This window comes from Sphingomonas lenta, from assembly GCF_002288825.1.
Taxonomy (GTDB): Bacteria; Pseudomonadota; Alphaproteobacteria; order Sphingomonadales; family Sphingomonadaceae; genus Sphingomonas; species Sphingomonas lenta.
Map to the genome: position 1 here is coordinate 55,798 of NZ_NSLI01000003.1, position 107,881 is coordinate 163,678.

A 107,881-nucleotide genomic window follows, 5' to 3' on the forward strand; every position below is an offset into this window, starting at 1 on the left:
CGAACTGCTGCGGACTGAGCGACCCCGCCCAACTGTCGAACAGCTGCACCGCCTCCACGCCCGCCTCGATCTGGCGCGCGAGATACTCGACGGTCAGCCCGACAATCGCGTCGATGATTTCGCCGAACGCCGCCTCGTCGCGATAGGCGAAGCGCCGCGTCTCGCCCTGGTCCTTCGACCCGCGCCCCGCGACCATGTAGGTCGCCACCGTCCAGGGCGACCCCGCAAACCCTAAGAACGTCGTCTCGGACGGCAGCGCCGCGGCGACGCGCCGCACCGTCCCGTACACCGGCTCCAGCCGCTCGGGCGCCCGCTCGAGCGACGAGAGCGTGGCGTCCACCAACGGCGGCTCCAGCTTCGGCCCCTCGCCTACCCCGAAGCTCAGGTCCTGCCCCAAGGCCCAGGGCACCATCAGGATGTCGGAGAACAGGATCGCCCCGTCGAACCCGAACCGCCGGATCGGCTGCAGCGTCACCTCCGCCGCGGCGTCCGGGTCGGTCGCGAGCGCCAGGAACCCGCCCTTCTCCGCCCGAAGCGCGCGATACTCCGGCAGGTACCGCCCCGCCTGCCGCATGAGCCACATGGGCGGGCGCTCGAGACGTGCACCCTTCAGCACGCCGAGCAGCTTCTTTTTGGTCGTCGACAAGGGAGGGGAGGGCCTCTCTTCTTCCGTATAAAGAAGATTCTAAAAAGGTTGTGGTGATGGTGGGCGCGTGGACGCCGGGGATTAGGCGGACGTGCCGCAATTAACAACAGGGCGGGGCGGCGCGGCCCGCGAAAAACCGCGCTCAGACGTCACCAATCAACGTTACCCACAACCTGTGGACAACTCATCCACTTGTGGGAAGCGGTGTGGACGAAGGGCCGCTTTTCCACCGCCGCCGGGCCGCTTGGCGGGCCCGACCGGTTCGGCTACCGCTCATCCCCGATTTGTCCACAGATCGACCCCAGGACCCGAGGATGAGCGGCCCCAAGCGCCTCCACCTTCACCTCTTGTCGGACTCGACCGGCGAGACGCTGGAGAACATCGCCAAGGCCGCGCTCGCCCAATATGACGGCGTCGACACGGTCCGGCACTTCTGGCCCATGGTGCGCACCGAAGCGCATCTGGAGCGCATCCTCCAGGAAATCGCGCAGAACCCCGGCCTCGTCATCTACACGCTGGTCAACGCTGCGACGCGCCGCGCGCTGGAGGGCCGCTGCCGCTCGCTGGGCCTGCCGCACGTGGCCCCGCTCGATCCCGTCAACGACGCGCTCTCCGCCATGCTCGGTCAGCAGGCCAAGGCGCGTCCCGGCCGCCAGCACGTGCTCGACGCCGCCTATTTCGCGCGCGTGGACGCGATCCAGTACACCATCGCGCACGACGACGGCGTCGCGCCGGAGGATTGGGAGGAGGCGGACGTGGTGCTGGCGGGCGTCAGCCGCTCGTCCAAGACGCCCACCTCCATCTATCTCGCCAACCGCGGCTACAAGGTCGCCAACATCCCCATCGTCGTCGAGAGCCCACCGCCCGCGATCCTGTTTACCCTCAAGCACCCGCTCGTCGTGGGGCTGACCACCAGCGCCGACCGCCTGATCGCCATCCGCCGCAACCGCCTCCTGTCGCTCAACCAGGCGACCGAGACCTCCTATGTCGAGCAGGAGGCGGTGCAGCGCGAGCTCACCTACGCACGCCGCTTGTTCGGCGATCGTGGCTGGCCCGTGATCGACGTGACCCGCCGCTCGATCGAGGAGACGGCGGCGGCGATCATCTCCTTGTGCAACGAGCGTGCGGGCACGGGCAGGGTGACAACCGAGTGAGGCTGGTGCTCGCCTCGCAGAGCGCGTCGCGCCGCGCGATGCTCGCCGCCGCCGGCGTCCCGTTCGAGGCGACGGCCGCGGGCGTCGACGAGGACGCTGCCAAGGCCGGCTTGCGGGGCAGAGGACCCCGCGACCTCGCCGACGCGCTCGCCGAGCTCAAGGCGCTGAAGGTATCCGCGCGCTTGTCCGACGCGCTGGTGCTCGGCTCGGACTCTGTCGTCGCGCTCGATGATGGTTCGCTGCTCGACAAGCCTGCCACGCGCGAGGAGGCGGCCGAGCACCTCGCCCGCATGTCGGGCCGCGTCCACGAGCTGTGGAGCGCCGCGGTGGTCGCGGAGGACGGCCGCCCCATCTGGCGCCACGTCGAACGCGCCCGAATGTTCGTCCGACCGCTGTCCTACAGCTTCATCGACGCGTATCTCGATGCGGAATGGCCGGCGATCTCCGGGTGCGTCGGCTGCTATAGGCTGGAGGGACCGGGCGTGCAGCTGTTCGACCGCATCGAGGGATCGCACTTCACCGTGCTCGGGCTGCCGCTGATCCCGGTGCTCGGCTATCTGCGCACCCGAGAGATACTGCCGAAATGATACCTATTCCGTGTCAAACACGTCAAAGTCGTCACCTTCGCTGTGGCTGAGCGCGCCTACGCCGAGGTGATCGGCTTGCCCGTCGCCCATTCGAAATCGCCGCTGATCCACGGCTTCTGGATCGACGCGCTCGGCCTCGACGCCGAGTACCGCGCCACGCGGGTCGCGCCCGACGAACTCGCCGCCTATTTCGCCGAGCGCCGCGCCGACCCGGCCTGGCGCGGCTGCAACCTCACCATCCCGCACAAGCTCGCCGCGCTCGACCATGTCGAGGACAGGGGAGGGGTGCGCGACACGATCGGCGCGATCAACACCGCCTTCCGAGCCGATGACGGGGTGCTGGTCGGCACCAACACCGACGCCGGCGGCTTCTACGCCCCGCTCGCGGGCTTCGACTTCACGGGCAAGCCGGTGACGGTGATCGGGGCGGGGGGTGCCGCCCGCGCCGTGCTGTTCGCGCTGTCCAAGATGGGCGTCGGCCCCGTCACGATCCTCAACCGCAACCCGCTCAAAGCCGCGGCGCTGCTCTCCGCCTTCAAGCTCAAGGGCCAGGCGCTCCCGCTCTCCGCCCCTGTCCCGCCCAGCGCGCTACTGGTCAACACGAGCGCACTCGGCATGACCGGCCAGCCGCCGCTCGAGCTCGACCTGTCGCCGCTCCCGTCCGACGCGGTCGTCTACGACATCGTCTACGCCCCGCTCGTCACCGACCTTCTCGCCCAAGCCCAGGACCGCGGCCTGGAGGTGGTCGACGGCCTGGAGATGCTCGTCGGCCAGGCGGCGCTCGCCTTCGAAATCCTGTTCGGGAAGGAGCCCCCGCGCGAGCGCGACGACGAACTCCGGGACCTGCTGGTCGCGTGATCACGCGCCAGATCACCCTCGGCCTGACCGGCTCGATCGGCATGGGCAAGTCGACGGTCGCCCGGATGTTCGCCGATCAGGGCGTGCCCGTGTTCGACGCCGACGCCGCCGTCCACCGCCTTCAAGGCCCCGCCGGCCGCGTCGTCGCCGCGATCGAGGCGGCGTTCCCCTCCACCACCGGACCGAAAGGCGTCAACCGCACCGCGCTCGCCGAGGCGGTGCTCGGGAACGACACCGCGATGAAGGCGCTGGAGAACATCGTCCACCCGGCCGTGGCGGAGGAACGCGCCGCCTTTCTCGACGAGCACGCGCAAGCGCCGCTCGTCGTGTTCGACATACCGCTCCTGTTCGAGACCGGCGGCGACGCGCGCGTCGACAAGGTCGCCGTCGTCTCCGCCGCGCCGGACGTACAGCGCGCCCGCGTCCTCGACCGCCCGGGCATGACCAAAGCCAAGCTCGACGCCATCCTCGCGCGCCAGCTGCCCGACGCCGAGAAGCGCGCCCGCGCCGATTTCGTCATCCCGACCGACGTGCCGTTGGAAGAAACGCGCGCCCATGTCGCCCGCGTGATCGCTTGCCTCGCCGCCGCGACGATAGGATAACGGCTCGATGCGCGAGATCGTCTTCGACACCGAAACCACGGGCCTAAGCTTCCAGGGCGGCGATCGCCTCGTCGAGATCGGCTGCGTGGAGATGGTGAACCGCGTGGAGACGGGCCGCACCTTCCACGCCTATTTCCATCCTGAGCGTTCCATGCCGCCCGAAGCCTCCGCGGTGCACGGCCTCACCGACGCGTTCCTCTCCGACAAGCCGTTGTTCGGGGTGCGGGTGGAGGAGATGCTGGAGTTCCTCGGCGACGCGCCGCTCGTCGCGCATAACGCGACGTTCGACATGAGCTTTTTGAACGGCGAACTGCAGCGCTGCGGGCGTCCGATCGTCGCCATGAGCCGCATGGTCGACACGCTGCCGATCGCGCGCTCCAGGCACCCCGGCGCCAAGCACACGCTGGACGCGCTCTGCTCGCGCTACGGCGTCGACCGCTCGCACCGCGTGCTCCACGGCGCGCTCCTCGACGCGCAGCTGCTCGCCCAGGTCTATGTCGAGCTGATGGGCGGCCGCCAGATCGGCCTGGGCCTCGTTGCGGAGGTCAAGCAAGAGGCCGCGACGCCCGTCGCGACCGCCGCGAAGCCGCGGGTTGCCCGTCCGCCGCGACATTTCGCGCCCTCGGCGGGAGAACTCGCCGCGCATCGGGCGTTCATCTCTTCCCTCGCCGACCCGCTCTGGGGAGCCGAGGCGACAACGAGCAGAACTTAACGGAGCAAAACCATGGAGATACGGGTTTCAGGCCACCAGGTGGACGTGGGCGACGCGCTCACCACGCAGGCTCAGGACCGGCTCCAGGCCATCGCCGACAAATATTTTGCGCGGGCCATCTCGGCCCAGGTCACCTTCGGCAAGGGACCGCACGACAACGGATTCACCTGCGACATCGTCGCCCACGTCATCAAGGGCCTGGTGCTGAAGAGCCGCCACGACGCCCAGGAGGCGCCGGTCGCTTTCGCCGGCGCGGCCGACCGCATCGAGAAGCAGCTCCGCCGCTACATGCGCCGGCTGAAGGACCACCACAATGTCGACGCCGCGGAGCGGATCGAGGCGGCGGTCCCCAACGACAACGCCCGCTACACGCTTTTCCAGGAGCATCGCGACGACGAGGCCGAAGCGCCCGACGCCCCGCTCATCGTCGCCGAGACGCGCACCGACGTGCCGGAAGCGAGCGTGTCGGACGCGGTGATGATGCTCGACCTCCGCAACACCACCGCCCTGTTCTTCAAGAACTCGGGAACGGGGGAGCACAATATGGTCTATCGGCGGGGGGACGGGACGATAGGGTGGGTGGAGCCGCATGATGCTCGGGCGGGAACGGCCTAGCATCGCTAGGCCGAGGTGCGGACGAGCATAAGCGAGCCCGCACCCGCCTGAGCCGGTCGGCGGGGCCGCAAGTCCCGACCGACGACGCGGCTTCGCCGCGGCGCTCAACCAGGCCGTCCCAACCTACTCTTCCCACCCACCTACCGCCGCGCTAGGGCGCGCTCCGCACCGCCGGGGCCAACCCCGGCGCGACGGGACCACGCATGACCGACCTGAGCGACCTTCTGCGGCCCGAAGCCGTCGTCACCGACATGGGCGCGGGCAACAAGAAGACGCTGTTCGCCCAGATGGCGGCGCTCGTCGCGCCCCAGGTCGAGCTGGACCCGCGCCTCGTCGCCGACCGAGTCACCGACCGCGAGCGGCTGGGCTCCACCGGCTTCGGCTACGGCGTCGGCATCCCCCATGCGCGGATCGACGGGTTGAAGCAGATCACCGGCGCCTTTGCTCGGCTGGCGCAGCCGATCGAGTATCAGGCGGTGGACGACCTGCCCGTCGATCTCGTCTTTCTGCTGCTCTCGCCCGCGGACGCCGGGGCCGAGCATCTGAAGGCGCTGGCCCGCGTCTCCCGCCTGCTCCGCGACGCGCGTTTCCTCGCCAAGCTCCGCGGCGCCGGCTCGCGCGACGCGCTCTATGCCCTGTTCACGACGGATGAGGCGCGTGACGCCGCTTGAAGGCGAGGAGGCGCACCATCGCGCGCTCGAGTCCCTCTACGCGACCGCCCCGATCAACGGGCTGTTCGAGTCCGAGCTCGAGATCGTCGCACCCGGCGTGTCGCGCATCCGCTTCACGCTCGACGAGCGCCATTTCCACGCCGCCGGCGCGGCGCACGGTACGGGCTATTTCAAGATGCTCGACGACGCGGCCTTCTACGCCGCGAACAGCCTGGTCACCGACCGCTTCCTGCTGACGACCGCGTTCAACCTGCTGTTCACGCGGCCGCTGGGCGCGGGTCCCGTCGTCGCCGAAGGCCGATGGATCAGCGGCAAGCGACGAGTGTACGTCGCCGACGCGCGGCTGGTGGACGCGTCTGGCGAGGAGGTCGCGCGCGGCACGGGAACCTTCATGCGCTCGCGCATCCCGCTGGCGACGCTGCCGGGGTATCGGGCCGCTTGAGCGAGCGGCTGCCTTCCGCGCTGCTCGCGTCCGCGCTGATCCGGCGCGTCCACGACGCCGGCGGCTTCGCGGCGGTGCGCGCCAAGGGCGATCCGGAGTCGGGCGCGTTTCTGCTGATCACGCTCGATCGCGTTAACCAAACCCGCCTGTTCGAGCGCGGTCTGGGCCCGACGGGCCATCCCACGATGATCGACTCGACTCCGGCGGATACTTCGCCGGACTCGGTCGAGTCCTATTGGCGCAAACGGCGCGATCGCGACCCGGATCTGTGGGTGATCGAACTGGATATCCCGGACGGTGAACGCTTCGCCGCTGAAACGATAGGCGCACGTTGACGGAACGGAACCGGTCCGCGAAGGCCTAACCTATCGCAATCGCGTTGTGCCGAGCCCGTGTGCGATACGGATCGGTGACGCAGTCGGGGGGCGATCCCGGACGGGTGCTGAGGGGAATGGGGCCTCTCGCTCGCACGTCCGCGAACCCACCGCACGTACGAATGGGTCGATGACGTTTTTTCAGCGCGCCGCGACGATCGCGGTCATGACTTTCACCCTCGGTGGCCTCATTTCCACCAGCAAACCCAGCCAAGCGGCCCAGATCGAGCCGTCCGCCATCAATACCGCGTCTCTCACCACGCCCGCCACCAACGCGGTCGCCCCGACGCCGGTTCCGCAGATTCTTCCGACCGTTACTCCAGAAGCGCCCGAGCCGACGCCGGCGAGCTTCGATACGCTCGACGAGGCCGTCGACGCGCACCGGGACGGCTCGGTGGAGGACGAAGAGGCGCTACGCTGCCTCGCCACCACCATCTTTTACGAGTCCAAGGGCGAGCCGCTCGCGGGTCAGCTCGCCGTCGCGGAGGTCGTGATCAACCGCGCCAAGTCCGGCCGGTTCGCGTCCGACATCTGCGGCGTCGTCAAGCAGCGAGGCCAGTTCTCGTTCGTCCGCCGGGGCGTGCTGCCCAGCGTCGACGCGGCCAACCGCATGTACAAGACCGCGGTCGCCGTCGCCAAGGTCGCGCTCGCCGACGCCTGGAAAAGCCCGGCGCCCAAGGCGCTGTTCTTCAACGGCCGCCGCGTGGGCCTGCCGGGTCGTCTGACCAAGGTCGCGCTGATCGGGAACCATATCTTCTATCGCTGAGCGCACGCGCCGAGCGAAGCTCGAAGCGAGATGCTCAAGATCGTCCGACAACCGCGCGAGCCTTCCTCGCGCGCGTCGATCGACGACGCGGCTTCGCCGCGGCGTAGCGCACACACCTAGCTGGAAGCTGGAAGCGAGACGCCCGAACCCGGCCGGCGCGGCGCAGCTGCGTCCGACGACGCGGGTAGATCTCCGCTTCGCTCCGGTCGCCTTCGGCTCGCCGCGGCGCTGCCGAGAGCGGAACACCTTGCTAGGTTCCTAAGATGTTCTAGAGCGGGCGGCATGTTGATCGAGCCGCCCGCCTCCTGCCTAGACCCGGCTACCGGCAATCTCTGCGCCGCCGACGTCGCCCGCGGCGTCACCCGCCTGTTCCTCCGTCACGACCTCACCGCCATGGAGGAGGTGCCGCTCGACAACGGCCGTCGCGCGGACCTGATGGCGATCGACGCGAAAGGCCGGATCGTCATCGTCGAGATCAAGGTGTCGCGCGCCGACCTGTTCGGCGACGGCAAGTGGCCCGACTATCTGAGCCAGTGCGACCGCTTCTACTGGGCGCTGCCCGCGGGCTTCGACCTGGGGCCGCTCGACGGGCCCGCCTTCCTGCCCGAGCGCACGGGCGTGATCGTCGCGGACCAATATGACGCGGCGATCATCCGCGAGGCGCATACCGAGCCGCTGCCCGCGCACGCGCGCAAGCGCTGCACGCTCGCCTTCGCGCGCCGCGCCGCACGGCGGTTGCTGTCGTTGACCGACCCGGAGGCGTACAGCGTCTAGAGGCGAGGGCCGGCCGCCGCGCGGCCGGTGCGCTTGGGCGCCTCCTCCAGCAGCTTGGCGAGCGCCGGGTTACGTGCGTCGCGACGCGCGTAGTCGCGCGCCGACATGCCGGCGTTGTTGTCGGTCTGGTCGGGATCGGCGCCCGCGGCGAGCAGCGCGCGCGCGATGGCGACGTCGCGGCGCTGCACCGCCAAGATGAGCGGGGTCTCGCCCGCGCCGTTGCCCAGGTTTACGTTCGCTTTGCCCGCGATGAGCACGGGCACGAGCTCGGCGTGGCCGCCCGTCACTGCCAGCAGCAGCGGCGTGGCGCCCCGCCCGTCGCGCAGATTCGGGTTCGCGCCCTTCTGGAGCAGATAGGTCGTATAGGTCTTGTCGCCGCGCTTCACGACGATATGCAGCGCGCCTTCGCCGCTGGTGATGTCGCGGGCGTTGATGATCTGGGAGCCCGGCCGGTCCACCATCGCGATCACGTCGTTGCCCTTGGCCTCGCGCACCGCCTGAAGGAACTTGTAGCTCTCCGACTGCATCTGCGCGCCCGCGGCGCCGGCGATGAAGGGCGCGACGAAGATCGCGGCTCCGACGAGGATGGCGAGGAGAGGTCTTGGCGACATGCCGTCCGTTCCCAAATAGGTGGCTTGTGTTCCCCGCCGCTATCAGATCAAGGCTGGCCCCGTCATGAACATTCGTGCCCTCCTCGCCGGCGCGGCGCTGGCCTTGTCCGGCTGCGGCGCGGCCGAGCCGCCGGAAGCGCCGCCGTTAGCGGGCGCGAGGATCGGCGGACCATTCGCGCTGACGGGCGAGGACGGCCGGACGGTCACCGACCGCGACTTGGCCGGCAAGTGGCGGGTCATGTATTTCGGCTACACCTTCTGCCCCGATATCTGCCCTACCGACGCGCAGAACATCGCGGCGGGTTTGAAGCGCTTCGAGGCCGAGGATGCGGCACGCGCCGCGAAGATCACGCCCGTGTTCGTGACGATCGACCCCGCGCGCGATACGCCCGACGTGCTCGCCCGCTTCACCGACGCGTTCCACCCGCGCATGTTGGGCCTGACCGGGAGCGCGGAGGCGATCGGCCAGATCGCGAAGGCGTACGCCGTCTACTACGCCAAGGGCGAGGCGTCGCCCGGCGGCGGCTATCTAATGGACCATAGCCGTCAATCCTACCTCATGGACCCGCAAGGCCGCCCCGTGGCGCTGATCCCGCAGGACAAGGGCGCCGACGCGGTCGCCGCCGAGCTGGAGCGCTGGGTCCGGTGACGCCTTTTTGGGAAGAGCCGCTCCACACGCTCGACCGCGCGCAGTGGGAGCAGCTGTGCGACGGGTGCGGCAAATGCTGCGTCCACAAGCTCGAAGACGAGGAGACGGGCGAGCTCCTGCCCACCAACGTCGCGTGCCGCCTGCTCGACCGCCGCACGGGCCTGTGCTCCGACTACCGCAACCGCCGCGCCTATGTGCCCGAATGCGTGCGCCTGACGGCGGGCAACGTCGCCGGGATCGAGTGGTTGCCGTCCACCTGCGCCTATCGCCTGCGCGCCGATGGCGAGCCGCTGCCGTCATGGCACCACCTCGTCTGCGGCGACCGGGAAGCGGTACACCGCGCCGGCCAGTCGGTCCGCGGCTGGACGGTCAGCGAGGACGATGTCGGCGACCTGGAGCATCATCTGGTCGATCGGGAATTGTGACCGAGCTCTTCGAAGTCGTGCGCCACCCGCGCGCACGTCGAGCGCGGCTGACCTTCGACCCGGCGAGCGGCCGCGCCAAGCTGGTCATTCCCGCCCGCGCAGCGCTCAAGCCCGCGCTCGCCTGGGCCGAGGGCAAGTCGGACTGGATCGCCGAGCAGCGCGCCCGTCTGCCGCAGCCGCGGCCCTTTGCGCCGGGAACCACGGTCGAGGTCGCCGACGAGCGGCTCGCGGTCGACTGGCGGCCCGGCCCGCGCCTCGCGGTCCGGCGCGAGGGCGACCGCCTGACGCTGGAGGGGCCGCCCGAGACGCTGCCGCGCCGCGTCGAGGCGTGGCTCAAGCGCGCGGCGCTCGACCTGCTGGAGCGCGAGACGGCGGAGTTCGCGGGAAAGGCGGGCGTGGACGTGTCCGCCGTCGCCGTCGCCGACCCGCGCGGGCGCTGGGGCAGCTGCTCCAGCTCGGGCGCGATCCGCTATAGCTGGCGGCTGATCCTGGCGCCCGGCTGGGTACGTCGCGCCACCGTCGCGCACGAGGTCGCGCATCGCGTCCACATGAACCACGGTCCCGCCTTCCACGCGCTCGTCGCCGAGCTGCTGGGCGACAATCCGGCCCCGGCGCGTGCCTGGCTGCGCGCGAACGGGGCGCGGCTTCACTGGGTCGGCAGGTCGTCCTGAGGCGGCGGGGGCGGCTCGCGGCGAGGCCGGTCGCGGCCGGTGGCGCGGTCGATCCAGTCCTGGTCGAGGCGCTGCTCGCTCGGCGCGTCCTCCCCGACCGGCGGCGGCGCGGGCGCCAACTCGGGGCCGACGGTGACGCCTTCGCCGGGCTGCGGCGTCACGGGCACGCCGTCGTCGTCGACGAACACGGCATTGTCCGGCGCGCCGAAATAGCTCTCCTCGTCGGGCTCGAGCTGCCAGTCGGGGAGCGTCACCTCCGTCTGGAACTGCTCGATCGGGCGCTTGGCGACCGCGGCGGTCATGAACTGGCGAAAGGTGCGCGCAGGCGCGCGGCCGCCGGCTAGCCCTGCTACGGGCCGGTTGTTATCGCGGCCCATCCACACGCCGGTCGTCAGGCCGCTGGAGAAGCCTAGGAACCAGCCGTCCTTGGCGGAGGTGGTCGTGCCCGTCTTGCCCGCCACCGGCCGCCCGATCTGCGCCTCGCGGCCCGTGCCGGCGTTGACGGCGGTCTGGAGCAGGTCGGTCATCTGCGCCGCGACGTAAGGGGCCACGAGCACGCGGTCGCGGTCGACCTCGTGCCGGTAGATGGTCTGGCCGTCCGCGGTCACGCGCGTGATCCCGTAGGGCACCACCGCCACGCCGTTCGCCGCCACGCTCGCGAAGGCGCGCGTCATGTCGATGAGGCGCACGTTGCTGGTGCCCAGCACCATGGACGGCTGCGTGTTGACGGGCGTGGTGATGCCGAAGCGCCGCGCCATGTCGGCGACCGTCGAGAAGCCGACCTCCTGGCCCAGCTTCGCCGCGATCGTGTTAAGCGAGTAGGCGAACGCGGTGCGGAGCGAGACGGGCCCGGAATAGCGGCGGCTGTCGTTGCGCGGGCTCCAGCCGTTGATCGTCACCGGCTCGTCGACGACGCTGTCCTCCGGCTTGCGCCCCGCTTCGAGCGCCGCGAGATAGACGAACAGCTTGAACGCCGAGCCGGGCTGCCGCTGCGCCTGCGTCGCGCGGTTGTAGATCGAGCTGACATAATCCTTCCCGCCCACCATCGCGCGCACCGCGCCGTCGCGGTCGAGCGACACCAGCGCGCCCTGGACGCCCGCGGGCGTGTTGGCGCGCACGGCCGCGTCGGCGGCGCGCTGCATCGCGGGGTCGAGCGTGGTCCATACCTCCAGCGGCGCGTCCTGCTCGTCGATCAGCACGTCGAGCTGCGGCAGCGCCCAGTCGGTGAAGTAGCGCACGCTGTTCTGCCGCGGCGGGGGCTGCAGCTTGATGGCGTCCGGATCGGCCTCCGCGGCTTGCGCCGGCGTGATCGCGCCCGTCTCCACCATGGTCTGCAGCACCACGCCCGCGCGGCCCTGCGCGGCCTCGGCGTCGGCGGTGGGCGAGTAGTTGGACGGCGCCTTGACGAGGCCCGCGATGATCGCCGCCTCCGACAGGTTCAGCCGGTTCGCGCTGTGGCCGAAGAACAATCGGCTCGCGGCGTCGATGCCGTAGGCGCCGCCGCCATAATAGACTTTGTTGAGGTAGAGCTCGAGGATCTGGTCCTTGCTGAACTTCCGCTCCAGCGCGAGCGCCAGGATCCATTCGCGGAACTTGCGGCCGAACTTCTTCTGGCTCGATAGGAACACGTTGCGCGCGAGCTGCTGCGTGATGGTGGAGCCGCCCTGGACCCAGCGCCCGCGCTCGAACCGCACCTTGACCGCGCGCGCCAAGCCGATCGGATCGACACCGGGATGGTACCGGAAGCGGCGATCCTCGACGGAGATCGTCGCCTCGCGCATGACCTGCGGGATGCGGTTGTACGGCAGCCACTCGCCGTAGCTCGGGCCTAGCGAGACGAGCAGCGAGCCGTCGGCGGCGCGCACGCGGATCATCTGGCCGTTCGGCGAGGATTTCAGCTGCTCGTAGCTCGGCAGCTGCGACCGCGTGACGTAGACCGCGATGACCAATGCGCCCAGCGCGAGCACGCCGAGCGCGATGAGAATCTGCAGCGTTCGGACGATGCGTCGACGCCAAGGCGAGCGGGTGCGAGCGGGCATGGGAGACCCGCAGGATTAGCGGGTCGTGGTTAACCGGACAAGAACGGCGAGCCGCAATAAGCGGCGAGCCCGGCCGGCGACCGGCCGGGTTCACCGGCCGCGTCGTCCGACGGCGCGGCTTTGCCGCGACGCAATCGATAGTGGATCACTTTCTCTATCGCGCCGCGGCCAAGCCGCGTCGTCGATCGTAGCTGCGCTACGCCGGCCGGGTTTCTCTCGACTTGAAGTCGAGAGAAACCGAGTTCATGCAATAACGCAAACCGGTCGGCGGTGGACCGTCCGGGAATACGTGGCCGAGATGGCCATCGCAGCGTGCACAGCGCGTCTCCACGCGCACCATGCCGTGGCTGGTGTCACGATGATTGCTGACGCGGTCCTCCTCGACCGGCCGCGTGAAGCTGGGCCAGCCGGAGCCGCTGTCGTACTTGTCGGCGCTGTCGAACAGCTCGAGCTGACAACCGGCGCAGCGATAGAGGCCGTCCGCCTTGTTGTCGTTGTACATGCCGGAAAAGGCGCGCTCAGTGCCCGCCTCGCGCAGCACATGGTACTGCTCGGGCGACAGGCGCTTGCGCCACTCGGTCTCGGATAGGTCCAGGCGTTCCATGGACATCATGTCGGCCCCCTGCGGGTCATGTTCAAGCCGCGTCATCTGATCCGGGTGGCGCGCGCGATCATCTGGAGGAGGCCGGGCACGCGGCCGAGCCAGGGCAGGGCGGGGGCGGCCACTGGTCCTTCCGCGAGATCGCGTACCAGCCCGGCTACGCGCACCGGGCGCGCGGCACGCCGCGCAAAGCTGCACTGCCATCGGACACTCGCGTCCGCGCCGCCGCGCAGGTACGCGCCGGCCGCCGAGCAACCGCTCGCCACCGCGATTCCCATGCCCTCGCCCGCGAGCGACGGGATGACAGCCGCCTGGTCGCCCAGGCGGAACAGCCCGGCGGCGCCGTCCGTGGCGCGCCAGCCATAGGGCACGTTCGCCACCGCGTCGGTCGGCGCGGCGTCGGGGCGCATGTCGAGCCGGTCGGCGAAGGCGGGCAGCTCCGCGGCGATGCCCTGGAGCAGGCGCTCGGGATCGCCCGCCTCGTGCAGCCGCGACCGGCGCACGGCCAGGCACAGGTTCGCGCTGCCGTCCTCCTGCACCGCAAGCCCTGCATAGCCGCGGTCGAACAGGTGCAGCTCGATCGCGTCCTCGATCCGACGGCGCTCAACGTCCGACGGGCGGAGGCGCACACGGATTCCGAGCGTCGGGTCGCCGTCGGGCTTGGGCCGCGCGAGTCCGCGCAGGTCGTGCTTGCCCGTCGCGAGGAACAACGCTGGCGGATCAAGCGTCGCGCCATCCGCCAGCGTGACCTCGCGGCCGGCCGCCGTCCGCGCCGTCACGCCGCGCTCGACGCCCGCGCCGGCCCGGTCCGCAAGCTCAAGCATGAGTGTATCAAGTTTATGCCGCGATACGGCGAGCGCGGGAAAAGGCAGGGGGGCTTGGGCCTCGCGATCTTCGGCGAAAACGTGGACGCGCGTAATGCGGCGGCGGTTGAGCCGGTCCGCGTCGAGGCCGAGCGAGCGCAAGCGGTCGAGCGTGCGCCAGCTGAGGAAACCGCCGCATAGCGCGTCGCCCGTCTCGCGGGTACGCTCCAGCACGATCGGGCGCACGCCCGCGCGCGCGAGCGTGATCGCGGCGGCGCTGCCCGCCGGCCCGCCGCCCAGGATCAGCGGAGCCGCTCGACGCACAGGCGAAAGGGAAATGCGCGGAACACGCGGGCGCCCTCGACGCCCGCTTCGTCCAGCAGGTCGCGCCACTCGCCGGGACGAAAGGAGCGCGCGATCGACAGTTTGCCGTCGTAGCGCACGATCGGATGCCAGCCCGCGACCCGCGCGAGGAGCGGATAGCCGGTGTACGCGAACCAGTGCCGGTGGAGGTCGTTGACGAACCAGCTCCGCGCATGGCCCTCCATGAAGCGGAGAAAGGCGACGAGCTGGTCGTGCGTCATGTGGTGCGCGACGAGGCTGGAGACGACCACGTCCCAGCCGCCGCCCATGTCGGCGTAATCGCCGGTGACGTAGCGGATAGGCAGGTGCGCGGGTGTGTGGGCACGCGCCGCCAGCTCGCTGCGGTGGTTCAGGTCCACGCCGACCAGCTCGGCGGCGACATCATGCTGCACGGCCCAGCGTGCGATGCTGCGCAGCATATCGCCGTCGCCGAAGCCCACGTCGAGGAGCCGGAGCGTGCGCCGCCCCGTCATCGCGCGCTTGAGAAAGGCGAGCGTAGGACGCCTGGCGAGCGTGACGGTGTTGACCTTGGCGAGGTCGCCGACGACCCGGGCGTAGGTCGCGGGATCAAGGTCGGCCGCGTCCATCAGCTCCTCGGCCGTGGCGCGCACGGCGAGGCTCATGCGGCGGTCAGTTCGGGCTCAGCCGATGCGCGCCGTACCGGCCGCTCCACCGCGCTGCGGAAGCCGAAGCCCTCGGCGGCGAGCCCTGGTCCGAAGGCGAGCGCCAGGCCCTGCTCGACCGGCGGGCCGGCGAGCAGCTTCTTCAGCACAAACATCAGCGTCGCCGACGACATGTTGCCATAGTCGTTGAGCACGGCGCGCGACGCGTCGAGCTTGTCGGGCGCGAGCGCAAAGGCGTTCTGCACCGCGTCGAGGATCGAGCGTCCGCCCGCGTGCACCGCCCAGCCGTCGAGCTCGGCGGCGGCACGCCCGCCGGTGGCGGCCTCGGCCACCGCGCGCTGACTGAGCGCCTGCGCGATGCGGTTGGGCACCTCGCCCGACAGATGCATCACGAAACCCTGGTCGGTGATGTTCCAGCGGATCAGCTCGTGGCTTTCCGGCAGCGTCGTCGCGAAGGGCTGGTCGATCGCGAAACCGCGAGGTTCGGCGGTGACGAGCGCCGCCGCCGCCCCGTCGCCGAACTGGAGCTGCGCGAGCAGCGATTCGAGGTCGCCCGTGTCCTGCAGGTGCAGCGTGCACAGCTCCACGGTGACGACGAGCACGCGCGCCTGGGGGTCGGAACGGACGATGTGGCGCGCGCTGCGCAGCGCCGCCACCGCCGCGTAGCAGCCCATGAAGCCCACCAGCAGCCGTTCGACCGAGGGCGACAGCCCCAGGCGGCGCGCGATGATCTGGTCTATGCCGGGCGCGACGAAGCCTGTGCAGCTCGCCACCACGAAGTGCGTGATTCCGCCTAGTTCCGCGCGCTCCCCTAAGTCGGCGATCGCCTCCAGCGCCAGCTCGGGCGCGGTCTCGGCATAGACCTCCATGCGCGCGGCGGTGCCGGGGAAGACGCCGTTGTAGAAGCCGCGCTCCTCGGCCAGCGCCTGGAACGCGGTCGCGGGCAGCACCGACCAGCGGTGCCGGATGCCCGAGCGCATCGCCATGCGGTCGAACAGCTTGAGCGCGCGCGGCTCCACCTTGTCGCGCGCCCAATCGATGAACACGTCGTGGACATCGTTAGGGGGCACCGCAGTGCCGACGGCGTTGATGTACGGGGTCAAGCGGGGCACCCGATGAGGCTGGCGATGCGGCTGGTCATCGAGCCCCACATGGGGGCGCGAGCGGCGATCCGCCAGCGCCCTTCGCTATTTCGGGGAATGGTGCGGTCGAGAAGACTCGAACTTCCACGTCCTTTCGGACACAACGACCTCAACGTTGCGCGTCTACCAGTTCCGCCACGACCGCACGTGCCATACCGTGGGCCAGGCCCGCGGTCGGTAGGCGAGCGCCCCTAGCCGATCGTTCGGCGGGGCGCAACGGGCAAGATCAGCCCTCTTCGCCGCGGAAGCTCAGCGCCAATTCCTTGGAGGTGTTAGGCACGTCGAGCTGCGCCGAGTTGAACTGCAGCGCAGCGCCCGGTCCCAAGGTGCGCCGCTCGGGCGTGATCGTCCAGCTATAGACGACGCGGCCTCGGTCGCCGGGCGCGTCGCGCAGCTCCACGACGATGTCGGGGACGCGCTGCCGCTCGTCGGTGGGGTTCACCACCTGGCCGCTCACCGCGAACAGCTCCGAACCGTTGTCGAGCTCGCGGCGCTCGATAGGATCGCTGCGGATCTGGAGCGGGCTCTCCTCGGTCCCGAACGATACGCCCAGCCGGCTCGCCAGCCCCGGCGCGCCAGTCCACAGGATCGCGCCCGTGCCGGCGAGCATGAGCAGCCCGGCCGCGACCGCCGCCGCCGTCCAGCGGCGCGCAGGGTTGCGGCGCGGCGGCGACGAGACTGCAGGGCTCAGCGGCACCGCTTCGAGATAGGGCGGCGTCCGCACCGGCGGCTCCGCGCGGAGCGGCTCGGGCCGCGGCGGCGGGGAAGGGGGAGCGACCGGCTCGGGTTCGGGCTCGGACGCCGCGACGATCGGTCGAGACTCCGGCGCGGGGGCGGGCTCCGGCGCGATCGGCGGAGCGGGTGGAGGCGCGGCGTGCTCCACCTCGGCGGCGGGCGTCGGCTCGGGCGCTGGCGGGGCCTGGAACCAGCTATGCCGGCACTGCGCGCAGCGCACGGTGCGGCCGGCGACGCCGATCGCGCTGTCGGGCACCAGGTAACGCGTGCTGCACTCGGGGCATTCCAGGATCATCGGCGCGAAACCTAGGGGCGTGCGGGAGGAGCCCGCGTCGGTTAACCCGCACTCAAGCACGCTACTCCGAGCTTTTGCAAGCGTCCGGGCGCTGGACGCGGCGGCCCCGCCCGTGCGAAAGCCGGCATCGGGGCGTGAGGGAACGGCCGCGGACGCGGCGCTACGGGCAAGCATGACGAACATCGTCCAGTTCGAGAATGTCGGTCTGCGCTACGGCGCGGGAGAGGAGACGCTCACCGACGTCAGCTTTCAGCTGGGCGCGGGGTCGTTCCACTTCCTGACCGGCGCGTCAGGCGCGGGCAAGACGTCGCTCCTGAAGCTCCTCTACCTCGCCCAGCGGCCCAGCCGCGGGGTGATCCGGCTGTTCGGCGAGGACACGGTGACGCTGCCGCGCGCGCGGCTGCCGGGCTTCCGCCGGCGCATCGGCGTCGTGTTCCAGGATTTCCGGCTCGTGCCGCACCTGTCGGCCTGGGACAATATCGCGTTGCCCCTGCGCGTCGCGGGCGTCGTGGAAGCGGATCTCGAGCAGCCCGTGCGCGAGATGCTCGCCTGGGTGGGGCTGGCGGAGCGCGCGCACGCCCGGCCCGCGACCTTGTCGGGCGGCGAGCAGCAGCGCGTCGCCATCGCGCGCGCGGTGATCGCCCGGCCCGAGCTGCTCGTCGCCGACGAGCCCACGGGCAATGTCGACCCGGACATGGCCGAGCGGCTGCTCCACCTGTTCGACAGCCTCAACCGGCTGGGCACCACGATCGTCATCGCGACGCACGACCTGCACCTCTTGAGCCGCGTGCCGCACGCGCAGCTGATGCGGCTCGACCGCGGGCGGCTGCACGATCCAACGGGCGCGCTACGTTACCCGCCCAAGGCCGCCGAATGAGCGATCGGTCGCAGACGCGCGTCCTCGACGAGGCGGGCGGGTTCCGCGCGATGACGGCGGTGATGGGGATCATGCTGTTCCTCACCGTGCTCGCCACCGCGTTGGGGCTGGGCACGCTGGGCGCGGCGCGGACGCTCGACCGCCAGCTCGCAGGGAGACTGACGGTGCAGGTGGTCGACGGCGACCCGGCCGCGCGCGACCGGGCCGCGGCGCGCGTGACCGAGCTGCTCCGCCGTCATCCCGACGTCCTCCGCGTCGATTTAGTTGACCGCGCCGAGCTGCAGCGCCTGATCGAGCCGTGGCTGGGGGCGTCGGCCTCCTCCGGCGCGCTGCCTGTCCCTGCGCTGATCGACGTCGACCTGCGGCGCGAGGACGCCGCGCCCCGCGTCGCCGACGTCGTCCGCCGCGCAGCGTCCAACGCGCGCGTCGACCGGCACGAGGAGTGGATGTCGCCGGTGAGCCGCTTCATGGACCTGCTGACCGCACTCGCCGCCGCGCTCGTTGCGCTGATGGCGGCGGCGACGCTGGCGGTGGTGGTGCTGGCGGTCCGGAGCGGGCTGGAGGCGCATCGCGGCACGATCGAGGTCATGCACATGCTCGGCTCGACGGACGTGCAGGTCGCGCGCCTGTTCCAGCGCCGCATCGCGCTCGACGCTCTGCTGGGCGGCGGGGTGGGCGGGCTCGCCGCCTTGGCGATTGTGTGGCTGCTCGGCCGCCAGCTTGGCGCGCTCGGCTCCGAGCTCTTGGGCGGCGCGACGCTCGGGCGGGGCGAGTGGACCGCGCTCGCCGCCGTGCCGCTCCTCTTCATCCTGCTCGCCACGCTCGCCGCAAGGCGGGCGGTGCTGGCCGACCTGAAGCGCACGCTGTGATCAGCCGTTTCCTCTCCGTCCTGCTGATCCTCTGGGGGCTCGGCTTCGCGGGCTTCGCCGTATCGCTGCCCGGCCCGCTCGAGGGGTCGACGACCGACGCGGTGGTGGTGCCCACCGGCGGGCCGGGGCGCATCGACCGCGGGCTCGAGCTGATGCGCGAGCGGCAGGCCAAGCGCATGCTGGTGACGGGCGTCGCGCCCGGCGTGCGGCCGCGCGACCTGGCGGCGACGTACCCGGACTCGGGACGGCTTTTCCGCTGCTGCGTCGATCTGGGCGGCGAGGCGGTAGACACGCGCTCCAACGCCGAGGAGACGGCGCGCTGGCTGCGCGGGCACCGCTACCGCACGGTGCGGCTCGTCACCTCCGACTGGCACCTGCCGCGCGCGCGCATGGAGCTGGAGGCGGCGATGGGGCGCGACGCGGTGATCCTGGGCGACGGGGTCAAGACGGAGCCCAGGCTGGGCACGCTGTTCAACGAGTACAACAAGCTGCTGCTGCGGCGCGTGGCGCTGTGGGTGGGGATCGGCGGGTGAAACGGCTCCGCACGCTGCTCTTTCAGCTCGTCTTCTACGCCGGGTCGGTGCCGATCGTCATGTCGGTGCCGATCACCGCGCTGTTCGGGCGGCGGCCGATGATCGAGCACGCCAAGGTCTGGTTCCGCTGGCATCGCTGGACGACGCGCCTGATCTTAGGCGTCCGGGTGCGCGTCGAGGGGAGCTGGCCCGACTATCCCGTGCTGTTCGCGGCCAAGCATCAGGCGATGTACGAGACCGTCGAGCTGACGCTGATCCTGGGCGGGCCGGCGATCATCCTGAAGCAGGAGCTGACGCGGATCCCGTTCTGGGGCTACGCCACCAAGGTGTATGGCCGCATCGCCGTCGATCGCGAGGCGTCGGCGAAGATGCTCCGGCGCATGATGACGGAGGGCGCAGCGCTGAAGGAGGAGGGGCGGTCGCTGCTGCTCTTTCCTGAGGGCACGCGCGTGAAGCCGGGCGAGATGCCGCCGCTCAAGTCGGGCTTTGCCGGCCTGTACAAGGCGCTCAAGCTGCCCGTCGTGCCGGTGGCGTGCGACAGCGGGCTCGTCTGGCCTAGGCGCGGACCCAAGCGGCCGGGCGTGATCACCTTCCGCTTCGGCGAGGTCGTGCCGCCCGGCCTGCCGCGCGAGGAGGCGGAGGCCCGGGTGCACGCGGCGATCAACGCGTTGGAGCAGCCCGCTCGACCAGCCGCCTGAGCGCCGCGGCCACGCCGCGCGTCTCCTCCTCGGTGCCGATGGTGATGCGCAGGCCTTGGGGCAGGCCCTGGCCGGGGAGCCAGCGGACGATATAGCCCTCGTCCATCAGCCCCTTGTACGCGGCCTCGGCGGTGAGCGGGCCTTCGAACACGACCAGCACGAAATTGGCCTGGCTCGGGATCGGGCGCAGGCCGGCATTGCCCATCGCGGCGATCTCTTGGGTGAACCAGCGGCGCAGGCGCGCATTATCGGCGCGGCAGCGCGTCACCCACTCCTCGTCCGCCAGCGCGGCGACGGCGGCGCGCTGGCCGGCGATCGTCATGGAAAAGGGCAGGCGGATGCGGTGCATCGCCTGGATGATCGGCTCCGCGGCATAGCCCCAGCCGATGCGCTCGGCGGCGAGCCCGTACATCTTGGAGAAAGTGCGCGTGACGAGCACGTTGGGCGCGGTGCGGGCGAGCTCCATGCCGCCGTCGTCGTCCGCGCCGTCGATATACTCGGCATAGGCGTGGTCGAGCACGAGCAGCACGTGTGCGGGCAGGTTCGCATGGAGCCGCGCGATCTCCTCGCGGGGCGCGAAGGTGCCCGTCGGATTGTTGGGGTTGGCGACGAAGATGATGCGGGTGCGCTCCGTCACGCAGGCCAGGATCGCGTCCACGTCGGTGGCGTAGTCCTTGTCGGGCGCGATCACGGGCGTGGCGCCCGTGCGCCGCGCCGCGATCTCGTACACCGCGAAGCCGTAATGGACGAAGATCACCTCGTCGCCCGGCCCGCTGAATGCGCCCGCCGCGAGGTGCAGCACCTCGTCCGAGCCGTTGCCGTAGATGATGCGCGCAGGGTCGAGCCCGTGGCGGGCCGCCAGCGCGTCACGAACGATCGAGCCGCTCGCGTCCGGGTAGCGCTCCAGATCGCGGGCGGCGGACAGGAACGCCTCGCGCGCCGCGGGCGGCGTGCCGAGCGGGTTCTCGTTGGAGGAGAGCTTGACGGCCTTGGCGCCGCTGTCGGTGGTCGAGCGCCCCGGGATATAGGGGGCGATGTCCATAATCCACTGCTTGGGGACGGGTGCGTTCATGGGTGGGGCTGTAACGAGGGTCTGCGGTTTAGGAAACCGCCGCTCGGTGACGTCTTCCCCGTCACCCCGGACTTGGGTCCCCAACAAAGTAATACTTTGCTGGGTTCTCTCTTCCGGGGTCCATCGTCGTACGCGCACTCCGGCCGGATCGCTCGCACCACGATGGATGCCGGAACAAGTCCGGCATGACGAAGGAGGGAGGAGGTTGGCGCGCGCGTGTCTCGCCTCTATCCCGCCCACCATGTCCTCCGACCGGCGCTTCGGCCCGTCCCGCACCGTCACGCTTTCCGGGCCGCTCCGGCTCGACGGCGGCGCGACGCTCGCGCCCGTCGAGATCGCGTACGAGACCTACGGCACGCTCGCGGCCGACGCGTCGAACGCGGTGCTCGTCTGCCACGCGCTGACGGGCGACCAGCACGTCGCCTCCGAGCACCCGCGCACGGGCAAGCCGGGCTGGTGGACGCGCATGGTCGGGCCCGGCAAGCCTGTCGACACCAGCCGCCACTTCGTGATCTGCGCCAACGTGCTGGGCAGCTGCATGGGCTCGTCCGGCCCGGCGAGCGCCGACCCGGCGACCGGGCGGCCCTACGCGATGCGTTTCCCGGTCATCACGATCCGCGACATGGTGCGCGCGCAAGGAATGCTGCTCGACCATCTCGGCGTCGCACGGCTGGCGGCGGTGGTGGGCGGGTCGATGGGCGGGATGCAGGCGCTCTCCTGGGCCGCGACATACCCCGATCGCGTGCGCGCCGCCGTCGTGATCGCGTCGACCGCGCGCCACACCGCGCAGAACATCGCCTTCCACGAGGTCGGCCGCCAGGCGGTGATGGCCGACCCGAACTGGCGCGGCGGCGATTACTACGACCGCGAGCCGCCCGCCGCCGGCCTCGCCGTCGCGCGCATGGCGGCGCACATCACCTACCTGTCCGAGGCCGGGCTGACCGAGAAGTTCGGGCGCAAGCTCCAGGCGCGCGACGCGAAGAGCTTCGGCTTCGATGCGGACTTCCAGGTCGAGAGTTACCTGCGCCACCAGGGGCTAAGTTTCGTCGACCGGTTCGACGCCAACTCCTACCTCTATATCACCCGCGCCATGGACTATTTTGACCTGGCCGAGGAGCATGGCGGGCGGCTGGCGGACGCGTTCCGCGGCACGGCCACGCGCTTCTGCGTCGTCAGCTTCGACACCGACTGGCTCTATCCGACCGCGGAATCGCGCGGCGTCGTCCACGCGCTCAACGCCGCGGGCGCGGCGGCGAGCTTCGTGGAATTGTCGAGCCCGTTCGGCCACGACGCGTTCCTGCTGGAGAGCCCGGAGCTGAGCCGGGTTGTGGACGGGTTCCTGAGGTCGGTGGCGTGATCGAGTTGAGCGACGACAAGGCGCGGCTGCAGCTCGACCGCGTGCACGCCTGGCTCGCGTCCAGCTACTGGTCGCCCGGCATCGAGCGTCCGCTCGTCGAGCGCGCGGTCGCAGGCTCACATTGCCTGGGGGCGTATCTCGACGGCGAGCAGGTCGGCTATGCCCGAACGGTCACGGACCGCGCCACCTTCGCCTGGATCGCGGATGTGTGGTTCGCCGAGCCTGCGCGGGGGCGGGGGTTGGGGCGGCGGATGGTCCGCTGGTTCCTGGACCATCCCGACTACGCGACGGTGCGGCGGTTCGCGCTCGCGACATGGGACGCGCACGGCATGTACGAAGCGCTCGGCTTCGGGCCGCTCGCCCGACCCGATCGGTTGATGGAGCGGCTCTCGCCGGACCTCGTCAAGCTGATGGCCGGCACGTGACGCTGCGCCCCGACCTCCGCGTCATCGCCGACCATATCGAGCCGGGCGCGCGCGTGCTCGACGTGGGGTGCGGCGAGGGTACGCTGATGGCGGCGTTGCGCGACGGCAAGGGCGTGGACGCGCGCGGGCTGGAAATCGACCCGTTGAACGTCGCCGCCGCGGTCGCGCGCGGGCTGTCGGTGGTGCAGGGCGACGCGGACGTCGACCTCGCCGATTACCCGGACGGCGGCTTCGACTACGCGATCCTCAGCCAGACGCTGCAGACGACGCGTGCGCCCGACCGCGTGCTCGACGAACTCTTGCGCATCGGACGGCGCGCGTTCGTGTCGTTTCCCAACTTCGCGCACTGGCGTGTCAGGGCGTCACTGCTCTGGGGCGGGCGCATGCCGGTGACGCGGCTCCTGCCCGAACGCTGGTACGACACGCCCAACATCCATCACCTGACCGTGGACGATTTCCGCGCCCATCTCGACGACCGCGGCGTAACGGCGGAGCGCGCCTGGTTCCTGGCCAGGGGACGCCGTACCCGGCCCGCCGCGGCCAACCTCTTGGCGGAGCACGCGGTCTTTCTTCTACGTTTGTAAGAAAAGCTAGGAACGGACCCGCCGGGTCGGCGTTCGCCCCTGAATCGCCAGGAAAGGACCATGGGCAAAACCGCGCTGATCGTAGAGGACGAGATCTTCGTCGCCCTCGACCTGGAACGCATCCTGACGGACGCGGGCTATCAGGTGTGCGCGATCGCCCCCGACAGCGAGGCGGCGATGGCAGCGGCGCCCCAGTGCGACTTCGCGCTGGTCGACGTGAACCTGCGCGACGGCATGACCGGCCCCGAGATTGCGCGCCGCATGTCGCAGGATTACGGCGTCAAGGTCGTGTTCGTCACCGCCAACCCGTCGCAGATCGGCGAGCCCGCGCCGGGTCTCGGCTTCGTACGCAAGCCGTTCAGCGAGGCGGCGATCCTGGAGGCCGCGCGGATGGCGGAAGGCGCGGACGGCGCGGCCAACGACGACGGGGACTTGGGCGAACGACCTGCGGTCGCGGGCTGAGCGGGGCACCAACACTATTTGCTGTCATGCCGGGCTTGACCCGGCATCCAAGCGCGTCCGCTGCTCATGAGCGCGTAGCTCGCGGACGAGGACGCGCATGGACCCCGGCTCAAGGCCGGGGTGACGAAGGGCATGAGGCGTAGGTCAGCGCCGGCTGAACGCTGACGACGGGATCAGCACCTCGACCCGCAGCCCTTCTGGCCGCCAGTCGCGGCGGATCTCGCCGCCTAGCTGACGCACGGCGCTCAGCTCCACGAGCTGCGTACCGAATCCCGTCTCGCCGCTGGGCGGGGTCACGGGCGGGCCGCCGCGCTCCGTCCAGAGGAGGCGCACCTGGTCCTCCTCGGCGGCGATCTCCAGCACCACCTCGCCGTCTGGCGCGGAGAGTGCGCCGTATTTGGTCGCGTTGGTGGCGAGTTCGTGGAACAGGAGCGCGATCGGCGTGGCCGAGCGGTCGTCCACGCCCACGTCGCCGCCCTCGACGCGCACGCGCCCGTACGGCGCGAACAGGTCGTCGAGCAGCCCGTGCAGCGAGTCCGCGGGCGTGTCGCGGCGCGACTGGGCGCTGTGCGGGCGGACATAGTCGTGCGCTCGGCCGAGCGCGGTGATGCGCTGGCGCAGGTCCGCGGCGATGTCGCCGAAATCGGGCCGGTGCCGCGCGGCGAGCGTGATCAGCCCGGAGATGACGGCGAAGATGTTCTTGATGCGGTGGCTGAGCTCCTGGCTCACCATCTCGCGGCTCTCGAGCAACCGCTTCTGCTCGTGGATGTCGGTGCAGGTGCCGAACCAGCGCGTGATCCGCCCCTCGGCATCGCGGATCGGCAGGGCGCGGCCGAGCACCCAGCGATACTCGCCGCTGTGGTGGCGCAGGCGGTACTCGATATCGTACGGTTCGCCCGTGGCCAGGCTGTGCCGCCACCGGGCCCAGGCGCGCTCCTGGTCCTCGGGGTGGAACATGCCGTTCCACGCCTCGCCGTCGGTCGACCCGTCCGGCACGCCGGTGAACTCGTACCAGCGCGCGTTGTAGTAATCATGGAAGCCGTCGGGCAGCGTCGACCACACCATCTGCGGCATGGTGTCGGCGAGCGTGCGGAAGCGGAGCTCCGACTCCTCCAGCGCGCGGCGCGAGCGGTCGGCGCTGGCGGCGCGCTCGCCGGCCAGGCGCCGGTCGTCGAGCCGCGACATGGCCGCGCGGGCGAGCACCTGCAGACCCTGGCGCTGCACGGGGTTGAGCCCCTGCGGCCGCGGCTCGACGTCGAGCACGCACACCGTGCCGAGCACCGCGCCCTCGGGCGTTACCATGGGCGCGCCGGCGTAGAAGCGGACCTGCGTGTCGCCGGTGACGAGCGGGTTGGCGGCGAAGCGCGGGTCCTCGCGCGCGTCGCGCACCTCCATCACGCCCGTGCCGCCGAGCGCGTGGGCGCAGAAGGATGCGCTGATCGGCGTGCAGTCGAAGTCGACGCCCTGCCGTGCGACGAAATGCTGATAATCGGCGTCGAGCGCGGTCACGAGCCCGATCGGCGCCTCGCACAGCTCGCGCGCGAAGGTGACGAGGTCGTCCAAGTCGCCGCGCTCGGCCGCGCCGGCCACGTCATAGGACGCGACCACGCGCGAGCGCGACGGCGGCTCGCCGGAGGCGGCGGGAGGGGTCACCTGGGCCGGGTCCGCCGCTTAGAACGGCACGTCGTCGTCGAGATCGTCCGCGAAGCCGCCCGACTGGCCGAAGCCGCCGCGCCCGCCGCCCGAGCCGCCGCGGCTTCCGCCGCTGCCACCGAAGCCGCCGCCCCCACCGCCGCCGAAATCGTCGCCGCCGCCGAAGTCACGGCCGCCACCGCCGCCCTGACCGCCGCCGGGGCCGTCGAGCATGGTGAGCACGCCGCCGAAGCGCGGCACGACCACCTCGGTCGTGTACCGGTCCTGACCGTTCTGGTCCTGCCACTTGCGCGTCTTGATCTGGCCCTCGAGATAGACCTTGGAGCCCTTACGGAGGTACTTCTCGGCGACCTCGCCCAGGCGCTCGTCGAAGATGGCGACCTGGTGCCACTCGGTCTGCTCCTTGCGCTCGCCCGAGCTCCGGTCCTTCCACGACTCGGAGGTGGCGACGCGCAAATTCACGACCTTGCCGCCGTTCTGGAACGAGCGGGACTCGGGATCCTTGCCCAGATTGCCGACGATGATGACCTTGTTGACGCTGCCCGCCATATGCTCTCCGCTACAGGCCCAGCGCTCTCGCGGACCAATATGTTAATCCTGCCGCAATGTAGGCAGCCGCGAACAAATAGCCAACCATGAACAGGGGCCAGCGCCAGCCGTTGGTCTCCCGCCTCGCGACAGCGATCGTCGAGATGCACTGGGGCGCGAAGACGAACCACATGAGGAAAGCGAGCGCGGTCGGCAGGCTCCAGCGGGTGCGGAGATTGTCGCGGATCGTCTGCTGGCCTTGGCTGTCCTCGGAGTCCTCGACGGCGTAGACGGTGCCGATCGCCGCCACCGCGACCTCGCGCGCGGCCATGGCGGGGATGAGCGCCAGCGCGATGTCGCGGTTGAAGCCGATGGGGGCGACCGCGACCTCGATGCCGTTGGCGATGCGGCCCGCGACCGAATAGTCGACCTGGCTCACGGGCGAGCCCTCGGGCGGCTTGGGGAAGGAGAGCAGTGCCCAGAGCACGATCGTGGTGACGGCGATGATTGTCCCTGCGCGCTTCAGGAAGATCGCGGCGCGCTGCCACAGGCCGATGAGCAGGTCGCGCGGGCGCGGCCACTGGTAGCGCGGCATCTCCAGCATGAAGCCGGACGACGTGCCCTTGGTGATGGTGCGCCGGAGCAGCAGCGCGGCGACGAAGGCGCCCAGGATGCCGAGGATGTAGAGCGCGAACAGCACCAGCCCTTGCAGGCCGACGAGCAGCGCGACCTCGCGGTCGGGGATGAACGCGCCGATGATGATGGTGTAGACGGGCAGGCGCGCCGAGCAGGTCATGAGCGGCGCGATCAGGATGGTGGTGAGCCGGTCCTTCTCGTCGTCGATCGTGCGCGTCGCCATGATGCCGGGCACCGCGCAGGCGAAGGAGGAGAGCAGCGGGATGAAGGCGCGCCCCGAGAGCCCCGCGCGCGCCATGATGCGGTCCATCAGGAACGCGGCGCGGACCATGTATCCCGTCGCCTCTAGCACGAGGATGAAGGCGAACAGGATCAGGATCTGCGGCAGGAACACCACCACCGCGCCCACGCCCGCGAGCACGCCGTCCACGAGCAGGCTGCGGAGAAGGTTGTCGGCGAGCGTCCCGGCGATCCACTCGCTCGCACCCGCGAACGCGCCCTCGATCCAGCCGATAGGTGCCTCCGACCAGCTGAACACCGCCTGGAACATGACGAACAGCAGCGCGAGCAGGATGGCGGGGCCGGCGACGGGGTGCAGCGCGACGCTGTCCAGAGCGTGGTTCCAGCGGCGCGCGGGCGTCTCGCTCAGCACGGCGGCGGCGGCGAGCTTGCGCGCCTGCTTCTGGAGCTGCGGCAGGGGGTCGGTGTCGCGGGCGGGCTCGGGCTTGCGCTTGACGGCGTCCGTCAGCGCCTCGGTGAGCGCGTCGAGGCCGCGGCGACGGACGGCGACGGTGGGGACGACGGGGACGCCCAGCTCTTGGGCGAGTACCTCCGCGTCGAGCGTGAGCCCGTCGCGCTCGGCAAGGTCCACCATGTTGAGCGCGATCACGGTGGGCAGCCCCAGCGCCACCAGCTGCATCGCGAAGCGCAGGTGGTTGGGCAGGTTGCCCGCATCGAGCACCACCACCAGCGCGTCCGGCCGCCGCTCGCCCGCCTGGCGACCGAGCACCACGTCGCGCGTCACCGCCTCGTCGGGGGAGCTCGGCTCCAGGCTGTACGCGCCGGGCAGATCAACGAGCTCGGCGGGGCGGCCGTCGGGGAGCGTCAAGCGGCCCGACTTACGCTCCACGGTGACGCCGGGATAATTGCCGACCTTCTGGCGCGCGCCGGTGAGCGCGTTGAACAGCGCGCTCTTGCCGGCGTTTGGGTTGCCGACAAGTGCTATCAGCGGTGCGGGGTTCACGCCCCTATGTTCCTCAGATGTCTAAGCGGCGGGCGACACATGCACCGCGGCCGCCACCGCGCGGCGGAGCGCGACGGTCATGCGGCCGATGCGGCAGGCGATCGGGCCGCCGCTGCGGTGCAGCACCTCCACATCCACGCCCTCGTCGAAGCCGAGCTCGCGGAGGCGGCGCGCCTGGGGCGCCTCGAGGCGGCTCCACTCGATCGCGGCGACGGTCGCGCGCTGGAAGCGGGGCAGCGTCTCGAGGCTCAGGGACGGGACGATGGGGCGGGACATGTCCATTTGCGAGCGATTATCACACTCACTTCGCTCGGCAAAGCAGTTTTGCGAACGGTTCGCAAATCAGCGCACCGGATAGCGCAACCGGCCCACGAAGCGCGCGAGGCTGGGCCGGTGCTCTGCGCGGTCGGCCATGCCCGCCTTGAACTTCTCGAAGCGCATCACGCCCTCGATGCGCCGGGCGAGGAAGGCGCGCGTGTCGGCGAAATCGTCCGAGCGGTCGTCGAGGAATACGGTCACCGTCGCGCCGTAGACGGCGAGCAGGATCGCGCGCTTGGTGTAGTGGTTGTAGTCGACCGCGGTGTCGCCTGCGCGCCGCCAGATCAGGTCGGCGGTGCGCCAGCCGAGCCGCGCGGCGCGGGCGGGGTGAAGCGCCAAGATCGCCAACGCGCGGCGGAGCGACTCGCGATCGTCGTACATGGCCGTGAGCCGCGCCTCGACGAGCACCTGGATGCGCTCGCGGATCTTCATCGCCTGCAGCTGGTCGAGGGGCAGCGCCTCGATCGTCGCGCGGTCCACCTGCGCGAACCAGGCGTCGATCATGTCGACCGCACCGCCCGGAAAGGCGAGCCGCGCGACGTCGCGGTCCACCCCGAGCTCGTCGGCGGCCATGTCGCGCGCGGCGTCGGTCCAGCCGTCGAACCCCGCGTTGGCGGCGATGCGGGGCGCGAGCGCCTCGCGCAGCTCGTCGAGCGTGGCGTCCGACAGATCCGTCATGCGGCCTCCTTCACGCGGGCGATATCGTCGTCGGTCGTCCCTTCCGCAACCGTGGGGCCGCGCCGGACGAGCACCAACGCGGCGGCGACGAGCGCGATGCCGACGAAGTCGAGCGCGCCCAGCCGCTCGTCGTACGCGAGCCAGCCCACCGTCATGCCCACCACGGGCTGAATCAGCAGCATCAGGCCCATGACGAGCGGCGACAGCTTGCCCAGCGCGTAGATCATCAATCCCTGGCCGAACACCTGGCTCGCCAGCGCGAGGCCGATCAGCGGGCTCCAGTTCGACGGCCAGACGCGCTCGCCGAGCAGGTTGGCGAAGAGCAGCAGCGGCAGCACGCTCGCCAGCGTGGAGAGCGCTAGCGCGGGCAGCGGCGCCATGACGTCGCGCGCCCGCGCCATGCAGATGAAGTAGATGGTGTAGAGGATCCCGGCGAGTAGGCAGAGCAGGTCGCCCGCGAGGTTGCGCGCGTCGAGCTGCAGGCTCCTGCCCATCAGCAGCGCGGCGCCCAGCATCGCCAGCGCGAGCGCGACGCCTTGCGTCCGCGTCGGCCAGGCGCGTGCGACGAGGAAGCCGTAGATCGGGAAGAACAATGTCGCCGAATTGCCGAACAGCGTGGCGTTGGCGAGCGTCGTGCGCAGGATGCCGAGATGCCAGCTCGCCAGATCGGCGGCGAAGCAGACGCCGCTCACCGCCAGGGTCGCCCAGAGGATCGGCGACAGGCGAGCGGGACGACCGCCGCCCATCCATGCCATGACGACGAGCAGCGGCGCGGCGAGCGCGATCCGCCAGAAGGCGCTCGCTACCGGCCCCGTGTCGGCCAGCCGCACGAACCACGGCCCGAAGGCGAGCGCGATGTTGGCGAGCGTCGCCGCGACGAAGGGCAGGGCGCCGTCCTTCTTCGTCATGCCGGACTTGTTCCGGCATCCATCGTTGTGCGAACGATCCCGTCGGAGTGCGCGTCCGACGATGGACCTCGGAAGAGGGAACCCAGCAAAGTAGTACTTTGCTGGGGACCCAAGTCCGGGGTGACGGAGGGAGTGTCGATGGGGCGAACAAAGCCGCCCGAAGCTGGCCGTCGAAGCTTGATAGATTTGTTTGGGCCGGCGGCGGGTCGCATGCCGCCCCCTAGCCGCCTATCTCCGCGCGGCAAACAGGCACATCAGGGAAGGTCACATGCCCAGCCTCTTCGACCCCGTCCGGATCGGCGCGATCCACGCGCCCAACCGCATCCTCATGGCCCCGCTGACCCGCGGCCGCGGCACGCGTGCGCATGTGCCGACGCCGTTGATGGCTGAGTATTACGCGCAGCGCGCCGAGGCGGGGCTGATCATCTCGGAGGCGACGGGCATCAGCCGCGAAGGCCTGGGCTGGCCCTATGCACCGGGCCTGTGGACGGACGAGCAGACGGAGGGCTGGGTGCCCGTCGTCGAAGCGGTGCACGCGGCCGGCGGGCGCATCGTCGCGCAGCTATGGCATATGGGACGGCAGGTGCACTCCTCCGTCATCGGTACCCAACCCGTCTCCGCGTCGGCGACGATCAGCCCCGGCAAGGTCCATACCTATGAGGGCCGCCAGCCCTTCGAGACCGCCCGCGCGCTCGACGCCGCGGAGATCGGGCGCATCCTCGACGACTATGCCCGCGCGACGCGGAACGCGATCGCGGCCGGGTTCGACGGGGTGCAGGTGCACGCCGCCAATGGTTACCTGATCGACCAATTTCTGCGCGACGGGTCGAACCAGCGCAGCGACGCGTACGGCGGCGCGCCTGAGAACCGCATCCGCCTGCTCCGCGAGGTCGTGGAGCGCGTCGCGTCTGTCGCCGGGCCGGAGCGCACGGGCGTGCGCCTGTCGCCCAACGGCGAGAGCCAGGGTGTGGACGACTCGGACCCGGCGTCGGTGTTCGTGCCCGCCGCGCGCGCCCTGGACGAGATCGGAATCGCGTTCCTCGAGTTGCGCGAGCCGGGGCCGGAGGGGACGTTCGGCCGCACCGATGTGCCCAAGCAGTCGCCCGCGATCCGCGATGCGTATCGCGGCGTGCTCGTGCTCAACTCCGACTACACGGACGCGCACGGCCAGGCGGCGCTGGACGCGGGTGCCGCGGACGCGATCGCCTATGGCCGGCCGTTCATCGCCAATCCCGACCTGGTCGAGCGTTTCCGCCGCAAGCTGCCGCTGGCGGCGGACGACATGAAGACCTGGTACAGCCAGGGGCCGGAAGGTTATGTCGACTACCCGCCCTATCAGGCCCAGGCGGCGGAATAGGCGCGCGCGAAGTCGCGTATGTCGCGCGGGCGGCGGGCGAGCAGGCGCTCCAGCGTCGGATCGACGCCCGCCGCCAGCCCCAGGCGCGCGATCAGGCCGATGCTGGTCATGATCAGTGCCAGGGGCACGGGCGCGCCGACGCGGCGGGCGTGGCGGAAGAAGCCGGGGAGCGAGGGCGTGCGCGCCGCGACGGGACGGCCGAGGACTTCGCCTAGCGCGGTGGCGACCTCCGGCAACGTCAGCGGGTCGGGGCCGGTCAGCGTGTAGGCGCGGCCGTCGTGCCCGCGGTCCAAGAGGATGCGCGCGGTCGCTTCGCCGATGTCGCGTACGTCGACGTAAGCGGTGTACGAGCGCCCGCCGGGTCCGACCAGCTCGCCGCGCCGAATCCCGTCGCGATAGACGGGAACAGTGGCGAAGTTCTGCATGAAGTCGTTGGCGCGAAGATGCGTCCAGCCCAGGCCGGACGCCTCCACTACGCGCTCCAGCCCGCGATGCGGCAACATCGGCAGCCGGTCGGCGTTGCGGATCGACAGGAATGCGACGCGCTCGACACCCCGCGCCTTCGCGGTCGCGAGCAACGCCCGGAACCGCTCGCGCGCCCGGGGCAGGGCAGGCGGCAGCATCAGGAACAGTGTGCGCACGCCGTCGAGGGCCGGGGCGAAGCTGGTAGGGTCGGCGAAATCGAGCCGGCGCTGGTCGGGTCTGAGCGCGTCCGCGCGGCTCGTCGCTGCGACGGCGGGCGCGCCTTGCTCCCTGAGCGCGGCCAGCACCGCACCGCCCACCGTTCGGCTCGCGCCCGTGACTAGGATCATGAGAAAGTAACGCGCCAGCCATCACTCGTTCCCCTCTCCCACTTTCGCGGGAGAGGGAGAGACGCGCCGTAGGCGCGGCAAGGGTGAGGGCCTGTTCCTCGGGATGCGCCCTGCCCAGGCCCTCACCCTGCTGCTTCGCAGCTGTCCCTCTCCCGCGAAAGCGGGAGAGGGCTGAGGTCAGGCGAAGCGCTCGCGCAACTTCAGCATCGCCAGCGCCGCCTCCGTTGCGTCGCCGCCCTTGTCGAGTTGGGCCGGGTCGGCGCGGCGGAGCGCTTGCGCCTCGTTCTCGACCGTCAGGATGCCGTTGCCGATCGCCAGGCCGTCCAGGGTCAGCGCCATGATGCCGCGCGCGCTCTCGTTGCTGACGACCTCGAAATGGTAGGTCTCGCCGCGGATGATGACGCCGAGCGCGACGTACGCGTCGTAGCGGCCCGTCTCCGCCGCGAGCGCGAGCGCGCCGGGAACCTCCAGCGCGCCGGGGACGGTGACGGTCTCGTGCGCGTGGCCGGCGGCCTCGATCGCGGCGCGTGCGCCGGCCAGGAGGAGGTCGTTCAGGTGGTCGTAGAAGCGCGCTTCGACGATCAGGACGCGGGCCATTCTTCTTCCTTCTTCCGTCATGCTGAACTTGTTTCAGCATCCAGCGTGGTGCGGACGACCAGCAGTGGTCGAGGTCGTCACCCTGGACCCTGAAACAAGTTCAGGGTGACGCACGGGGGCGAGGGCGGGTCAGCCCTCCCCGCCCGGAATCGGCCGCTCGCCGACGATGCTCAGGCCGTAGCCGTCCAGGCCCACCAGCGTGTGGTGGGTGTTGGTGAGGAGCACCATCTCCTCCACGCCGAGCTCGGTTAGGATCATGGCACCCACGCCGTAATCGCGCAGCTCCTCCATGTCGGGGACGGGCTGGCCGGCCTTGGCGCGCACCGCGGCGGTGAAGACATCGCTGCGCGGCTTGTTGATGACGACGATCACGCCCGCGCCCTCGGCGGCGATCATCTCCATGGAGCGGGCGAGCTGGCCGGCGCGCGGGTCCGTTTCGCCGAACAGGTCGGAGAAGGGGTTGAGCGCGTGCATGCGCACCAGCGTCGGCTTGCTCGGGTCGACGCGGCCCTTGACCAGCGCGACCTGCTCGGTGCCGGCCGCCTTGTTCCAGAAGGTGATCGCGGTCCACTCGCCGCCCCAGCGGCTGGTGAAGCGCGCCTCGGCGCGGCGCTCGACGAGGTGGTCGTAGCGGCGGCGGTACGCGATGAGGTCGCGGATCGTGCCGATCTTGAGGCCGTGCAGCTGCGCAAAGGCGACGAGGTCGTCCATGCGCGCCATGGTGCCGTCCTCGTTCATGATCTCGCAGATCACGCCCGAGGGGTTGAGACCCGCCAGCCGCGACACGTCGACCGCGGCCTCAGTATGGCCCGCGCGGACGAGTACACCGCCGTCCTTCGCCACCAGCGGAAAGACGTGGCCGGGCGTGACGATCTCGTCGCGGCCCTTGGAGCTGTCGATCGCCACCGCGACCGTGCGCGCGCGGTCGGCGGCCGAGATGCCGGTGGTGACCCCGTCGCGCGCCTCGATCGAGACGGTGAAGGCCGTCTCGTGCCGCGTGCCGTTGTTGCGGCTCATGAGGTCCAGGCCGAGCTCGTCGACGCGGCGCTTGGAGAGCGCGAGGCAGATCAGCCCGCGGCCGTGGCGGGCCATGAAGTTGATCTTCTCCGGCGTCGCCATCTGCGCGGGGATGACGAGGTCGCCCTCGTTCTCCCGGTCCTCGTCGTCGACGAGGATGAACATGCGGCCGTTCTTGGCCTCGTCGATGATCTCCTCCGGCGACGACAGGAAAGCGTGGCGCAGGCGGATGGGCGCGGGGTTAGCGGCCACGATAGTGCTCCATGCGTTGGAGGTAGCGGGCGAGGACGTCGATTTCGATGTTGACGGCCTGTCCCGGCTGAAGGTCGCCCAAGGTGGTGGCGGTCTGGGTATGCGGGATGACGTTGACGGAGAAGTGCGTGCCGTCGTCGCGGTCGTCGACCTGGTTGACGGTGAGCGAGACGCCGTCGACCGTCACCGACCCTTTGGGCGCGAGAAACGGGGCGAGCTCGCGGCTGACGGAGAAGCCGATGCGCTTGGAGTCGCCTTCCGGGTAGACGCCGACGACCTCCGCGACGCCGTCCACGTGGCCGGTGACGATGTGGCCGCCCAGCTCGTCGCCGAGCTTCATCGCGCGTTCGAGGTTGAGTCTCCGACCGGCGCTCCACTGGCCCTGCGCGGTACGGCTGAGCGTCTCGCCCGACACGTCCACCGCGAACCAGCCGGGGCCCTTGTCGACCACCGTCAGGCACACGCCCGAACAGGCGATCGACGCGCCGAGGTCGACGGTGTCGGTGTCGAACGCCGTCTCGACCACGACGCGCACGTCGCCGCGCCGCTCGACTTGGCGGATCGCGCCGACGTCGGTGATTATGCCGGTGAACATCAGGCGCGCTCGTACACCTCGAGCCTGTCCGTGCCTAGCTGGCGCGCGTCGTGGAGCCGCCAGCGGCCGTGCGCGGACGCGAGGTCGGCGAGGCCGATGTCGCCGGTCGCGGGCAGGCCCGAGCCGAGGAGGATCGGCGCGCGGTAGAGGAGGAGGCGATCGACGAGGCCGGCGCGGAGGAACGCGGCGGCGGCTTGCGCGCCGCCCTCGACGAGGAGGTGATCGACGGCCGCGAGGTCGGCGATGGCGTGAGGGGAGGGGATCACTTCCCAGGTGCTCGTCTCGTCATCCCAGCGAAAGCTGGGATCGTCCTGGGAGTGAACGTCGCCCGTATTTTCCACGCGACCCCAGCTTTCGCTGGGGTGACGAGTTGTGGGCCGGGACGAAAGTACAACCCGCCGCGGCGACCTGTCCTCCACGCCCGTGAGCCGCACGTCGAGCCGGGGCCGGTCCGCGTCCCACGTCCCCCGACCGACCAGGATCGCCTCGTGCCGCGCGCGTTCGGCATGCGCGTGGGCGCGCGCTTCCGGCCCCGTGATCCAGCGCGACTCGCCGCTCGGTAGCGCGATGCGGCCGTCGAGCGACGTGGCGAGCTTGAGCGTGACGTGCGGCCGGCCATGGGTGCGCCGCGTCAGGAACCCCGCCATCGAACGCCGCGCCTCCGCCTCGCGCACGCCCGTCTCGACCGTGATGCCCGCCGTTCGAAGACGCTCGAATCCGTCGCCGTCGGTGCGCGGATCGGGATCGCCGGTGGCCGCGACGACCCGCGCCACGCCCGCCTCGACGAGCAGGTCGGAGCAGGTCGGCCCGCGGTGCGAGCGATGCGCGCAGGGCTCCAGCGTCGTGTAGCAGGTCGCGCCGCGCGATTTCTCGCCCGCCTGGCGCAGCGCCATCGCCTCCGCGTGCGGGCGTCCGCCGGGCTGCGTCCAGCCGCGCCCGACGACGCGGCCGTCGCGCACGAGGACGCAGCCGACGTTCGGATTCGGCGCGGTGCGCCCCCGTCCGCGCTCGCCCAGACCGAGCGCGGCGCCCATCCACGCTCGATCGTCGCTCAGAAGCCGTAGCTCTTCAGCTTGTCGTCGAGCCGCTTGAACGACGCCTGGCGCTCGGCCGCGCGGCGCTCGATCTCGGCCATCCGCTTGCGCTTCTCGGCCTGGTCGATCCTCTGCTGCGCCGTGATCTCCGCGTCCGTGCGATTGAGCGTATACTGCTCGACATAGATGATGTCGGGCCGGTACTCCGTCTCGAAGTTGCTGTCGCGCGCGAAGGCGTAGATGAGCGTCAGCGTGATCGCCATGGCCAGCACGAGAAAGACCAGCTCAATCGGACCGCGCTCGGCGAAGAACAGGCGCAGGTCCTTGAACGCGCGCACCGGCGATAGGCGGCTGAAATACTGCATATAACCCGAATGTAGGCCCGCTGCGTCCGAGTTGCGAGCCCGGACGTTGAACCCGCCGATGCTGGAACACGTGCCAGGTTGGCTGGGCCGCAGCCTATCGGGCTTCCGCGCGGGCGTGGACAAGCTCGCGATCGCGGAGCTCGGTTCGGGCGTGCCCGAGCTGGAGCTGATGAGCCCCGCCTTTCCACACGGCGGCCGCCTGCCGCCGCGCTTCACCGCGGACGGGGAGGGCTGGTCGCCGCCGCTCGTCTGGACCGCCCCGCCCGAGGGTACGGCGAGCCTGGCGCTCCTGGTCGAGGACGCGGACGCGCCGACGCCGCAGCCGATCGCGCACGCGGTCGTCTGGGGGCTCGCGCCGGAAGCGGGCCAGTTCGTGGAAGGCGGGATCGCGCCCGACGGCGACGGGTGGAAAGGCCGGGACGTCGGCCGCAACTCGTTCCGGCGCGAGGGCTGGCTGCCGCCCGACCCGCCCACGGGTCACGGCGAGCACCGCTACTGCTTTCAGCTGTTCGCGCTGGACGCCGGCACGCCCGACCCGGGCGGTTCCCCGGGCCGGAGCGCGCTGGTGGAGGCGATGCGCGGCCATGTGCTGGCCGCCGGTCTGCTGGTGGGCACCTATTCCCGAGAGGAGCCGGCCCCTGTCGGGCCGGTCGGCTCGGGCGTGCGCGCCTGAGTTCAGGCTACGGGCGGCGCGCTGACCGCGACCAGCATCAGCGTGCCCGCGATGGACGCGACGCCGAAGAAGAAATTGCGGATCATGATGTTCGATCCCCGTGTGATGGGTGGTGTCGTTCGCGGTTCAGGCGATCGGAACGACGGGAACGGCGGCGCTGACGGCGAGCGCGGCGGTGAAGAGCGCGGCGGCGAGGCTGACGACGAAGCGCTGCGTGGACTGGTAGGTGGTCATGGCGTGTTCCTTCCTGTTTACCCGGCGGCTCGACCATTCGATCCGCCGATGCCAGGATGATTGCATCGCCCGTGCCAATTTCGCGAAATGAGTTGGATCAAGGACTTAGCGGCGCGCTTCCGAGCGGATTGGGATTCCGCACCACGTCCGACCGTGCGGCGCGCCAATTATCGGCGTCAGTCGACGCAGAGCCGGTCACGGCCGGTCGACTTGGCGGTATAGAGGAGCCGGTCGGCGCGTGCGAGCACGTCCTCCAGCCGTTCGTCGGCGCCGACCGCGGTAAGGCCCACGGACACGGTGACGCGGCCGATCATGCGGTCGGTCTCGCGCGAGCGGAAGCGCTTGGTGGCGACGCCCGCGCGCGCGTCCTCCAGGAGCTCGGCCGCGCGCTCTACGGTCAGTCCCTCGATCAGCACCACGAACTCCTCGCCGCCGTGCCGCGCGACCAGGTGGCCATCGCAGGAGACGCGCAGCGTGTCGGCGATGGCGGTGAGCACCCGGTCTCCGACCCCGTGTCCGAAGCCGTCGTTGATGCGCTTGAACCGGTCGACGTCGCACAAGGCCAGGCACAGCCGCCCGCCCTGCTTGGCGGCATAGGCCTCCTCGAACGCGCGGCGGTTGGGCAGGCCGGTCAGCGGGTCGCGCCTGGCGACGACGCGCGCCTCGGCGAGCTTGGCGCGCAGCTCGTCCGTCTCGCGCGTAGCGTCGGCCAGCCGGCGCTCCGACTCGGCGATGCGCCCGAGCATCGCGCCCGTGATCCGCGCCAGCTCCGCCATGCCGGGCGTGGGGCCCGCGCGGCGCATCTCCTCCGCTCGGGCGGCGAGGTCGCGGCCGAAGTCGCGCGTCTCGTCGTGCATGGCGCGCATGACGTTCGCCAAGTCTTCGACCTGCGCGTGCGTCTCCTCGACCAGCCGGCCGGTGTTCTCCGCCTCCTCGGCCGCGCCCTCGCGCACGGCGCCGCCCAGCGATTCGATATCGCTGCGGCTCAGGCGGACGCCGTCGTCCGTCAGCTCGGCCACCGCCTTGGCGAGCGGGCCGGCGGGGTCGCTCAGCACGGTGTAGGCGAAGCTGTAATGCGCCGGTTCTGGGCTCAGCCGCTGATCGTGCAGGAACGCACCGATCCGCGAGAACAGGTCCCCGCCGCTCGCTTCCCCATTCTGCGCCACCGCGCGCCGCATTCCCGACCTCTTGCCCGATAACTTACGTCACCGTGCCGGATAGCGCGCAATCGTTAGAAACTCGTCACCGTAGCTTCTTCACCGCGGCTAGCGTCAGGTCGACATGCTGGGCCGGGCTCATCGCGTCGTGGACGAAGGCGATCCGCCCGTCGCGGCCGATGACATAGCTGGTGCGGCTGGTGACGGTGCGCCCCTGGATGGGCTTGGGATAGGCGACGTCATAGCCCTTCACCACCGCCGGCCCCGCGCTCGCGACCGCGAACTTGCCCGCGCACTCGGTCGCGGAGAACTTCACCAGCGGCTCGATCGGGTCGGCCGACATGCCGATCACCGTCGCGCCCGCTGCCTTGAACTCGTCCACCTTGGCCGCGAAGGCGCGCGCCTCGGCGTTGCACCCGCTCGTGAAGGCGGCGGGGAAGAAATAGAGCACCACCGGCCCGCGCTTGAGCTGCTGCGCTAGGTTGACGGTGAACACCTTGCCCCCGATCGCGCCCCGCGTGGTGAAGTCGGGCGCCTTGGCGCCGGGGGCGAGCGCCGCGACGGCGGGGCTGGCGAGGAGGGCGGCGGCGAGCATGAGGCGGCGCATGGGTGTTCTCCCGGAAAGGGCGGATCGTTGATCCCACTCCTACCCGTTCGTGCTGAGCTTGTCGAAGCACCGTCCTTCTTGTCGAGAGTGAAAAGAAGAGCAGCCCTTCGACAAGCTCGGGGCGAACGGAAGGTTGTTAGCTTCACTATCCACTCGTATCGCCCGCCGATGCGCGTGACCCAGGCCGATCTCGACCTCGCCCAGCGCCTCGCCGACGCGGCGGGGGCGGCGATCCGACCCTATTTCCGGAATGAGCACGGCGCGGAGGAGAAGGAGGACGGCTCGCCCGTCACGCTCGCCGACCGCGCGGCCGAGGCGGCGATGCGCCGGTTGCTCGACGCGGAGGCGCCCGGCGACGGCGTGGTGGGCGAGGAATATGGCGAGAAGCCGGGCGTCACCGGCCGGCGCTGGGTGCTCGACCCGGTCGACGGCACACGCAGCTTCACCGCCGGCCGGCCGATCTTCGGCACGCTGATCGCGCTGGTGCACGAGGGCTGGCCGGTGCTGGGCGTCATCGACCAGCCGATAGCAGCCGAGCGCTGGCTGGGCGCAGCGGGGCGGCCGACGACGTTCAACGGCGCACCCGTCCATACGCGCGTCTGCCCGGAGCTCAGGGGCGCGATGCTGGCGACCACCAGCCCGCACCTGTTCACCGACGCCGACGTGCCGCATTACATGGCGCTGGTCGCCGCGGTGTACGGCACCAAGACGGGGCAGGGGCCCATTTATGGCGGCGACTGCTACAATTACGGTCTCCTGGCGAGCGGCTGGCTCGACTTGGTATGCGAATCGGGGCTCAAGCTCCACGACTTCGCCGCGCTCGCGCCCATCGTCGAGGGCGCGGGCGGGCGCATGTGCGACTGGAACGGCGACCCGCTCACCGCCGACGCGCAAGGCCATGTGCTGGCGATCGGCGACCCGGCGCGGACGGACGACGTGCTGGAGGCTTTGAGGGCCGTACCCGGCTGACCCCGTTGCCTTTTCGCAAGCGTGCGGCTATGCGCCCCGCTTCCCGAGCGACGAGGAACAAGGACTGCCCGGCCAACTAGGGCTGCCGCGGCCGTCTTTTCGTCGCCAGCGCAAAGGAGTGAAAATGCCCAAGCTCAAGACCAAGAGCGGCGTGAAGAAACGCTTCAAGATGACCGCCACCGGTAAGCTCAAGCACGGCGTCGCCGGCAAGCGCCACCGGCTCATCAGCCACAACGGCAAGTACATCCGCCAGAACCGCGGCATGACCGTCCTGTCCGACGCCGACACCAAGACGGTGAAGGCCTGGGCCCCCTACGGCCTGAACTGAGCGGAGGAGACTGAACCATGGCACGCGTCAAGCGCGGTGTGACCACCAAGGCCAAGCACAAGAGGATTTTGGAGCAGGCCAAAGGCTATTACGGCCGCCGCAAGAACACCATCCGCATCGCCCGCCAGGCCGTCGAGAAGGCCGGGCAGTACGCCTATCGCGACCGCAAGGTGAAGAAGCGCACCTTCCGCGGCCTCTGGATCCAGCGCATCAACGCCGGCGTCCGCGCCGAGGGCCTGACCTACTCGCAGTTCATGCACGGGCTGAAGCTCGCGGGCATCGAGCTCGACCGGAAGGTGCTCGCCGACATCGCGATGAACGAGGAAGCGGCGTTTACCGCCATCATCGCGCAGGCGAAGGCGGCTCTGCCCCAGGCCGCCTGAACGGCGACCTGCGACACAAGCGCACGACAAGGGGCGTCGGTGGTTCACCACCGGCGCCCTTTTCGTTATCGGGCCCGCGACCAAGGACTGGCATGACCGACATCGAAACACTTCACGACCGTTTGCTCGCGGACACGGCCGACGCCGACACGCTCGACAAGCTCGAAGCCGTACGCGTGGGCGCGCTGGGCAAGCAGGGCAGCATCACCGCGCTCCTGAAGACGCTGGGCGGCATGACGCCGGAGCAGCGCCAGAGCGAGGGCCCGCGCATCCATGGGCTTCGCGAGGCGATCACCGCGGCGATCACCGGCCGCAAGGCGCGGCTGGAGCAGGACGCGCTCGACGCGCGGCTGGCGAGCGAGAAGCTCGACCTGACGCTCCCCGTGGACCTGCCGGCGCCCGGCACCGTCCACCCGGTGAGCCAAGTAATGGACGAGCTCGCCGAGATCTTCGCCGACCTCGGTTTCGCCGTCGCTACGGGTCCGGAGATCGAGGATGACTGGCACAACTTCTCCGCGCTCAACATCCCCGACACGCATCCCGCGCGGGCGATGCAGGACACCTTTTATCTGGCGGGCGAGCACGAGCCGCCTATGGTGCTCCGCACGCACACCAGCCCCGTGCAGATCAGGACGATGCTCGCGCAAAAGCCGCCGATCCGCGTCATCGCGCCGGGTCGCGTTTACCGTTCCGACTGGGACGCGACGCACACGCCCATGTTCCACCAGGTCGAGGGGCTGGTGATCGACAAGGGAATCACGCTCGGCCACCTCAAATGGACGCTGGAGACGTTCCTGCGCGCCTTTTTCGAGCGCGACGACATCGTGCTGCGCCTGCGCCCGAGCTACTTTCCCTTCACCGAGCCCTCGGCGGAGGTCGATGTCGGCTACACGATGCGGAACGGCCGCCGCGTGCTCGGCGGGTCGGAGGGATGGATGGAGCTGCTCGGCTCCGGCATGGTCCATCCGCGCGTTATCGAGGCGTGCGGGCTCGATCCGAACGAGTGGCAGGGCTTCGCGTTCGGCGTCGGCGTCGACCGTCTGGCAATGCTCAAATACGGCATGGACGACCTCAGGCCGTTCTTCGAGAGCGACGTGCGCTGGCTCAAGCATTACGGCTTCAGCGCGCTCGACGTGCCCACGCTGTCGGGAGGAGTGGGGGCATGAAGTTCACGCTGAGCTGGCTCAAGGAGCATCTAGAGACTAGCGCCTCGCTCGACGAGATCGTCGACGCGCTGACCCGCGTCGGCCTCGAGGTCGAGGGCGTCGCTGATCCGGGCGCGAAACTCGGCGCGTTCCGCGTCGCGCGGGTGCTCACCGCCGAGCGCCACCCGCAGGCCGACAAGCTCCAGGTGCTCTCCGTCGACGCGGGCGACGGCCCCGTACAGGTCGTGTGCGGCGCGCCCAATGCGCGCGCCGGCATGCTGGGCGTGTTCGGCGCGCCGGGCGCGTACGTCCCCGGCTCCGACATCACGCTCAAGATCGCCGCGATCCGCGGGGTCGAGTCGAACGGCATGATGTGCTCCGAGCGCGAGCTGGAACTGGGCGAGGGTCACGACGGCATCATCGAGCTGCCCGCCGACGCGCCGGTGGGCACGTCTTTTCCCGACTATGCGGGGCTGAACGATCCGGTGATCGACGTGTCGGTCACGCCCAACCGCCAGGACTGCATGGGCGTGCGCGGGATCGCGCGCGACCTCGCCGCGGCGGGGCTGGGCGCGCTTAAACCGTTCCACGTGAAACATATTCCGGGCGAGGATGTCGGCCCCGAGGTGCGGACCGACGACCCGGAAGGTTGTCCGGCCTTCTATGGGCAGGCGGTCTCGGGCGTTCGGAACGGCGACTCACCCGACTGGATGCGCCGCCGCCTCCTCGCGATCGGGCAGAAGCCGATCTCGGCGCTGGTCGACGTCACTAACTACGTCATGATTGACCTCGGCCGTCCGCTGCACGTCTACGACCGCGCCAAGCTCCAGGGCGGGCTCGTCGCGCGGAAAGCGCGGGCAGGCGAGCAGGTCGTGGCGCTGAACGGCAAGACCTACACGCTCGGCGAAGGCATGACCGTCATCGCCGACGAGGCGGAGGTGCACGACATCGGCGGTATCATGGGCGGCGAGCATTCCGGCGTCAGCTCGGGCACCACCGACGTGCTGATCGAGTGCGCGTACTTCGACCCCGACCACATCGCGCGCACCGGCCAGAAGCTCGGTCTGACCAGCGACGCGCGCCAGCGGTTCGAGCGCGGTGTCGACCCGGCGTTCCTCGACGACGGGCTCGCGCACGCGACCGCGCTGGTGCTGGAGATCTGCGGCGGCACGGCGTCCGAGGTCACGCGCGCGGGCGAGCCGCCGCTGGAGCCGCGCGTGATTCGCTACGACCCGCGGCTGTGCGACAGCTTGGGCGGGCTGCACGTGCCGCCCGAGCGACAGGCGCGCATCCTGCTATCGCTTGGCTTCAAGATGGGCGCGATCGACCACACCGACGCGTACAGCGACGCGCTGTTCGCGACCGTCGAGTCGCCCTGGCCCGTCACGGTGCCGACGTGGCGCCGCGACGTGGACGGCCCCGCCGACTTGGTCGAGGAGGTCATCCGCATTGAAGGCATTGACAAGGTGCCGAGCACCGCGCTGCCGCACCCGCCCGGTGTCGCCAAGCCGACCGCCACGCCCGAGCAGAAACTCGAGCGCCGCCTCCGCCGCGCCGCCGCCGCGCGCGGGCTCGACGAGGCGGTGACCTGGAGCTTCGTCTCCGGGGCGGAGGCCGCAGCCTTCGGCGGCGGCGCCTGGAGGATCGCCAACCCGATCAGCGAGGAACTCAAGGTGATGCGCCCCTCGCTGTTGCCGGGGTTGCTGAGCGCCGCGGCGCGCAATCTTCGGCAACTTCCAGGCGGCGGCGTGCGCCTGTTCGAGATCGGCCGCCGCTACCTCGCCGACGCGGAGCGCTCGACATTGGGCGTCGTGCTCGCCGGCGACCGCAGCCAACGCAACTGGCGCACGGGCAAGGCGACCGCCTACGACGCGTTCGACGCCAAGGCCGAAGCGCTGGCGCTGCTGGCGCAAGCCGGCGCGCCCGTCGACAACCTGCAGGTCTTGCCTGTCCCGAGCACCGTCGAGGGAGGCGAGGCGGGCGACGCCTGGCATCCGGGCCAGTCGGGCACGCTCCGGCTCGGGCCGAAGACGGTGCTCGCCGCCTTCGGCATGCTCCACCCCAAGACGCTCAAAGCGTTCGACCTCACCGGTCCCATCGCCGCGGTCGAGCTGTACCTGGACGCAATTCCGGCCAAGCGCACGCAAGGTTTCGCGCGCCCAGCCTACGCGCCGCCCGCGCTCCAGCCGGTGCGACGCGATTTCGCGTTCCTCGTGCCCGCCGAGCTCGCGGCCGATGCGCTGGTGCGCGCGATCAAGGGCGCGGACAAGGCGAACATCGTCTCAGCCCGCGTGTTCGACTTGTTTGAGAAGGACGGCGAGAAGTCGGTTGCGGTCGAGGTCGTGCTGCAACCGGGCGAGAAGAGCTTCACCGACGCCGACCTCAAAGCGGTGAGCGACAGGGTCGTCGCCGCGGCCGCCAAGCTGGGAGCAAGCTTACGTGGCTAGCCGTGAGATGGTGCGCATCGGGAACGGCCGACTCTCGGCCGCGATCAACCCGTTCGGCGCCGAGCTGAGCCATCTGGAGGATGCGGGCGGGCTCGAGCTGATGACCGACGCCGACCCGGCCTTCTGGACGGGGCGCGCGCCGCTCCTGTTTCCGATCGTCGGTCGCGTCCACGGTGACGCGATCCGGGTGGATGGCCGCGATTATCCGATGCCCAAACATGGGATCGCGCGCCGCTTGCTGTTCGAGGTCGCGCACGCGGGCGACACCGAGGCGCTGTTCGTGCTCGCCGACTCGGAGGAGACGCGGGTCGCTTACCCCTTCGCCTTTCGGCTGGAGGTCGGCTTCCGTCTCGACGGCGCGACGCTCGTGACCGAGGTGCAGATCGCGAACCCGGGCGAGCTCGATCTGCCCGTGCAGTTCGGCTTCCACCCCGCCTTCGCCTGGCCGCTTCCGTACGGCCGCCATCGCGCCGAGCACCGGATGCTGTTCGAGGCGGAGGAGACGCCCCTGCTCCGCGGCGTCACCCCCGACGGCTTCCTCACCGACCCCGAGCGGCCGAGCCCCGTGCAGGGCCGCGAGCTCAAGCTGGCCGACCACCTGTTCGAACACGACGCGCTCGTCTGGGACCCGGTCCGCTCCAAGCGGCTCTGCTACGGCGCGCCCGACGGTCCGCAGCTCGACATCGCCTTCGACGCGCCGCAGCTGGGCGTCTGGACGCTGCCCGGCGCGCGTTACGTCTGCGTCGAGCCCTGGCACGGCCATGCCGACCCGGAAGGCTTCGCGGGCGAGTTCCGCGACAAGCCGGGCGTGTTCACCGTCCCGCCCGGCGGCGAATGGCGCACCGCGATGAGCGTGACGCTGGTCGTCTGACGCCCTATATACACGCTTCCTCGTCACCCCGGCCCTGACCTGAGGTCCCGCTTCGCTGGTCGCGGAATCTCAGGTCAAGGCCGGGGTGACGTTTAGTTTGTGCAGGACCCTCGATGACCTCCCCCCGCCGCACCTTCGCGATCATCTCCCACCCCGACGCGGGCAAGACCACGCTGACCGAGAAGCTTCTCCTCGCGGGCGGCGCGATCCATCTCGCGGGCGAGGTCAAGGCCAAGGGCCAGCGCCGCCTCGCGCGGTCCGACTGGATGAAGATCGAGCAGCAGCGCGGCATCTCGGTCACCTCGTCGGTGATGACGTTCGAGACGGACGGGATTACCTTCAACCTGCTCGATACGCCGGGCCACGAGGACTTTTCGGAGGACACCTACCGCACGCTGACCGCCGTCGACTCCGCGGTGATGGTGATCGACGCCGCACGCGGCATCGAGGCGCAGACGAGAAAGCTGTTCGAGGTCTGCCGCCTGCGCTCCGTCCCCATCATCACCTTCGTGAACAAGGTGGACCGCGAGGGCCGCGACCCGTTCGCGCTCCTCGACGAGATCGCCGACGTGCTCGCGCTCGACGTGTGCCCGATGAGCTGGCCGGTCGGCATGGGCGGTTCGTTCCAGGGCGTGCTCAATTTGGAGACGGGCGGGGTGAGCCGCCCCGACGGCGACAGCCGCACCTTCCAGGGTCGCGTCGACACGAGCCCCGAGCTGCCGGCCGACGTCATCGAGGAGATCGAGCTGGCGCAGGGCGGCTACTCGTCATTCGACGCGGAAGCCTATCGCAACGGCGACCTCACACCCGTCTATTTCGGCTCGGCGCTGAAGGAGTTCGGCGTCGCCGACCTGATCGACGCGCTCGCCCGCCACGCGCCGCCGCCCCGACCGCAGCCCGCCGAGCCCGTGCCCGTCTCGCCGGAGTTGGGCGAGGTCACCGGCTTCGTGTTCAAGGTGCAGGCGAACATGGACCCGCAACACCGCGACCGCATCGCGTTCATGCGGCTCTGCTCAGGCACCTTCAAGCGCGGCATGAAGCTGACGCCGACCGGCCACGGCAAGCCGATCGCGGTGCACTCGCCCATCCTCTTCTTCGCGCAGAATCGCGAGGTCGCCGACGAGGCGTTCCCCGGCGACATCATCGGCATCCCCAACCACGGGACCTTGCGCGTCGGCGACACGCTGTCGGAGCGCGCGGGCGTGCGATTCACGGGGCTCCCCAATTTCGCGCCGGAAATTCTGCGCCGCGTCCAACTCAAGGACCCGACCAAGACCAAGCAGCTGCGCAAAGCGCTGGACGACATGGCCGAGGAGGGCGTGACGCAGGTCTTCTACCCGGAGATCGGGTCCAACTGGGTAATCGGCGTCGTCGGCCAGCTACAGCTCGACGTGCTGCTCTCGCGACTCGAGGCAGAGTACAAAGTCGCCGCCGCGCTCGAGCCCGCGCCGTTCGACACCGCGCGCTGGGTCTCGGCGGAGGACGCGGCGGATCTCAAGGCGTTCGCCGACCTGAACCGGAGCGCGATGGCCAAGGACCGCGACGGCAACCCGGTGTTCCTGGCGAAATCCGCCTGGGAGGTCGGCTATGTCCAGGACCGTTACCCCAAGGTGCGCTTCGCGGCGACCAGGGAGCGTTAGTCGACCCACCCCCGCCTGAGCGGCCTGACCGCCAGCAGCATCAGCAGCGCCGCGACGAGGTAGAACCCCACGCACGCCACCGCGGCGTAGCGCAGCGCCTCGATGCCGTAAGTCGATTTGAGCGCGTCTGACAGCGAGCCCATCAGCAGCGGCCCGACGCCCAGGCCAATCAGGTTGTTGATGAGCAGGAACGATGCGGAGGCCGTGGCCCTCTGGTGCTGGGGCACAAGGTGCTGGACCGCCGTCGTCACGGGCCCCAGCCACAGGATGTTCAAGCCGTTGGGGATGACCAGCAGCGCCCAGGCCAGCGTCAGCGACGGGCTGAGCAGGCCCGCCACGAACATGGGCGCGGTGACACCCCAAGCGATAGCGGGCAGCTTGGCGTACCAGCCCCGATCCGCCTGGCCCAGCCGATCCGCCAGGAACCCGCCCGCGACCACGCCCGCCACCCCGCCGACGAGCAGAAGCGAGCCGAAGAACTGGCCTGTCTCGATCAGGCCCAAGCCGAACGAGCGCTGCAGCACTGACGGCGTCCACAGCGCCAACCCGTAGCCGGTGAGCGACGAGAAGGACGCGGCGAACGCCATCAGCCAGAAGGCGGGCTTGCGCGCGAGCACCGGAAAGACCTCGAACAGCGCCGACAGTCTGACCGGCGAGCCCGTGCGGGGCAGGTCGCGCACCAGCCAGCGGAACACGGGGGCGAGCAGCAGTCCCGCCACCCCCATGACGATGAACGCCATGCGCCAGTCGACGAGCGAGGCGATATAGGCGCCGAACAGCGTGCCCGACGCCAAGCCGACGGGGACGCCCATCGAGTAGATGCCCAGCGCCCGCGCGCGCCGCTCCGGTGGGAAATAGTCGGCGATCAGCGCGTATGACGGCGCGACGCCGCCCGCCTCGCCGACACCCACGCCCAGCCGGAACAGGAAGAGCTGCCAGTAATTGGCCGCGATCCCGCACAGCGCGGTGAACAGGCTCCATACCGCCAGCGACGCCGCCACCACCCCCGACCGGCTCGTCCGGTCGGCGAGCAGGGCGAGCGGCACGCCTAGGAACGAGTAGAGCAATGCAAAGGCGAGCCCGCCGACCGCGCCGAACTGCGCGTCGGTGAGCCCGAGATCCGCCTTGATCGGCCCCGCCAGGATGCCGAGCATCTGCCGGTCGAGGAAGTTGAAGATGTAGACGAGGAGCAGCATGCCCAGGACGAGGTTGGGGTTCTGCCCGGCCGGCGCGGCTCCTCGCGCATTGGCTTGAGTCATCTGTATCTCCCCCGTCATGCCAGGCTCGACCCGGCATCCACGCGCGTCCGCTTGTTCGGGATCGCCTTCCCGAACAGAAGCGCCGCGCGTGGACCCCGGGTCAAGCCCGGGGTGACGAAAAGTTGAAACGGTGGCGGCCCGCTTCCGCTCAGAACTTCGCGGTCAGCGTCGCGAACACCTGGCGCGGGTTGCCGTAATAGGCGGTGAGCACGCCTTCCGCGCCCAGCGTCGGGATCAACCGCCCTTGCGCGTTGCGCAGGAAGTCGCCCGTGTCCGGGTTTTGCGCCAGGAAATTGTAGCCCGACACGATATACTCCTTGTCGAGTAGGTTGCGGCCGTGCACGCCGAGCGAGAAACGGTCGTCGATGTTCCAGACGACGTTCGCGTCGAGCAATCCGAACGCCGGCTGATCGAGGCCCGGCGTGCGCAGCTCGAACTGCTGCGTGAAGCTGCGGTAAGAGAGCGTCACGCTGGCGTCGACCGATCCCGCCCCGACCGGGACCGAGTAGCCGAGCGTCTCGGAGAAGGTGAACTCCGGCGTGTTCTGGATGCGGCGGCGGTTCGCCACGTCGATGCCGCGCGCGTCGATGAACCGGCGGTACTCGGCGTCCAGATAGCTGAACGAGCCCGCGAAGGTGACGCGGTCGCCCGCACCCGCCACGTCCTCGAACAGCGTGGCGCTGACCTCCGCCTCGAATCCGCGAATGCGCGCCTTGCCGGCGTTGGTGGTGATGCCGACGAACGTCTGCACGCCGTTCACCGTCTGCCCGACCGATCCGGGCACCTGCACGTTCGTGTAATCGGACTGGAAGGCGGCGAGCGCCAGGTTGACCCGCCGGTCGAGGAGCGACGCCTTGTAGCCGACCTCATAGGCGTCGACGCGTTCGGGGTCGAAGCTCAGGAACTCGAAGATGTCCGCCCGGTCGCCCTGCGCGCCGTTGCGGCCGTTGCGGTTCAGGTCGGGCGCGGCGGTGCCGACGCCGCGCGGGTCGAAGCCGCCGCCTTTGAAGCCTTGGCTGTAGCTCGCGTAGAAATTGTGGTCGGGCGTGGGCTTGAAGTTGACGCTCGCGCGCGGCGTGAACTCGCTGAAATCGGCCGAGCCGCGGAAATCCGTCTGCCGCACGATGGGCGCGGTCGTGCCGCCGAACGCGGGCGACGGCCCCAGATACACGTTGCGCACCACCTGCGAGGTGCGCGTGTCCCAGGTGTAGCGGCCGCCCACCGAGACGCTGAACTGCGGGCTCAGGTCGTAGGTGAAGTCGCCGAACACGGCGTAGGTGTCCGTCTTGACATTGCCCGAGGTGAGCGCGGTCAACCGGTTGGGCAGCCGCACGTCGAATACGGTGCGCGCGCGGGCGTCGAGGTAATAGAAGCCGACGAGCCCGTTAAAGCCGCCGAAGTCGACCAGCGCCTGCAGCTCCTGGCTGAACTGCTCGTTGTTGTAGAAGGCCGGCACGTCGACGTCGACCGCGGGCAGCGCGTCGAAGTCGATCGGCGTCGCCGAGTCGTCCTTGCGGTAGCCGGTAATCGACCGGACGATGAGCCAATCGGCGGGCTTCATCTCCGCGAAGAGCGAGCCGCCATAGGCCTCGACCTCCTGGCGCGGGTCGAGGAGACCGCCGCGCGAGTCGAACACGTCATCCAGCACGGGAAACTGGAAAGGGGCGGCCAGGTCCGGGATGATGCGATGCCCGCCGCGCGGTTCGGACTCGTCCTTGGTGTAATCGCCCGACAGGCGCAGGAAGAACTCGTCGGACGGCTCGATCTGGAGCGTGCCGCGCGCCGCCCAGATGTCCCGATTGTAGTTCTCGCGCCCCGTGGTGAGGTTGTCGCCGAACCCGCCGCGCGACAGCCTGGCGCCCGCCACGCCGACCTTGACCGTGCCGTCGCCGATCGGCGTCGACGCGCTCACCACGAGGTCGGCCTGATCATAGGTGCCGTAGGAGGCGCGCACCCGCGCCGTCGGCTCGTCGCCCAAGCGGCGGGTGACGTACTTGACCGCGCCGCCGATGGTGTTGCGGCCGTAGAGCGTGCCCTGCGGCCCGCGCAGCACCTCGATCCGCTCCACGTCGTAGATGTCGAGCACCGCCGCCTGTGGACGGTTGAGGTAGACGTCGTCCAGGTAGATGCCGACGCCCCCCTCGAACCCGGCGACCGGATCCTGCTGCCCGACGCCGCGGATGAAGGCGGTGAGCGTGTTGTTGGTGCCGCGCGAGACCTCCAGGGTGACGGATGGGGTCACGTTGGCGATGTCGGTGATGTCCAGGAAGCCCTGCGCCTCGAGCTGCGCGCCGGTGAAGGCCGACACCGCGATCGGCACGTCGAGCAGCGACTCCTCGCGACGGCGGGCGGTGACGACGATGTCGGCGACGTTGCGCTCGCCCGCCGCGCCCTCCTCGGTCGCGACATTGTTATCCGACTGCGCCTGCGTCGATTCGGATGCGGGGTTCACGTCCTGCGCGCCCGGCGCGCCGGTCCCGCCGCTGCTCTGCGCGAAAGCCGGAGCGGCGAGAAGCGCCGCGACCGCGGCCCCGAGTTGCAGATACGCCCGCGCCTTCATGGCTTTTCCTCCCTGTGTCGACCCGCTTGCCTGCGGTTTCGTCCTGATCTACTGAAAGGTGAACCAGGTTTCAACTCTGGTCAATAGGAGGGGCGATGGCGGAAACGATTGCGGCCGCCGCCGCGGGCGACACGGACGCCATTAAAGGTGATCGGGAACCGCGGACCGAGCGGGGCCGGCGCACGCGCCGCGCCATCCTGGACGCGGCCGCCGCCGAGTTCGGCGAGCGCGGCTTCCACGACGCATCGATCAGCGGGATCACGCGCCGCGCCGGCGTCGCGCTGGGCAGCTTCTATACCTACTTCGATTCGAAGGACGTGGTGTTCCGCGCGCTGGTGCGCGACCTGTCGGCGCAGGTGCGCGAGCATGTCGCCCCCGCCATCCGCGCCGCGCCCGACGGCATCGCCGCCGAGCGCGCGGGGCTCGAACGGTTCCTGCGGTTCGTGCGCGAGCACAAGGAGATCTACCGCATCATCGACGAGTCGGAGTTCGTCGACTCAGAGTCGTTCCGCCTCCACTACCAGTCGACGGCCGACCGGATCGCGCAACGCCTCGCCGCCGGCGTCGCCCGCGGCAACTTCCGCGCGGACGTGTCGGAGGTCCACGCCTGGGCGATCATGGGGATGAACGTGTTCTTGGGGCTCCGCTTCGGCGTGTGGAGCGAGGACCAGGACCCCGACGCGATCGCCGACGCGGTGGCGGAATTCCTGCGGCGCGGGCTGGCGCGCTGAGAGGGCGCCCTCAGTCGTCCGACAGCGCCGCCGCCAGTCGGTCGCGCACGATGCGTACCCGCGTCAGCAAGTCGGACGAGCTCTGCTGCGGCGCCGCCTCCTCGCCGCCGCCCTCGCGCGCCAGCAGCTGCTGCACGCCCCTGACGGTATAGCCTTCCCTGTTGAGCAACCGGTCGATGCGCTTGGCGAGCGCCACGTCCTCCGGCCGGTAATAGCGCCGGTTTCCCGCGCGCTGGAGCGGCTTCAGCTGCGGAAAGCGCGTCTCCCAGTAGCGCAGGACGTGCTGCGGCAGGCCGAGCTCGCGCGAGAGCTCGCCGATCGTGCGGAACGCGCCCGCCGCTTTTGCGGGCGGCTCGGTCATAATACGGCCTCAGCGACGCTGAGGCCGCGCGGCACCGGCCCGCTCCCCCACCCGGCCACCCATTCGGTGTATGATGTGGGTAGTCGGGTGGGGGAGCGGGCCGGCGCCGCATCCGGCGTGAGCCGGATCAAAACGTCAACTCGCGGCGGCAATGCGCTCGCGCATCATCTGGCTCGCGCGGAAGGTCAGCACGCGCCGCGGCGCGATCGGCACCTCGACGCCCGTCTTGGGATTGCGGCCGACGCGCTCGCCCTTGTCGCGCAGCACGAAGGTGCCGAAGCCGGAGATCTTGACGTTCTCGCCCTTGGACAGCGCCTCGCACATATGCGCCAGCACCTGCTCGACGATCTTGGCCGAGTCGGCGCGCGACAGGCCGATCTCCTTGTGCAGCGCCTCGGCGAGGTCGGCGCGGGTCAACGTCCCTGCTGGTTCCACAGATTATTCCCTTCCCCTGTCGGGCCGGAGCCTACACGCGAAAGCGGGCGATCGGAAGGGCTTGGGCGTCAGTTCAGGTATCAGAACCGAACAACCGCCGCGCCCCAGGTGAAGCCGCCGCCCATCGCCTCCAGCACGACGAGGTGCCCCGGCTTGATCCGCCCGTCGCGCACCGCCTCGTCCAGCGCCAGCGGCACGGAGGCTGCCGACGTGTTGGCGTGCCGGTCGACGGTGACGACGACCTTCTCGGGCGCCAGCCCCAGCTTCTTGGCGGTGGCGTCCAGGATCCGCGCGTTCGCCTGGTGCGGCACGACCCAGTCGACCGCGTTGGGCGCGAGGCCCGCGAGCGTCAGCGACTCGGTCATGACGGCGGAGAGGTTGGTCACCGCGTGGCGGAACACCTCGCGCCCCTTCATCCGGAGCTTGCCCACCGTGCCCGTGGTCGAAGGCCCGCCGTCGACGTAGAGCAGCTCGTTGTAGCGCCCGTCGGCGTGGAGCTTCGCCGCCAGCACGCCGCGGTCGCCCGCTTCGGCCGGCTCGCGCGCTTCCATCACCATCGCGCCCGCACCGTCGCCGAACAGCACGCAGGTGGCGCGGTCCTCCCAGTCGAGGATGCGGCTGAACGTCTCCGCGCCGATCACCAGCGCGCGCGCGTGCGTGCCCGAACGCAGCATCGAGTCGGCGACCTGCACCGCGTAAAGAAAGCCCGAGCACACCGCCGCCACGTCGAACGCGACGCAGTCGAGGATGCCGAGCTCCGCCTGCACGATCGTCGCGGTGGCGGGAAAAGTCTGGTCGGGCGTCGCGGTGGCGAGCACGATCAGGTCGATGTCGGACGGCTCGAGCCCCGCCGCCTCGAGCGCGCGGCGCGACGCGTCCACCGCCAGCGAGGAGGTGGTCTCGCCGTCGCCTGCGATGTGGCGGAAGCGGATGCCGGTGCGCTCGACGATCCACTCGTCCGACGTCTCCACCGTCTCCGCCAGCTCGGCGTTCGACACGCGGCGCTTGGGGAGCGCGGAACCTGTGCCGGTGATGACCGAGCGCATCATGCGGCGGCCGCCTTCTCGAAACGGCCGAGATCCTCGGCGATGCGGCGTGTCAGGTCGTGGCGCACCATCTTGACCGCGTTGCCGATCGCCGTCGCCACGCCCAGCTCGTTCGCGCCGCCGTGGCTCTTCACGACGATGCCGTTTAGGCCGAGGAAGACCGCACCGTTGTGCTTGTTGGGGTCGAGATGGTCTCGCAGCAGCTCGGTCGCCGGCCTGGAGATCAGGAAGCCGATCTTGGAGCGCACCGAACTGCGGAACGCGCGCTTCAGCAGGTCGGCGACGAAGCGCGCCGTCCCCTCGGCGGTCTTGAGCGCGATATTGCCCGAGAACCCGTCGCACACGATCACGTCGACATCGCCGCGGCTCAAGCGGTCGCCCTCGATGAAGCCGTCGAAGCGCAAGGGCAGGCGCTTGCCCTGCTTCAGCAGCTGCGACGCGTCGCGGATCGTGTCGGTGCCCTTCTGATCCTCGGAACCGATGTTGAGCAGCGCCACGCGCGGCGTCTCCAGGTCGAGCACGGTGCGCGCGAAGGCGGCGCCCATGACCGCGAACTGGACGAGGTTCTGCGCGTCCACCTCGGCGTTCGCGCCGAGGTCGAGCATGATCACGTCGTTGTCGCCCAGCGTCGGCAGCGGCGCCGCGAGCGCGGGACGGTCGATGCCCGGCATGGTGCGCAGCGCGACCTTCGCCATCGCCATCATCGCGCCCGTATTGCCCGACGACACGGCGGCGGCGGCGCGGCCCTGCTTGACCAGATCAATGGCGATGCCCAGCGACGTCTTTTTGGCGCGGCGGATCGCGGCCGAGGGCTTCTCGTCGCCCTTCACCGTTTCGGGCGCGTGGACGATCTCCGACGCGCCGCGCAGGCCGGGATGCGCGTCCAGCCCCTTGGCGATCGCGTCCTCGTCGCCGACCAGCAGGAAGCGCGTGCCCTCGGCGGCGCGGCGCGCGCGGGCGACGCCGGCCAGCATCACGCGTAACCCGTCGTCGCCGCCCATCGCGTCGACGGCGATCGGACCGCTGTCGGGCATTCCTGGCTTACCTCTCGACCGAGCGTTTAACCCTCGACCGAAACGATCTCGCGGCCATTATAGTGCCCGCAGGCGGTGCAGAGATTGTGCGGGCGCTTCAGCTCGCCGCAGTTCGGGCACTCCTGGAACGACTCCACGGAGAGCGCGTCGTGCGCGCGGCGCATGCCGCGGCGGGAAGGAGAGGTTTTTCGCTTGGGGACGGCCATTTCGGCACCTTGTTAGTTCAATGAAAAGGCTCGCGCCCGGGCACGGGGCCACGGGGGCTCCGCTGCCGGGCGCGTCGCGAGAGCCGAGGCGCTATAGCGATTTACGCCGCTGTTGCAAGCGCGTCGCCCCGCTCGCGGGATACGGTTCGCCTGGCGGACCGTTGTTCCGCGAGCAACAGGAGGAGCCCGCGATGTACACCACGACCCTTCCGATCACGCTGGTGCTGGCCGGGGCGCTCACGCTGATCAACATCTGGCTCTCGTTCCGCGTCGGCGCGGCGCGCCGGGCGCACGGGATCAGCGTGGGCGACGGCGGCAACGATCAGGTGCTCCGCCGCATGCGCGCGCACGCCAACTTCGCCGAGAACGTGCCCTTGGTGCTCATCCTGGTCGGCCTGATCGAGTTCGCGGCCAGCCCGTCGGTGTACCTCTGGGTCATGGCGGCGCTGTTCGTGGTCGCGCGCATCGCGCACGGGATCGGCATGGACGGCTGGGCGCCCGGACGCCCGATCGGCGCGGGGCTGACCGCGGTGCTCCAGCTCCTGCTCGCGCTCTGGGCCATCTCCATCCCCGCCACTGGCGCCTACTCGCCCGCGGTGCAGGACGTCGATCCGGTCAGGCGCGAACGCTGAACGCTGCTGTATTACGGGCTGTCCTACAAGCCGGAGGCGACCTACGCTCCCGAGTCGCTCTTTCACATCGTGAGCTTGTCGAACCTCGCATCATCCCGGCGTGGGCCGGGCCGATGAGCACGGGAGGCGTCCAGACGTGTCAACTTCACAAACGCTTGTTGATTAACGACTTAGCCCCACGCGGGCCCGCTTTCGTGGCTGAAATTCGGTCAAGTGCGTGTTTCGGCGTCAAAGTCGTCAAACTTCGCCCAAAATCGTAAGCTGGAACAGATACTTAACCGTTGAAAGCGCTCACGCCGCCAGCGCGCGGTCGCTCACGAACATATTATGCTGGCGCTCGTGACCGAAGGTGCTGGCGGGCCCGTGGCCGGGGATGAACGCCGTGTCGTTCCCCAAGGGCCAGAGCTTGTCCACGATCGAGCGGATCAGCTGCTGGTGGTCGCCCTGCGGCAGGTCGGTGCGCCCTACCGAGCCCTGGAACAGCACGTCGCCCACCAGCGCGAACTTGGACGGCGGGTGGTGGAAGATGACGTGCCCCGCCGTATGGCCGGGCGTCTCGTACACGTCGAGCCGCAAGTCGCCGACCTCGACCACGTCGCCCTCGTTCAGCCAGCGGTCGGGTTCGAACGGCTGGGCGGGGATGTTCCAGCTGCGCCCGTCCTCGTCCAGCCGCGCGAGCCAGAAGCGGTCCGCCTCGTTCGAGCCCTCGATCGGCACGCCCAACTGGTCGCGAAGCTCCTTGGCGCCGCCGGCATGATCGATATGGCCGTGGGTGAGCAGGATGCGCTCCACGACGACGCCCGCCTGGTCGATCGCGCGGCGGATGCGGGGCAGGTCGCCGCCCGGATCGACCACGGCCGCGCGCATGGTGGCGGTGCACCAGATGAGCGTGCAGTTCTGCTGGATCGGCGTCACGGGGATGATCGCCGCGCGTAGCGGGGGACGGGGCGGGGGATTGCTGGCCATGCGCCGCGAGATAGGCCCGCGCCCGCGCCCCGGCAATCTGCGCTTGGCGCGGGCGTCGAGCTCCGGCATCTGATGGGGAATGCGGCCCCAAGCGCCCTTCGTGCTGCTCGACGACGCCCGACCGGGCGGGGCGCCCGCGCGCCTTTACCGCGATCCGGTGCGGGTCGTGGAGGCGCGCGAGCCGGCCGAGGTCCGCCCGGCGCTCGACACGTTGCGCGCTGCGCGGGCGCAGGGCCTGCACGCGGCGGGGTTCCTCGCCTATGAGGCGGGCGCGGCGTTCGAGCCCGCGGCCCCGGCGGGCGCGCCCGACGGCCCGCTCCTCTGGTTCGGGCTGTTCGAGCGCTGGGAGGAGGGGCCGTCCGCGATGCCCGATCCGGCGGGCGCGTGGATCGGCGCGCTCGCGCCCTGCGTCGACCACGCCACCTACGCCGAGGCGTTCGCGCAGGTCGCCGAGCTCATCCGCGCCGGCGACCTCTATCAGGCAAACCTCAGCTTCCGCGCCCGCGCCCCGGTCCAGGGCGACCCGCTCGCGCTCTACGCCGCGCTCCGCGCCCGCGCGGGCGCGGGGTGGGGCGCTGTGGTCGCGACCGGTGACGCGACCTACCTGTCCTTCTCGCCCGAGCTGTTCTTTCGGCTGGAGGGCGGCCGCCTCACCTGCCGCCCGATGAAGGGCACTGCGCGCCGCGTAGCCGCGCCCGCCCAGGACCGCGCCGCGGCGCAGGCGCTGGCGGCCGACCCCAAGCAGCGCGCCGAGAACCTGATGATCGTCGACTTGATGCGCAACGACCTGTCGCGCGTCGCCGTCGCGGGTTCGGTCGCGGTGCCCGAGCTGTTCACCGTCGAGAGCTATCCCACCGTCCACCAGATGGTCTCCGCCGTCACCGCCGAGCTGGCGCCCGACCGCGACGCGCTGGACGTGATCGCCGCCGCTTTTCCCTGCGGTTCGATCACCGGGGCGCCCAAGGTCGGGGCGATGCAGGTGCTGGCGAAGGTGGAGCGCGGGCCGCCGCGCGGCCTCTATACGGGTTCGATCGGGCATCTCGACGCGGGCGGCGACGCGCAGTTCAACGTCGCCATCCGCACGCTGACGATCCGCGACGGCGAGGCGGTGTTGGGCCTGGGCTCGGGCCTCGTCGCCGACAGCGATGTGGACGAGGAATGGGACGAGTGCCTCGCCAAGGCGGCGTTCCTCCAGGCGGGCGAGCGCCGCTTCGACCTGATCGAGACGATGGCGTTCGACCCCGAAGAGGGGATCGTCCTGCTCGACCACCACATGGCGCGGCTCAAGGCGAGCGCGGTGGCGTTCGGGTTCAAGCTCGACCGCCACGCCGCCCGCAACGAGCTCCAGGCCGCGACCTTCCGCCTGCGCAGTCCCGCGCGTGTCCGGCTGCTGCTGAGCCGCAACGGCGCGGTGGCGACCGAGACGGGGCCGATGCCGCCCGCGCCGCCCGGACCCGCTGAGGTGGCGATCGTGCCGCTGCCCGTATCCCCGCGCGACTTCCGCCTGCGCCACAAGACGACCGACCGCGCCTTCTACGACCGCGCCCGCCGCGACGCGGGCACGTGGGAGGTGCTGTTCGAGGACGGGGAAGGCCGCCTCACCGAAGGCAGCTTCACCTCGCTGTTCGTGCCGCGCGACGGCCGGCTCGTCACGCCGCCGCTGGCGCGCGGCCTGCTGCCGGGCGTGCTCCGGGCGTCGCTCCTCGCCGACGGTCGGGCGGAGGAGGGGGAGCTCACCCGCGCCGATCTCGCCGACGGCTTCCTGCTCGGCAATGCATTGCGCGGCTTGATCCCTGCACGGCTTGCAGTTGCCAGGGTCGAAGCCGCGGGTTAGCCCTCCGCGCCATGCGCACCTCCGCCGCCCTCGACCGCATCAGCCCGTCCCCGACGCTCGGCGTCTCCGCGCGCGTCGCCGAGCTGAAGCGCGCGGGCGTCGACGTGATCGGTCTGGGCGCGGGCGAGCCCGATTTCGACACGCCCGACTTCGTTAAGGAAGCCGCGATCAAGGCCATCCGCGACGGCAAGACCAAGTATACCGACGTCGACGGCACGCCCGAGCTGAAGCAGGCGGTGATCGACAAGTTCCGGCGCGACAACGGCCTGACCTACGGCCGCGACCAGGTGACGGTGAACGTCGGCGGCAAGCACACGCTGTTCAACGCGATCGTCGCCACCGTCGAGCCGGGCGACGAGGTGCTGATTCCCGCGCCTTACTGGGTGAGCTACCCGGACGTGGTGCAGTTCGCGGGCGGAACCCCCGTCCCGGTGCCCGCGGGGCCGGAGCAGGGCTACAAGCTGACGCCGGAAGCGCTCGACGCGGCGATCACGCCCCGGACCAAGTGGGTCATCATCAACTCGCCCTCCAACCCGACGGGCGCGGCCTACACCGCCGACGAGCTGCGCGGGCTCGCTCAAGTGCTCGCGCGGCACGAGCATGTCTGGGTGTTCGCCGACGACATGTACGAGCACGTCGTCTATGACGGCTTCGAGTTCGCCACCGTCGCCCAGGCCTGCCCGAACCTGTACGAGCGCACGCTGACGGTGAACGGCTGCTCCAAGGCCTACGCCATGACCGGTTGGCGCATCGGTTTCGCCGGCGGCGCGTCCTGGCTGATCAAGGCGATCGCCAAGCTCCAGTCACAGTCGACCTCCAATCCCTGCTCGGTCGCGCAGGCGGCCGCCGTCGCCGCGCTGACGGGCGACCAGTCCTTCCTCCAGGAGCGCAACCGCGCGTTCCAGGCGCGGCGCGACCTGGTGCTGGGCACGCTCCGCGAGATCGAGGGCATGACCTGCCCCAAGCCGGAAGGCGCGTTCTACGTCTATCCGAGCTTCGCGCCCCTAATCGGGCGGCGCACGCCCAAGGGCCAGGTGATCGATTCGGACGAGGCGTTCGTCACCTATCTACTCGACGAGGCGCGCGTGGCCGCTGTGCAGGGCGCAGCGTTCGGCCTGTCGCCTGCGATGCGCATCAGCTACGCGACGTCCGACGACCTGCTGCGCGAGGCCTGCGCGCGCATCCAGGAGGCGTGCGCGGCGCTGGTCTGAAGCTGGCGGGCGCATGAACGGGCCGCCCAGGCTCGGTTAACTTCTGGAAACATATTGTTGCGATAGTCGCCCTTGTGGTCGGACCGCTCCGGCCCGACTTGGGTGTCTATCGTCGTAGAACCGAACACAGGACGTGTGTCATGCGTAGCTTCAAGAACAGTTTCGCCCAGCAGTTCGTCGGCGGCTTCGTGCTCGGCGCGGTCGGCCTGCTCGCCTTTCAGCCCGCCGAGGCGACGCGCAACATCGCCGAGCGTTTCGCGGTGAGCGTGCCCGCGCAGCGATGACCTTCCGCGCGCTCGGGGTGGCCGTCGGGTCCGCCGCGCTCGCCTGGGCGCTGATGGCGACCGGCGCGGCCGCCGAGCGCGCGGTGCCGATCCCGGCGCCCCGGATCGACGTTCCCCGTACGCCGGGTCTGCAGACCGCGGTGTTCGCGGGCGGCTGCTTCTGGGGCGTGGAGGCCGTGTTCGAACAGGTGCGCGGCGTACGCTCTGTGGTGAGCGGCTATGCCGGCGGCACGCGCGGGACCGCGACCTACACGCAGGTCTCCTCCGAGCGCACGCGCCACGCCGAGGCGGTGCGCATCGTCTACGACCCGGCCCAGGTGAGCTACGGCCAGCTGCTCCGCGTCTTCTTCTCGGTCGCGCACGACCCGACGCAGCTCAATCGTCAGGGTCCGGATCACGGGCCGAGCTATCGTTCGGCCATCTTCCCGCAAACGTCGCAGCAGCGGCTCGTGGCGCAGCGCTACATCGCGCAACTGGGCGCCGCCCGCGCCTATCCGCGCCCGATCGTCACCCGGATCGAGACCGGCGCGTTCTTCCCCGCCGAGGCGGAGCATCAGGACTTCGCGCGGCGCAACCCGAACCATGGTTACATCGTGCGCTGGGACAAACCGAAGGTCGCGGCGTTCCGCGCTGGGTTTCCGACGCTGGCTCGCTGACCAGTCCGTCTTCTACACCGTCACCCCGGCCTTGAGCCGGGGTCCACGCGCGGCCCACCTGTTCGCAAAGGTGTTGTCGAACAAGCGGACGCGCATAGATGCCGGATCAAGTCCGGCATGACGAGGGAGTGGGTGGGGGCGGCGGGGACGCCTATGCAGCCAACGGGAACCTGAGCATCCGGTCCTCGACCGGCACCAGCGCCTCCGCGCCGCCGCCGACCGCGCGGCGGATCGCCGGGGCGCCCGCGTCGAGGCCGCCCGTGAGCGATCCGAAGGCGGGGAGCACCAGCTTACGTTCCGTGCGGACGAAGCAGCGCCGCGCCACCTGACGCCCGCGCACGCGGACGCGGAGCTTGGGGTGGAAGTGGCCGGAAAGTTCGCAGACGCCCTCGCGCGGGTCGGCTTCGTGCCGCAGCACCAGGCCGTCGACCAGCGCCTCGTCCATCACCTCGCCGCCGCAGCGGTCGAGGATGGCGGGGTCGTGGTTGCCGGTGATCCATACCCAGCGCACGGCGGCGGTCAGCGCGCGCAGGCGGTCCTGCGCTTGCGCGGCCAAGCGGTCGCAGCCGCCGACGTCGTGGAAGCTGTCGCCCAGGCACCAGACCTCTCGCGCGCCGGTCTGGGCGACCAACGCCTCCAGCTCGGCGAGTGTGGCGAGCGAATCATAAGGCGGCAGCAGCTGCCCGCGCATCGCGAACCAGCTGGCTTTCTCGAAATGGAGGTCGGCGACGAGCAGCGCGGCGCGGGCCGGCCAGTGGACCGCACCCGACGCATGCGCCCGAAGCGCGTGTCCGCCGAACGAAAAGGGAACCATATCGCCACGCCCCTACGCCCGGCGACTCGCCCGAATCAAGCGCGGGATCAGCGGCTTATGCCCCCGACGCGTCGCTTCGGCTCAAACCCGGCGGACGTTCTTCGGCATGGTGAGCCGGAGCTCGCGGTTGGCGAAGTCGATATGGACCTGCCGGAACATGCGCAGCGCGTCCATGCCGAGCAGCAGCGCGGGCTTGTCCTTCAGGCCCCAGACCTCGAACGGCGCGGCGGCGGAGAAGGCGACGGGCAGGTTCTCGAACTCGACCGTGCCGATCTTCACGCGAGGAATCTGAGTATAGCCGGCAACGAGCTTGTCCCCGATGACGCTGACCAGCTCGATGTCCTGTTCGGGCGCCTTGGACCGGGAGATGAGGCGGCGCAGCGCCTCGTTGCCCATGCTGACCTCGGTGCCGGTGTCGACGATCACGCGGATCCGCTTGTTGCCGTAGGTGGCGTCGGTGACGACGAGCTGGCCGAACAGGCTCTTCGCGACGACGACCACCTCGTCGCGCGACACGCGGGCGCGGCCTTTGCGCTTCTTGGACGGGGAGACCTTCATCACGCCTTGGTCGAAATCGATCGCGACCGCGTGGTCCTGGAGCGTGTCGATGCCGAGGATGCCGGGCGCGCCCATATGCGCGCGCTCCAGCGTGGGAGCCTCGATGCGTTCGCCGCCGAAGCTTGAGACCTGGAGCGAGGGGACGAGCACCGTGTCGACCTGCGCGCGGCCCGTCATCGCGGTCAGCCCGACGCGGCGGCCGCGCGGCAGGTTGAGCTCGGCGGCGAGCTGGCGCGAGATCATCGTGCGCTGCGCGCCCGTGTCGATGATGAAGCGGTACGGCCCCGCGCCGGCGACGGAGACGGGCACGGTCATGCGCGTCTTTTCGGTTTCGAACGCCAGCTCGGTCTCGGGCTCGGTGAGCGGGGCGACGTCCTGGGCGAGTACGGGGCCGGCGAGAAGAGCTAGAGGGATCAGGGCCTTGCGCATGGCCCGCAAGCTGCGCCCGATCCGGGCCTTTTGCAAGCGCCAGCTTGTCGGAATGGAGATAGGGCTTCGATCAAGAGCCAACCGTCACCCCGGACTTGTTCCGGGGTCCATCGTCGTGCGCGCGATACCGTGGAAGGTGCGCACCACCGTTCGGTCCGTCCTCGCGGGCGGTTCGCCCGGACAGCGATGGACCCCGGAACAAGTCCGGGGTGACGGGAAGGGGCGGGTTAGTCCACCGCCATGGCTTCCGCAGCGAGCGCCTCCGCCTCGATGAGCAGCGCGTCCTCGCCCTGCATGGTGGCGATGCGCTCGCGGCCGATCAGCACGAGCACGGGCACGGCGAGCGGGGACACGCGGGGCAGGTCGACATGGACGATCCGTTGCTGCGCGTGGTCGAGCAGGCGCGCCAGGCGGCCGACGTCGGTCATGCGCGCGCGGGCGTCGTCCCAGGCGGCCTGAAGCAGGAGGTGCGTGGGCTCGTATTTGCGGAGCACGTCGTAGATGAGATCGGTCGAGAAGGTGACCTGGCGACCCGTCTTGCGCTTGCCGGGATGCTGGCGCTCGACGAGCCCGCCGATGACGGCGACCTCGCGGAAGGCGCGCTTCAAGAGCGCCGAGCCTTCAACCCATTCGACGAACTCGTGCTCGAGGATGTCGGGCGAGAACAGGCTGGCGGGATCGGTGATCGGTTCGAGGCCGTAGGCGGCGAGCGCATAGTCGTTCGACACGAAGCCGGTGGGTTTCAGCCCCTGCGCCTCCATGCGACGCGTGATGAGGAAGCCCAGCGACTGGTGCGCGTTCCAGCCTTCGAAGCTGTAGACGACCATGTGGTGACGGCCGTCGCGCGGGAAGGTCTCGACGAGGATTTGGCCGGGCCTGGGCAGGATCGAGCGTCGGGCCTGGATCTCCAGCCATTCGCGCACGTCGTCGGGAAAGCGCCGCCACTGCTCGGGCTGCGCCAAGAAGCCGCGCACGCGGTCGGCGAGGCTGGTCGAGAGCGGCATGCGGCTGCCGCCATAGGTGGGGATGCGCGCGGGGCGGGCGGTCGCGCGGACGAGCAGGTCCTCGGTGTCCATGCGCTCGACCTCGAGGCTGAGGCCGGCGAAGAAGAAGGTGTCGCCGGGCGCGAGCGTGGCGGCGAACGCCTCTTCCACCTTGCCGAGGTGGCGGCCGTTCTTGAAGCGGACGTTAAGCATCGTCGCTTCGACGATAATGCCGGCGTTCAAGCGATGCTGCTGGACGAAGCGGGGGTGGCTGACGCGCCAGCTGCCGTCGGGGTCTTGGGTCAGGCGCTTGTAGCGGTCGTAGGCGCGGAGCGAGTAGCCGCCGTCGCGGATGAAGCCGAGCACGCGGTCGAACGTGTCGTCGGGCAGGGCGGAATAGGGCGTGGCCGAGCGGACCTCGCCCAGCATCTCGTCCTGCTGGAAAGGGCGGGCACAGGCGCAGGCCATGACGTGCTGCGCGAGCACGTCCAAGGTGCCGGGGCGGAACAGGTCGGGGTCGAGCTCGCCCGCTTCCACCGCGTCGAGCGCGGCCTGCGCCTCCAGATATTCGAAGCGGTTGCCGGGTACGATCAGCGCCTCGGACGGCTCGTCGAGGCGGTGGTTGGCGCGGCCGATACGCTGGAGGAGGCGCGACGAGCCTTTCGGCGCGCCCATCTGGATGACGCAGTCGACATCGCCCCAGTCGACGCCGAGGTCGAGCGACGCGGTGGCGACGAGCGCGCGAAGCTTGCCGTCGGCCATGGCGGATTCGACCTTGCGCCGCGCCTCGACGGAGAGGCTGCCATGGTGGACGCCGATCGGCAGGCCCTTGGTGTTGGCCTTCCACAGATCCTGAAAGATGAGCTCGGCCAGCGCGCGGGTGTTGCAGAAGATGATGGTGGTGCGCCGCCGTTCGATCTCGCGCATCACCTGGTCGGCGGCGTAGCGGCCCGAATGGCCGGACCAGGGGATGCGGTCCTGGGGCAGGAGGATGTCGATGTTCGGGTCGGCGCCGGGCTCGCCGCGCACCAGGCTGACGGCGTCGATGTCGCCGTCGGGCGCGAGCCAGGCGCGGTAGCCGTCGGGATCGGCGACCGTCGCGGAGAGCGCGACGCGGCGTAGGCTCGGCGCGATCCGCTGGAGGCGCGCCATGCAGAGCGAGAGCAGGTCGCCGCGCTTGCCGGCCGCAAAGGCGTGGACCTCGTCGACGACGATCGTGCGTAGGCTGGCGAACATGGCGAGGCTGTCGGGATAGCTCAGCAGCAGCGACAGCGATTCGGGCGTGGTGAGCAGGATCTGAGGCGGGCGGGCGCGCTGGCGCTGGCGGCGGTCGGAGGGCGTGTCGCCGGTGCGCGTCTCCGCGCGGATGTCGAGGCCCATGTCGTCGATGGGCGCGAGCAGATTGCGCTGGATGTCGACCGCGAGCGCCTTCAGCGGCGAGACATAGAGCGTGTGCAGCCCCTCGGCGGGCTCCTCGATCAGCTCGGCGAGCGTGGGCAAGAAGCCGGAGAGCGTTTTGCCCGCGCCGGTCGCGGCGACGAGCAGCGCGTGGTTACCGGCCCGCGCCTGCGTCAGCATGTCGAACTGGTGCCGCCGGGGCCGCCAGCCCTTGGCGGCGAACCAGCGCTCCAGCGGCTCGGGGAGCGCGGTCAGCCCTCCCTGCGGTCTACGGGATCGCCGTCGTAGAGCGCCCGCGTCGCGGCCTCCGTCCGTTCGTACTCGCGCTTCGACTGTTTGTTGTGCCGCAGCGCCCAGAAGATCGCCAGACCCAGGAGCAGCGGACCGAGCACCACCACCACGCCCCACAAGCCGCTTCCCAACAACCCGTCCATCGTCACGCTCCATCCATTCCTTGACTCGTCAACGTGCGCGGCCCTGCAACGATCCCGAAACCTGGCCCGAAACCCGGATCATCGCCCGAGCGTAATGACCGGTATGGCAAGACTGGGACAGTGGCTCGAACCCCATCCGCATGGGCTGTACGTCAAACCGGCCGACGCCTGGATCGACCCCTCGACGCCGCAGGCCCGCGCGCTGGTGACGCACGGCCACGCCGACCACGCGCGCGGCGGGCACGAGACGGTGTGGGCGACACCCGAGACGCTGGCGATCATGGAATGCCGCTACGGGCCGCAAGCGGGCAAGCCGGTCCAGTACGGCGAGTCGGTGAAGCTCGGCGAGGTGGAGGTCGGCTTCGTGCCCGCCGGTCACGTGCTGGGCTCGGCGCAGATCGTGCTCTCCCATGCGGGCGAGACGGTGGTGGTGTCGGGCGACTACAAGCGCCGGCCCGACCCGACCTGCGAGCCGTTCCAGCCAGTGGCGTGCGACGTGTTCGTGACGGAGGCGACGTTCGGCCTGCCCGTGTTCCGCCACCCCGACACGGGTGACGAGATGGACAAGCTGCTCGAGCGGCTGCACGCCAATCCCGACCGCTGCGTACTGGTCGGCGCCTACGCGCTCGGCAAAGCGCAGCGGGTGATCGCGGAACTGAGGCTCAGGGGCCACGCCGCGCCCATCTACATCCACGGCGCGCTGCAGCGCTTGTGCGACCTGTACCGCGAGCACGGCGTCGAGCTGGGCGAGCTCCGCCCCGCGACCGACACGCCCAAGGCGGAGATGGCGGGGCACGTCGTCATGTGTCCGCCGTCCGCGCTCAACGACCGCTGGACGCGGCGGCTGCCCGACCCGATCAGCGCGATGGCGTCGGGCTGGATGCGCGTGCGCCAGCGGGCCAGGCAGAAGAATGTCGAGCTGCCGATCATCCTGTCCGACCATGCCGACTGGGACGAGCTCACCGACACGCTGATCGAGGTCTCCCCTAAGGAGGTGTGGGTCACGCACGGCCGCGAGGACGCGCTGGTCCACTGGTGCATGACGCGGCAGATCCGGGCCAAGGCGCTGCACCTGGTCGGGCTGGACGACGAGGACGATTAGGACGGACGCTTGCGGTCCCGCAACTTGCCCTTATCACGGCGGCAAGGATCGCGATGCCGCTTCAGTACTCAGTCAAACCGAAAACCATCTTGTTGTGCGACTACAGCATGGGCGGTTTCAAACCGCCCGAAATGGTGAAGCGTCGTCCGGCGGTCGTTCTGGTCGGCGATCTTCCTGGGCGCGGTCGGTTGCACACGGTAGTGCCGCTTAGCGGGACGGAGTCGGACCCACGCTATAGATATCACTGCCGAATCGAGCTGGCGCAGCCCTTACCCGAGCCGTTTGCGGAACGGGTTTGGTGGGTGAAAGCCGATATGACTACTACTGTCGGCCTTGACCGTCTAGACTTGTTCAGGACCGACCGCGATCAGTATGGTAAACGTAAGTACCTGACAAATTTGCGAGTCTCGGACGAGCAGTTTGATCTGATCAGGCAAACGGTGCGCTGTGCATTTGGGCTTGACAAATAGGAATCTGCCTACCACGTATTGAGCGCTTGCTCGGGGAGCAATCTCGCGAGCCTCAAGACCTCTTCGGAGGCGGCCGTACCTTCGGCGATCACAAGCTTGGTGCGGTGTCGATGAGGCCCTCGTTCGAAAGAACGGGGGCTTTTTCGTGTCGACGTGATCGACGGCGGGATGCGCCGACGCTAGCGTGCGGGATGCCGCTTCACGCTCGAGGTTCGATGCGCCCGTTTCTTCATTTCGCCGCCCTTCTGCTTCTCGCCGCGCCTGCCCTCTCGCAGGAGGCGAAAGACAAAGGCCAGTCCAACGCCGACCGGCAAAAGGCGGCGGTGGAGGCGGGGTATGCGACCGCGCCGGTGGAGGAGCAGGAGGTGCGCTCCAGGGGATCGGTCGCGGTGGACGGGCGGCGGCTGCCCTACACGGCGACCGCGGGCACGCTGACGATCCGCGACGTGGAGGGGAAGCCGACCGCGTCGATGTTCTACACCAGCTATACGTTGGACGGGCAGCGGGCGGGGTCGTCGGAGCGGCCGGTGACGTTCTTCTTCAACGGCGGGCCGGGCTCGCCCACCATGTGGCTGCACATGGGGTCGTTCGGGCCGGTGCGCATCCAGACGGGCAACCCGGAGTTCGTGCGGCCCGCGCCCTATCCGGTGGCGGTGAACCCGTACACGCTGCTCGACAAGTCGGACTTGGTGTTCCTGGACGCGATCGGCGCAGGCTATTCGCGGCCGCTGGGCGACACCAAGGCGTCCGCCTTTTACGGGGTCGACGAGGACGTGGACGCGTTCGCGCGGGCGATCACGCGCTGGGTGACCAAGAACGCGCGCTGGAACAGCCCGAAGTTCCTGTTCGGCGAGAGCTACGGCACGCTGCGCGGCGGCGCACTGGCATATCAGCTGCAGAACCGGGGCATGGCGTTGAACGGCGTGGTGCTGTTCTCGTCGATCATGAACTACGGCTATCGCCAGCCGGGGCTCGACCAGATCCACGTCAACTACCTGCCGAGCTACGCCGCGACCGCCTGGTACCACAACCGGCTGCCCAATCGCCCGGCGACGGTGGACGAGGCGGTGGCGCAGGCGCGCGCCTTTGCGGTCGGCCCCTACGCGGCCGCGCTGGGCAAGGGGCAGCTGATCGGCGAGGCGGAGCGCGACCAGGTCGCGACGCGCATGGCGGAGCTGACCGGCCTGTCGGCGGACTTCATCAAGCGCGCCAACCTGCGCGTCGACCTGCCGCGGTTCCAGAAGGAGCTGCTCAGGGGCACGCGCCAGGTCGTGGGCCGGCTCGACTCGCGATACGTCGGCTATGACGCGGACGCGGCGGGCGAGCGGCCGGACACCGACGTGTCGTCGGAGGCGATCTCCGGCGCGTTCATCGCCGCGCAGAACGACCACATCTCGCGCACGCTCGGCTACAAGACGGAGCTGCTCTACCGTCCCAGCGCGCGCGACGCGCCGGGGTTCGAGTGGAATTGGAAGCACCGGCCGTTGGGGCAAAGCCAAGGCCAGCAGAACAACCCGAACACCGCGATCGACCTGGCGGCGGCGATGCGGGGCAACCCATATCTGAAGGTGCTGTCGATGAACGGCTGGTACGACATGGCGACCCCGTTCTTCGGCGCGGAGAACGACCTCAACCACATGATGCTGGAGCCGGCGCAGGCGCGGAACCTCCGCTTCACCTACTATCCGGCGGGGCACATGATGTACCTGAACCCCGAGGCGCTGGCGCAGATGAAGCGCGACCTGTCCGCCTGGTACGACGAGGCGGTCGACGCGGCCCGCAGCGCGATGCCGCCGCAAGCGCCGAGCGTAGCGGAGGCGGGGGCGACGCCGCCGAACTGATCAGGCCGCGGCGCGGGTGGCCGGGCCGGGTTCGAGCGCCCAGGCTTCGGCCTCCTCCAAGCTGCCGAAGAAGCGCGCGTCGCGGTTGCCGGCGGCGCGCTGGGCCTGGAGGCGGGCGAGCGAGGAGGGGGTGACGATCGCCAGGCGGCGCGAGCGGTAGGCGGGGTCGGCGAGGACGGATTGGAAGCGCGTGACCAGGTCCTGCGCCTGGATGGCGAGGCCGCGGATGTCGGCGACGGTGGCGTGCTCGTTGGGGCCGCAGCGCAACTGGCGGTGCGCCTCGTTCCGCGCGCGCAGGAAGTCGGCGGTTAACTCGGTGGTGAGGAAGCCCGACAAGGTGATGCGCACCAGGTCGCGCGCGGGGTCGGCGGTGACGGAGAAGCTGGCGTCCATGCGGATCTGCTTACCGGGACAGGGTTGTGAAAGGCCTAAGCGGCGCGGCTGACCGGGCCGGCGGCGAGCACCCAGGCTTCCGCTTCCGCCGGCTCCGCGAAGACGCGGGCGTCGCGGCGTGCGGCGAGCGCGCGATTGAGCTGGCTGCGCGCGAGCGTGCAGGCGGCGATGCAGGCGAGGCGGCGCGCGTGGAAGCGCGGATCGGCGAGCAGCGCGGCGAACTGCGCCACCGCCCCCTGGCTCTGGATCGCCAGCTCGCGCACGTCGACCAGCGTCAGATGCTCGTTGGGGCCGCAGCGCAGCTCGGCATAGGCCCGGCGGAACTCGGGCATGAACGCCCCGAGATCGTCGGGCGAGAAGAAGCCGCCCACGCGGATGCGGACGAGGTCGCGGGCCGGGTCGACCCCGATGTCGAAGCTGGCGTTCATGCGGGCGGGCATAGCCGCGGCGGCGCTACGACTTCGCTAACGGTCTTCTATACTAGATCAGCCCGCTCACGCGCCGACGAGCGCGCGGGCGCGGCGGCGCTGGACCGAGCTGCCGATGCCCATGGCTTCCCGGTACTTGGCGACGGTGCGGCGGGCGATGTCGAAGCCCTTGGCCTGGAGAAGTTCGACGAGCGTGTCGTCGGACAGGATCTTGTCGCCCTCTTGCCCGATCAGCTGACGGATCGCCTGCTTCACCGCCTCGGCCGAGACCGCCTCGCCGCCGTCCGCCGACGCGATGCCGCTGGTGAAGAAATATTTGAGCTCGAACGTGCCGCGGGCGCAGGAGAGGTACTTGTTCGAGGTGACGCGGCTGACGGTCGATTCGTGCATGCCGATCGCCTCGGCGACGCGGGCGAGGGTGAGCGGGCGCAGATGCTGGACGCCGCGGAGGAAGAACGCCTCCTGCTGCTTCACGATCTCCGCGGCGACCTTGATGATGGTGCGCTGGCGCTGGTCGAGCGCCTTGACCAGCCAGTTGGCGCCGGCGAGCTGGTCGGTGAGCCACTGCTTGGACGCCTTGGTCTGCGGGCCCGAGCAGAGCTCGGTGTAGTAGCCGCGGTTGACGAGGACGCGGGGCAGCGTGGCGTTGTTGAGCTCGACCGCCCAGCCGGTCTTCGTGCGGGCGATGAACAGGTCGGGGACAACCGCGGGCGCGGGCTCGCCGCCGTAGCGGCAGCCGGGCTTGGGATCGTAGCCGCGAAGTTCGCGGATCATGTCCGCCATGTCCTCGTCGTCGACTTGGCAGAGGCGCTTGAGGCGCGTGAGGTCGCCGCGGGCGAGGAGGTCGAGATTGTCGATCAGCCGCGCCATGCACGGGTCGTAGCGGTCGGCCTCCTTGGCCTGGAGCGCGAGGCACTCCGCCAGGTCGCGCGCGCCGACGCCCGTGGGGTCGAGCGACTGGACGACGCGCAGCACCTCTTGCACGCGCACGATGGGCACGCCCAGCCGGTCGGCGATCTCGCGCGTGGTGACGGTCAAGTAGCCCGTCTCGTCGATCTGGTCGATCAGGTGCTGCGCGATGAGGAGGTCGACGCCGGAGACGAGCGGGCCGATCTGGGCCAGCAGGTGGTCGTGGAGGCTGACGCTGGTGTCGGCGAATGCGTCGAGGTCGGGGCCGTCCTCCGAGCCGCCCGGGCCGGCGCCCGCCATGCCGAGGCCGCCGTCAAGGCCGAAGCCGCCGTCGGCGACCGAGTCCTGCTGGTGGGACTCGGTGGCGTAGTCGAGGTCGAGCGACGGCTCGGCGGCGGTGTCGCCCGACAGGATCGCGTCGGCGCTAGGCCGCTCCTCGGCGATGAGCACGGGTTCGGCGTCGGGCGCGTCGGACGGCTCGGCGGTGCCCGTCTCGAGCAGCGGGTTGCGCTCGATCTCCTCGGCGATGAACACCTCGATCTCGAGGTTGGAGAGCGCCAGCAGCTTGATCGCCTGCTGGAGCTGCGGCGTCATCACCAGCGACTGCGTCTGGCGCAGGTCGAGGCGGGGGGCGAGGGACACGCTGACTTACCTCGTCATCCCAGCGAAAGCTGGGATCGTTTGCCGAGAGCGCACCCGGCCCGAACCACGCGACCCCAGCTTTCGCTGGGGTGACGAGCAAAGGGCGGGAGCACGGAGGGCGCTCACAACTCGAAGCTCTCGCCGAGATAGAGGCGGCGGACGTTGGCGTCGGCGACGAGATCCTGCGGGGACCCGGTGAACAGCACGCGGCCGTCGTAGATGATGTAGGCGCGGTCGACGATGTCCAGCGTCTCGCGGACGTTGTGGTCGGTGATGAGCACGCCGATGCCGCGCTTCTTGAGCTGGCAGACGAGGTCGCGGATGTCGGCGATGGAGATAGGGTCGATGCCCGCGAACGGCTCGTCGAGGAGGATGATCGACGGGTCGGCGGCGAGCGCGCGGGCGATCTCGGCGCGGCGGCGCTCGCCGCCCGACAGCGCCATGGCGGGGCTGGCGCGCAGGCGCGTGAGCCCGAACTCGTCGAGCAGGCGGTCGAGCCGTTCCTGGCGCGCGGCGCGGTTCGGCTCGGCCAGTTCGAGGACGGAGAGGATGTTCTTCTCGACGGAGAGGCCGCGGAAGATCGACGTCTCCTGCGGCAGGTAGCCGAGGCCCAGGACCGCGCGGCGGTACATGGGCAGGCCGGTGATGTCCTGGCCGTTCAGCATGATGCGGCCCGAGTCCGGCTTCACCAGCCCCATGACCGAGTAGAAGCAGGTCGTCTTGCCCGCCCCGTTGGGGCCGAGCAGGCCGACCACCTCGCCCAGGCCCACCGATACGGACACGTCGGTCAGGACCACGCGCTTGTCGTAGGACTTGGCGATCGAGACGACCTCGAGCCCGTCCGCGATCTGGGCGGGACGGCCGAGCTGGGCGGTGGAGGTCAGGGCGTCCATAGGCACTCGCTTTTCGGGAAAGACGGTAAACAGGTCGTTACCGTCGTTCCCCTTGGCACGATTCATGCCTCAAGCGCGCGGCCGGGGAAAGACGATCCGCGACGAGCGGTGCGTTATTGCTGGCGCTTGGGGACCGAGAAGGTGCCCGTGACGCGCCCGCCTTGCTGCCGGACGCCGCCCGCGGCGCTCGATCCGCCCACCGCCGAACCGTCGATCACCGCGCGGCCCGTGTCGAGGTTGATCGTGAGCCGCCCGCCATTGACGGTGTTCGACCCTTGGGTGAGCGTCACGTCGCCGACCATGGTGATGAGCCGACGATTGAGGTCGTAGACGGCGTAGTTCCCGCGCGCGGTCTGCTCGGGGCGGCGCACCAGCACGCCGCCGGCCGCGTCGAGGCGCGACACCTGAGGCGAGCCGTCGAGCACCTGGCCCGTATAGGCGACGGTGAGGCGCTCGGCGGTGAGCGTCATGTCCGCCTGTTGCACGCGCACGTCGCCCGACAGCACGGCGCGGTTGGCGCGGTCCTGCAGCTCGATCGCGCCCGCGGCGAAGTTGATCGGCGCGTCCGAATTGTGGCGCTGCGCGCCCGCGGCCGAGGCGAGAAGGAGCGGCACGAGCAGGACGAGGCGGCGCATGCGGTCCATGTCGTCCTTTACGGGTCGATCCGCAAGCGGGCGTTGCCTTGGAGGCGCACGGTGCGGCTCTCCAGGTCGGCGCGCATCGTATCGGCGGAGAAGGTCCCCTGCGACGTGGCGCCCGTGACGCGGCCGGTGCTCGTCAGTCGGCGGGTGCGCAGGTCCGCGACGGCGTCCGTCGTGTCGAGGCGGTAGCCGTCGGCGGCGCGGACGCGGACGGGGCCGTCGACGCGGACCTGCTCCGTATCCATGCGGTAGACGCCCTGGTCGGCGGCGATGGTGGCGGGTCCCTCCGACAGCTGCAGGCGCGCGGCGAGATCCTCCATGCGCACCACCGGCTCGGCGGACGAGCGCTGCACGGCGGAGCCGGCGTCGATGACGAAGGGACGGCCGCGCGCGTCCTGGCCGCGGTAGCGCGCCGCCTGGATGCGCAGCCGCTCGCGCGCGACCTCCACCTCGTTCTTGTCGAGCACGAACGACACGTCGCCCGCCGAGGTCAGCGGGGCCATGACGAGAAAGGCGGCGAGCACGCCCACCGCCATGGGCAGGCCGACGCGGAGCAGGCCGATCAGCTTGTCATGCGCGCTGCCCGGCGCCGCCATGCGCTGGCGCGCGGTGCGGGCGGCGACGGCCTGTTCAGACATGGGCGAAAATGTCGACCTCAGGCCAGCCCGCCAGGTCGAGCTCGGCGCGGTGGGGGAGAAAATCGAAGCAGGCCTGGGCGAGCGCGGTGCGGCCCTCGCGCTCCAGGCGGCGGTCGAGCTCGACCTTGAGGCGGTGGAGGTAGCGGACGTCGGATGCGGCGTATTCGCGCTGCGCGTCGGAGAGCTCGGGGGCGCCCCAGTCGCTCGACTGCTGCTGCTTGGAGAGCTCGACGCCCAGGAGCTCGCGCACCAGCTCCTTCAGCCCGTGGCGGTCGGTGTAGGTGCGGACCAGCCTCGACGCGGTCTTGGTGCAGTAGACGGGGCCGGCGACCACGCCGAGATAATGGCGGACCGCCGCGAGGTCGAAGCGCGCGAAATGGTAGAGCTTGAGCCGGTCGGGGTCGGCGAGGACGGCGCGGAGATTGGGCGCGGTGTAGGAGGAGCCAGGCGCGAAGCGGACGAGGTGCTCGTCCTCGCCGCCGTCCGACAGCTGCACCACGCACAGCCGGTCGCGCGGGGTGAGGAGGCCCATCGTCTCCGTGTCCACCGCAATGGCGGCGCCGGGGGGGAACAGGTCGGCAGGGATGTCTTCTTCGTGCAGGTGGACGGTCATCGGGAGGGCAGTAGGGCGGATCGAGCGCTGATTAAACCCTCCCTTTTGGATCCCCGCCTCCGTCACCCCGGACTTGTTCCGGGGTCCATGGTTCGACACGCGCCACGTCTTGGGAAGTGGAGCGGCGGCCGGTACACTCGTCGAACGGATCGTCCGTACGATGATGAACCCCGGAACAAGTCCGGGGTGACGGAGGTGGAAGAGTTAGGCGCTGGCCGCCGCCCGCGCTTTCGCCCGCGCGCGCCGGCGGCTCGCGACGATGTTGAGCGTCTCCACCAAGGCGGAGAAGGCCATGGCGGCGTAGATATAGCCCTTGGGCACGTGCACCCCGAAGCCGTCGGCGATCAGCACCAGGCCGATCATCAGGAGGAACGACAGCGCCAGCATCACCACCGAGGGGTTCTTGTTGACGAAGTTCGCCAGCGGATCGGCCGCGACGAGCATCGCGCCCACCGCGATCAGCACGGCCGCGACCATGATCGGCAGGTCGTCCGTCATGCCCACCGCGGTCAGGATCGAGTCGAGCGAGAAGACCATGTCCAAGAGGATGATCTGGAAGATCGCCGAACCGACGCCGAGCGCGGCCTTGCCCGCGACCCCCGGCACGCCGTTGGGGTCGTCGCCGTCATGGCTGTCGCCCTCGACATTGTGGTGGATCTCGCGCGTCGCCTTCCACACCAGGAACAGCCCACCCGCGATCAGGATGAGGTCTCGCGCGGAGAAGGCGGTCTCGAAGGTCGCCCCGCCATGCTCGTTGGGCCCGCCGGTGATGCCGAGATCGAACACGGTCGCGGTCAGCCCGACGAGCCAGGCGATCATGGACAGGAGCAGGAGCCTCAGGCCCAGCGCCATGAAGATGCCGATGCGGCGCACCCGGCTGCGGTGCTCCTCCGGCAGTTTGTTGGTGAGGATGGAGATGAACAGGAGGTTGTCGATGCCGAGCACCACCTCCATGACCACCAGCGTGACCAGCGCCGCCCAAGCGGCGGGGCTCTGGATTAGCTCGAATATCCCTTCCATTGATCCTGATTGTGCTCCCTGGGCCACATTTCCGACACGTCCGGTCGGAATCACAACTTGCCGGGCACGATTTTGTTCGCGCGGGCTTGACGAATGGGCTATGCATGGGCCGAGTGCGCAAAAGTATCTGCTGAGTGCTCGACCCATGCGTTCGTCGTCCGACGCCGGGGATCGGTCAGGTTTGAGGGCGAGTCGGGAAGACGAACAGGGCTTATGAGTTACGACAAGGGTGGTCGCGGCAACCGTGGAGGCCGCGGGCGCGACAAGCGGGACAGCTTCGGCGGCGGCGACGATTTCGGAGGCGGTGGCGGCTTCGACAGCGGCGGCTTCGGTGGTGGTTTCGGCGGCGGTGGCGGGCGCGGCGGCTTCGGCGGCGGCGACCGGTTCGGCGGCGGCGGTGGCGGCTATGGCGGCGGCGGTGGTGGCCGCGGCGGCTTCGGCGGCGGCGGTGGCGGCTTCGGTGGTGGCGGCGGAGGCGGCTTCGGCGGCGGCCGCGGCATGCCGCCCCAGGTCGTCGGCGAAGGCACGGGCGTCGTCAAGTTCTTCAACGCGCAGAAGGGCTTCGGCTTCGTGGTGCGCGACGACGGCGGCGAGGACGTGTTCGTTCATATCTCCGCCGTCGAGCAGGCGGGCTTGACGGCGCTGGCCGAGGGACAGCCGCTCGGCTTCACGCTCGTCGACCGCGGCGGCCGCATCTCGGCCACTGAGCTCAAGATCGAGGGCGAGCCCATGCCCGTCACCGAGCGCGCCCCCCGCGAGCCGCGCGAGGGCGGCTTCGGCGGCCCCCGCGGTGGTGCGAGCGGTGGTTTCGGCGGCGACCGCGGCGGCCCGCAGCGCCAGCTTACCGGCGAAAAGGCGACGGGCACCGTCAAGTTCTTCAACGCCATGAAGGGCTTCGGCTTCATCCAGCGCGACGACGGCCAGCCAGACGCGTTCGTGCACATCTCCGCCGTCGAGCGCGCAGGGATGGCAGGGCTGAACGAGGGCGACCGCCTGCAGTTCGAGCTCGAGGTGGACCGGCGCGGCAAGTACGCGGCGGTGAACCTGCAGCCCGCTTCGTAAGCTTCGGCCGATCGACGTTGAAAGCCCGGTCTCTTCGTGGAGGCCGGGCTTTTTCGTGTCCGCCCGGATCGAAGAGGACAGAGTTCACGCGAAGACGCAAAGGCGCGAGGAGCGCCTCCGCGTAGCGGCTTCATCTCTGCTCTTCGAGCGGGCGCTGCCCGACGGGTTGGTCCCACCCTCTTAGCGCCTTCGCGTCTTTGCGTGATCATTCTAGTTCGCGCGGAGGCGCGGAAAGGGTGTGCGGGACGCCGCGGCATCGCCTTCTTCCCAGCGTGGCCGGAAGATATTGCCGCTACGCGGCGGGTGACCTCTCCGCGTCCTTTGCGCCTCCGCGTGATCTCAATCAACGGCGGTGGCGCTTGCACGCAGCGACACTTAGATACCCCGCGTGACCAGCCACTTATCCACTCTCGGCCGCCCGCTTGGCCAAGCGCTGAACGGGCTCGCCGCGCTGATCTGCACCGCGAGCCTGTTCGCGACGGTGGCGGCGAGCAGCGGTGCGGGATGGCCGCGCGTCGGGGAGGCGAACGCGCCTGCGGCCGAGCCGGAGCCTGAGGCGGCGCTGCTGGCGATGGCGACGGAGCCGGATATGCGAAGCGTCGATCTGCCATCCGCCGGTACGGTTCCACTATCGAGCGCGATCTCGATTCCGGGCGTGATCGCGGCCGTGCGGGACGGGTTGGGCGGGCGGTCCGCCGTCGGAACGGGTTTCCAGGCGCAGGCCGCCGCGGTCGGCCAAGCATCGGGCGCGAATGGCGCCGACGTGCCCTTGTTCGACGCCCGCGTCGTCGCGCGCCATCCGCACGATGCACGCGCCTTCACGCAGGGGCTGATCTGGCGCGACGGCGCGCTCTACGAGAGCCTTGGTCGGCCCGGCGAGTCGGAGGTGCGCCGCGTTCGCCTGGCCGACGGCCGCGTGCTCGCCCGCGCGCCCATCCCGCCCGACCAGTTCGGCGAGGGGCTCGCGTCCTATAGGAACGAACTGATCAGCCTCACCTGGCAGCACGGGATCGCGCACCGCTGGAACGCGCGCACGCTGAAGCGCGTAGGCGAGTCGCGTTATCCGGGCGAGGGCTGGGGGCTGGCGGCGGCGGGCGGCGAACTGGCGCTGTCGGACGGTACCCCGACGCTCCGCTTCTTTGATCCCCGGACCTTCGCCGAGCGGCGTCGCGTCACCGTCACCTTACGCGGCCGGCCGTTGCGCGACCTGAACGAGCTCGAATGGGTCGACGGCGCGCTCTGGGGCAATGTGTGGCACACGCCCTATCTGGTGCGGATCGACGCGAAGACGGGCGCGGTGACGGCGATTGCCGACCTGTCCGCGATCGTGCGCGAGGTCGGCCTGGCCGATCCGGAGGCGGTCGCGAACGGCATCGCCTGGGACGGACAAGAGCGGCGACTGTTCGTCACCGGCAAGCTCTGGCCCCGGCTGTTCGAGATCAAGTTGGAGCCGCGCCCCTGATCCGGAACACGGGCGCAACAATTCGGTTTATCGCCCGAACGACAGGGAGTTGGCCCAAGTGAAACAGCGCATCACGATCTTCACCGCGTGCCTGCTCGGGTTGGCGGCATGCGACGGTCCGCAGGAGGACCGGGGCGAGGTCACCGACAACGCGGCCGGCGTCGTCTCGAGCGAGGACGCGATCGAGAGCGGCCCCAACGAGACGCTGGGCGAGGCGCGCGACGACGCGGCGGAGAGCGCCAACGAGGCGCGCGAGGCGCAGGCGGACGCGCTGGAGGACCAGGCCGACCAAGCGCGCGAGGAAGCCGACCAGCGCGCGGAGGCGCTGGAGGATCAGGCGGAAAAGGCGCGGGGGCGGTAGCGCCGCTTACCCGCGCTGGGCGAGTCCTGTCGCGAGCGGGTGCGGCCAGATCGTGACCGCACGCTCGGCCAGTTCGGCGCTGCGCTCCTCGATCGCGGCCTCGTTCCACTCGCCGCGGCTGGCAAACCACTTGTTGAGCGCGAGCAGGCTCGCGTCGAGCTTGGCGCGTTTTTCCTCGAACATGCCGTTGCCCAGCGAGATGTTCAGCCGGTCGGTGGTCAGCGTCAGGTTGCCGAGCGTGTGGATCAGGCGTTCGCGCCGCTCGGCTTCGGGCTGCTCCGGCGCGCCCTCCGCGACCGGCAGCGGCCAGTGCGCTTCCCAGGACTGCGGCATCACATGCTCGATCCACAAGCTCGACGGCCTTGCCAGCGCCTCGGCAAAAGGCCCACGGCTCGCGACCTCCAGCTCCCACAACACGTCTTGGAGGCGCTCGCCCTTGTTGAACCACTTGTATAGCGGGTTGTTGCACATCGCCCAGCGGAGCTCGTCGTCCGACGGGAAGCGCACCGCGGGCCCCACGGGCTCGGCGAAGCTGTCCACGAGCGACGCGAGCGACGGTCCGCCGTCGCGCAGGAAACGCGCGCCGATCCGCTGGAATACGCCGTTCAGATTTTTGGCAGTCAGCCCGCAGATCGCGCGGCGGACGACGTAGGAGTAAAGCAGACGGTAGATCGCGCGTGCTTCGTCCTCGCTCAGGCCCGCCTCTGCGACCTGGAACGCGACCGGGTAGGCGGTGGTGACCTCCCAGCTCGCGAGCTTGCGGCCGAGCCAGTGGAGCGCGGTGCCTTCGCCGTCGGCGCCCTCCAGCGTCAGGTAGGTGGGCGCGAAGCGGGTCAAGGCGACCAACTCGTCCTCCACGCGCTCGAAACGCTGCTTGCCGCGCGGCCGGGCGAAGTTGCGGTACTCGGCGTAGAGTTCGCGAAGCGAGGTCGCCTGGCCCGTCAAGGCGGTCAGCACATGGCTGAGGAAATGGTCGAGCCGGGGCCGCGCGGGTCTGGCACCGGGGGCGACCTGTTCCCAGAACGGTTCCTCGAACGTACCCCATAGCCGGCGGTACAGGTTCTCCGCCGCTTCGCCCTGCGTCTCCGCACGATGGAAGATGTTGTTGCGGACCAGGTCCATCGCGAGCAGCGGCTTGCCCTTGCTGTTCAGCGTTTCAAAGATGACCTGCGCGTCGTCGCCCTCGCCCAGCGAGATCACCACCAGCTTCATGTGGCTGAGAAGCGCCTGCAAGAGCGCGTGGAGCCGGCGTGCGGCAAGGCCTAAGTCCTGGTCGCCGTCCGCTTCGTCGCCCACGTCGCGATCGCCTGCCGATGCCAGTCCGTAACGGGCATAGTCGTCGATCCACCACATGAAGCGCTGATAGGCGGCGAAGGCGAACGGCACGCCCGTCTGCCGCGGGTTGCCGTTCTGGAAGTAATATTCCGGGTAGCGTGTGCGGACCTCGTCGGCGGGACGCTCGATAATGGTGTGGATCAGGTCTCGGTCGGCCGGGGTGGGCGACAGCTTGAACCGGGTGAGCGGGTCGTCGTCGCCGCTCATCGGCTGGTTGAACAGATAGGGCCGGATGCCCTGCACGATGTCTTGGACGCCGCGCCGCTCCGCCACCTCGCGCAAGGCGGCGAGGAAGAGCTGGAAGGTGGTGAGCCGCTGCTGGCCGTCGACCACCTGGATGCGCGGCGTGACGCCCACATTGTAACCGTCGCCGCCGGGCGCGAGGATCAGCGCCCCCATGTAATGCTGGAAGCGGAGCTCTCCGGAGAGCGCCTCGTCCGCCTTGGCCACCACGTCGTGCCAGAAAGGCGCCAGTTCCGTGTCGCTCCACTGATAGCGGCGCTGGTAGATGGGCACCATGAAGCGGCGCGGGTCGCGTAAGACCTCGTTCACGACATAATCTTTGGCGTCCATGCTTCCCCCCGTTTCCTCGGCGGGATAGGCAGTACCGCGGATCAGTCGACAGCCGAAGTGTCCATTTCGGAGCCGATCGGCATGTGACGATGCGGGTGGCTTCTAACCTCCATCAATCGTTGAACTTTGCTCCGAGCCGCCCGTTGCCCGTTCCGGGCGGGCTGAGAAGAGGAGCGCGAGATGGATCGCAAGACCTTCGGGACGACGATGCTCATGGGATCGCTGGGTTTGGCCGCGGCGCCCGCCATGGGCCAGGGCCGGCGCATGGGCCAGATGATGAACATGATGCAGATGGGCCCGCCCGAGCGCCGCCACATCACCGACACGCTGCAAGTCGGCGCGGTGGCGCTGGAGACGAGCCGCCTGGCGCAGAGCCGAGCGCAGAACCCGATGGTGCGCCAGTTCGCCAACTTCGAAGTGGAGGAGCAGACGGGGATCGCGACGATCCTGCGCGAGCTGATGCCCATGGTGCCACCTCCACCGCCGCCCGCCGACCGGCAGATGATGCAGCAGCTGGCGTCGATGAACGGCGCGGAGTTCGACCGGATGTACCTGACGGGCCAGCTCGACGGGCACAACCGGCTGCGCCAGATCCAGGAGACGTATCTGTCGCAGGGGCGGAACACGCATAACCGGCATATCGCGACGTTGGCGCGGGGGCGGATCCTGGAGCATATTCAGGATGTGCAGACGCTGCAGGGCGCACGCGGCTAGCGACAGCTAGCCGCGAGACGCCCAAAGCCGGCCGGCGCGGGCCCGCCCGCGTTCGACGACGCGGCTTCGCCGCGGCGGGGCTAATGTGGTCGATCCCGACTCTCGCGCGAGCGGGGCGAGGGCGGCCTCGCCCCGTGACGTCGGACGGGCTGTGGCCCGCCGGCCGGCGTCGGCTGAACCGCCGAAACATTACGTCGGCTAGGTGACTAGCCGACGTAATGTTTCGATGCGGTCCGCCTCCGCCGCCGGCTTATCCGTCCGAATCCGCGCGATCCGCGGAAACCGCATCGCCACGCCCGATTTGTGCCGCGTCGACGCGTGGATCGAGTCGAACGCGATCTCCAGCACCATGGTCTTCTCCACCTCGCGCACGGGGCCGAAGCGGTTGAGCGTGTGCGTGCGCACGAACTTGTCGAGGAAGCGCAGCTCCTCGTCGGTGATGCCGCTATACGCCTTGCCGACGGGCTGGAGCTCGCCCTCCTCGTTCCAGCAGCCGAAGGTGTAGTCGCTGTAATAGCTCGACCGCCGCCCGGAGCCGCGCTGCGCATACATCATGACGCAGTCGGCGGTGAGCGGGTCGCGTTTCCACTTGTACCATAGGCCCGCGCGGCGGCCGCCGACGTACGGGCTATCGCGCCGCTTGAGCATCACGCCCTCGATCGCCGCGTCGCGCGCGCCCGCGCGGATCGCCTCCAGCTCGGTGAAGTCCTCGGCCTCGATTACCCCCGACAGGTCGAAGCGGTCGGGGTCTAGCCGGGGCACGAACGCCTCCAGCCGCTCCCGCCGCTCCGTCCAGGGCAGGTGCCGAATGTCCTCCGTCCCGTCGACGAGCATGTCGTAGAGGCGGACGAAGGCGGGGTAGTCGCTCAGCATCTTCTGCGAGACGACCTTGCGCCCGAGCCGCTGCTGAAGCGCATTGAAGCTCGCCGCGCCCTCCACCTCGATGCCGGCGCCCTGGTGCTCGCCCTTCACCATCAGCTCGCCGTCGACGACGCCCGGCTCGCTGAACGCGCCCGCGACGTCGGGGAAGGAGCCGGTCACGTCGTCGCCCGTGCGGCTGTAGAGGCGTGTCTGGTCGCCGACGCGCACGATCTGGACGCGGATGCCGTCCCATTTCCACTCGGCCGCATACACGTCGAGCGACACGCGCGCGTCCTCCAGCCCGTGCGCGAGCATGAAGGGGCGGAAGGTGGGGACGTCGGCGGGGGTGGGCTGCGGGGCGCGGCCCTCCAGCCATTCGAACAGGGCCGTGTAGGGCGGCTCGAGCCCGTGCCACAGCTCCTCGATCAGGTCGACGTCCTGCCCGTAGGCTTGCGCGAGCGCGGTCTTGGCGAGGCGCGCCGAGAGGCCGATGCGCGTCTCGCCGGTCGCCATCTTGAGCAGCGCGAACCGTTCCTCCGCGTCCAATCGGTCGAGCATGCGGCCGAGCTCGGCGGGTGCGTCGGAGCGCGACAGGTGGCGCAGGCGCTCCACCGCCTCCGTCACGCTGATAGGCGCGGGATCGGCCGGCACGATGGGTGCGGGCCAGAGCAGCGACACCGTCTCCGCCGTGTCGCCCACGAAGTCGCGGCTCATGCGGAAGAGCACGGGATCGACGCGCGTCTCCACCAGCGCACGGATCAGCGCCGGCTTGACCGCGGGGAGGTCGAGGTCCTCGGTCAGCGCCGCCATCGCCCAACCGCGGTCCGGGTCGGGCGTGGCCTTCAGATAATCCTCGACCAGCTTGAGCTTGGCGTTGCGGCTGCGGGTGTAGATGAGCGAGTCGAGTAGCGCTGCGAAGGCGTGCATGGGGTGCGAACGCATAGGCAAGCCCGCGCGCTCCCGCTAATCGTTACGGGTGCGTCGCTTTCTCCGTCCGCTGCTGATCCTATTCCTGATCGGGGCCGCGTCGCTCGCCTGGATGCACGCGCAGGCGCGGCGCGATCCCGTGGTCCGGCGCGCCGCCGTGTCGCTGCCGAACTGGCCCGTCGGCGAGCGGACGGTACGCTTGCTGTTGTGGAGCGACCTCCACCTCGGAGACCGGGCGACCGACCGCGCGCGACTGGAACGGCTGGTGGCGCAGGCCAACGCGCTCCGGCCCGATCTGGTGGTGCTGGCGGGCGACTACATCGCCGGACACGAACCGCGCGACGCGCTGGTCGCGCCGGGGCTGTCCGCGCTGAGCGGGTTGCGCGCGCCGCTGGGCACGGTCGCGGTGCTCGGTAACCACGAGTACTGGACGGACGCGCCCCGCGTGCGCCGCGCGTTGGAAGGGGCGGGCGTGACGGTGCTCGCCAACCGAGCGGTGCGCCGCGGCCCGCTCGCGGTCGGCGGGATCGACGACATGGTCAACCGCCGTGAGGACGTGGTCGCCACCGCTGCGGCGATGCGGGAGGTGGGCGGCGCGCCGCTTGCGGTCTCCCACTCGCCCGACGTTGCGCCGAGGCTTCCGGCCGGGCTGCCGCTGCTGCTGGCCGGGCACACGCATTGCGGCCAGATCGTGCTGCCGGGGTGGGGGCCGCCCGTCGAGGTATCCGCGCCGCGCTACCGTTGCGGGCTGGTGCGCGAGGGCGGGCGGCTGACGGTGGTCACGGCGGGGACGGGGACGAGCGTCCTGCCGCTCCGCTTCGGCGCGCCGCCGGATTGGTGGCTGCTGACGCTGGGCGGGTAATCGGGCCGGGGCTGGCGCGTTCGATGGGCGCTGATAGGCTGCGCCGCATGACGCGCCTCCTCGCCACCCTCCTCCTGGTCCTCGCCGCCGGTTCGACCGCGGCGCAACAGGCTCCGCAGCCCGCCGCGCGGGCGCCGGCGCTGCACCTGCGGGGTGGGCAATGGTTCGACGGCGAGCGGTTCGGCCCAAGCGAATGGTACGCGGTCGGCGGGCGGTTCACGCGAACCCGGCCCGCGCGCGTCGACGCGGTCGTGGACCTGACGGGCCGCTGGGTGATCCCGCCGCTCGCCGAGGCGCACGCGCACGACCTGCAGAACAGCTGGAACGCCGCGAGCAACGCCGCCGCCTACCTCAGGCGCGGCGTGCTCTACACGGTGCAGATGTGCGCGACGCCGGGCGACGTGGCGCCGTACCGCGGGTTCCTGGACGGGCCCGCGGCACCCGACGTGCTGTGGGCGGACGGCTGCATCTCGTCGTCCGACGGGCATCCGCTCGGCATGGCGCTGGCGGGCGCCAAGGCGGCCGGCATGGAGGTCAAGCCCGAGGACGTCCGCGACAAGAGCTATTGGTCGGTCGACACGCCCGCCGACCTCGCCACGCGCTGGGACCGGATCGCGGCATCCAAACCCAAGCTGATCAAGGTGATCCTGATCGACGCGGCGAACTACGCGGCCAACCGCGCGAACCCGGCGCTGTTCGGGCATAACGGCCTCGACCCCGCGCTCGTGCCCGAAATCGTACGGCGCGCGCATGGCGTAGGCGCGAAGGTGGCGGCGCATATCGACACCGCCGACGATTTCGCGCGCGCGGCGGGGGCGGGCGTCGACATGGTGGCGCACCTGCCCGGCTACCGCTTCGCGCGCGGCAAGACGGCGGCGGATTACCGTCTGTCGGACGCGGCGATCGCGGAGGCGAAGCGGCGAGGAACGGTCGTGATCACCACGGTGGCGGCGGCGCGCTACTTCCTCCAGGCCAGGCCCGGCGAGCGCGCGGCGCTCATGGCCAACCACGCCGACAACCTCCGGCGGCTGCGCGCGGCGGGGGTGCGGCTGGCGCTGGGCTCGGACGTCTATGGCGGGTCGGTGGTCGACGAGGTGCGGGCGGTCGACGGCCTTCAGGTGATGACGCGGCCCGAGCTGCTGCGCGTCGCCGTCGCCGACACGCCACGGCTCCTGTTCCCCGACCGACGGGTGGGCGCGTTCGCGGAAGGCGCGGAGGCGAGCCTGGTGGCGCTGGAAGCGGACCCGCTGGCGGACCTGGGCGCGCTCGAACGCGTGGCGCTGGTGATCAAGCGCGGGGCGGTGCACGCGCCTTGAGCCGCGGTCAGCGCCTCACCCGACGATAGCGGAAGCTGACCTCCTTGGGGCCGCCCTCGCCGCCGATGCGCACCGTTGCGGTCATCGCGTCGGGTCCGGTGCGCTTGAGCGTCAGGCCGTCGAAATAGGCGGCGTCCCCATCAATCGCGACCAGCGGGAACTCGACCGCTTTTTTCGGCTTGGCGTCCTCCCAGCCGGTCAGGTCGGCGTTGAAGTGGCGCAAGCGGTAGACGAGCGAACGCCCACGCGGCGCGATCTGGAGGAGCTCGTAGAACATGACGCCGCCCTTGGGGTCGGTCTGGACGAAGTGGCCGGCGATCTGCCCGGCTTGGGGCGCGGAGTAGACCTCGGTTGCGGGCGCGCCCAGGCCGTCGCCGGTCCAGGCGCCTTCTAGCCAGGCGAGCTGGTCGATCGTGGCGGGGGGTGAAGGCGCGCCGGGGGCGAGGGAGCGGGTTTCCTGGGCGGCAACGGGCGCGGCGGCGAGTAGGAAGGCGAGGGTGGTGGGTTTTAGCATCGGCGAGTCCTCCCGGGCGGGAGGGTAGCGGATGTGGGGTGAAAGGCGAATCGCTGGGGAGCGCCGCGGCGAAGCCACGTCGTCGATCGGGTTCGGCTGGGCCGACCCGTCGGCCGCTCGGCGAGCTTTTCGGAGAGCTAAGCTTGGCTTAGCTCCTCCGGCTCGCCTCGAACAGGAACCAAGCCCTCTCTTCCGCCTGGTCGATCCACTCGTCCGCCAGGCTCGACGTCGCCGTATCCCGAGCCTCCTCCGCCCGCTCGCGCGCGTCGCGGAAGACCTCGACGAGGTGAAGGTTGTCCTCGCGCAGCGTCGCCAGCATGTCGTGCGGCGGCACGAAATCGCGGTCGTCGTCGCGGATCGTCTGGCGGCACGCGATATCGCCGATCGAGCGGAGCGTCGTGTTGCCCGTCTTGCGCACGCGCTCGGCGATCACGTCGGTAACGGCCAGGATCTGCGCCGCCTGCTCGTCGAGCATCAGGTGGTAGTCGCGGAAGTGCGGGCCCGAGACGTGCCAGTGGTAGTTCTTGGTCTTGAGATAGAGCGCATAGGCGTCGGCGAGCGCGACATTGAGCGCGTCGGCCACCGTGCGCGTGTCGTTGCGGTTGAGGTCCGTGGGCGTGTCGAGGGGCACGGGGGCGGCGTCGGCCATGGCGGTGCTCCGATGCTAGTCGGAGGCGGAACGACGCGACCGCCGATTGGCTCCCGCCTCGCTCAGACGAGGCGCAGAGCCGACAGCCCGTTCCAAAGGCCTGCGATGAGGAACAGCGCGGACGCGATGCGGCGCAGGAGCGATTGGGGCAGGGCGGTCCAGCCGCGCTCGCCAGTGAACGCCGCGGGCGCGACGACGGCGAGCGCGCCCAGCGTGGCGCCGACCCCGGCCGCCCAGGGCAGCTCGGACCGGGCGGCGAGGGCGAGCACGATGAACTGCAGCCCGTCGCCGAAGAAGAGGATGAACAGCCCGGCCGCGCTCGTGCCGAATGCGCCCAAACGCCAGCGCTCAAGCCGGTCGGGCGCTCTTACCCGGAGCAGGCCGCCCGCGCCCTGAAAAACCAGCGCTAGCGCCAGGAACAGCCGGCCCGCCTCGGGCGTCAGCTTGCCCGCGACCAGCGCCGCGCCCGCGCAGGCGAGGAGGCTCGCGGCGAGCAGCGCGATTGCGGCTGCTGCGGTGACGATGGGGGGGTTGCGGTAGCGGTCCGCCAGGACGGCGGCGAGCCAGGCGGGCCGGTCGCCGACCTGCGCGAGCGCGCCGGCGACCAGCGCCGCCATGAGCGCGTCCACTTGAGGTCAGCCGTTGAACCTGACCGCGCAGGCGGCGGCGAAGGTGTCGCAGGCGGCCGCGTCGTGCCGGGCGCTCGCCACCGCGTCGTTCAGCACCGACAGCCAGCCATGCACCAGCGGCCCGTGCTCGCCGCGCGACAGCGCGTCGTCGAGCAGGTGCGCGACGGTGACGGCGGGGTGCATGCCGGCGCGGTGCGCGATGGCGCGGATGGCGTCGATCTCCTGCGCCAACTCCACGCGCGACGCCGTGCGCGCGCCGATCGCGGCGATGCGCCCGTGCAACTCCGTCCTGACCCCCTCCAGCCCTGCGTGCATGGCGCGTCCTCCTTCGGGCGATCATGCTGCGCCGGAAGGCGTGAAGGTCACGTTAAGGTGCGTGACGGTTGACTTGAGCAGCCGCTTCCGTCATGAGCCGCCGCCTGTCGAGCGGTGGGCCCGTGCCCGCCGCTTTTTCACGTTTCGTCCGAGGATTAGGCCCGTGGCCAAGCCGACCACCGTCAAGATCAAGCTCGTGAGCTCCGCCGACACCGGCTTCTTCTACGTCACCAAGAAGAACCCGCGGACCAAGACCGAGAAGCTCTCCTTCCGCAAGTACGACCCCGTCGCGCGCAAGCACGTCGAGTTCAAGGAAGCGAAGATTAAGTGAGCGCCGGGCGGCTTGCGCCAGCGAAGCTGACGCAAGACTCGCCCAAGCTCGGCCGGCCTAGCTTCAGCTAGGTTCGACGACGCGGCTTTGCCGCGGCGTACTTCTTCTAGTTCAGCCAAAGAGCCGCGGCCGCCCTCGTCCGCGGCTTTTTCGCGCCTCACGCCAGCGCCTTCACTTCGCTCATGAACCGATGCAGGCTGATCGGCTTCGACACGTACGCCTTGGCACCCGCACCACGTAAGCGATCCTCGTCGTCGCGGCCCGCGTACGCGGTCACCGCCATCACCGGTATCGTCCGCAGCTCGGGATCGGCCTTCAGCTCCAGCAGGATATCGTAGCCCGTGACGTGGGGCATCTGCACGTCCATGACGATGAGGTCGGGGCGGAAGTCGCGCGCGCGCGCCACCGCGTCGCGCCCGTCGCGCACCGGCTCGGCGGAGTAGCCGTGCGCGCGCAACAGGTCGCAGAACAGTTTCAGGTTGAGTTCGTTGTCCTCGACAACGAGCACCTTGGGCACCAGATTCCCCCTTCCCTCCACCGCCCCTCGCTTACCGGATGTAACCCATTGCGCGACAGAGACACAATTCCCGATGCGACGGCGCTCGGCCTGAAAGCCCTGGTCTGGACCTTATCCGAGCCCGATCGCGCCCAGCGGCTGCTCGACGTGACCGGCCTCGACCCCGCCGACCTGCGCGCCCGCGCGGGCGAGCCCGCCGTGCTGTCGGCGGTGCTGGGCTTCCTGGAGGCGCACCAGCCCGACCTCCTGGCGTGCGCCGAGGAGTTGGAGGTGAAACCGGAAGCGCTGGTCCGGGCGCATGAGGAGCTGGAGGGCCCGAGATGGTGAGGCCGCTGCTCATCTGCGACTGCGACGAGGTGCTGCTGCACATGGTACGCCACTTCGGCGACTGGGTGGGCGAGCGGCACGACATGGACTTCACGGTCGGCAGCCCGGAGATCTTCTCCTCGCTCCGCCACCGCGCGACGGGCGAGGCGCCCGGCCGCGAAAAGGTGTGGGAGCTGCTCGACGGCTTTTTTCCGCATGAGATGGGGCGGCAGACGCTCGTGCCGCACGCGGCCGAGTCGCTGGCGGTGATCGCGGAGCTTGCCGATGTGGTGATCCTCACCAATTTGGGCGACCAGTGCCGCGAGCCGCGCATCGAGCAGCTGGCGCGTTTCGGCATCGAGCACCGCGTCGAGTGCAACCGGGGCGGCAAGGGCGACCCCGTGGCGACGCTCGTCGCGGAGCACGGCCACCCGGTGACGGTGTTCGTCGACGATCTGCCCGTCCACCACGAGTCGGTCGCGGCGCACGCGCCCGAGGTCCACCGGCTACACATGGTGTCCGAGCCCGAGCTCGCGCCGCACATCCCGCTCTCGCCCCACGCGCACGCGCGCATCGACGACTGGCGGGATGCGACGCGCTGGATCATCGGCCGCTTCACCGCCAGCCTGCCCGCCACGGACTTGACCCGCGCGGAAGCTTGAGACAGCGGGCGGGCATGGACGCACAGATCGACGCGAAGCTGGCCGAGCTCGGCCTCACCCTCCCCCAGGCCGCGGCTCCCGTCGCGGCCTATGTGCCCGCCGTCGAGGCCGGTGGCATGCTGCACCTGTCCGGCCAGCTGCCCTTCCGCGACGGCCAGGTCGTGACCGGCCGCCTAGGCGACGGGCTGACGCTGGAGGAGGGCCAGGAGGCCGCCAAGCTCTGCGGCCTGATGGTGGCGGCGCAGATCAAGGCGGCGCTGGGCGGCTTCGGGCGCGTGAAGCGGATCGTGAAGCTCGGCGTGTTCGTCAACTCCGCGCCGTCCTTCACCGACCAGCCCAAAGTCGCGAACGGCGCGTCGGAGCTGATGGTGGCGCTGTTCGGCGACGCCGGCCGCCACGCGCGCTCAGCGGTTGGCGTGGCCGTGCTGCCGCTGGGCGCCGCGGTCGAGGTGGACGCGGTGGTCGAGCTCGGCTGACCGGGTTGGAGCGCCAGGCTGGCGCTCCTATGTTGCGGCGCGCATGACCGACGCCGTCACCGCCCGCCTCGCCGACGGCGTCCGCCAGATCGCGCGTGAGGAGTGGGACGCGTGCGCGGGGACGGGCAATCCGTTCGTCTCCCACGATTTCCTGTCGATCCTGGAGGAGTCCGGCTCGGTCGGCGGCCGGTCGGGCTGGCAGGCGGTGCCGATCGTGGTGGACGGTGAGGACGGTGCGCCGATCGCGGTCGCGCCCGCCTACGCCAAGAGCCACAGCCAGGGCGAGTATGTCTTCGACCACGCCTGGGCCGACGCTTATGAGCGCGCGGGCGGGCGCTACTACCCCAAGCTCCAGCTCGCATCGCCCTTCAGCCCCGTGCCGGGCCCGCGCCTGCTGCTGCGCGACGACGCGGCTGCGTCCGCGCTGCTCGCGGCGGTGGAGGCGGTGGTCGACCAGCACGGGCTGTCGTCGGCGCACGCGACCTTCGTCAGCCCTGGGCAAGTGCCGCTGTTCGAGCGGCAGGGTTGGCTGATCCGCGAGGGCGTGCAGTTCCACTGGGCCAATGACGGCTACGCGACGTTCGACGACTTCCTGGCCGCGCTCGCCAGCCGCAAGCGCAAGTCGATCCGCAAGGAGCGCGAGGCGGCGGTGGAGGGGCTCACCATTCGTCACCTCACCGGCGCGGAGCTGACCGAGGCGCATTGGGACGCGTTCTGGCGCTTCTACCAGGACACCGGCAGCCGGAAGTGGGGTCGCCCCTATCTGACCCGTCGCTTCTTCTCGCTCCTGGGCGAGCGCATGGCGGACCGGACGCTGCTGATCCTTGCCGAGCGGGACGGCCGGCCGATCGCGGGCGCGCTCAACCTCCTCGGCGCGGACACGCTCTACGGACGCTATTGGGGCTGCGTGGAGGAGGTGCCGTTCCTCCATTTCGAGCTCTGCTATTACCAGGCGATCGACGCCGCGATCGCGCGCGGCCTCCAATACGTCGAGGCGGGCGCGCAGGGCGAGCACAAGCTCGCGCGCGGCTACGCGCCCGTCGCCACCTGGTCGGCGCATTATCTGCCGGACCCCAATTTCCGCACCGCCGTCGCCGATTTCCTTCGCCGCGAGCGGGCGGGGGTAGCTGCGGAGCGCGATTACCTGGAGGCGTTCACGCCGTTCAAGCGCTGCGCCGGCTGAGTGCGCCCAATCCGTTCTTTGGCGTCGACGCGGAGGAGCAGGTGCTCACCGTCGCGCCACACGGGCGTGAGGCCGCTCAGTAGCCGGGGATCGTAGGGCGGCGGCTGCAGGATCCAGACATAGTCGAACGCCTGTCGCGGAAACCCGGCTAGCGCCTTCTCGATCGGCCGCCACAGTTCGTAGCGGCACTGGCGGTCGGTGACCATCTGGCTGGGATCGTGCGCGTATCCGCGCGCGGGGAAGTAGCGCGTCGTCAGCAGCTGCGCGCCCGCCATCGACCATTGGTCGTTCGAGTAGGCGAGGCGCCGCACCAGCAGCATCGCCGGGATATGCTCCAGCCGCGAGTAGGCCCAGTCGTCGCGGCAGCGCCGGCCGACGAAGGTGACGACGCGCGCGCCCACGGGCACGTGCGGCAGCGCAGCGAGCGCGCGGTCGTAGCTCCGGTCGTAGAGCGCGTAGCTCCAGGTCGTGCCGCTCAGGCGCGCGAGGAAGAAGGCGAGCCCCAGCGCTGCGATCGTCGCGGCCCCCTTCAGCGACAGCCCGCGCTTGGGCCGGATCGCGATCAGCGCCACCGCCACGACGAAGGGGATGAGGCGCATGTCGGCATAGGCCGAGCCGAACACGATGCGCGGCAAGAGGAAGAAGACGAGGAGCAGGAAGAGCGCGGAGATGGCGAGGTTGCGCGAATACTCGATCCGTTCGTCGCGCACGCCCTTGAACAGGATCAGGTAGAGCACCGTCACCGACGCCACGTCCCACCAGATCCAGCGGTCGCGCAGGATCATCAGGATCCAGGCGAACTTCGCGCGGAAATTGAACCAGTCCCCCGTCTGGCCCGTGACATGGTCGCCCGACCGCCATGCGAGCATGAGCAGCATGGGCAAAGCCAGCGGCAGGCAGCCCAGGCCCGCCCTGATCGATGGGATGAGCCACCGCTTGGCGAAGCCCCGCTCGCCGCCGGCCAGGTCATGCTGGCGGATCAGCTCGGCCGAGAAGGCCAACACGCCCAGCACGCCCCAGCCGAAGGTGTGGCAGAGCCAGAGAAGGCACGAGAGCGGCACGAACAGCACCGCGCGCGGGCGCAGGCGGCCATAGCGCGCGAGCCGGAGCCACAACGCGAACCCGTTGAGCGCCAGCGCCATCGACAGCGCGAAGTTCACGAAGCCGAACTGGAACGGGTAGCCGTACGCCAGCGGCAGCGCGAACAAGGCGGTGGCGGGCACGCGCCCGTGCACCTCGCGCGCGATCCACAGCAGCCCCGCGACGGTAAGCGCGGGAATGGCCATGACGATCAGCTTGACGCCGAGCTCCAGCCCGAAGATCCGCGACAAGGGCTCGATCAGAAGATCGACGCCGAGGTTGCCGATCAGCTGCCATTGGAAGTCGTACCATTGCGCGAGGCGGGGCGCGTCGCCGATGTCCAGCTGGACGCGGTAACGACCCATATGGCCGGGCAGGTCGACGAGCGGCGGGACCTCGGGCCACCATAGCGGCACGGTCGCCAGCACCGCGGCCAGCGCCGCGAACCAACGGGTCTGCCACCAATGAAGCTGCTCAGGGGGAAGCACCGCCGCATCTAGCGGCGGGGCTCACCAGGGGGCAAGCGGTCAGCGCCGGATGACGCGCCAGACCCTGACGGGCGATCCCGGCAAGCGCACCGGCCGCAGCCAGTCGGGCGCGTCGCCGCGCTCGAGCCGCGCCCATAAGCCGTTCGGCGCGACGTACTTGTACAGCTCCGTCTCGTTCAGGCCCGGGCAGCCCGCGACATAGGCCGCGCCCGTGCCCTCCACCATCTCGCGCGCGCTCTCGGGCGGCGCGGTGAAGGTTCGGAACACGAAGTGGATGGCGTCGGCGTTGCGGTGATAGCCGCCCGATATGCCGCGATGCGCGCTCGTCGCGAGCATGTCGGGCGTGACGTCGATGGGTGCGAAGACGACGGAGGGGGGCAGGGCGCGGACGGCGCGGATGTCGGCGAACTCGGTGCACGGCTCGGGCCCGTCCGCGGGCGCGGCCTCCTCCGCCGCGCCGCCGAGCGACGCCAGCGCGGCGAAGGCCACGCCCGGCGAGGCGAGCAACAGCGCGCCGGCCGTGGCGACCACGCGCGGGACGAGGCTGCCGATCGCGCGCGCCCGGCGCAGCAGCCGGAGCAGCAGCACCGCCGCGCCCGGCGTCGCGACGGCGTTGGCGACGCCGCCCGCGCGGATCACGGTGGCGGCGACGATCGTGGCGGCGACCAGGACCGCCAGCGTGATCGCCCAGGCCGGGCGGCGCTCGGCGGCCGCGTCGCGCCAGGCGAGCCAGGTGCCGACGATCCCGAACAGCGGCAGCCCCAAGGTCGCGGCCGCCACCACGGGCAGCTGGCGCCACACGGGGAGCCCCTCGCGCACGCTGTCGTACCAGAGGTCGCGCACGAGCGGGGGCAGGGTGGCGAACGGCCCGCTCGCGCAGCGGGGCTCGATCAGGAGCAGCACGGCGGCCGAGGCCAGGGCGGCGGGAACGAGCGCGCCCACCCGCCAGCGCATGTCGGGCGCGGGCAGGCGCGTGGCGACGGCGACGCCCGCGGCGGCCGCGGCGAGCGCGGCGAGCCACACGGGCGAGACCGCGTCGCAGGCGGACAGCATGAAGCCCGGCCCGCGCGTCGCGCCGTGCATCAGGGCGGCCGCGCCCGCTAGCGTCCAGAGCTGCGCGAGCAGAAAGGCGCGCCGCGCGGGCTCGAACGCCCAGGCCAGCGCGGCCACGCCCGCCGCCGCGACGGTGAACGGCAGGCCTTCCAAGGATATGGTGAGCAGGGTGGCGAGCGCGAGCCCGGACAGCGCTCCGTTGCGGGCGTCGGCGCGACCCGCGAGCGGGATCAGGGCGGCGACCGCGCAGGCGATCTGCCAGGCATGATGGTCGAGCCGCATCGGCTGGACCTGGATCAGGATCGGGATGGCGAGCGGCACGACCAGGACGGCGAGCCGGGCCGCCTCCGGCCCCGCCAGGCGCCGCGTCAGCGCGGCGCACAGGGCGAGGATGACGAGCAGCGTGGCGGCGGGCACGATCGCGCCGGCGACGCGGTCGGCGAGCGCGGGGCCGACCAGCGGATCGAAGACGAGGAGCGTCGCGGCGATGGGCAGGTCGACGAGCCGCGACCAGTGCATCGGGAAGTCACCGCCGTTCAGCCGATGCTGCGCCACGTCCCACCAGCTCTGCCCCGCCAGCCAGTCGCGCACCTGCATCAGGCGCATAGCGTCGTCGGGATCCGGAAAGAGCAGATGGGGGATGCGCTTGCCCCAGCTATACGCGGACAGCGCGAGCGCGAGCAGCCAGGCGCCGACCACCGCCGGCCAGAGCCGGTCCTGGAGGGACCGGCCCAGCATCAGGCGGCGATCCGGGTCGGCACCGCACGCACGCTGTTCAGCGCCGCCTGCTCGCCTTCGCGGCCGGCCTCGTGGTACTCGGCGTCCTCGTTGACGCTCCAAATGTCGTACACCCGCTCGCCGGCCTGGATGTTGCGGACGGTCAGCATCGCCGTCATCATCGCATGGTCCTGGTTGTTGTAGCGGTGCATGCCGTTGCGGCCCACGCAGTGGAGCGTCGGGTGGCGCGCCTCCAGCTCCTCGCGCATCGCGTCGACATTGTCGCGGTAATCGTCGTCGTAGACGGGATAGGCCTTCTCCTGGCGCACCACCACGCCGCCTTCGACCTGGGAGGGTTCGAGCAGGCCCAAGGTCGCCATCTCGCGCGTCGCGAGCGCCACCAAGTCGTCGTCGGACGAAGACCAGAGCCCGTCGCCCTCGAAGCAGAAATATTCGAGGCCGACGCAGGCGATCTCGGGGTCGGGCACCATCTCGGGCGACCAGGAGCGGAAGTTCTGGACGCGGCCGACCTTCACCTTCGAATCGTGGATGTAGATCCAGTTGTCGGGGAACAGGTCGGGCGAGCGCACCATCAGCGCCACCGTCAGGAAGTCGCGGTAGCGTAAGGCGGACGCCTGCGGCAGCGTCTGCGGCAGCGGATGGAGGCGACCCGCCAGCTCGCGCATGGGTGCCGAACAGATGACGTGGCCGGCGTTGATCGTGACCTTCTCGCCCGCCTGATCGGTCGCCTGCACGACCCAACGTCCGGTCGCGTCGTCGTGACGAAGCTGCTTGAGCGCGTGGCCCATCAGCACGCGGTTGCCGTGCTCGACCACCCGGTCGCGCGCGGCGTCCCACATCATGCCGGGCCCGAGCCGCGGATAGCGGAAGGATTCGAGCAGCGTCTTGGTCTGCATGCCGTCGTTCGGGCGCTTGTTGAGGCCGAGCGAGCGCTTGAGGCCGTCCAGCACCGCCGCGCCGAGCGACAGGCCCTTGATGCGCTGCGCCGCCCAATCGGCCGACATCCGGTCGCAGGGCATGCCCCAGACCTTCTCGGTGTAGGTCTTGAAGAAGATGGAGTAGAGCTTCCAGCCGAACTGGTTGACCACCCAGTCCTCGAACGAGCGGACGTTGGGGTTGGGCCGCAGCTTCGCTTTAAGATAGCTCGCCATGCACAAGCTCGAGCGCCAAAGCCCAAGGTTCGCCAGCGCCTCGAAGGCGCGCAGCGGGTAGCTGTAGAACTTACCCTCGTAATAGATGCGGCTCATCCGCGGCCGCTCGATGAAATCGTCGGGCAGCAGCTCGTTCCAGAGGTCGACGACCTCCTTCGACTTGGAGAAGAAGCGGTGGCCGCCGATGTCGAATCGGAAGCCCTGATGCTCGACCGTGCGGCTGATGCCGCCGACATAGGTCGGGTCGCGCTCGATCACGGTGACGGAATAACCGGCTTTCCCCAACAGGTAAGCGGCGGTCAACCCCGCCGGCCCCGCGCCGATCACCGCAACGTCGACTGCACCCATGTCCCACGTCCCCCTTTGTGTACGGGGGAGGGATGAACGAGGATGGTTGAAGGGCGGTTAATGGGCGGGCCGTCCTAAATTCCTCCCCCGCCCACGGCGGGGGAGGGGGACCAGCCGTAGGCTGGTGGAGGGGGAGCAACGGGATGCGGCAGCGCCCTGCACCCCCTCCACCACGCCGCAAGCGGCGCGGTCCCCCTCCCACGCTTACAGCGGGGGAGGAATTCGGCTCTACCTGTCCCGCCGCCCGAGCAGCCTCAGTCGCAACGCGTTGAGCTTGATGAACCCCGCCGCGTCGCGCTGGTCGTACGCGCCCTGGTCGTCCTCGAAGGTGACGACCTTCTCCGAGTAGAGCGAATGGGGCGAGCGCCGCCCGGTGACGTGCACGCCGCCCTTGTAGAGCTTGAGGCGGACGGTGCCCGTGACCTTGTCCTGGCTCGCGTCGATGGCGGCCTGGAGCATCTCGCGCTCGGGCGAGAACCAGAAGCCGTTATACACCAGCTCGGCGTAGCGGGGCGCGAGCTCGTCCTTCAGGTGCGCCGCGCCGCGATCGAGCGTCAGCTGCTCGATCGCGCGGTGCGCGGCGTGGAGGATGGTGCCGCCGGGCGTCTCGTACATGCCGCGCGACTTCATCCCGACGAAGCGGTTCTCGACGAGGTCCAGGCGGCCGATGCCGTGCGTGCGACCGAGGTCGTTCAACCGCGCCAGCAAGGACGCGGGGCTCAGGCCCTCGCCGTTGACCGCGACCGCGTCGCCGCGTTCGAAGTCGATGGTGATCACCTCCGGCGTGTCGGGCGCGTCTTCCGGGTTCACCGTGCGCGAGAAGACGTAATCGGGCACTTCGTCCCACGGATCCTCCAGCACCTTGCCCTCCGACGAGGTGTGCAGCAGGTTCGCGTCGGTCGAGAAGGGCGCCTCGCCGCGCTTGTCGCGCGGGATCGGGATCTGGCGCGACTCGGCGTACTCGATCAGCTTGGTGCGGCTCGTCAGGTCCCACTCGCGCCAGGGCGCGATCACCTTGATGTCGGGATTGAGCGCGTAATAGCCGAGCTCGAAGCGGACCTGGTCGTTTCCCTTGCCCGTGGCGCCGTGCGCGACCGCGTCTGCGTTCACCTGGGCGGCGATCTCGATCTGCCGCTTGGCGATTAGCGGCCGCGCGATGGAGGTGCCCAGCAGGTATAGCCCTTCATAGAGCGCGTTGGCGCGCATCATCGGATAGACGTAATCGCGCACGAACTCCTCGCGAAGGTCGTCGATGAACACGTGCTCGGGCTTGATGCCCATGAGCAGCGCCTTCTCGCGCGCGGGCTCCAGCTCCTCGCCTTGGCCCAGGTCGGCGGTGAAGGTGACGACCTCGCAAGCATAGGTGTCCTGCAGCCACCGCAGGATCACGCTGGTGTCCAGACCGCCCGAATAGGCGAGCACGACGCGATTGATCTGGTCGGTCACGGGCGGATCCTTCTGGCGGTGGCGGTAAATCGGGTGCGCCCCTATCTGCCGTTCAGATTCCGTACAAGCCTGCCCGCTATCGTCGCAGGCACCGCATTTTGGGAGCCTCCATGTCCGTGCGTTACTTCATCGTTCCGCTCGCCCTGCTCGCCGCGCCTGCGCTCGCCCAGGAGACGCAGGCCAGCGCCGCCGCCAAGTTCTCGCGCGAGTTCGCGCAGCTGGACCAGAACAAGGACGGCGTGCTCACCAAGGACGAGGTCACGCAGCGCATGGGCCGCGTGCGCGCCCAGACCAAGACGGGCGTGCAGAAGATCGACCCCACGCACACCAAACGCCTGGCCGACCTGTGGTTCGCCCGGGCCGACCTCAACAAGAACGGCAAGGTGACGGAGGCGGAGGCGCAGACCCTCTTCGCCGCGATCTTCAAGCGCTACGACCGCAACGGCGACGGCGTGCTGGGCGGCGAGCGTACGGCGGCGGGTCCCACCGCGCCTAAGGCCAAAGCGCCGGAAGGGCGCTGACGGATACAAGCGGGCGCGCGCCCGTTGGGCGGGGGCACCAGCGTTTCAGGAGTTCCCATGCGTTTCCTCCCCGTCCTGATCCTCATGGGCCTGGCCGCGCCCGCCATCGCCCAGTCGCCGCCGCCGAACCGCCAGGAGTCGCGCGCTTGGGTGCGCGCCCAGTTCGCGCGCTCCGATCTCAACCGTGACGGCGTGCTCTCGCGCGGCGAGGTGACGCAGGCCGTCAACCGCCATTACGGCCGCCTGTCGACGGGCCGGAGCCGCATCATGACCAACATGTGGTTCAACCGCCTGGACGGGAACCGGTCGAACTCGATCAGCCGGAGCGAGGCGCTGGGCGCGGCCGACGAGTTCTGGGGCCGGTTCGACCGCAACCGCGACGGCCGCATCGGCCCGCGCGAGCGGCCCGCGGCCGAGGCGTTCCTCCGCAACCCGGCGCGCTAGACTCTACTGTCCGCCCGCGCGACACTCCCGACGAGGGAGGACGCGCATGGCCGAGGATGTCGAGTCGTTGTTGGCGGGCGTCACGCCACCCGAACGTCAGACGGACGCCCGCGCGGTCGCGGCGCTCATGGGCCGCGTATCGGGCGAGCCAGCTGCACCCTGGGGCTCGATGATCGGCTTCGGCCGCTATCGCTACCGTTACGAGTCGGGCCGCGAGGGCGAGGCGTTCCGGATCGGCTTCGCGCCCCGCAAGAGCGAACTGGTGCTGTACCTGCTGGACGATTTCGCCCGCCGCGACGAGATGCTGGCCAGGTTGGGCAAGCATCGCACCGGCAAGTCGTGCCTGTACGTGAAGCGGCTGGCGGACGTGGACGCGGGCGTGCTGGAGCAGCTGGTCGCAGCATCCTGGCGACACATGGCGGAGAAGTACCCCACTTAAGCGCTCTTTCGTCATCCCGGACTTGTTCCGGGGCCCATCGTGGTGTGGACGATCCGCCCGGAGCGCGCGTACGACGATGGATGCCGGAACAAGTCCGGCATGACGGAGGAGGGTCGAAGGCGGTTCAGCGCAACCGCAGCTCCGCCTCTCCCACATAGTCCCGCACCACCGGCACCACCCGCCGCCCGCGCGCGAGCTGCAGTTGGTAGTTGCACAAGCCCCCGAACTCGAACGCCGCCGCCGCGCCCGCGAGGTAGAAGATCCACATGCGCCAGAAGCGCTCGTCGTACATCGCGACGATCCGATCGCGCGCGGCGACCGCGCGGGCGTACCAGTGGCGGATCGTCCAGGCGTAGTGGAGCCGGAGCACCTCCACGTCGGTCGGGAACAGGCGCAGGCCCTCATACGCGCGCACGATCTCCGACAAGGCCGGGTTGTAGCCGCCGGGGAAGATGTACTTGGCGGTCCAGGCGTCCGTCACGCCGGGCTTGCCCATCCGCCCGATCGTGTGGAGCAGCATCGCGCCGTCGTCCGTGAGCAGGTCGCGGCACTTGGCGAAGAACCGCCGGTAGTGCGGCGGGCCGACATGTTCGAACATGCCGACCGACACGATGCGGTCGAACCTGTCGGACACGTCGCGATAATCGCGGAGCTCGAAGCGCACCTTGTCGGCGACGCCCGCCGCCTCGGCGCGCGAGCGGGCGACGGCGAGCTGCTCGGTCGACAGCGTCACGCCCAGCACTTCCGCGCCCGTCTTCCGGTGGAGGTACAAGGCCAGCCCGCCCCAGCCGCAGCCGATGTCGAGCACGCGCATGCCGGGTTCGAGCAGCAGCTTGGCGGCGATATGCGCCTTCTTGTCGGCCTGCGCCTGCTCCAGGCTCACGCCCGGGTCGGTGAAGTAGGCGCAGCTATATTGCAGGTCCTCGTCGAGGAAGAGCCGGTAGAAGTCGGCCGAGAGGTCGTAATGGTGCGCGACGTTGCGCCGCGACCGCCTGCGCCAGTTGAACCGGTCGACGCGGTAGCGCGCTCGCGCGAGCGCGCGGCCCGCGCCCGACTTCAGCGCGCCGCCGCCCGCCTCCCAGGCGTTGGAGGCCTTGAGCATGCGGACGAGGTCCCACACCTCGCCCTCATCGACAGCCAAACGACCGTGGGTGAACATCTCGCCCGCGCCCAGCGCCGGATTTGAAAGGATCGCGCGCTCCGCGCCGCGGTCGGCGAAGCGGATGGTGACGTCGGGGAAGTCGGGGTCGCTGCTCCCGAACGTCGCGCGCGATCCGTCGGGGTGGACGACCGTCAGCCGGCCGCGCTTGACCGCTCCGCCTAAGAACCGGTCGATCAGCGGCACCGGGTCACCCGGCTAGATCCCGGCGTACCAGTCATAGTCGTAATGGTCCTCCCAGAACCCGCCGCGGCCCAGCCCGATGCCGTCCAGGCTCGCCACCGCGTCTATGCCCATCAGGTACTTGGCGTGCTTGTAGCCGAGCTGCCGCTCGACGCGGAGCCGTGCGGGGGCGCCGTGGCCGATGTCGAGCAACCGGCCGTTGAGGCCGAGCGCGACGATCGTCTGGGGATGCCAGGCGTCGACCATGTCGATCGACTCGTAATAATTTCGCCCGTTCGGGTAGCGGTCGGCGCAGCGGAACACGACGTAGTTCGCGCTCCGCCGCACGCTCGCGGCGTGAAGGATCGTGCCGAGCATCGGCCCCGTCCAGCGCCCGATCGCGCTCCACCCCTCCACGCAGTCGTGCCGCGTGATCTGCTCGCGCAACGGCATGGAGCGGAGCTGGGCGAGGCTGAGCGCCAGCGGCCGGTCGACGAGCCCGCCTACCTGCAGCCGCCAGTCGACGAAGCCGTTCGCGGCGAGCGCCTGGTACTCCGGCGTGCCCGGGTTGTTGTTCCCGTTGACGCGGAACACGGGCGACAGGTCCTCGGCCGCGTACTCGCGCGCCAGCGCCGAGCGGTCGGTGATCGCGCGGTGCAGCCCGCGATGAAAGTTCTCGCCGGAGAAGAGCAGGCGCTTGGCCGCGGGCACCTCCAGCACGCGGTCGCAACCGCCGAGCATCAGCGCGCCGCCGCCGACGACGAGATCGCGACGGCGGATCATTCGGGGACCTTCCACCTGCCGGTCACCATGGAACGCAGCTCGTTCCACGTCCCCGCCAGGATCACCAGCGTCAGGTGCACCACCGTGAACAGCGCGATGAGGCCGGACGCGATGAAGTGGATCGAGCGGGCCGACTGCCGCCCGCCCAGCAGGTCGAGGATCCAGGGAAAGGTCGCGTTGAGCCAAGGCGACAGCGCCATGCCCGTCAGGATCGCGAGCGGGAGGAGGACGAACAGCACGAGCGCGTAGGAGAGCTTCTGGAACAGGTTGTACTGGTCTGGCGCCTCGGGATCGTGGAAGCGGAAGTCGAGGTGCGCGCGGAAGTCGGCCCAGATATGCCGCCGGCTGAGTTCACCGCGCCTGATCGCGAGCTTGCGCTGGAAATGCCGGTTCAGCAAGCTCACGACCATGTAGGCGAGCAGCCCGAAGCCCAGCACCACCGCGAAGAACAGGTGCCAGCGCCTGGACAGCGCGAGGCTGTAATAGCCGGGGATCGTCACCCAGTCGGGAAAGCGCGGCACCTCCGCCCAAGCCGCGTCGAAGTTCGCGCCATACTCGCCCCAGTAGAGCCGCCGGTGCGCGTTCGAGATGCCGAGCCCCGAGCCCAAGAGCACGATCACCGCGACCGCGTTGACCCAGTGCCACACGCGCGTCGCGAGGCGATGCCGTTTGACGATCGTGCCGGGCGGGACCTCGCTCACGCCCGCAGATCTAGGCGTAGGCGCGCCAGAAGAAAACCAGCGTGGTCGCCAAGGTGACGAGCAGCGTCCACGCCCTGACCAGCGGCGGCGACAGGCGCTTGCCGAGATGCGCGCCCGCCCAGCCCCCTAAGCTCGCGCCCGCCAGCATCGGCAGGCAGGCGCGCCACTCGACCATGCCGACGGCGACGAACACCAGCGCCGCCGCGAAGTTCGCGACCGCCAGCATCAGCGTCCGCGGCGCGAACAGCGCGCGGGGGCCGATGCCCGCGAGCAGCCCGTAGACCGCGGTCGTGATCAGCCCCACGCCGCCCCCGAAATAGCCGCCGTACACGCCCAGCAGCGTCTGCGCCGCGACCAGCGTCCGCGCGCCGATCGTGACCCGCGCGTGCAGCCACTCGGCGGCGCGCTTGCCGAACGCGATGACGAGGAAGGCGAACAGCAGCAGCCAGGGGATGATCACGTCGAACGTCGCGCTCGGCGTCACCACGAGCAGCCAGCTCCCCACCAACCCGCCCGCGAAGGTGATCGCCGCCAGCATGCGCACGCCCACCCCGCCCAGGGGTGCAAGCTCGTCGCGGAACGCCCAGGCGCTCGCCCCCGCGCCGGGCAGCAGCGCAACGTTGCTGGTCGCGTTGGCGACGTTCGCGGGCAGCCCCAGCGCGATCAGCGACGGCAACGTCGCGAACGTACCGCCACCCGCCAGCGCGTTCATCGCGCCGCCCACCGTTCCGGCGGCGAAGGGCAGGGCGAGGGAGGCCGGGTCGGGCATGCGCGCCTATCGCCCGCCGCCGCGCGCTTGTCGACGGCCCATGGGCGCGGGGCGCTGCGCCGGAAGCGGATAATTAACCGAACCGGCGCTAGGCCGCGGACATGAGGAGCGGCGGCATGCGCAAGGCCTGGATCATCGACTTCGCCGAGCGCGCCTTCGTGGTCGCGCTCGCCGTGCCTTTCATGGCCGCGTTCCTGTCCTACTCGACCGCCCATCCGTACGTGCTGCTGCTCGCCTGCATGGAGCTGGCGACCGCGGTCATGATCCTGATCCGCCGGCCCGGCGAGGCCGCCACCGCGCCCTGGCCCGTCTTCCTCGCCTTTGCGGGTACGGGGTTCCCGCTCTTCGTGCGGCCCGGCGGCACGGGCCTGATCGATCCCGCGGCCGCCCTCTCGATCATGGGCGTGGGCGCGACGGTGAGCTTCCTCGCCAAGCTGTTCCTGAACAGGAGCTTCGGCATCATCGCCGCGAACCGCGGCACCAAGACGGGCGGGCCGTACCGCTTCGTCCGCCACCCGATGTACGCGGGCTATTTCGTCACGCATGTCGGCTTCGTGCTCGCCAACGCGTCCGCCTGGAACGTCGGCGTGTACCTGATCGCCTGGACGCTGCTCGTCCTGCGCATCCGCGAGGAGGAGGCGATGCTGCTCCGCGACCCCGCCTACCGGCGGTTCGCCGAGCGGGTCCGCTGGCGCGTCGTCCCCGGCCTCTACTGACGCCTCACGCCAGCGCGGCGAGCTTTTCCTCCGCCTGCCGGTCCAACTCGGCGCGTGATTTCCGCTCCGCCGCCGTCTTCAGCTGGCCGCACGCCGCGTCGATGTCGCGGCCGCGCGGCGTCCTGACCGGCGCGGAGATGCCTGCCTCGAAGATGATCTCCGAGAAGCGCCGCACGCGCTCCGGCGTCGAGCACTCGTAAGGCGCGCCCGGCCAGGGGTTGAACGGGATCAGGTTCACCTTGGCGGGCAGCTTGTACTGGCGGATCAGCCGGACGAGCTCGCGCGCGTCCTCGTCCGAATCGTTCTTGTCGCGCAGCATCACATACTCGAAGGTGATGCGCCGGGCGTTGTTCGCGCCGGGATAGTCGGCGCAGGCCTGGAGCAGCTCCTCGATACCGTACTTACGGTTCAAGGGCACGATCTCGTCGCGGATCTCCTTGGTCACCGCGTGCAAGGACACGGCGAGGTTGACGCCGATCTCCTCACCCGCGCGCGCCATCATTGGCACGACGCCACTTGTCGACAGCGTGATGCGGCGCTTGGACAGCGCGAGGCCGTCGCCGTCCATCACGACGTGGAGCGCGTCGCGAACCTGCTCGAAATTATAGAGCGGCTCGCCCATGCCCATCATGACGATGTTGGTGAGCATGCGGCCCTCGGGCTGGCTCGGCCACTCGCCCAGCGAGTCGCGCGCGAGCATCACCTGGCCGACGATCTCGGACGCGGACAGGTTGCGCACGAGGCGCATCGTGCCCGTGTGGCAGAAGCGGCAGTTGAGCGTGCACCCCACCTGGCTCGACACGCAGAGCGTGCCGCGGTCGGCGTCGGGGATGAACACCATCTCGTAGTCCTGCGCGTCCGCCGAACGGAGCAGCCACTTGCGCGTGCCGTCCGATGACACCTGCGCCTCGACCACCTCCGGCCGGCCGACGACGAAGCGCTCGGCCAACCAGCCGTGCTGCGCCTTGGCGATGTCGGTCATCGCCGAGAACTCGACAGCACCCCGGTTGTAGATCCAGTGCCAGATCTGCTTAGCGCGCAGCTTGGCCTGCTTCGGCTCCATGCCCGCGTCGAGCAGCGCGGCGCGCAGCTGCTCCTTACTTAAGCCCACGAGATCGACGCGCCCGTCCGGCCGCGCGGCGGCGTCCGGCTTGCGGGGCACGGGCACGGGATCGATGTGCCCGGGGATGGGCATGAGTGCGGCCGAAACTGTCTGCATGCGCGCGCATATAGGCGAAAAGCCCCGCGCTTTCCACTCACGCCGCCGCGCCCCGCAGCCACGCCCGGAAGGCCACCATCGCCGCGCTCTCGGGCCGCGAATGGAGGCGCGTCAGCCAATAGCGCCCCGTCTCGATCTCCACCGCGAAAGGCCGCACCAATCGTTCCGCCGCCAGCTCGCGCGCGAACATGGCCGCGGGCGCGAGCGCCACGCCCAGACCCGCCGCGGCCGCCGCGACCATCGGCACCGAGCTGTCGAACACCGTCGCGCGCACGGGCGGAGAGGGGACGCCCGCCGCCGCGAACCAGCGCGGCCATTCGTCGGCGCGGTAGGAACGGAACAGCGCCTCGCGCGCGACGTCGCCGGGCGCGTGAAGCCGTTCGGCCAGCGCCGGCGCGCAGAGCGGCGTCAGCGGCGCCCCCATGATCGGCTCGGCATGCGTCGCGTGCCACGCGCCGTCGCCGAAGCGGATCGCGAGGTCGAGCCCCTCGGCGGCGAGATCGGTGCGGTTGTTGTTGGTCATGATGCGCAAATCGACCTCAGGGTGCGCCCGCGCGAAGTCCGGCAGCCGCTCCAGCAGCCAGCCGCTCGCGAAGGTGCCGACCACGCCCAGGTTGAGCACCTCGCGATACCGTCCGCCCGAGAACCGGTCGAGCGTGGCGCCCACCCGGTCGAACGCGTCCGCCACCACCGGCACGAGCGCCAGCCCCTCGTCGGTCAAGGCCAGCCCGCGCGGCAATCGCCGGAACAGCGGCACGCCCAGCCGTCGTTCCAGCGCCGCGACCTGATGGCTCACCGCGCCCTGGCTGACGCACAACTCGATCGCGGCGCGCGTGAAGTTGAGGTGGCGCGCGGCGGCCTCGAAGGCGCGGAGCGCGTTTAGCGGTAGTTGGGCGCGGTCCATCGCCGATCCATTACTCCAGCTCATGGCTCCGTCGAGCAATGATGCTTTGTCCGCCCGTCCGCTGCGCGGCACTCAGGTCGCATAGCTTAAGAAGGGACGGCGATGCTGAGGCGAACTTTCCTAATCGGTGCGGGATGCGTGGCCGCGAGTGCCTGGGCGCAGCGCGGGCCCGCGACGTTCGGCGGCGACGCGTTCCGGCGCGGCGTGCTCCTGCTGGAGCGGGAGGCGCAGGGGCGGCTTGGGCTGGCGATCCTCGACACCGGCACCGGCGCGCGCTTCTCGCACCGCGCCGACGAGCGCTTCCCAATGTGCAGCACGTTCAAGCTCCCGCTCGCCGCCGCCGTGCTGGCGGAGGTCGACCGCGGCCGCGAACGGCTCGACCGGCGGATCGCGATCGCCGCGTCCGACATCGTCGCGCACTCGCCCTTCGCCAAGCCGCGGGTGGGTGGCGCCACTACCGTCGCCGAGCTGTGCGAGGCGACCACGACCGAGAGCGACAACGCCGCCGCCAACCTGCTGCTGCCGGCCGTGGGCGGGCCGGCGGGGCTGACGCGGTTCATGCGCGCTCTCGACGGCGGCGTCAGCCGGCTCGACCGGCTGGAGCCTGTGATCAACGAGAGCCTGCCCGGCGACCCGCGCGACACGACCAGCCCTGCGGCGATGCTGGCGATGGTGCGGCGTTTCGCGCTCGGCGACGCGCTGTCGGCCGCCTCGCGCGAGCGGCTGGTCGGCTGGATGATCGCCAACAAGACGGGCGGGCGTCGCTTGCGTGCAGGTCTTCCCGCCGACTGGCGTGTCGGCGACAAGACGGGTGCGGGCGAGCGCGGCAGCGACAACGACGTCGCGATCCTCTGGCCGCCGAACCGCCGGCCGATCCTGGTCGCGTCCTACCTGACGCAGACGCCGCTGCCGTTCGAGCGGACCAACGCCGTCCACGCCCGGCTCGCGCGGCTCATCGCCGCGTCGGCCTGAGCCGCCGCGCCGCCGCCTCCGCCTCGACGCGCGCGAGCAGCCGCTCCAAGTCCTCGCGCGCGATGTCGAACGTCTCGTGCTCGGCCTCGAGCGCGCGGTCGAGGTCCTCGGGCAGGAAAGCGGGCTGCGGCTGCGCGGGGGCTACGCGGTGCGGGTAGCTGTGGCCGGAGAAGCGGTGGAAGCCCCAAGCCGCGGCTACCAGCAGCGCCGAGTTGAGGCCTACGGGCACGAACGGGAACAGCCAGCCGGCGTCCACCACCGCCGGCCCGCCGATCACCGCTACCAGCGCCGCCGCCCCGCCCGGCGGGTGGAGGCAGCGCGCGAGCGACATGACGAGGATCGCCGCGCCCACCGCCAGCCCCGCCGCGAGCGGACCGGTCCCCAGCGCTTGCGCGAACGCGACGCCCACCAGCGCACCCACCACGTTTCCGCCCAGCACCGGCCAGGGCTGCGCGAGCGGGCTCGCGGGCACCGCGAACACCAGCACCGCGCTCGCTCCGATGGGCGCCACCATCTCCGGCATCCCGAGCGGCAGCCTACCTAGACAGGCGAGCGCGACGAAGCCGATGCCCAGCGTCGCGCCCAGGCACGCGACGAGCCGGTCGGAGAAGGTCGCGCCCGCCAATATGGGCCGGAACAGCCGGAGCATCAGCGCCGCCCCAGGCACGCCAGCGCCGCCGCGTCGATCGCGGTCGCGGCGCCGTCGAGGCGGTAGGTGTCGGCGAAGGGCCGCCCGCCGACGGCGACCGCCTCGACGCTCATCGACCGCCCCGACCGCATCGCCCCCACGATCGCCCGCTCGGTCGCCGCATCGGGCGCCCAGGCGTCCGTGCCGGTGGCGGCGAGCGCGAAGCGGCGCTCGCCCACCGACAAGGTCACGCGCCCCGACCGGTCGCGCGCGCGCGACAGGCGGACATGGAGCGCGTTGCGCTGGCCCCGCTTCGGAAAGGTGCCGACGCTCGCGAAGGGCCGCCACCGCGCCCGGCCGCCGGAAATCTCCGGCCGCGCGATCGCGTAGCAGCGGTCGGCGTCGCGGAACGCGCCCCAGGCGCCGTGTACGCCGAGGAGGTCGCGCGCCGAGGCGAGCGCGAGGGCGAGGAACACGCTCACGCCGGCGCGTGCCCGCCGCCTAAGTGCACGACCCGCTCGCGCCCGCGCTCGATCATCACCACCGACCCCTGCGGCAGCCCGGGCGCGAGCGGCGCGCCGAGTTCGGGCAGGACCGGCAGCCCGCACATCACGCCCCGCATCACGCGGCTGGAGATGCCGTGCATCACGACCAGCCGGTCGCCCCCGTCGTCCGCCGTCTCGGCGAGCCACCCGCCCACGCGCTCGGCGATCCCGCCGTAGCGCTCGCCGTCGGGCGCGCAGCGCAGCGCGCCGGTGGCGGGGTCGACCACCGGCCCGACCTCCGCGACCACGTCGGCGTAGTAGCGCCCGCCCCACGACCCCATGCCGATCTCGACGAGCCGCCCATCCGTGCGCGCGCCGTGCCAGTCCAGCTCCAGCCGTTCGGCGATCACCGCCAGCGTCTGCAGCGCGCGGCCCGTCGGCGACGCCCACAGGGTCAGCGCCGGTTTCGCCCCCAGCAGCTCCCGCAACGCCCGCCCTATCTCGTCCGCTTGCGCGAAGCCCGCGCGCGTCAGCGGGGTGTGCGCGTGGTCGCCCTGCAACCGTCCGGCGGCGTTGAACACCGTCTCGCCGTGCCGCGCGACGAAGTCCCGCCCTTTCCTCTCTGCGCCACTGTGGCCGATCTGCAACGCTTCCACCTGTTTATCTGAGGTTCATGCAACAGTTCGCGGCCGCGCTCATTGAGCCGCCACCCCCGGACGGTCCGGGCTTGTACAAGGAGTATCGGTTCATGCGTAAGCTTCTTCTCACCCCCATGGCTCTTGGCGCAGCACTCGCCGCCGTCCCCGCAGCCGCGCAGGCGCAGACCGCCGAGTCGGTGCCGCACTCGGGCCTCCGCGCCGAGGCGCTGGTCGGCTACGACGCGCTGACGTCGGGCGAGGATTCGGACGGCGTCGCCTATGGCGGCGCGGTCGGCTACGACGCCGCGGTCGGCGGCATCACGCTGGGCGCCGAGGGCGAGTACACTCAGTCGAGCATCAAGGGCGAGGAGGGCAACCTGCTCGTGTCCGGCGACAGCGCCCGAGTGACGCTGGGCCGCGACCTCTATGTCGGCGGCCGCGTCGGCCTTCCCGTGTCGCCCGCGACGCTCGTCTACGGCAAGGCCGGCTACACCAACGCGCGCATCAACACGCGCTACACCGCCGGCGCTACCACCGTGCGCGACAAGGCCAACGCCGACGGCCTGCGCCTGGGCGCCGGCGTCGAGCAGAAGATCGGCTCGCAGTCCTACGTGAAGGCGGAGTACCGCTACTCCAACTACAAGGAGATCGAGGACTTCGACATCGACGCCGACCGCCATCAGCTCATGGCGGGCGTGGGGATCCGGTTCTGAGCCTAACCGCTCGTTAACCAGAGTCGCGGGAAGGGGTCGGGGCGCTTGCTCCGGCCCCTTTTTCTTGGGTAGGACCGGCGACCAACGTTTCGCTCCCTGAGTCTTAGGGGGCCGGGGGAGTTTCCATGAAGGCGACCATCGAACGCGCGACCCTCCTCAAGGGGCTGAGCCACGTCCAGTCCGTGGTGGAGCGCAGGAACACCATCCCCATCCTCTCCAACGTCCTGCTCGAGGCGCGCGAGAACGGGTCGCTTCGCATGATGGCGACCGACCTCGACCTCCAGATCAACGAGTCGGTGCCCGCCGCGGTCGACCAGCCGGGCTCGACGACGGTGTCCGCGCACACCTTGTTCGACATCGCGCGCAAGCTGCCCGAGGGCGCGCAGGTCCAGCTCCACGCCGCGGAAGGGCGCATGTCGATCGTCGCGGGGCGCGCGCGCTTCTCGCTCGGCACGCTGCCGCGCGACGACTTCCCCGTCATCGCCGAGGGCGAGCTGCCCGCCCAGTTCGAGCTGCCCGCCGAGACGCTGAAGCAGGTCATCGACAAGACGCGCTTCGCCATCTCGACCGAAGAGACGCGCTACTACCTCAACGGCATCTTCCTCCACGTGTCGGAGGACAAGGGGAGCCCCGTGCTCAAGGCCGCCGCCACCGACGGCCACCGCCTAGCGCGCATCACCATGCCGCGGCCGGAGGGCGCGGACGGCATGCCCGACGTGATCGTGCCGCGTAAATGCGTGGCCGAGCTGCGCAAGCTGCTCGACGAGGTCGACGGCTCGGTCGGCGTCAGCCTGTCGGCGACCAAGATCCGCTTCGACCTCGGGCAAGCGGTGCTGACCAGCAAGCTGATCGACGGCACCTTCCCCGACTACAGCCGCGTCATCCCGACAGGCAACGACAAGATCCTGAAGCTCGACCCCGCCGGGCTCAAGGAGGGCGTCGACCGCGTCGCCACCATCGCCACCGAGAAGACGCGCGCCGTCAAGATGGCGCTCGACCGCGACAAGGTGACGCTGTCGGTCACCAGCCCGGAGAACGGCACCGCGGCCGAGGAAGTGCCCGGCGACTATACGTCCCAGCCGTTCGAGATCGGCTTCAACAGCCGCTACCTGCTCGACATCCTGGGGCAGATCGATGGCGACACGGTGGAGGTCCACCTGGCGGACGCCGCCGCGCCGACGCTGATCCGCGAGAACGACAAGGCTCCTGCGCTCTATGTGCTGATGCCGATGCGGGTGTGACGGTGCGGCAAGTTCTTCTGGCGGTGTCGCTCGCCGCCTCCGCCGCCGCGCCGGTGGGCGCACACAAAGCTGAGTCGCTCCGGCTAAGTCCGGCGGATCGCGATGGGGCGGTGTTGATTGACAGC

General features: G+C 70.3%; 122 protein-coding genes and 1 tRNA gene (2 of these 123 running past the window's edge). 59 read left to right on the forward strand and 64 right to left on the reverse strand.

Annotation, left to right across the window (positions count from 1 at the left end; all coding sequences use genetic code 11):
* On the reverse strand, window positions 1-646 hold the 5' portion of the coding sequence (hemE, locus tag CKY28_RS07485; RefSeq protein WP_095997741.1) for a uroporphyrinogen decarboxylase. It extends 380 nt beyond the left edge of the window; only the first 646 of its 1,026 coding nucleotides appear in the window; the start codon lies at window positions 644-646; the stop codon falls past the left edge of the window.
* A gap of 314 nt (window positions 647-960) precedes the next feature.
* Between hemE and CKY28_RS07490 the strand changes: the two genes are divergently transcribed.
* The 11 genes from CKY28_RS07490 to CKY28_RS07540 all read left to right on the forward strand — a co-directional run bounded on the left by CKY28_RS07490 (window position 961) and on the right by CKY28_RS07540 (window position 8,201).
* Entirely contained in the window at window positions 961-1,800 is an 840-nt protein-coding gene (locus CKY28_RS07490) for a pyruvate, water dikinase regulatory protein (protein WP_095997742.1), read from the forward strand.
* Window positions 1,797-2,387, forward strand: coding sequence for a Maf family protein (locus CKY28_RS07495; RefSeq protein WP_095997743.1), 591 nt, complete (start codon window positions 1,797-1,799; stop codon window positions 2,385-2,387). Before CKY28_RS07490 ends, CKY28_RS07495 begins: the two co-directional genes overlap by 4 nt.
* A 42-nt stretch (window positions 2,388-2,429) precedes the next feature.
* Window positions 2,430-3,245: a shikimate dehydrogenase family protein gene (locus CKY28_RS07500; protein WP_095997744.1), complete on the forward strand. Its 816-nt coding sequence runs from the start codon at window positions 2,430-2,432 to the stop codon at window positions 3,243-3,245.
* On the forward strand, window positions 3,242-3,847 hold the full coding sequence (gene coaE / locus CKY28_RS07505) for a dephospho-CoA kinase (protein WP_095997745.1): 606 nt from the start codon (window positions 3,242-3,244) through the stop codon (window positions 3,845-3,847). The genes CKY28_RS07500 and coaE overlap by 4 nt, the downstream gene beginning before the upstream one ends.
* 7 nt (window positions 3,848-3,854) lie before the next feature.
* Window positions 3,855-4,559 (forward strand): DNA polymerase III subunit epsilon, encoded by a 705-nt coding sequence (gene dnaQ, locus CKY28_RS07510; protein ID WP_095997746.1) that lies wholly within the window; start codon window positions 3,855-3,857, stop codon window positions 4,557-4,559.
* A 12-nt stretch (window positions 4,560-4,571) separates the two neighbouring features.
* On the forward strand, window positions 4,572-5,174 hold the full coding sequence (gene hpf / locus CKY28_RS07515; RefSeq protein WP_095997747.1) for a ribosome hibernation-promoting factor, HPF/YfiA family: 603 nt from the start codon (window positions 4,572-4,574) through the stop codon (window positions 5,172-5,174).
* 203 nt (window positions 5,175-5,377) lie between these two features.
* A complete protein-coding gene (locus CKY28_RS07520) occupies window positions 5,378-5,845 on the forward strand; it encodes a PTS sugar transporter subunit IIA (RefSeq protein WP_095997748.1) in 468 nt (155 codons plus the stop codon).
* The gene (locus CKY28_RS07525) at window positions 5,823-6,287 is read left to right on the forward strand and encodes a PaaI family thioesterase (RefSeq protein ID WP_095997749.1); all 465 of its coding nucleotides are present in this window, start codon (window positions 5,823-5,825) and stop codon (window positions 6,285-6,287) included. Before CKY28_RS07520 ends, CKY28_RS07525 begins: the two co-directional genes overlap by 23 nt.
* Window positions 6,284-6,622: a DUF1491 family protein gene (locus CKY28_RS07530; RefSeq protein ID WP_095997750.1), complete on the forward strand. Its 339-nt coding sequence runs from the start codon at window positions 6,284-6,286 to the stop codon at window positions 6,620-6,622. The genes CKY28_RS07525 and CKY28_RS07530 overlap by 4 nt, the downstream gene beginning before the upstream one ends.
* A 205-nt stretch (window positions 6,623-6,827) precedes the next feature.
* Window positions 6,828-7,427: a cell wall hydrolase gene (locus CKY28_RS07535; RefSeq protein ID WP_245841708.1), complete on the forward strand. Its 600-nt coding sequence runs from the start codon at window positions 6,828-6,830 to the stop codon at window positions 7,425-7,427.
* A 282-nt stretch (window positions 7,428-7,709) separates the two neighbouring features.
* Window positions 7,710-8,201, forward strand: a complete 492-nt coding sequence (locus tag CKY28_RS07540; protein ID WP_095997752.1) for an MmcB family DNA repair protein — start codon at window positions 7,710-7,712, stop codon at window positions 8,199-8,201.
* On the opposite strand, the gene CKY28_RS07545 is transcribed toward CKY28_RS07540, so the two are convergent.
* Window positions 8,198-8,812: an ankyrin repeat domain-containing protein gene (locus CKY28_RS07545; RefSeq protein WP_095997753.1), complete on the reverse strand. Its 615-nt coding sequence runs from the start codon at window positions 8,810-8,812 to the stop codon at window positions 8,198-8,200. The two genes, CKY28_RS07540 and CKY28_RS07545, sit on opposite strands and share 4 nt — an antisense overlap.
* A 64-nt stretch (window positions 8,813-8,876) precedes the next feature.
* Here CKY28_RS07545 and CKY28_RS07550 point away from each other — a divergent pair, with 64 nt between their 5' ends.
* Genes CKY28_RS07550 through CKY28_RS07560 form a run of 3 tightly spaced genes read left to right on the forward strand, consistent with a single transcriptional unit; the run spans window position 8,877 to window position 10,557 of the window.
* The gene (locus tag CKY28_RS07550) at window positions 8,877-9,461 is read left to right on the forward strand and encodes an SCO family protein (protein ID WP_095997754.1); all 585 of its coding nucleotides are present in this window, start codon (window positions 8,877-8,879) and stop codon (window positions 9,459-9,461) included.
* On the forward strand, window positions 9,458-9,886 hold the full coding sequence (locus CKY28_RS07555) for a YcgN family cysteine cluster protein (protein ID WP_425442489.1): 429 nt from the start codon (window positions 9,458-9,460) through the stop codon (window positions 9,884-9,886). Before CKY28_RS07550 ends, CKY28_RS07555 begins: the two co-directional genes overlap by 4 nt.
* Window positions 9,883-10,557, forward strand: coding sequence for a M48 family metallopeptidase (locus CKY28_RS07560; protein WP_095997756.1), 675 nt, complete (start codon window positions 9,883-9,885; stop codon window positions 10,555-10,557). Before CKY28_RS07555 ends, CKY28_RS07560 begins: the two co-directional genes overlap by 4 nt.
* Here CKY28_RS07560 and CKY28_RS07565 read toward each other — a convergent pair.
* The 7 genes from CKY28_RS07565 to CKY28_RS07595 form a co-directional block, all read right to left on the reverse strand.
* Window positions 10,533-12,596 carry a transglycosylase domain-containing protein gene (locus CKY28_RS07565; RefSeq protein WP_095997757.1) on the reverse strand — a complete coding sequence of 688 codons (2,064 nt, stop codon included), beginning with the start codon at window positions 12,594-12,596 and terminating at the stop codon, window positions 10,533-10,535. The two genes, CKY28_RS07560 and CKY28_RS07565, sit on opposite strands and share 25 nt — an antisense overlap.
* Window positions 12,597-12,792: 196 nt before the next feature.
* Window positions 12,793-13,200 carry a peptide-methionine (R)-S-oxide reductase MsrB gene (gene msrB / locus CKY28_RS07570; protein WP_095998543.1) on the reverse strand — a complete coding sequence of 136 codons (408 nt, stop codon included), beginning with the start codon at window positions 13,198-13,200 and terminating at the stop codon, window positions 12,793-12,795.
* Between the two features lie 41 nt (window positions 13,201-13,241).
* Window positions 13,242-14,324, reverse strand: a complete 1,083-nt coding sequence (locus tag CKY28_RS07575; protein WP_095997758.1) for an NAD(P)/FAD-dependent oxidoreductase — start codon at window positions 14,322-14,324, stop codon at window positions 13,242-13,244.
* A complete protein-coding gene (locus CKY28_RS07580) occupies window positions 14,303-14,986 on the reverse strand; it encodes a methyltransferase domain-containing protein (RefSeq protein ID WP_095997759.1) in 684 nt (227 codons plus the stop codon). The genes CKY28_RS07575 and CKY28_RS07580 overlap by 22 nt, the downstream gene beginning before the upstream one ends.
* Window positions 14,983-16,098 (reverse strand): type III polyketide synthase, encoded by a 1,116-nt coding sequence (locus CKY28_RS07585; protein WP_095998544.1) that lies wholly within the window; start codon window positions 16,096-16,098, stop codon window positions 14,983-14,985. The genes CKY28_RS07580 and CKY28_RS07585 overlap by 4 nt, the downstream gene beginning before the upstream one ends.
* A gap of 88 nt (window positions 16,099-16,186) precedes the next feature.
* Window positions 16,187-16,273: transfer RNA gene (locus tag CKY28_RS07590), tRNA-Leu, on the reverse strand.
* A gap of 81 nt (window positions 16,274-16,354) precedes the next feature.
* Entirely contained in the window at window positions 16,355-17,158 is an 804-nt protein-coding gene (locus tag CKY28_RS07595; RefSeq protein ID WP_095997760.1) for an MJ0042-type zinc finger domain-containing protein, read from the reverse strand.
* Between the two features lie 172 nt (window positions 17,159-17,330).
* Between CKY28_RS07595 and ftsE the strand changes: the two genes are divergently transcribed.
* The 4 genes from ftsE to CKY28_RS07615 are packed head-to-tail and all read left to right on the forward strand — an operon-like array spanning window position 17,331 to window position 20,135.
* On the forward strand, window positions 17,331-18,035 hold the full coding sequence (gene ftsE / locus CKY28_RS07600) for a cell division ATP-binding protein FtsE (protein ID WP_095997761.1): 705 nt from the start codon (window positions 17,331-17,333) through the stop codon (window positions 18,033-18,035).
* A complete protein-coding gene (locus CKY28_RS07605; protein ID WP_095997762.1) occupies window positions 18,032-18,904 on the forward strand; it encodes a cell division protein FtsX in 873 nt (290 codons plus the stop codon). The genes ftsE and CKY28_RS07605 overlap by 4 nt, the downstream gene beginning before the upstream one ends.
* The gene (locus tag CKY28_RS07610; protein ID WP_176473008.1) at window positions 18,901-19,437 is read left to right on the forward strand and encodes a YdcF family protein; all 537 of its coding nucleotides are present in this window, start codon (window positions 18,901-18,903) and stop codon (window positions 19,435-19,437) included. Before CKY28_RS07605 ends, CKY28_RS07610 begins: the two co-directional genes overlap by 4 nt.
* Window positions 19,434-20,135 (forward strand): lysophospholipid acyltransferase family protein, encoded by a 702-nt coding sequence (locus CKY28_RS07615; RefSeq protein WP_095997763.1) that lies wholly within the window; start codon window positions 19,434-19,436, stop codon window positions 20,133-20,135. Before CKY28_RS07610 ends, CKY28_RS07615 begins: the two co-directional genes overlap by 4 nt.
* On the opposite strand, the gene hisC is transcribed toward CKY28_RS07615, so the two are convergent.
* On the reverse strand, window positions 20,098-21,207 hold the full coding sequence (hisC, locus tag CKY28_RS07620) for a histidinol-phosphate transaminase (protein WP_095997764.1): 1,110 nt from the start codon (window positions 21,205-21,207) through the stop codon (window positions 20,098-20,100). The genes CKY28_RS07615 and hisC overlap by 38 nt on opposite strands.
* Window positions 21,208-21,448: 241 nt before the next feature.
* Between hisC and metX the strand changes: the two genes are divergently transcribed.
* Genes metX through CKY28_RS07640 form a run of 4 tightly spaced genes read left to right on the forward strand, consistent with a single transcriptional unit; the run spans window position 21,449 to window position 24,035 of the window.
* On the forward strand, window positions 21,449-22,564 hold the full coding sequence (metX, locus tag CKY28_RS07625; RefSeq protein WP_095997765.1) for a homoserine O-acetyltransferase MetX: 1,116 nt from the start codon (window positions 21,449-21,451) through the stop codon (window positions 22,562-22,564).
* Entirely contained in the window at window positions 22,561-22,989 is a 429-nt protein-coding gene (locus CKY28_RS07630) for a GNAT family N-acetyltransferase (RefSeq protein ID WP_095997766.1), read from the forward strand. The genes metX and CKY28_RS07630 overlap by 4 nt, the downstream gene beginning before the upstream one ends.
* Entirely contained in the window at window positions 22,986-23,573 is a 588-nt protein-coding gene (gene metW, locus CKY28_RS07635; RefSeq protein ID WP_095997767.1) for a methionine biosynthesis protein MetW, read from the forward strand. The genes CKY28_RS07630 and metW overlap by 4 nt, the downstream gene beginning before the upstream one ends.
* 60 nt (window positions 23,574-23,633) lie before the next feature.
* Window positions 23,634-24,035, forward strand: coding sequence for a response regulator (locus tag CKY28_RS07640; RefSeq protein WP_095997768.1), 402 nt, complete (start codon window positions 23,634-23,636; stop codon window positions 24,033-24,035).
* Between the two features lie 144 nt (window positions 24,036-24,179).
* On the opposite strand, the gene CKY28_RS07645 is transcribed toward CKY28_RS07640, so the two are convergent.
* Genes CKY28_RS07645 through CKY28_RS07670 form a run of 6 tightly spaced genes read right to left on the reverse strand, consistent with a single transcriptional unit; the run spans window position 24,180 to window position 29,999 of the window.
* Window positions 24,180-25,688, reverse strand: coding sequence for a sensor histidine kinase (locus CKY28_RS07645; protein ID WP_095997769.1), 1,509 nt, complete (start codon window positions 25,686-25,688; stop codon window positions 24,180-24,182).
* A gap of 18 nt (window positions 25,689-25,706) precedes the next feature.
* On the reverse strand, window positions 25,707-26,237 hold the full coding sequence (gene ssb, locus CKY28_RS07650; RefSeq protein WP_095997770.1) for a single-stranded DNA-binding protein: 531 nt from the start codon (window positions 26,235-26,237) through the stop codon (window positions 25,707-25,709).
* A 10-nt stretch (window positions 26,238-26,247) separates the two neighbouring features.
* The gene (gene feoB / locus CKY28_RS07655) at window positions 26,248-28,095 is read right to left on the reverse strand and encodes a ferrous iron transporter B (protein ID WP_095997771.1); all 1,848 of its coding nucleotides are present in this window, start codon (window positions 28,093-28,095) and stop codon (window positions 26,248-26,250) included.
* 21 nt (window positions 28,096-28,116) lie between these two features.
* Window positions 28,117-28,377 carry a FeoA family protein gene (locus tag CKY28_RS07660; RefSeq protein WP_095997772.1) on the reverse strand — a complete coding sequence of 87 codons (261 nt, stop codon included), beginning with the start codon at window positions 28,375-28,377 and terminating at the stop codon, window positions 28,117-28,119.
* Between the two features lie 60 nt (window positions 28,378-28,437).
* The gene (locus CKY28_RS07665; protein WP_095997773.1) at window positions 28,438-29,091 is read right to left on the reverse strand and encodes a COQ9 family protein; all 654 of its coding nucleotides are present in this window, start codon (window positions 29,089-29,091) and stop codon (window positions 28,438-28,440) included.
* The gene (locus tag CKY28_RS07670) at window positions 29,088-29,999 is read right to left on the reverse strand and encodes a DMT family transporter (RefSeq protein WP_095997774.1); all 912 of its coding nucleotides are present in this window, start codon (window positions 29,997-29,999) and stop codon (window positions 29,088-29,090) included. Before CKY28_RS07670 ends, CKY28_RS07665 begins: the two co-directional genes overlap by 4 nt.
* A gap of 268 nt (window positions 30,000-30,267) precedes the next feature.
* Between CKY28_RS07670 and CKY28_RS07675 the strand changes: the two genes are divergently transcribed.
* Entirely contained in the window at window positions 30,268-31,356 is a 1,089-nt protein-coding gene (locus CKY28_RS07675; RefSeq protein WP_095997775.1) for an alkene reductase, read from the forward strand.
* On the opposite strand, the gene CKY28_RS07680 is transcribed toward CKY28_RS07675, so the two are convergent.
* From CKY28_RS07680 to CKY28_RS07705, 6 genes are all read right to left on the reverse strand, one after another.
* The gene (locus tag CKY28_RS07680) at window positions 31,335-32,168 is read right to left on the reverse strand and encodes an NmrA family NAD(P)-binding protein (protein WP_095997776.1); all 834 of its coding nucleotides are present in this window, start codon (window positions 32,166-32,168) and stop codon (window positions 31,335-31,337) included. The genes CKY28_RS07675 and CKY28_RS07680 overlap by 22 nt on opposite strands.
* A gap of 177 nt (window positions 32,169-32,345) precedes the next feature.
* On the reverse strand, window positions 32,346-32,765 hold the full coding sequence (ribH, locus tag CKY28_RS07685; RefSeq protein ID WP_095997777.1) for a 6,7-dimethyl-8-ribityllumazine synthase: 420 nt from the start codon (window positions 32,763-32,765) through the stop codon (window positions 32,346-32,348).
* Window positions 32,766-32,894: 129 nt separating this feature from the next.
* Complete coding sequence (ribB, locus tag CKY28_RS07690; RefSeq protein WP_095997778.1) at window positions 32,895-34,034, reverse strand: 3,4-dihydroxy-2-butanone-4-phosphate synthase; 1,140 nt, start codon at window positions 34,032-34,034, stop codon at window positions 32,895-32,897.
* On the reverse strand, window positions 34,024-34,629 hold the full coding sequence (locus CKY28_RS07695) for a riboflavin synthase (protein WP_095997779.1): 606 nt from the start codon (window positions 34,627-34,629) through the stop codon (window positions 34,024-34,026). The genes ribB and CKY28_RS07695 overlap by 11 nt, the downstream gene beginning before the upstream one ends.
* A complete protein-coding gene (gene ribD, locus CKY28_RS07700) occupies window positions 34,629-35,663 on the reverse strand; it encodes a bifunctional diaminohydroxyphosphoribosylaminopyrimidine deaminase/5-amino-6-(5-phosphoribosylamino)uracil reductase RibD (protein WP_095997780.1) in 1,035 nt (344 codons plus the stop codon). Before ribD ends, CKY28_RS07695 begins: the two co-directional genes overlap by 1 nt.
* A 17-nt stretch (window positions 35,664-35,680) precedes the next feature.
* Window positions 35,681-36,028, reverse strand: a complete 348-nt coding sequence (locus tag CKY28_RS07705; RefSeq protein WP_095997781.1) for a hypothetical protein — start codon at window positions 36,026-36,028, stop codon at window positions 35,681-35,683.
* Between the two features lie 58 nt (window positions 36,029-36,086).
* Between CKY28_RS07705 and CKY28_RS07710 the strand changes: the two genes are divergently transcribed.
* Window positions 36,087-36,701, forward strand: coding sequence for a YbhB/YbcL family Raf kinase inhibitor-like protein (locus CKY28_RS07710; protein ID WP_095997782.1), 615 nt, complete (start codon window positions 36,087-36,089; stop codon window positions 36,699-36,701).
* A gap of 410 nt (window positions 36,702-37,111) precedes the next feature.
* On the opposite strand, the gene CKY28_RS07715 is transcribed toward CKY28_RS07710, so the two are convergent.
* The gene (locus tag CKY28_RS07715; RefSeq protein ID WP_095997783.1) at window positions 37,112-38,113 is read right to left on the reverse strand and encodes a GGDEF domain-containing protein; all 1,002 of its coding nucleotides are present in this window, start codon (window positions 38,111-38,113) and stop codon (window positions 37,112-37,114) included.
* Between the two features lie 64 nt (window positions 38,114-38,177).
* Entirely contained in the window at window positions 38,178-38,699 is a 522-nt protein-coding gene (locus tag CKY28_RS07720; protein ID WP_095997784.1) for a peroxiredoxin, read from the reverse strand.
* A gap of 168 nt (window positions 38,700-38,867) precedes the next feature.
* Between CKY28_RS07720 and CKY28_RS07725 the strand changes: the two genes are divergently transcribed.
* From CKY28_RS07725 to CKY28_RS07755, 7 genes are all read left to right on the forward strand, one after another.
* A complete protein-coding gene (locus CKY28_RS07725; protein ID WP_095997785.1) occupies window positions 38,868-39,668 on the forward strand; it encodes an inositol monophosphatase family protein in 801 nt (266 codons plus the stop codon).
* Between the two features lie 124 nt (window positions 39,669-39,792).
* Window positions 39,793-39,996 (forward strand): 50S ribosomal protein L35, encoded by a 204-nt coding sequence (gene rpmI / locus CKY28_RS07730; protein ID WP_095997786.1) that lies wholly within the window; start codon window positions 39,793-39,795, stop codon window positions 39,994-39,996.
* Between the two features lie 17 nt (window positions 39,997-40,013).
* Window positions 40,014-40,379 (forward strand): 50S ribosomal protein L20, encoded by a 366-nt coding sequence (rplT, locus tag CKY28_RS07735; protein ID WP_095997787.1) that lies wholly within the window; start codon window positions 40,014-40,016, stop codon window positions 40,377-40,379.
* 92 nt (window positions 40,380-40,471) lie between these two features.
* On the forward strand, window positions 40,472-41,545 hold the full coding sequence (gene pheS, locus CKY28_RS07740; protein ID WP_095997788.1) for a phenylalanine--tRNA ligase subunit alpha: 1,074 nt from the start codon (window positions 40,472-40,474) through the stop codon (window positions 41,543-41,545).
* Complete coding sequence (pheT, locus tag CKY28_RS07745; protein WP_095997789.1) at window positions 41,542-43,971, forward strand: phenylalanine--tRNA ligase subunit beta; 2,430 nt, start codon at window positions 41,542-41,544, stop codon at window positions 43,969-43,971. Before pheS ends, pheT begins: the two co-directional genes overlap by 4 nt.
* A 7-nt stretch (window positions 43,972-43,978) precedes the next feature.
* Complete coding sequence (locus tag CKY28_RS07750) at window positions 43,979-44,842, forward strand: aldose 1-epimerase family protein (protein ID WP_095997790.1); 864 nt, start codon at window positions 43,979-43,981, stop codon at window positions 44,840-44,842.
* 113 nt (window positions 44,843-44,955) lie between these two features.
* The gene (locus CKY28_RS07755) at window positions 44,956-46,482 is read left to right on the forward strand and encodes a peptide chain release factor 3 (RefSeq protein ID WP_095997791.1); all 1,527 of its coding nucleotides are present in this window, start codon (window positions 44,956-44,958) and stop codon (window positions 46,480-46,482) included.
* Here the strand turns inward: CKY28_RS07755 and CKY28_RS07760 are convergent.
* Together CKY28_RS07760 and CKY28_RS07765 are read right to left on the reverse strand one after the other, a co-directional pair.
* Window positions 46,479-47,741, reverse strand: a complete 1,263-nt coding sequence (locus CKY28_RS07760) for a spinster family MFS transporter (RefSeq protein WP_095998546.1) — start codon at window positions 47,739-47,741, stop codon at window positions 46,479-46,481. The genes CKY28_RS07755 and CKY28_RS07760 overlap by 4 nt on opposite strands.
* 148 nt (window positions 47,742-47,889) lie before the next feature.
* On the reverse strand, window positions 47,890-50,301 hold the full coding sequence (locus tag CKY28_RS07765) for a TonB-dependent receptor (RefSeq protein ID WP_095997792.1): 2,412 nt from the start codon (window positions 50,299-50,301) through the stop codon (window positions 47,890-47,892).
* A gap of 95 nt (window positions 50,302-50,396) precedes the next feature.
* On the opposite strand from CKY28_RS07765, the gene CKY28_RS07770 reads away from it, so the two are divergent.
* On the forward strand, window positions 50,397-51,032 hold the full coding sequence (locus CKY28_RS07770) for a TetR/AcrR family transcriptional regulator (RefSeq protein ID WP_095997793.1): 636 nt from the start codon (window positions 50,397-50,399) through the stop codon (window positions 51,030-51,032).
* Window positions 51,033-51,042: 10 nt separating this feature from the next.
* Here CKY28_RS07770 and CKY28_RS07775 read toward each other — a convergent pair whose 3' ends face one another.
* From CKY28_RS07775 to rpmF, 5 genes are all read right to left on the reverse strand, one after another.
* Window positions 51,043-51,393: a MerR family transcriptional regulator gene (locus CKY28_RS07775; protein ID WP_095997794.1), complete on the reverse strand. Its 351-nt coding sequence runs from the start codon at window positions 51,391-51,393 to the stop codon at window positions 51,043-51,045.
* 135 nt (window positions 51,394-51,528) lie between these two features.
* Complete coding sequence (locus CKY28_RS07780) at window positions 51,529-51,828, reverse strand: integration host factor subunit alpha (RefSeq protein WP_095997795.1); 300 nt, start codon at window positions 51,826-51,828, stop codon at window positions 51,529-51,531.
* Between the two features lie 80 nt (window positions 51,829-51,908).
* Complete coding sequence (locus CKY28_RS07785; protein ID WP_095997796.1) at window positions 51,909-52,877, reverse strand: beta-ketoacyl-ACP synthase III; 969 nt, start codon at window positions 52,875-52,877, stop codon at window positions 51,909-51,911.
* On the reverse strand, window positions 52,874-53,908 hold the full coding sequence (gene plsX / locus CKY28_RS07790; protein WP_095997797.1) for a phosphate acyltransferase PlsX: 1,035 nt from the start codon (window positions 53,906-53,908) through the stop codon (window positions 52,874-52,876). The genes CKY28_RS07785 and plsX overlap by 4 nt, the downstream gene beginning before the upstream one ends.
* A gap of 26 nt (window positions 53,909-53,934) precedes the next feature.
* On the reverse strand, window positions 53,935-54,114 hold the full coding sequence (gene rpmF / locus CKY28_RS07795) for a 50S ribosomal protein L32 (RefSeq protein WP_095997798.1): 180 nt from the start codon (window positions 54,112-54,114) through the stop codon (window positions 53,935-53,937).
* Between the two features lie 191 nt (window positions 54,115-54,305).
* Here rpmF and CKY28_RS07800 point away from each other — a divergent pair, with 191 nt between their 5' ends.
* Window positions 54,306-54,746: an MAPEG family protein gene (locus CKY28_RS07800; RefSeq protein WP_095998547.1), complete on the forward strand. Its 441-nt coding sequence runs from the start codon at window positions 54,306-54,308 to the stop codon at window positions 54,744-54,746.
* A 291-nt stretch (window positions 54,747-55,037) separates the two neighbouring features.
* Here CKY28_RS07800 and CKY28_RS07805 read toward each other — a convergent pair whose 3' ends face one another.
* Window positions 55,038-55,712, reverse strand: a complete 675-nt coding sequence (locus CKY28_RS07805) for an MBL fold metallo-hydrolase (RefSeq protein ID WP_095998548.1) — start codon at window positions 55,710-55,712, stop codon at window positions 55,038-55,040.
* 79 nt (window positions 55,713-55,791) lie between these two features.
* Here CKY28_RS07805 and pabB point away from each other — a divergent pair, with 79 nt between their 5' ends.
* The 4 genes from pabB to msrA all read left to right on the forward strand — a co-directional run bounded on the left by pabB (window position 55,792) and on the right by msrA (window position 59,697).
* The gene (gene pabB / locus CKY28_RS07810) at window positions 55,792-57,546 is read left to right on the forward strand and encodes an aminodeoxychorismate synthase component I (RefSeq protein ID WP_095997799.1); all 1,755 of its coding nucleotides are present in this window, start codon (window positions 55,792-55,794) and stop codon (window positions 57,544-57,546) included.
* Between the two features lie 11 nt (window positions 57,547-57,557).
* Window positions 57,558-58,757 carry a pyridoxal phosphate-dependent aminotransferase gene (locus CKY28_RS07815; protein WP_095997800.1) on the forward strand — a complete coding sequence of 400 codons (1,200 nt, stop codon included), beginning with the start codon at window positions 57,558-57,560 and terminating at the stop codon, window positions 58,755-58,757.
* A 140-nt stretch (window positions 58,758-58,897) separates the two neighbouring features.
* Complete coding sequence (locus CKY28_RS18630) at window positions 58,898-59,041, forward strand: hypothetical protein (RefSeq protein WP_176473009.1); 144 nt, start codon at window positions 58,898-58,900, stop codon at window positions 59,039-59,041.
* Window positions 59,038-59,697 carry a peptide-methionine (S)-S-oxide reductase MsrA gene (gene msrA / locus CKY28_RS07820; protein ID WP_095997801.1) on the forward strand — a complete coding sequence of 220 codons (660 nt, stop codon included), beginning with the start codon at window positions 59,038-59,040 and terminating at the stop codon, window positions 59,695-59,697. Before CKY28_RS18630 ends, msrA begins: the two co-directional genes overlap by 4 nt.
* A gap of 151 nt (window positions 59,698-59,848) precedes the next feature.
* Here the strand turns inward: msrA and pdeM are convergent, their stop codons facing one another.
* The 4 genes from pdeM to CKY28_RS18215 form a co-directional block, all read right to left on the reverse strand.
* Window positions 59,849-60,511: a ligase-associated DNA damage response endonuclease PdeM gene (pdeM, locus tag CKY28_RS07825; protein WP_095997802.1), complete on the reverse strand. Its 663-nt coding sequence runs from the start codon at window positions 60,509-60,511 to the stop codon at window positions 59,849-59,851.
* 81 nt (window positions 60,512-60,592) lie between these two features.
* Window positions 60,593-61,498 carry an aspartyl protease family protein gene (locus tag CKY28_RS07830; RefSeq protein WP_095997803.1) on the reverse strand — a complete coding sequence of 302 codons (906 nt, stop codon included), beginning with the start codon at window positions 61,496-61,498 and terminating at the stop codon, window positions 60,593-60,595.
* Between the two features lie 227 nt (window positions 61,499-61,725).
* Window positions 61,726-64,113 carry a ligase-associated DNA damage response DEXH box helicase gene (locus CKY28_RS07835; protein ID WP_281253240.1) on the reverse strand — a complete coding sequence of 796 codons (2,388 nt, stop codon included), beginning with the start codon at window positions 64,111-64,113 and terminating at the stop codon, window positions 61,726-61,728.
* Between the two features lie 17 nt (window positions 64,114-64,130).
* The gene (locus CKY28_RS18215) at window positions 64,131-64,313 is read right to left on the reverse strand and encodes a hypothetical protein (RefSeq protein WP_141243879.1); all 183 of its coding nucleotides are present in this window, start codon (window positions 64,311-64,313) and stop codon (window positions 64,131-64,133) included.
* A 103-nt stretch (window positions 64,314-64,416) separates the two neighbouring features.
* Here CKY28_RS18215 and CKY28_RS07840 point away from each other — a divergent pair, with 103 nt between their 5' ends.
* From CKY28_RS07840 to CKY28_RS07850, 3 genes are all read left to right on the forward strand, one after another.
* On the forward strand, window positions 64,417-65,415 hold the full coding sequence (locus tag CKY28_RS07840; protein WP_095997804.1) for a ligase-associated DNA damage response exonuclease: 999 nt from the start codon (window positions 64,417-64,419) through the stop codon (window positions 65,413-65,415).
* 53 nt (window positions 65,416-65,468) lie between these two features.
* Window positions 65,469-65,885 (forward strand): type II toxin-antitoxin system PemK/MazF family toxin, encoded by a 417-nt coding sequence (locus tag CKY28_RS19345; protein ID WP_095997805.1) that lies wholly within the window; start codon window positions 65,469-65,471, stop codon window positions 65,883-65,885.
* Between the two features lie 215 nt (window positions 65,886-66,100).
* Entirely contained in the window at window positions 66,101-67,726 is a 1,626-nt protein-coding gene (locus tag CKY28_RS07850) for a S10 family peptidase (protein ID WP_095997806.1), read from the forward strand.
* On the opposite strand, the gene CKY28_RS07855 is transcribed toward CKY28_RS07850, so the two are convergent.
* From CKY28_RS07855 to CKY28_RS07890, 8 genes are all read right to left on the reverse strand, one after another.
* Complete coding sequence (locus tag CKY28_RS07855) at window positions 67,727-68,119, reverse strand: STAS/SEC14 domain-containing protein (RefSeq protein WP_095997807.1); 393 nt, start codon at window positions 68,117-68,119, stop codon at window positions 67,727-67,729.
* A 35-nt stretch (window positions 68,120-68,154) separates the two neighbouring features.
* Window positions 68,155-68,547 (reverse strand): hypothetical protein, encoded by a 393-nt coding sequence (locus CKY28_RS07860; protein WP_141243880.1) that lies wholly within the window; start codon window positions 68,545-68,547, stop codon window positions 68,155-68,157.
* A 66-nt stretch (window positions 68,548-68,613) separates the two neighbouring features.
* A complete protein-coding gene (gene rpoN / locus CKY28_RS07865; protein ID WP_095997809.1) occupies window positions 68,614-70,098 on the reverse strand; it encodes an RNA polymerase factor sigma-54 in 1,485 nt (494 codons plus the stop codon).
* Between the two features lie 122 nt (window positions 70,099-70,220).
* Entirely contained in the window at window positions 70,221-70,991 is a 771-nt protein-coding gene (gene lptB, locus CKY28_RS07870) for an LPS export ABC transporter ATP-binding protein (protein WP_095998550.1), read from the reverse strand.
* A 113-nt stretch (window positions 70,992-71,104) separates the two neighbouring features.
* The gene (locus tag CKY28_RS07875; RefSeq protein WP_095998551.1) at window positions 71,105-71,626 is read right to left on the reverse strand and encodes an LptA/OstA family protein; all 522 of its coding nucleotides are present in this window, start codon (window positions 71,624-71,626) and stop codon (window positions 71,105-71,107) included.
* Between the two features lie 17 nt (window positions 71,627-71,643).
* Complete coding sequence (gene lptC, locus CKY28_RS07880) at window positions 71,644-72,270, reverse strand: LPS export ABC transporter periplasmic protein LptC (protein WP_095997810.1); 627 nt, start codon at window positions 72,268-72,270, stop codon at window positions 71,644-71,646.
* Window positions 72,263-72,883 (reverse strand): ribonuclease D, encoded by a 621-nt coding sequence (locus tag CKY28_RS07885; protein WP_095997811.1) that lies wholly within the window; start codon window positions 72,881-72,883, stop codon window positions 72,263-72,265. The genes lptC and CKY28_RS07885 overlap by 8 nt, the downstream gene beginning before the upstream one ends.
* A 204-nt stretch (window positions 72,884-73,087) precedes the next feature.
* Entirely contained in the window at window positions 73,088-73,903 is an 816-nt protein-coding gene (locus tag CKY28_RS07890; RefSeq protein WP_095997812.1) for a TerC family protein, read from the reverse strand.
* A gap of 213 nt (window positions 73,904-74,116) precedes the next feature.
* Between CKY28_RS07890 and CKY28_RS19265 the strand changes: the two genes are divergently transcribed.
* From CKY28_RS19265 to CKY28_RS07905, 3 genes are all read left to right on the forward strand, one after another.
* Window positions 74,117-74,965, forward strand: a complete 849-nt coding sequence (locus CKY28_RS19265; RefSeq protein ID WP_095997813.1) for a cold-shock protein — start codon at window positions 74,117-74,119, stop codon at window positions 74,963-74,965.
* A 388-nt stretch (window positions 74,966-75,353) separates the two neighbouring features.
* Window positions 75,354-76,427 carry a glutaminyl-peptide cyclotransferase gene (locus CKY28_RS07900; protein ID WP_245841713.1) on the forward strand — a complete coding sequence of 358 codons (1,074 nt, stop codon included), beginning with the start codon at window positions 75,354-75,356 and terminating at the stop codon, window positions 76,425-76,427.
* A gap of 58 nt (window positions 76,428-76,485) precedes the next feature.
* Window positions 76,486-76,788: a hypothetical protein gene (locus tag CKY28_RS07905; protein WP_095997814.1), complete on the forward strand. Its 303-nt coding sequence runs from the start codon at window positions 76,486-76,488 to the stop codon at window positions 76,786-76,788.
* A 6-nt stretch (window positions 76,789-76,794) separates the two neighbouring features.
* On the opposite strand, the gene CKY28_RS07910 is transcribed toward CKY28_RS07905, so the two are convergent.
* Window positions 76,795-78,696, reverse strand: a complete 1,902-nt coding sequence (locus tag CKY28_RS07910) for a DUF262 domain-containing protein (protein ID WP_095997815.1) — start codon at window positions 78,694-78,696, stop codon at window positions 76,795-76,797.
* Window positions 78,697-78,876: 180 nt separating this feature from the next.
* Between CKY28_RS07910 and CKY28_RS07915 the strand changes: the two genes are divergently transcribed.
* The gene (locus CKY28_RS07915; RefSeq protein ID WP_095997816.1) at window positions 78,877-79,410 is read left to right on the forward strand and encodes a DUF4142 domain-containing protein; all 534 of its coding nucleotides are present in this window, start codon (window positions 78,877-78,879) and stop codon (window positions 79,408-79,410) included.
* Between the two features lie 198 nt (window positions 79,411-79,608).
* Here the strand turns inward: CKY28_RS07915 and CKY28_RS07920 are convergent, their stop codons facing one another.
* Window positions 79,609-81,198, reverse strand: a complete 1,590-nt coding sequence (locus CKY28_RS07920) for a cisplatin damage response ATP-dependent DNA ligase (protein ID WP_095997817.1) — start codon at window positions 81,196-81,198, stop codon at window positions 79,609-79,611.
* Window positions 81,199-81,247: 49 nt separating this feature from the next.
* Between CKY28_RS07920 and CKY28_RS07925 the strand changes: the two genes are divergently transcribed.
* Window positions 81,248-82,060, forward strand: a complete 813-nt coding sequence (locus CKY28_RS07925; protein WP_245841715.1) for a metallophosphoesterase — start codon at window positions 81,248-81,250, stop codon at window positions 82,058-82,060.
* A 47-nt stretch (window positions 82,061-82,107) separates the two neighbouring features.
* Window positions 82,108-83,376 (forward strand): amidohydrolase family protein, encoded by a 1,269-nt coding sequence (locus CKY28_RS07930; RefSeq protein ID WP_095997818.1) that lies wholly within the window; start codon window positions 82,108-82,110, stop codon window positions 83,374-83,376.
* 7 nt (window positions 83,377-83,383) lie between these two features.
* Here the strand turns inward: CKY28_RS07930 and CKY28_RS07935 are convergent, their stop codons facing one another.
* From CKY28_RS07935 to CKY28_RS07950, 4 genes are all read right to left on the reverse strand, one after another.
* A complete protein-coding gene (locus tag CKY28_RS07935; protein ID WP_095997819.1) occupies window positions 83,384-83,890 on the reverse strand; it encodes a DUF6265 family protein in 507 nt (168 codons plus the stop codon).
* Window positions 83,891-84,038: 148 nt separating this feature from the next.
* Window positions 84,039-84,539 carry a Dps family protein gene (locus CKY28_RS07940; protein ID WP_095997820.1) on the reverse strand — a complete coding sequence of 167 codons (501 nt, stop codon included), beginning with the start codon at window positions 84,537-84,539 and terminating at the stop codon, window positions 84,039-84,041.
* A 62-nt stretch (window positions 84,540-84,601) separates the two neighbouring features.
* Entirely contained in the window at window positions 84,602-85,168 is a 567-nt protein-coding gene (locus tag CKY28_RS07945) for a TMEM165/GDT1 family protein (RefSeq protein WP_095997821.1), read from the reverse strand.
* Between the two features lie 6 nt (window positions 85,169-85,174).
* Entirely contained in the window at window positions 85,175-85,483 is a 309-nt protein-coding gene (locus tag CKY28_RS07950; RefSeq protein WP_095997822.1) for a hypothetical protein, read from the reverse strand.
* A gap of 163 nt (window positions 85,484-85,646) precedes the next feature.
* On the opposite strand from CKY28_RS07950, the gene rpmG reads away from it, so the two are divergent.
* Entirely contained in the window at window positions 85,647-85,814 is a 168-nt protein-coding gene (rpmG, locus tag CKY28_RS07955) for a 50S ribosomal protein L33 (RefSeq protein ID WP_095997823.1), read from the forward strand.
* Window positions 85,815-85,971: 157 nt separating this feature from the next.
* Here the strand turns inward: rpmG and CKY28_RS07960 are convergent, their stop codons facing one another.
* Window positions 85,972-86,334 carry a response regulator gene (locus CKY28_RS07960; protein WP_095998554.1) on the reverse strand — a complete coding sequence of 121 codons (363 nt, stop codon included), beginning with the start codon at window positions 86,332-86,334 and terminating at the stop codon, window positions 85,972-85,974.
* 45 nt (window positions 86,335-86,379) lie between these two features.
* Between CKY28_RS07960 and CKY28_RS07965 the strand changes: the two genes are divergently transcribed.
* From CKY28_RS07965 to CKY28_RS07980, 4 genes are read left to right on the forward strand one after another with little or no spacing between them, the layout of a single operon-like run.
* The gene (locus CKY28_RS07965; protein ID WP_095997824.1) at window positions 86,380-86,658 is read left to right on the forward strand and encodes a DUF3572 domain-containing protein; all 279 of its coding nucleotides are present in this window, start codon (window positions 86,380-86,382) and stop codon (window positions 86,656-86,658) included.
* Complete coding sequence (locus CKY28_RS07970) at window positions 86,655-87,299, forward strand: hypothetical protein (protein ID WP_095998555.1); 645 nt, start codon at window positions 86,655-86,657, stop codon at window positions 87,297-87,299. Before CKY28_RS07965 ends, CKY28_RS07970 begins: the two co-directional genes overlap by 4 nt.
* A gap of 14 nt (window positions 87,300-87,313) precedes the next feature.
* Window positions 87,314-87,775 (forward strand): RidA family protein, encoded by a 462-nt coding sequence (locus tag CKY28_RS07975; RefSeq protein WP_095997825.1) that lies wholly within the window; start codon window positions 87,314-87,316, stop codon window positions 87,773-87,775.
* Between the two features lie 43 nt (window positions 87,776-87,818).
* Entirely contained in the window at window positions 87,819-88,958 is a 1,140-nt protein-coding gene (locus CKY28_RS07980) for a GNAT family N-acetyltransferase (protein ID WP_095997826.1), read from the forward strand.
* Here CKY28_RS07980 and CKY28_RS07985 read toward each other — a convergent pair.
* The 4 genes from CKY28_RS07985 to CKY28_RS08000 form a co-directional block, all read right to left on the reverse strand.
* On the reverse strand, window positions 88,916-90,526 hold the full coding sequence (locus tag CKY28_RS07985; RefSeq protein WP_245841717.1) for a hypothetical protein: 1,611 nt from the start codon (window positions 90,524-90,526) through the stop codon (window positions 88,916-88,918). The two genes, CKY28_RS07980 and CKY28_RS07985, sit on opposite strands and share 43 nt — an antisense overlap.
* 39 nt (window positions 90,527-90,565) lie before the next feature.
* Window positions 90,566-92,317, reverse strand: coding sequence for a hypothetical protein (locus tag CKY28_RS07990; RefSeq protein ID WP_095997827.1), 1,752 nt, complete (start codon window positions 92,315-92,317; stop codon window positions 90,566-90,568).
* On the reverse strand, window positions 92,317-93,816 hold the full coding sequence (locus CKY28_RS07995; protein WP_095997828.1) for an NAD(P)/FAD-dependent oxidoreductase: 1,500 nt from the start codon (window positions 93,814-93,816) through the stop codon (window positions 92,317-92,319). The genes CKY28_RS07990 and CKY28_RS07995 overlap by 1 nt, the downstream gene beginning before the upstream one ends.
* A gap of 228 nt (window positions 93,817-94,044) precedes the next feature.
* Window positions 94,045-95,262: an argininosuccinate synthase gene (locus CKY28_RS08000; protein WP_095997829.1), complete on the reverse strand. Its 1,218-nt coding sequence runs from the start codon at window positions 95,260-95,262 to the stop codon at window positions 94,045-94,047.
* A 110-nt stretch (window positions 95,263-95,372) separates the two neighbouring features.
* Between CKY28_RS08000 and CKY28_RS08005 the strand changes: the two genes are divergently transcribed.
* The 3 genes from CKY28_RS08005 to CKY28_RS08015 are packed head-to-tail and all read left to right on the forward strand — an operon-like array spanning window position 95,373 to window position 96,666.
* Entirely contained in the window at window positions 95,373-95,783 is a 411-nt protein-coding gene (locus CKY28_RS08005) for an EF-hand domain-containing protein (protein WP_095997830.1), read from the forward strand.
* Between the two features lie 57 nt (window positions 95,784-95,840).
* The gene (locus tag CKY28_RS08010) at window positions 95,841-96,227 is read left to right on the forward strand and encodes an EF-hand domain-containing protein (RefSeq protein WP_095997831.1); all 387 of its coding nucleotides are present in this window, start codon (window positions 95,841-95,843) and stop codon (window positions 96,225-96,227) included.
* Between the two features lie 46 nt (window positions 96,228-96,273).
* A complete protein-coding gene (locus CKY28_RS08015; RefSeq protein WP_095997832.1) occupies window positions 96,274-96,666 on the forward strand; it encodes a DUF1801 domain-containing protein in 393 nt (130 codons plus the stop codon).
* A gap of 124 nt (window positions 96,667-96,790) precedes the next feature.
* Here CKY28_RS08015 and CKY28_RS08020 read toward each other — a convergent pair whose 3' ends face one another.
* The 4 genes from CKY28_RS08020 to CKY28_RS08035 are packed head-to-tail and all read right to left on the reverse strand — an operon-like array spanning window position 96,791 to window position 100,240.
* Window positions 96,791-98,011, reverse strand: coding sequence for an SAM-dependent methyltransferase (locus CKY28_RS08020; protein WP_095997833.1), 1,221 nt, complete (start codon window positions 98,009-98,011; stop codon window positions 96,791-96,793).
* 12 nt (window positions 98,012-98,023) lie between these two features.
* Window positions 98,024-98,770 carry a molybdopterin-dependent oxidoreductase gene (locus CKY28_RS08025; protein ID WP_095997834.1) on the reverse strand — a complete coding sequence of 249 codons (747 nt, stop codon included), beginning with the start codon at window positions 98,768-98,770 and terminating at the stop codon, window positions 98,024-98,026.
* Window positions 98,767-99,471 (reverse strand): cytochrome b/b6 domain-containing protein, encoded by a 705-nt coding sequence (locus CKY28_RS08030; protein WP_095997835.1) that lies wholly within the window; start codon window positions 99,469-99,471, stop codon window positions 98,767-98,769. The genes CKY28_RS08025 and CKY28_RS08030 overlap by 4 nt, the downstream gene beginning before the upstream one ends.
* 10 nt (window positions 99,472-99,481) lie before the next feature.
* Window positions 99,482-100,240, reverse strand: a complete 759-nt coding sequence (locus tag CKY28_RS08035) for a sulfite exporter TauE/SafE family protein (RefSeq protein WP_095997836.1) — start codon at window positions 100,238-100,240, stop codon at window positions 99,482-99,484.
* 116 nt (window positions 100,241-100,356) lie between these two features.
* Between CKY28_RS08035 and CKY28_RS08040 the strand changes: the two genes are divergently transcribed.
* Window positions 100,357-100,956, forward strand: coding sequence for a methyltransferase family protein (locus CKY28_RS08040; protein WP_176473010.1), 600 nt, complete (start codon window positions 100,357-100,359; stop codon window positions 100,954-100,956).
* Between the two features lie 4 nt (window positions 100,957-100,960).
* Here CKY28_RS08040 and rlmN read toward each other — a convergent pair whose 3' ends face one another.
* Window positions 100,961-102,175 carry a dual-specificity RNA methyltransferase RlmN gene (gene rlmN / locus CKY28_RS08045; protein ID WP_095997838.1) on the reverse strand — a complete coding sequence of 405 codons (1,215 nt, stop codon included), beginning with the start codon at window positions 102,173-102,175 and terminating at the stop codon, window positions 100,961-100,963.
* Between the two features lie 37 nt (window positions 102,176-102,212).
* Window positions 102,213-103,079: a LysR family transcriptional regulator gene (locus CKY28_RS08050; protein WP_095997839.1), complete on the reverse strand. Its 867-nt coding sequence runs from the start codon at window positions 103,077-103,079 to the stop codon at window positions 102,213-102,215.
* 138 nt (window positions 103,080-103,217) lie between these two features.
* Here CKY28_RS08050 and bla point away from each other — a divergent pair, with 138 nt between their 5' ends.
* Entirely contained in the window at window positions 103,218-104,051 is an 834-nt protein-coding gene (gene bla, locus CKY28_RS08055) for a class A beta-lactamase (RefSeq protein ID WP_217989571.1), read from the forward strand.
* Here bla and CKY28_RS08060 read toward each other — a convergent pair.
* From CKY28_RS08060 to CKY28_RS08070, 3 genes are read right to left on the reverse strand one after another with little or no spacing between them, the layout of a single operon-like run.
* On the reverse strand, window positions 104,032-104,700 hold the full coding sequence (locus CKY28_RS08060) for an HPP family protein (RefSeq protein ID WP_095997841.1): 669 nt from the start codon (window positions 104,698-104,700) through the stop codon (window positions 104,032-104,034). The two genes, bla and CKY28_RS08060, sit on opposite strands and share 20 nt — an antisense overlap.
* Complete coding sequence (locus CKY28_RS08065) at window positions 104,700-105,161, reverse strand: invasion associated locus B family protein (protein ID WP_095997842.1); 462 nt, start codon at window positions 105,159-105,161, stop codon at window positions 104,700-104,702. The genes CKY28_RS08060 and CKY28_RS08065 overlap by 1 nt, the downstream gene beginning before the upstream one ends.
* Window positions 105,158-105,811 carry a histidine phosphatase family protein gene (locus tag CKY28_RS08070; protein WP_176473011.1) on the reverse strand — a complete coding sequence of 218 codons (654 nt, stop codon included), beginning with the start codon at window positions 105,809-105,811 and terminating at the stop codon, window positions 105,158-105,160. The genes CKY28_RS08065 and CKY28_RS08070 overlap by 4 nt, the downstream gene beginning before the upstream one ends.
* A 101-nt stretch (window positions 105,812-105,912) precedes the next feature.
* Between CKY28_RS08070 and CKY28_RS08075 the strand changes: the two genes are divergently transcribed.
* The 3 genes from CKY28_RS08075 to CKY28_RS08085 all read left to right on the forward strand — a co-directional run.
* Entirely contained in the window at window positions 105,913-106,515 is a 603-nt protein-coding gene (locus tag CKY28_RS08075) for an outer membrane protein (protein WP_095998557.1), read from the forward strand.
* Between the two features lie 125 nt (window positions 106,516-106,640).
* Complete coding sequence (gene dnaN / locus CKY28_RS08080) at window positions 106,641-107,756, forward strand: DNA polymerase III subunit beta (protein WP_095997844.1); 1,116 nt, start codon at window positions 106,641-106,643, stop codon at window positions 107,754-107,756.
* A gap of 2 nt (window positions 107,757-107,758) precedes the next feature.
* On the forward strand, window positions 107,759-107,881 hold the start of the coding sequence (locus tag CKY28_RS08085; RefSeq protein WP_141243881.1) for a hypothetical protein. The gene runs 537 nt beyond the window's last position; the window shows 123 of its 660 coding nt (coding positions 1-123); it begins with the start codon at window positions 107,759-107,761; the stop codon falls past the right edge of the window.

What these genes read in the sequence shown, in the direction of transcription:
- CKY28_RS07490 (WP_095997742.1), top strand. Translation starts at nt 961, where the DNA reads ATGAGCGGCCCCAAGCGCCTCCACCTTCACCTCTTGTCGGACTCGACC.
- dnaQ (WP_095997746.1), top strand. Translation starts at nt 3,855, where the DNA reads ATGCGCGAGATCGTCTTCGACACCGAAACCACGGGCCTAAGCTTCCAG.
- hpf (WP_095997747.1), top strand. Translation starts at nt 4,572, where the DNA reads ATGGAGATACGGGTTTCAGGCCACCAGGTGGACGTGGGCGACGCGCTC.
- CKY28_RS07520 (WP_095997748.1), top strand. Translation starts at nt 5,378, where the DNA reads ATGACCGACCTGAGCGACCTTCTGCGGCCCGAAGCCGTCGTCACCGAC.
- CKY28_RS07525 (WP_095997749.1), top strand. Translation starts at nt 5,823, where the DNA reads ATGAGGCGCGTGACGCCGCTTGAAGGCGAGGAGGCGCACCATCGCGCG.
- CKY28_RS07535 (WP_245841708.1), top strand. Translation starts at nt 6,828, where the DNA reads ATGACTTTCACCCTCGGTGGCCTCATTTCCACCAGCAAACCCAGCCAA.
- CKY28_RS07540 (WP_095997752.1), top strand. Translation starts at nt 7,710, where the DNA reads ATGTTGATCGAGCCGCCCGCCTCCTGCCTAGACCCGGCTACCGGCAAT.
- CKY28_RS07545 (WP_095997753.1), bottom strand. Translation starts at nt 8,812, where the DNA reads ATGTCGCCAAGACCTCTCCTCGCCATCCTCGTCGGAGCCGCGATCTTC.
- CKY28_RS07550 (WP_095997754.1), top strand. Translation starts at nt 8,877, where the DNA reads ATGAACATTCGTGCCCTCCTCGCCGGCGCGGCGCTGGCCTTGTCCGGC.
- CKY28_RS07565 (WP_095997757.1), bottom strand. Translation starts at nt 12,596, where the DNA reads ATGCCCGCTCGCACCCGCTCGCCTTGGCGTCGACGCATCGTCCGAACG.
- msrB (WP_095998543.1), bottom strand. Translation starts at nt 13,200, where the DNA reads ATGGAACGCCTGGACCTATCCGAGACCGAGTGGCGCAAGCGCCTGTCG.
- CKY28_RS07580 (WP_095997759.1), bottom strand. Translation starts at nt 14,986, where the DNA reads ATGAGCCTCGCCGTGCGCGCCACGGCCGAGGAGCTGATGGACGCGGCC.
- CKY28_RS07595 (WP_095997760.1), bottom strand. Translation starts at nt 17,158, where the DNA reads ATGATCCTGGAATGCCCCGAGTGCAGCACGCGTTACCTGGTGCCCGAC.
- ftsE (WP_095997761.1), top strand. Translation starts at nt 17,331, where the DNA reads ATGACGAACATCGTCCAGTTCGAGAATGTCGGTCTGCGCTACGGCGCG.
- CKY28_RS07605 (WP_095997762.1), top strand. Translation starts at nt 18,032, where the DNA reads ATGAGCGATCGGTCGCAGACGCGCGTCCTCGACGAGGCGGGCGGGTTC.
- hisC (WP_095997764.1), bottom strand. Translation starts at nt 21,207, where the DNA reads ATGAACGCACCCGTCCCCAAGCAGTGGATTATGGACATCGCCCCCTAT.
- metX (WP_095997765.1), top strand. Translation starts at nt 21,449, where the DNA reads ATGTCCTCCGACCGGCGCTTCGGCCCGTCCCGCACCGTCACGCTTTCC.
- CKY28_RS07640 (WP_095997768.1), top strand. Translation starts at nt 23,634, where the DNA reads ATGGGCAAAACCGCGCTGATCGTAGAGGACGAGATCTTCGTCGCCCTC.
- ssb (WP_095997770.1), bottom strand. Translation starts at nt 26,237, where the DNA reads ATGGCGGGCAGCGTCAACAAGGTCATCATCGTCGGCAATCTGGGCAAG.
- CKY28_RS07660 (WP_095997772.1), bottom strand. Translation starts at nt 28,377, where the DNA reads ATGGACATGTCCCGCCCCATCGTCCCGTCCCTGAGCCTCGAGACGCTG.
- CKY28_RS07665 (WP_095997773.1), bottom strand. Translation starts at nt 29,091, where the DNA reads ATGACGGATCTGTCGGACGCCACGCTCGACGAGCTGCGCGAGGCGCTC.
- CKY28_RS07670 (WP_095997774.1), bottom strand. Translation starts at nt 29,999, where the DNA reads ATGACGAAGAAGGACGGCGCCCTGCCCTTCGTCGCGGCGACGCTCGCC.
- CKY28_RS07675 (WP_095997775.1), top strand. Translation starts at nt 30,268, where the DNA reads ATGCCCAGCCTCTTCGACCCCGTCCGGATCGGCGCGATCCACGCGCCC.
- CKY28_RS07680 (WP_095997776.1), bottom strand. Translation starts at nt 32,168, where the DNA reads ATGATCCTAGTCACGGGCGCGAGCCGAACGGTGGGCGGTGCGGTGCTG.
- ribH (WP_095997777.1), bottom strand. Translation starts at nt 32,765, where the DNA reads ATGGCCCGCGTCCTGATCGTCGAAGCGCGCTTCTACGACCACCTGAAC.
- CKY28_RS07695 (WP_095997779.1), bottom strand. Translation starts at nt 34,629, where the DNA reads ATGTTCACCGGCATAATCACCGACGTCGGCGCGATCCGCCAAGTCGAG.
- ribD (WP_095997780.1), bottom strand. Translation starts at nt 35,663, where the DNA reads ATGGGCGCCGCGCTCGGTCTGGGCGAGCGCGGACGGGGGCGCACCGCG.
- CKY28_RS07705 (WP_095997781.1), bottom strand. Translation starts at nt 36,028, where the DNA reads ATGCAGTATTTCAGCCGCCTATCGCCGGTGCGCGCGTTCAAGGACCTG.
- CKY28_RS07710 (WP_095997782.1), top strand. Translation starts at nt 36,087, where the DNA reads ATGCTGGAACACGTGCCAGGTTGGCTGGGCCGCAGCCTATCGGGCTTC.
- CKY28_RS07715 (WP_095997783.1), bottom strand. Translation starts at nt 38,113, where the DNA reads ATGCGGCGCGCGGTGGCGCAGAATGGGGAAGCGAGCGGCGGGGACCTG.
- CKY28_RS07720 (WP_095997784.1), bottom strand. Translation starts at nt 38,699, where the DNA reads ATGCGCCGCCTCATGCTCGCCGCCGCCCTCCTCGCCAGCCCCGCCGTC.
- CKY28_RS07725 (WP_095997785.1), top strand. Translation starts at nt 38,868, where the DNA reads ATGCGCGTGACCCAGGCCGATCTCGACCTCGCCCAGCGCCTCGCCGAC.
- rpmI (WP_095997786.1), top strand. Translation starts at nt 39,793, where the DNA reads ATGCCCAAGCTCAAGACCAAGAGCGGCGTGAAGAAACGCTTCAAGATG.
- rplT (WP_095997787.1), top strand. Translation starts at nt 40,014, where the DNA reads ATGGCACGCGTCAAGCGCGGTGTGACCACCAAGGCCAAGCACAAGAGG.
- pheS (WP_095997788.1), top strand. Translation starts at nt 40,472, where the DNA reads ATGACCGACATCGAAACACTTCACGACCGTTTGCTCGCGGACACGGCC.
- pheT (WP_095997789.1), top strand. Translation starts at nt 41,542, where the DNA reads ATGAAGTTCACGCTGAGCTGGCTCAAGGAGCATCTAGAGACTAGCGCC.
- CKY28_RS07750 (WP_095997790.1), top strand. Translation starts at nt 43,979, where the DNA reads ATGGTGCGCATCGGGAACGGCCGACTCTCGGCCGCGATCAACCCGTTC.
- CKY28_RS07755 (WP_095997791.1), top strand. Translation starts at nt 44,956, where the DNA reads ATGACCTCCCCCCGCCGCACCTTCGCGATCATCTCCCACCCCGACGCG.
- CKY28_RS07760 (WP_095998546.1), bottom strand. Translation starts at nt 47,741, where the DNA reads ATGACTCAAGCCAATGCGCGAGGAGCCGCGCCGGCCGGGCAGAACCCC.
- CKY28_RS07765 (WP_095997792.1), bottom strand. Translation starts at nt 50,301, where the DNA reads ATGAAGGCGCGGGCGTATCTGCAACTCGGGGCCGCGGTCGCGGCGCTT.
- CKY28_RS07770 (WP_095997793.1), top strand. Translation starts at nt 50,397, where the DNA reads ATGGCGGAAACGATTGCGGCCGCCGCCGCGGGCGACACGGACGCCATT.
- CKY28_RS07775 (WP_095997794.1), bottom strand. Translation starts at nt 51,393, where the DNA reads ATGACCGAGCCGCCCGCAAAAGCGGCGGGCGCGTTCCGCACGATCGGC.
- CKY28_RS07785 (WP_095997796.1), bottom strand. Translation starts at nt 52,877, where the DNA reads ATGATGCGCTCGGTCATCACCGGCACAGGTTCCGCGCTCCCCAAGCGC.
- plsX (WP_095997797.1), bottom strand. Translation starts at nt 53,908, where the DNA reads ATGCCCGACAGCGGTCCGATCGCCGTCGACGCGATGGGCGGCGACGAC.
- rpmF (WP_095997798.1), bottom strand. Translation starts at nt 54,114, where the DNA reads ATGGCCGTCCCCAAGCGAAAAACCTCTCCTTCCCGCCGCGGCATGCGC.
- CKY28_RS07800 (WP_095998547.1), top strand. Translation starts at nt 54,306, where the DNA reads ATGTACACCACGACCCTTCCGATCACGCTGGTGCTGGCCGGGGCGCTC.
- CKY28_RS07805 (WP_095998548.1), bottom strand. Translation starts at nt 55,712, where the DNA reads ATGGCCAGCAATCCCCCGCCCCGTCCCCCGCTACGCGCGGCGATCATC.
- pabB (WP_095997799.1), top strand. Translation starts at nt 55,792, where the DNA reads ATGCGGCCCCAAGCGCCCTTCGTGCTGCTCGACGACGCCCGACCGGGC.
- CKY28_RS07815 (WP_095997800.1), top strand. Translation starts at nt 57,558, where the DNA reads ATGCGCACCTCCGCCGCCCTCGACCGCATCAGCCCGTCCCCGACGCTC.
- CKY28_RS18630 (WP_176473009.1), top strand. Translation starts at nt 58,898, where the DNA reads ATGCGTAGCTTCAAGAACAGTTTCGCCCAGCAGTTCGTCGGCGGCTTC.
- msrA (WP_095997801.1), top strand. Translation starts at nt 59,038, where the DNA reads ATGACCTTCCGCGCGCTCGGGGTGGCCGTCGGGTCCGCCGCGCTCGCC.
- pdeM (WP_095997802.1), bottom strand. Translation starts at nt 60,511, where the DNA reads ATGGTTCCCTTTTCGTTCGGCGGACACGCGCTTCGGGCGCATGCGTCG.
- CKY28_RS07830 (WP_095997803.1), bottom strand. Translation starts at nt 61,498, where the DNA reads ATGCGCAAGGCCCTGATCCCTCTAGCTCTTCTCGCCGGCCCCGTACTC.
- CKY28_RS18215 (WP_141243879.1), bottom strand. Translation starts at nt 64,313, where the DNA reads ATGGACGGGTTGTTGGGAAGCGGCTTGTGGGGCGTGGTGGTGGTGCTC.
- CKY28_RS07840 (WP_095997804.1), top strand. Translation starts at nt 64,417, where the DNA reads ATGGCAAGACTGGGACAGTGGCTCGAACCCCATCCGCATGGGCTGTAC.
- CKY28_RS19345 (WP_095997805.1), top strand. Translation starts at nt 65,469, where the DNA reads ATGCCGCTTCAGTACTCAGTCAAACCGAAAACCATCTTGTTGTGCGAC.
- CKY28_RS07850 (WP_095997806.1), top strand. Translation starts at nt 66,101, where the DNA reads ATGCGCCCGTTTCTTCATTTCGCCGCCCTTCTGCTTCTCGCCGCGCCT.
- CKY28_RS07855 (WP_095997807.1), bottom strand. Translation starts at nt 68,119, where the DNA reads ATGGACGCCAGCTTCTCCGTCACCGCCGACCCCGCGCGCGACCTGGTG.
- CKY28_RS07860 (WP_141243880.1), bottom strand. Translation starts at nt 68,547, where the DNA reads ATGAACGCCAGCTTCGACATCGGGGTCGACCCGGCCCGCGACCTCGTC.
- lptB (WP_095998550.1), bottom strand. Translation starts at nt 70,991, where the DNA reads ATGGACGCCCTGACCTCCACCGCCCAGCTCGGCCGTCCCGCCCAGATC.
- CKY28_RS07875 (WP_095998551.1), bottom strand. Translation starts at nt 71,626, where the DNA reads ATGCGCCGCCTCGTCCTGCTCGTGCCGCTCCTTCTCGCCTCGGCCGCG.
- lptC (WP_095997810.1), bottom strand. Translation starts at nt 72,270, where the DNA reads ATGTCTGAACAGGCCGTCGCCGCCCGCACCGCGCGCCAGCGCATGGCG.
- CKY28_RS07885 (WP_095997811.1), bottom strand. Translation starts at nt 72,883, where the DNA reads ATGACCGTCCACCTGCACGAAGAAGACATCCCTGCCGACCTGTTCCCC.
- CKY28_RS07890 (WP_095997812.1), bottom strand. Translation starts at nt 73,903, where the DNA reads ATGGAAGGGATATTCGAGCTAATCCAGAGCCCCGCCGCTTGGGCGGCG.
- CKY28_RS19265 (WP_095997813.1), top strand. Translation starts at nt 74,117, where the DNA reads ATGAGTTACGACAAGGGTGGTCGCGGCAACCGTGGAGGCCGCGGGCGC.
- CKY28_RS07910 (WP_095997815.1), bottom strand. Translation starts at nt 78,696, where the DNA reads ATGGACGCCAAAGATTATGTCGTGAACGAGGTCTTACGCGACCCGCGC.
- CKY28_RS07915 (WP_095997816.1), top strand. Translation starts at nt 78,877, where the DNA reads ATGGATCGCAAGACCTTCGGGACGACGATGCTCATGGGATCGCTGGGT.
- CKY28_RS07920 (WP_095997817.1), bottom strand. Translation starts at nt 81,198, where the DNA reads ATGCACGCCTTCGCAGCGCTACTCGACTCGCTCATCTACACCCGCAGC.
- CKY28_RS07930 (WP_095997818.1), top strand. Translation starts at nt 82,108, where the DNA reads ATGACGCGCCTCCTCGCCACCCTCCTCCTGGTCCTCGCCGCCGGTTCG.
- CKY28_RS07935 (WP_095997819.1), bottom strand. Translation starts at nt 83,890, where the DNA reads ATGCTAAAACCCACCACCCTCGCCTTCCTACTCGCCGCCGCGCCCGTT.
- CKY28_RS07940 (WP_095997820.1), bottom strand. Translation starts at nt 84,539, where the DNA reads ATGGCCGACGCCGCCCCCGTGCCCCTCGACACGCCCACGGACCTCAAC.
- CKY28_RS07950 (WP_095997822.1), bottom strand. Translation starts at nt 85,483, where the DNA reads ATGCACGCAGGGCTGGAGGGGGTCAGGACGGAGTTGCACGGGCGCATC.
- CKY28_RS07975 (WP_095997825.1), top strand. Translation starts at nt 87,314, where the DNA reads ATGGACGCACAGATCGACGCGAAGCTGGCCGAGCTCGGCCTCACCCTC.
- CKY28_RS07980 (WP_095997826.1), top strand. Translation starts at nt 87,819, where the DNA reads ATGACCGACGCCGTCACCGCCCGCCTCGCCGACGGCGTCCGCCAGATC.
- CKY28_RS07990 (WP_095997827.1), bottom strand. Translation starts at nt 92,317, where the DNA reads ATGCTGGGCCGGTCCCTCCAGGACCGGCTCTGGCCGGCGGTGGTCGGC.
- CKY28_RS07995 (WP_095997828.1), bottom strand. Translation starts at nt 93,816, where the DNA reads ATGGGTGCAGTCGACGTTGCGGTGATCGGCGCGGGGCCGGCGGGGTTG.
- CKY28_RS08005 (WP_095997830.1), top strand. Translation starts at nt 95,373, where the DNA reads ATGTCCGTGCGTTACTTCATCGTTCCGCTCGCCCTGCTCGCCGCGCCT.
- CKY28_RS08010 (WP_095997831.1), top strand. Translation starts at nt 95,841, where the DNA reads ATGCGTTTCCTCCCCGTCCTGATCCTCATGGGCCTGGCCGCGCCCGCC.
- CKY28_RS08015 (WP_095997832.1), top strand. Translation starts at nt 96,274, where the DNA reads ATGGCCGAGGATGTCGAGTCGTTGTTGGCGGGCGTCACGCCACCCGAA.
- CKY28_RS08025 (WP_095997834.1), bottom strand. Translation starts at nt 98,770, where the DNA reads ATGATCCGCCGTCGCGATCTCGTCGTCGGCGGCGGCGCGCTGATGCTC.
- CKY28_RS08035 (WP_095997836.1), bottom strand. Translation starts at nt 100,240, where the DNA reads ATGCCCGACCCGGCCTCCCTCGCCCTGCCCTTCGCCGCCGGAACGGTG.
- CKY28_RS08040 (WP_176473010.1), top strand. Translation starts at nt 100,357, where the DNA reads ATGCGCAAGGCCTGGATCATCGACTTCGCCGAGCGCGCCTTCGTGGTC.
- rlmN (WP_095997838.1), bottom strand. Translation starts at nt 102,175, where the DNA reads ATGCAGACAGTTTCGGCCGCACTCATGCCCATCCCCGGGCACATCGAT.
- CKY28_RS08050 (WP_095997839.1), bottom strand. Translation starts at nt 103,079, where the DNA reads ATGGACCGCGCCCAACTACCGCTAAACGCGCTCCGCGCCTTCGAGGCC.
- CKY28_RS08060 (WP_095997841.1), bottom strand. Translation starts at nt 104,700, where the DNA reads ATGCTCCGGCTGTTCCGGCCCATATTGGCGGGCGCGACCTTCTCCGAC.
- CKY28_RS08075 (WP_095998557.1), top strand. Translation starts at nt 105,913, where the DNA reads ATGCGTAAGCTTCTTCTCACCCCCATGGCTCTTGGCGCAGCACTCGCC.
- dnaN (WP_095997844.1), top strand. Translation starts at nt 106,641, where the DNA reads ATGAAGGCGACCATCGAACGCGCGACCCTCCTCAAGGGGCTGAGCCAC.